Raw genomic sequence first — 112434 nt, 5'->3', positions numbered from 1 at the left:
CGAGGCGGCAGCGCGCCTGCACCGGGACGGCGTACGGGATGCCGAGCAGCTCCGGCTGCACACCCGGGCCTCCTTCGGGCTGGCCCGGCTGGGCCGGCTCGCCCTGCTGACCGGTGAGGACGCGCGGGCCACGGAGCTCCACGAGCGGGCCCGGCAGCTGGCGGTGGAGCAGTCGCACCGCCCGGCGGAGCAGTTCGCGGTGACCGGTCTGGCGCTCGGGGCCAGGCGGCGGGGCGAACCGGAGGCGGCGGAGGCCTTGTTGCTCCCCTGGCTGGACTGGAACCGGAGGCTCGGCGTCGACAGCGGCACCGCGCTGGTCCTGGCGCAGCTCGGCTATGCGGCGGAGCAGCGCGGGGATCCGGCCCGGGCGGAGGCCCTGCACCGGGAGGGCCTGGCCGCCGCCCGCCGGACCGGTGATCCGCGTGCGCTGGCGCTCGCGCTGGAAGGCCTGGCGGGTGCGTGCGCCTTGGCCGGCCGGCCCGCCGAGGCCGCCTCCCTACTGGGCACCGCCGCCGCCCTCCGCGACTCCGTCGACGCTCCGCTACCCCCGGCGGAACGCACCGACACCGCCCGAGCGGCTGCCCTAGCCCGCGCAGCTCTGGGAGAGACAGACTTCGCAACCACCTTCACCCAGGGCCGCACCCTCTCCCCCGACCGGATCGCCCCCCACTGACCCGGGGGCCCCTGCCGGAGCGGCCCGCCCCCGCCTCGATCCACACCCCACCCCAGCCCGGGCCCCAGACCCGACCTCGGCCCCGGGCCAGGCCGGGCCGGGCTCCGAGCCGGGCCCCGGTCCCGGCTTCTTCCCCGGGCTCCGGCCCCGCTCCGGGCCACACCCCGCATCGGGCCCCGCCTTGAGCCCCACCCCAGGCCGGGCCGGACCTCGGCCCCGGCTTCTTCCCCCAGCCTCCGGCCCCGCGTCGGTCCCCGGCCCCGGCTTCCTCCCCGGGCCCCGGCCCCGCCCGGGGCCACACCCCACCTCGAGCCGGCGTCAGACCCCACCCCGGGCCGGGCCCCGCCTCAGGCCGCGCCTCGGGCCGGGCCGGGCTGGGCCCCGCCTCGGTCCCCAGCCCCAGCTTCCCCCCTGGGCTCCGGGCCCGCCTCGGGCCCCGGTCTCGGCTTCTTCCACCCGGGCCCGGCCCGGGCACCGGCCCAGGCCCGGCATATCCCTCCGGGCCCGGGCCGGACCTCGGCCCGGCTTCTTCCCCCAGGCCCGGGCTCCGGGCCCCGGCCCGGCTTATCCCCCGGGGCCCCGGCCCGGAGCCCCGGCCCAGGCGGGCCCCGGCCCGGGGTTCCGGCGCCTCATGGCGCCTACGGCGCCCACTGCGGCTCAGGCCGCCAGTTCGTGTTCCGTGCGCCGGGTCACGGTGCCGGCCAGGCACAGCGTTGCCGCCGAGCACAGCAGGCCGAGGGCCAGTGCCGTCCACCACAGGGTCGACGCGCCGAGGTGCGTGTAGAGGGCGACGCCCAGGGTGAGGGCTGCGAAGCGGGCCAGGCCCCAGGCCCAGCTGAAGGCGCCCTGGTAGCGCCCCCTCGCATCGGCCGGGGCCAGGTTGGCGACCGCCGCCGCGGCGATGCCGGCGACCACCACCTCGCCCAGCGACCAGACGGCCACGGAGCAGGCGTAGCCGACGACGCTGTCCGCCAGGCCGGTCAGCGCCACCCCGAGGGCGATCAGCGCACCGCCCGCGCTCTGCACCGGGAACTGCGGGAGCCCGGCCAGCCGGGCCGTCGCGAGCGGCTGGAGCAGCACCACCATCACCGCGTTGACCGCGGCCATCGCCCCGTACACGCCGGGGGAGAGCCCGCTGTCGTGGATGGCCATCGGGAGGGCGACCTCGGTGAGCGAGTAGACGAAGAGCTGGACGCCGAATATGCCCAGGAGGGCGAGCAGCAGCCGGTCGCGGAGGACCACGCCGTAGCCCACACCCGCCTTCGCGGCGCGGCCCGTCGCCGCCTCCGGCCGGCCCGGCTCGCGCAGCCGGGTCGCGACCACCACCGCGTACACGAGCATGCAGGCCGCGTCCACGGCGAACAGCAGCCAGTAGCCGCGCGCGGCCAGGAAGCCGCCGAGTACGCCGGCCACCGCGGTGCCGATGTTCACCCCCCAGCCGAGCAGGGCGTACGCCCGCTGCCGGTGGGCGGCGTCGACCGTGTCGGCCATCAGCGCGTACGCCGCCGGGTTCACCATCGCACCCGCCGCGCTGATCAGCAGGGCCGCAGCGGCCATCGTGAGCACGCCCGGCGCCAGGAACAGCGCGCCCTGCGCGGCGGCGGCGCCGAGCAGCCCGATCAGCATCGTCGGGCGGCGCCCGATCCGGTCCGCGAGCAGTCCGCCGGCCGCCGGGCCGAGCAGGTGGCCCGCGCCCAGTGCGCCGAGGACGTACGAGGTCTCGGTGCCGGTGACCCCGCGGGCGGCGAGGAAGAAAACGAGGAACGGGGTGACCATGAAGCCGAGTCGGTTGATCACGGTGCCGGCGAAGACGGTCCAGACGGTGGGCGGGAGTCCGCGGAAGGTGGAGAGCATGGGTGGAGCGTGCGGCCCCGACACCCCGCCCGCGGAATGATTAAGCTGAGGCCGAATCCAAGGGGTGGGTGGGCCAGTTGAGCGGGCGGAGGGGGCCGGTGTGGAGTCGGAGCTGAGGTTTTCGGCCACGGATCTGGCGCAGACGCGGTTCGCCGTCTCACCCATGTGGGAAGTGGTGACCAGCCACCGGCTGCTCCGCGACCCCGCCGAGTCCCCGCTGCACCACCGCTGGGTGACCCAGGTCAGACCCCGGGTGGCCGCCGCCGGGCTGGACCGGGGCTGGCTCGCCGAACTGATCCCCGCCCAGGGCTATCTGGCCGATTTCCTCAATCCGACGCCCGGCAGCCCGTTTCCCGAACTCTCCGCCGAGCTGGCGCAGATCCGGCGGAGCCGGCCGGAGCGGGTCCGGACCGAACTGGACATGCTGGCCGCCTGGCACCCTCGGGAGAACCGCTCGGGGAGTCCCTCGGGGAGCCGCTCGGGCTCCACCGCCCGGCTCCGGCTGCTCCGCGAGGCACCCGAACAGGCCCTGGCCAAGGTCACCGAGGAGATCGAGGCCTACTGGGAACTCGCCCTCGCCCCGTACTGGTCCCGGATCCGCCGCCTGCTGGAGGCGGACGTCTTCCACCGGGCCCGGCAGGTCGCCGAGCACGGCTCCGCGCACGTCCTCAACGAGCTGCACGAGCACGTCCGCTGGGACGACGGCACGCTGACCCTGCTGCGCCGCCACTGCACGCTCAGCCGGGACCAGGCCGGCTCCGGGCTGCTGCTGGTGCCCACGGTGTTCACGTGGCCGCGCGTCCTGACCCGGATCACCCCGCCCGAATCGCCCCAACTCGCCTATCCGGCCCGGAGAGTGGGCACCCTGTGGGAGCCGCGGCGGACCGCTGCCGCCGAGGCGGTCGCCGGCGTGCTCGGCCGCTCGCGCGCGCTGCTGCTGGCCGAACTGGACACGCCCGCCTCGACCACCCGGCTCGCGCTGCTCTGCGGCCTGTCCACGGCCGCGGTCTCCCAGCACCTGACCGCCCTGCGCGCCGCCCGCCTGGTCACGGCGCACCGCAGCGGGCGGTCGGTGCTGTACGCGCGTACGGCGATTGCCGACGCCCTGCTGGGGCTACAGCCGGAGTCGATCGCGCAGACGTAGCCGCCGTCCGACCGGAGCGGGGCCATGATCAGGCCGTAACGGCCCTAACGGCGTCAGGCCGTGGCGAGGGAGATCTCGGTCGCCTTGATCAGCGCGACCACGGAGGACCCGGCGGCCAGGCCGAGCGACTCCACCGCGTCCGCGGTGATGGCGGCGGTGAGCCCGCCCCCGGTCACGTCCACCTTGACGGAGGCCATGGCCGGACCGGTGGCGACGTCGGCCACGGTGCCGGGCAGCTGGTTGCGGATGGAGATCCCCTCGACGGGGCCGGTGGCCAGGGCCACCTCGGTGGCCTTGACCAGCGCCGTCACGGCCGTGCCCGCCGTGATGCCGAGGTCCTTGACCGCGTCGGCGGTGATGGCGGCGACGATGTCCTGGCCGCCCTCCAGACGGACCTTGACCGCGGCCATGGCCTCACCGGTGGTGACAGCGGTGACGGTGCCGGCGATCTGGTTGCGGATGCTCAGGCTCATGAAACGTTCCTCTTGCTCGGGGCTGCGTGCGGCCGTCGGAGGCCGCACCCGACCGACGCTAACCACCCCACCCCTGACCCGTGTTCAACCACTCGCATCCGCAGGCCGGAACCACCCCATCAGGCGGCGGATGCGATCCGCAGGTCACCCGAGGAGGTCTTCACCGTGAGGCGGGACGCCACGGCCGGGTCCGTCGGCACCGAGATGTCGCGGCTGCCCGAGTCGGTCGAGACCTCCACCCGGTACGGGCCGCCCGGCACGGTCAGGCCCACATCGCCGGAGCTCGTCTCGGCCTCGGCCGACCGCGGCGCCTTCGCGAACCCCAGCCGCACCTCACCCGAGCTGGACCTGGCCTTCGCGTCCGGGCCGACCAGCGCCGTACCGGTGATCGAGCCCGAGGACGTACGGACCGTCAGCGAGCCGGCGATCCGGTCCGCCGTCACGTTCCCGGAGGAGGACCGCAGGTCGGCTGCGGCCACACCGGTCACCCTCAGGTCCCCGCTGCTGCTCTCCAGCTTCACCGTGGCCGCGGCCGGGACCGTCAGCTCGTAGTCGATGGAGCAGGTGTCGTCATCGCAGCCGTCGCTGAAGGTGAGCACCCCGCCGGACACCCGCTGGCCCGGCTCGGGAACGCTGTCGCCCCGGTAGCGGACCGTGCGGTGGATCGTCACGCCCGGGCCGTCCCCGGGCGTGACGGTGACGGACCCGGATCGGGTGTCCTTCAGCTCGACCGCTGCGACGGCCTCCGTGACGGTGGCGTCCGCGGTGGTCGTCTTCCGCTCCTCCACGAGCGAGCAACCACCCGCCGCCAGGGCGACGGTGAGGGCGAGCGCCGTGGCGGCGAGAGTCGGGCGGTGGCGGGGGCGAGGGCGGAGACAGGGGCGGGCGATGCGGTGAAGGGCCATACGGCCATCCTGGCCGCGCGCCCGCCCGGATCCGATGGTGCTGGACCCCCAACCCACCGGGGGTTAACCCCCGTTCGAAGACCGCTACGCGTCGGACATCTGCGGCATCTCCCCGACCGTGGTGGACATGTCGATGACCGCGAAGGCCGCGCCCTGCTGGTCGGTGAGCGCCGCGAAGCGGCCGAACGGGCTGTCCATCGGGCCGAAGTGCAGCTGCCCGCCAAGGGCCTTGGCCTTCTCCACCGCCGCATCGCAGTCCGGCACCGTGAAGTAGACCTGGATGTAGGAGGGGACTTCGGCGGGGAACTCCTCGCCCATCTTCATCCGGCCCAGCACCGGGTTCGGCTCCTTGCCGAGGCTGAACACCGTGAAGTCCATGCCGGCCATCTCCGGGTCGTCGCCCGGCTCCATCTTCTGCGCCTGGTAGGGGAACACCTTGGTGAAGAAGGCGTCGGCCTTCGCGGGGTCCCGGGTGAAGACCTCGGCCCAGGCGTAGGAGCCGTTCTCGCCCATCTTCTCGAAGCCCTTGTGCTCGCCGGGCTGCCAGACGCCGAAGATGGCACCACTGGGCTCCTGGGCCAGCAGCATCGAACCGAACGTGCCGACCTGCATGGGCTCCATGAGGAGCTTGCCGCCGGCCGCCTTCACCTTTTCGGCCGTGGCGGCCACATCGGACGAGGCGAGGTAGAGGCACCAGGCGGAGGGCATGTCCTCGCCGCCGGGCATGGGCGGGACCACGGCCGCGACCGCCTTCCCGTCGGAGTAGGCCTGCGTGTAGTTGCCGAACTCGGTCGCGGCCTCGCCGAAGGTCCAGCCGAGTACGTCCGCATAGAAGCTCTTGGCACCCTCCACGTCCTTGAACATGGCGTCGGCCCAGCACGGGGCGCCATCGGAGAAGTCAGTCATGATCCATCCACTCCCGTCGCGTGTGCGCTCGGTTTCCACGCTAGGCCGGGGGTCCGACAATCGCGCGGGGAGCGCGCGGAGCGCGGGAAGCGCGGGAAGCGCGGGAAGCGCGACGCCAGGGCACGCTGGAGGCATGGACACGGAGAACACGTTCAGGCTCGCCCAGCAGCCGGAGGCCGACGAACTGCTCGGCCGCAGCCCCCTCGCCGCCCTGGTGGGCATGCTGCTCGACCAGCAGGTACCGATGGAGTGGGCCTTCACCGGCCCCTGGACCATCGCCCAGCGGCTGGGGTCCGACGATCTGGACGCCCACGCGATCGCCGCGTACGACCCGGAGGCCTTCGCCGCCCTCCTCTCCGAGAAACCGGCGGTACACCGCTACCCGGGATCGATGGCCAAGCGCGTGCAACAGCTCTGCGCGTACCTGGTGGAGCACTACGAGGGCGACGCGGCGGCGGTCTGGGCGGACGCGGACACCGGCGCGGAACTGCTGCGCCGGCTGAAGGCCCTGCCGGGCTTCGGGGAACAGAAGGCCCAGATCTTCCTGGCCCTGCTGGGCAAGCGGATGGGAGTGCGCCCGCCGGGGTGGCGCGAGGCGGCCGGCGGCTACGGCCCGGCCGGCGTGTACCGCTCGGCGGCGGACATCACGGGCCCGGAGTCGCTGGCCAAGGTGCGCGCGTACAAACAGCAGGCCAAGGCCGCCGCCAAGGCCGCCAAAGCCACCTGACCGGGTGCGCACCGGGTTCCTGCCCACCCCTAATTGGCCCGGCAAACATGGCGCGGATTGTCCCCTGCGGCCGGTCACCGGGGTCCATAGAGTGATCATATGAACGAGACGAAGACCTCCGCCGAAGCCCAGCCCCTGCTCACCCGCGCCGCCACCGCCGAGGCCATCTCCGACGCCCCCGGCAGCCTCATCACCCTCCTCGCCGACCTGCCCGGGCTGACCTGCAACACCGCCGCCTTCGAGGAGGGCGCGGCCGGCGCCCCGGTGCACTTCCACACCCGGGCCACCGAGTTCTTCTTCGTCACCGCCGGCCGGCTCGACGTCCTCGTCGAGGACGAGATCGTCTCCCTCGGCAAGGGCGACTTCCTCGCCGTGCCGCCCGGCACCAAGCACGCCTTCGCGCCCACCGCCGGCTCGGGTGCCGAGGTGCTCGTCGGCTTCACCCCCGGCATGGAGCGGTTCGACTACTACCGCCTGCTGGGCCGGGTCAACGCCGGCGAGGCCACCGTCCAGGACATCAAGGACTCCTCCCCCGTGTACGACAACCACTACGCGGAGAGCACGGTGTGGAGCAACCGCCTCCGCTCCGCCTAGCGCCTAGCGTCGCCGCCGGGCCGTGCCGAAGATCGAGCGGGAGATCTCGCGGCCCAGCTGCGTGCCGACCGACCGGGCCAGCGAGCGGAACAGGCCGCTGCCGACCACCTGTTCCGCCAGCGACGGGTCCGGCTTGGGCGCGGCCTTGGCAGCCGCCTTCGCCTGCTTCTCCGCCTCCGCCGCCCCGGCAGCCGCCTCCGCTGCCGCCTCCGCCGCCGCCTGCTCCGCGCTGATCTTCTCGTACGCCGACTCCCGGTCGACCGCCTCCGCGTACCGCGCGTACAGCAGCGACCCCTTGACCGCCGCATCCAGCGCGGCCTCGTCGATGGGGCCCATCAGGGACTGCGGCGCGCGCAGCCGGGTCGCCGCCACCGGGGTGGGCGCACCGGTCTCGCTCAGCACCGTGACCACCGCCTCGCCGGTCCCCAGCCGGGTGAGCAGTTCCTCCAGGTCGTACTCCGAATTGGGGAACGTCTTCACCGTGGCCTTCAGCGCCTTCGCATCGTCCGGGGTGAACGCCCGCAACGCGTGCTGCACCCGGTTGCCGAGCTGCGCCAGCACGTCCCCGGGTACGTCCTTCGGCGTCTGCGTCACGAAGAACACGCCGATCCCCTTCGAGCGGATCAGCCGGACCGTCTGGGTGATCGACTCCAGGAACGGCTTCGACGCCCCGTTGAACAGCAGGTGGGCCTCGTCGAAGAAGAACACCAGCTTGGGCTGTTCCAGATCGCCGACCTCCGGCAGGTCGTTGTACAGATCGGCCAGCAGCCACATCAGGAAGGTGGAGAAGAGCTGGGGCTTGTCCTGCACCGCCGGGAGTTCCAGTACGGACACCATTCCGCGGCCGTCCGCCGCCGTCTGCAGGAATTCACTGGTGTCGAACTCGGGCTCGCCGAAGAACTCCGCGGCGCCCTGCTGCTCGAATGCGGTGAGGGCGCGGAGAATGACTCCGGAGGTGACCGTGGACAGTCCGCCGATCCCCTTCAGTTCCGCTTTTCCGCGGTCGGAGACCAGGAATGCGACCACCGCCCGGAGATCCTTCAGATCGATGAGTTCGAGGCCTTTGGAATCCGCGTAGTGGAAAATCAGCCCGAGCGACTGCTCCTGTGTCTGGTTGAGCTGGAGCACCTTCGACAGGAGAACCGGACCAAAACTGGTGACGGTGGCCCGGACCGGAATTCCCGGGCCGATACCGCCCAGTGAGTAGAACTCGCTCGGATATCCGGTGGCCGTCCACTCCTGCGCGACCTCCTTCGCCCGTTGGGCGCTCTTCTCGTTGGCCGCACCCGGCGCCGAGATCCCCGACACGTCGCCCTTGATATCGGCGAGGAACACCGGCACGCCGTTCGCCGACAGCTGTTCGGCGATGAGCTGGAGCGTCTTGGTCTTGCCGGTGCCGGTGGCCCCCGCGACCAGGCCGTGCCGGTTGAGCATCGACAGCGGAATGCGGATCTGGCGGTCCGGCAGGCAGGCCCCGTCCCAGAGCAGAGCCCCCAGGTCGAGCGTGGGCCCGGTGAAGGCGTAACCGGCGGCGATGTCCTCGGCCGCGCTGCTGTCGCTCATCTCTCACTCCCGAAATAGCCCTGTTTGACACCATTGCATCAACTGCACACGGCTGCGCCCGCAGGCACCGGCCCGGTAGGCTTTCCGTGTGATCTTCAAGCGCATCGGAAACGGGCGGCCGTACCCCGACCACGGCAGGGAAACCACCCGGCAGTGGGCGGACGTCGCGCCGCGCCCGGTCCGGCTCGACCAGTTGGTGACCACCAAGGGACAGCTGGACCTCGAGACGCTGCTCGCCGAGGACTCGACCTTCTACGGCGACCTTTTCGCGCACGTCGTGAAATGGCAGGGCGACCTCTACCTGGAGGACGGACTGCACCGCGCCGTCCGCGCCGCGCTGCAACAGCGCCAGGTACTCCACGCGCGCGTGCTCGAACTGGGCTGATTGCGCCTTTCGGGTCTGCTCTGCACTATCAGCAGATCATTTGGTAGGCATCGTCACCGGGCCGCACTACGCTGCGCCCATGAGCATGCTCACTCCCCCCGGCATGGGCGGAAAGTACCGCGTAACGGGAGCCGCTTACCCCCGCATGGCCCGTCCCCGGCGCCGCCGCCGGATCGTGCTCGCCGTAGTCGGCGCCGTTCTGGCACTCGGCCTGCTCGGATACGGGACGCTCCAGCTCGTCGACGTGTTCGGCGGTGACGAAAAGAAGACGGTCGCCGGCGGCACGGACTGCGTGCAGGGCAAGCAGGGAAAGCCGGCGGCCCCGGCCGCCGTCACCAAGGCTCCCGCCGTGGCACTCCCCCAGCCCGGGCAGATCACGGTCAACGTCTACAACGCCACCCCCCGGTCCGGCCTGGCCAAGGCCGTCGGCGACGAGCTGCGCAAACGCGGCTTCGTCGTCGGCAAGGTCGGCAACGCGCCCGCCGACTTCGACAAGAAGGTCCCCGGCCCCGGGATACTGCTCGGCTCCCCCCGGACCGACAAGGCGGCCTACTCGGTGCTCGGCACCCAGCTGCCCGGCACCACCCAGCAGACCGACACCCGCGAGACCGCGGACATCGACCTGATCCTGGGCGACGGCTTCAAGGCCCTCAGCACAAAGGAGGACGCGGACAAGGCACTGGCCGTCCTGGCCAATCCCGCGCCCGCGCCCTCGAAGAAGTGCTGAACCCCGGTCCCGTACGCGTACGAGGGACCGGGTCGCGCCGCGCCGCCGCTACTCGGCGGCGCCGTACATCCGGTCGCCCGCGTCGCCCAGGCCCGGCACGATGTAGCCGTGCTCGTTGAGCCGCTCGTCGACGGAGGCGGTCACCACCGTCACCGGCTGGCCGGCCAGGTCGCGCTCCATGACCTCGATGCCCTCGGGAGCGGCCAGCAGCACCACGGCCGTGACATCGTCGGCGCCGCGCTTGATCAGCTCCTGGATCGCCGCGACCAGGGTGCCGCCGGTGGCCAGCATCGGGTCCACGACGTACACCTGGCGGCCCGAGAGATCCTCCGGCATGCGCGTGGCGTACGTGGAGGCCTCCAGGGTCTCCTCGTTGCGGACCATGCCCATGAAGCCCACCTCGGCGGTCGGCAGCAGCCGCACCATGCCGTCGAGCATGCCCAGGCCGGCCCGCAGGATCGGCACCACCAGCGGGCGCGGGTGGGACATCTTCACGCCGGTGGTCGGGCCGACCGGGGTCTCGATGTCGGCCTGCTCGGTGCGCACGTCCCGGGTGGCCTCGTACGCGAGCAGGGTCACCAGCTCGTCGGCGAGCCGCCGGAAGGTCGGGGAATCGGTGCGCTTGTCGCGCAGGGTGGTCAGTTTGTGCGCCACCAGCGGGTGGTCGACGACGTGAATCCGCATAACCCCACAGTAACCGCGCCGACCGCCCTGTGAGACCGCCCCGGCACTGGCATCAATCCGCCTTCCGGGGGGAAGGTGGGGGCGGGGGGGTCTGCTTCGCGACGCGAAGGAGGACGACGGACCAGCCTGGGATGGTGGCCGATGCCCGACAACCAGCCGAGCACGGAAGAAGAGGAGCCCGAGACGACGGCGCAGCGCCGGGCGCGCCGCGCCCAGTTCCTGCGCGAGCTGAACGAGGCCCGGGAGCTGCGCGACCGGGTGCAGCCTCGGCGTGCTCGGGCCGCCCGAATGCGCCAGCAGATGCGGATGCGTACGTTCCGCTGGTGACTCCCGGCACGGCTCCAGCGCGGCTTCGGCACGGCTCCGGCACGGCTCCCCAACCCCCGGACAACCCCCCGAGCAGCACTCCCGGCGCGCGGCACGGCACGACGCAAGCGCGGAAGACCTCTCGCAAAGCCGCTGTTTCTGCCACGATGCCGATGGGGCGGGGCACGAAACGGCACGCACGACGGCCGTTCCACCCCCCAATCCTCCGGCCGGGGGGACCTCCAACCGGCATCACGCCTATGACCAGTGGGAGAGTCACGGTGTACTTCGCCGCACTGCTCGCGCGCACCGAAGACGGGTGGGAAGCGAGCGACATGGAACTCGACGACGTCGAGTCGCTGACGGATCTGACCGATCTCGCCCGCGCCGCCGCGGTCGACGAGGACACGGTGGTCGCCTTCATCGAGGAGGAGGACGGCTGGTTCGGCGTCGTCCGGGTCGACGGTGAAGACGATCCGCGGATCTTCGTCTCCAATGCCGCGTCGGCCGCTCGCAGCTCGTACGGCTCGATGCTCACCGACGAGCTGCTGGGCCGCGACGAGGACGACGACAACGAACTCGACGAGCTGGACCTCGACGGCACCGAGGACGGCGAGGAAGAGGCGGTCGCCGCCTACGAGGAGGAAGACGACGCAGACAACAGTGAGGCGCGGGCCGGCGCCGACCCGGCCCCCGTCGGCCCGCTCGGCGACGGCGACCTGCTGGCCGACCTCGGGGTGAGCCGCAGACAGCTGCTGGCCATCGACGGGGACGCACTCGGCGAGCTCGCGGAAACCCTGGGTGCGACCGACGTGCTGGAGGCCGTCCGCTAGTGGGCTCCATGCACCACCCCGATCCCCTGCGGGACCCGTGGCGGGACGCCATGCGCCTGGCGCTGGCGGAAGCAGCCCGGGCGGTGCCGGCCGGTGACGTACCGGTCGGCGCCGTCGTGCTCGGCCCGGACGGCAGCCTGCTCGCCGCCGGGCACAACGAGCGCGAGGCCACCGGGGACCCCACCGCGCACGCCGAAGTCCTGGCCATCCGGCGGGCCGCGGCGGAGCTCGGCGCCTGGCGGCTGCCGGGGTGCACCCTGGTGGTCACCCTGGAGCCGTGCGTGATGTGCGCGGGCGCCCTCGTGCAGTCCCGCGTCGCGCGCGTGGTCTACGGCGCGGACGACGAGAAGGCCGGCGCGGCCGGCTCGCTCTGGGACCTCGTACGGGACCGCCGGCTCAACCACCGGCCCGAGGTGATCCGCGGTGTGATGGCCGAGGAGTGCGCGGAGCAGCTGACCGCGTTCTTCCGCACCCTGTGACGACGGATTTCGGCGCACGGGGTTCCGTGGGCTAAGCTCTCTCTCGGTAGCGTGTCCGAGCGGCCGAAGGAGCACGCCTCGAAAGCGTGTGAGGGGGCAACTCCTCCGTGGGTTCAAATCCCACCGCTACCGCTCTGAACCGAGAGCCCCGCCCCGCAAGGGTCGGGGCTCTCGGCATGTCGGGACTCTCGGGCGGGGAGCTACTCCGGTTCGGTGAGGGGTAGCTGGGCACCGCGTGACCGGCCGGGGCCGGACGCGTTGTCACGGCATGACCAAGACCCAGCGCATGCTCGCCGCCATCGCCCTCGCGGGGGCCGCCGCGGGCCTCGCCGCCCCTTCCGCTTCCGCCCTCCCGGCGGCTCCCCTGACCCTCCCGGACCTGCCGTCGGCGGCCCCCGGCATGCCGGCCGCCGCCCAGCCCACGTCCGTCCAGGAGATCGGCGGCAATCTCAACCGGCTGAACGAGGCCGGCGAGCTGATGAACCTGCCGAACCACCTGGCGCCCGTGATCGACCCCCTGGCGCCGGTCGTCGGCCTGGCCGGCGCCGTGCAGTAGCCCAGGTAACGTACGAAGGCCCCGACTGGAACCCAAGGGGTGTTCGGGGCCTTCGACGTGGGGACGGGGGAAGCGGCGCCGGGGGGACAAAGCCGCTTCCCCCGATGAAGACGGGACCGTCCGGTCCGAACCGCAGTCAGGGGGGAAGCTTGCGGCTCGGACCCCGCAGTGAGGTCCTGTCCCTCGCCCTCCGGTTTCCTGCCAGAACCGGTGGGCTTGTCACCAATCCTGCGCCCCTGCCCACCGCGGATCGGACGGCGAAGGACCCGTTGTGGCGGGTCATTGGTCCTTAAAGACCAGGTGAGTGTCCGAACCAGAACCGGTTACACTCACCGAAGTTCGCAGGACCGGCAGGGGAGGCCGAAACCGCTCGTGGACACCAAGAAGCTCATCACGGGCGCCCTCACCGTGTTCGTTCTCTTCGTCATCATCACCCAGCCGAAGCGGGCCGCCGAGATGGTGGAAATCGGTTTTCAGGGCATATCGGATGCGGCCCAGGGAATCGGCGAGTTCATGACCGAACTGGTGAACTGACCCCGTACGCTGGTGCGGCTTCCGGACAAACCGACCCTCCACTCCGACGAGTGGAGGGTTTTCTGTACACCAACCTCACAACCGCCATCATATGTCCAACTTGCCCTCAACACGGCGATATACGGTGCTTGCACACAGTGCACATGTCTTGTGATGCTATGACCGCTTTTGACGGATGAGACGGGCGACTCGGTCGAGTCGGCCGAGAGGACATCGATAGGGGTGGCGTGACCGTGCCGGCCAGTACTGCGCCTCAGGTGCCACCCCAGCAGGAGCCCCCGGAGGAGCCTCCTGCGGCCCCCCGGCCGCAGAGCCGGGGGGCCGACACCCGGGCCCTCACCCAGGTCCTCTTCGGGCAGCTGAAGGGCCTGGAACCGGGCACCAGCGAGCACAGCCGGGTCCGCGGGGCCCTGATCGAGGCCAACCTCCCGCTCGTCCGCTACGCAGCCGCCCGCTTCCGCAGCCGCAACGAGCCGATGGAGGACGTGGTGCAGGTCGGCACCATCGGCCTGATCAACGCCATCGACCGGTTCGACCCGGACCGCGGCGTGCAGTTCCCGACCTTCGCGATGCCGACCGTGGTGGGAGAGATCAAGCGCTACTTCCGCGACAACGTCCGCACCGTCCACGTGCCCCGCCGGCTGCACGAGCTGTGGGTCCAGGTGAACGCCGCCACCGAGGACCTCACCACCCTGCACGGGCGGGTCCCCACCACCCCGGAGATCGCCGAACGGCTGCGCATCACCGAGGAGGAGGTGCTGTCCTGCATCGAGGCCGGCCGCTCCTACCACGCGACCTCTCTGGAAGCCGCCCAGGAGGGCGACGGAATGCCCGGCCTGCTCGACCGGCTGGGCTACGAGGACCCCGAACTGGCGGGCGTCGAACACCGTGACCTCGTCCGCCATCTACTCGTACAACTGCCCGAACGCGAACAGCGGATCCTTCTTCTCCGCTACTACAGCAATCTGACGCAATCGCAGATCAGCGCGGAGCTCGGGGTCTCACAGATGCACGTCTCCCGGCTGCTGGCCCGGAGCTTCGCTCGACTCAGATCCGCAAACAGGATCGAGGCGTAACCGGATCGGGTGGAGATCCCTGCAGCGTTTCCCGACAGAACGGGCTCATTCCCGTCTGTCGCTGCACTGATATGTCGACTTGGCGCTACAGCGTGTTGCCGACATGTGACATTCTGCTGGAACCGCGTTTGCCGCAGCCCCGCCTCCGGTATTCAGGTGGAGGCTGCGTTCCTCCGACGGGCGCGCCCGACGCGACCGTCCGCGACCTCAAGGGGGTGGCATGTCCGTAGACCAGGGCAGCTCCAAGGTGCTCACACTCGTCAAGAGCGTGACCCCTACGGCACCTGCAGCGTCTGACCGCTCGGAAGCCATCGACACCCGCACCCTCTCCCGCTCCCTCTTCCAGCGACTCGCCTCCCTGGACGCGGACAGCCCGGAACGGACCTATGTACGTGACACCCTGATCGAACTGAACCTCCCGCTGGTGCGGTATGCCGCGGCCCGGTTCCGCAGCCGCAACGAGCCGATGGAGGACATCGTCCAGGTCGGCACGATCGGCCTGATCAAGGCGATCGACCGGTTCGACTGCGAACGCGGCGTGGAGTTCCCGACGTTCGCGATGCCGACGGTCGTGGGCGAGATCAAACGCTTCTTTCGGGACACTTCCTGGTCCGTCCGGGTCCCCCGCCGGCTCCAGGAGCTGCGCCTCGCCCTGACCAAGGCCAGCGACGAGCTCGCCCAGAAGCTGGACCGCTCGCCAACCGTGCCCGAACTGGCCGCCGTACTGGGCGTGTCCGAGGAGGAGGTGGTCGACGGGCTCGCGGTCGGCAACGCCTACACTGCCTCCTCGCTGGACTCCCCCTCCCCGGAGGACGAAGGCGGCGAGGGCTCCCTCGCGGACCGGCTCGGGTACGAGGACACCGCGCTGGAAGGGGTCGAGTACCGGGAGTCGCTCAAGCCGCTGCTGGCCAAACTCCCGCCCCGGGAGCGGCAGATCATCATGCTGCGCTTCTTCGCGAACATGACCCAGTCGCAGATCGGCGAGGAGGTCGGCATCTCCCAGATGCACGTCTCCCGGCTGCTGACCCGCACCCTCGCCCAGCTCCGGCAGGGGCTCATCGGCGAGTAGCCGGCCGCAGCGCTCTGGTTATTTGACGCAGCGTCAGTAAAACTGGCGCGATGCGAAGGGGAGCGCTGGGAGCGCTGACTCTGCTGACCGTGTGCGTGGCCGCCACAGCCGCCCTGACCGGCTGCGGCGGCCCGGCGCGCGACGGCTTCGTGGCCGTGGGCGCGGCGGGCGCCGGCCCGGAACGCGCGCCGGGGGAGACCGTGCCGCCCAAGGGCGGGGTGGAGTTCCAGCCGCTGGCGGCTCCGTCCGCCGACCCGTCGAGCAGCTCGGGCAGCTCGCACACGTCGAGTACGTCGCCCGCTGCAACGGATCCGGCCGCCCCGCCGGGCTCCGCCGCCCCCGGAACCCCGCCGGGCCCTGACGGCAGCCCCGACGGCCCGGGCACGACCCCGCCCGGCACGGCCGGGCCCGTGCCGCCCGGCACCCCGACCGCACCCGGAACCACCCCGGGCCGGCCCACGGCTCCGCAGACCCCGCCGGGCACCCCGCCGACCGCACCGCCGGCAAAGCCCCCGGCCAAGCCTCCGACACCCGGCAAGCCGGGCACCACACCCCCGGCCACCCCGGCGAAGCTGACCCTCGGCACGCCGACGCGCGCCGCCACGGGCGACCGCTGGTGCGAGAAGGTCACGGTGGGGTTCACCAACACCGGCACCACCGCAGCCCGTTCGGGCACGGTGACCTTCACCACCGAGATCCTCGGCAACCTCCTGGGCCTGAGCTGGGGCACGGTCACCAGCACGCAGCCCCTGCCCGCACCCATCGCGGGCGGGAGCACCCAGACCCGGACCTTCACGGTGTGCCTGGAGGCCTGGCGGGTCCCGCTGGGCTGGCACATCGAAACCCGCCAGGTCACCGCGACCTGGCGCTAGGTCCTGTCCGGGCCTGCCGGTTCTAGCGGAGGGCCAGCCAGGCCACGGCGCCGATCAGCAGCACCATGCCGAAGGCGAAGCCCAGCCAGGCGACCGACTTCGAGCTGTCCGAGCCGGAGGCCCGCCGGCTACGGCCGGCGGTCGCCCCCTGGCGGGCCGGCTCCCCTTCGTCCACGAAGGCGCGGAACATCTGCGTGCTGCCCGCGGGGTCGTAGTTGCCCTCGGGGCCCTGTGCGTTGTTGTGTGCAGCCATGGAGCAGGACCCTAGCGGGTTTTCCCTTTCCTTTACCGCCCCCTGTGGAAATTCATTTGCCTGTAGCAACCATCTGCTTCTATGGTTGCTCTAAGCAACCAGATGGGGAGGGTCTCCGTGCTGAGCCACTACCAGGAGCTGGCCCGCCAGCTCACCGGCATCGGCGCGGTCAAGCGCGATCTCGCCCGCACCCTGCCCGCCGACTGCCCGCCCGGGCCCGCCGCCGTGCTCACCGTGCTCGACCGGCACGGCGAGATGCGGCTCAGCCGGCTCTCCGAGCTGCTCGCCGTCGACATCTCGGTGACCAGCCGGCATGTGGCCCATGTCGCCGAGCGCGGCTGGATCGACCGGGAGACCGACCCGGTCGACGGCCGCTGCCGCATCCTCCGGCTCACCCCGGCGGGCCGCCGGTTCCTTGCCGAGCTCGGCACCCGGTACACGGCCGCGCTGGAACGGGCGCTGGCCGACTGGTCCGCCGAGGACATCGCCGTACTGAACAGCCTGCTGGCCCGACTCCGATCGAGCTTCTGACACCCGAAGGACACCCATGGCGACGGAGACCGCGCCCGACAGCACCACCGCACCCACCGCACCCACCACACCCACCACCGCCCCCATGACCCATCCGCAGATCATGAAGGCGCTGTCCGGGCTGATGCTCGGCATGTTCGTGGCGATCCTGTCCTCCACGATCGTCTCCAACGCCCTGCCGCAGATCATCACCGAGCTGGGCGGCACCCAGTCCTCGTACACCTGGGTGGTCACCGCCGCCCTGCTGTCGATGACCGCCACCACCCCGCTCTGGGGCAAGCTGGCCGACCTCTTCAGCAAGAAGCTGCTGGTGCAGATCGCCCTGGTGATCTACGTCCTCGGCTCGGTGGTCGCGGGCCTGTCCCAGAACACCGGCACCCTCATCGCCTGCCGCGTGGTCCAGGGCATCGGCGTCGGCGGCCTGTCCGCCCTCGCGCAGATCGTGATGGCCGCGATGATCTCCCCGCGGGAGCGCGGCCGGTACAGCGGCTACCTCGGTGCCGTATTCGCCGTGGCGACCGTCGGCGGTCCGCTGCTCGGCGGGGTCATCACCGACACCGACTGGATGGGCTGGCGCTGGTGCTTCTACGTGGGGGTGCCCTTCGCGGTCATCGCACTGATCGTGCTCCAGCGGACCCTGCACCTGCCGGTGGTGCGCCGCAAGGTGAAGGTCGACTGGCTCGGGGCGTTCCTGATCAGTGCCTCCGTATCCCTGCTGCTCATCTGGGTCACCCAGGCCGGTGACGCGTACGACTGGGTCTCCTGGCAGACCTGGGCCATGACCGGCGGCGCCCTGCTGCTCGGGGTCCTCTTCGTCCTGGCCGAATCCCGGGCGAGCGACCCGATCATCCCGCTCCGCCTGCTCCGCAACCCGACCATCACGCTGGCCTCGGCCGCCTCGCTCTTCGTGGGCGTGGCGATGTTCTCCGGCACGGTGTTCTTCAGCCAGTTCTTCCAGCTGGCCCGCAACGAGTCGCCGACCATGTCCGGCGTCCTGACCATCCCGATGATCGGCGGCCTGTTCGTCTCGTCCACGGTCTCCGGGCAGATCATCACCAAGACCGGGAAGTGGAAGGCCTGGCTGGTATCCGGTGGTGTGCTGCTGACGGCCGGTCTCGGGCTGCTCGGCAGCCTCCGCCACGACACTCCGTACTGGCACATCGCCGCCTTCATGGCTCTCACCGGTCTCGGTCTCGGCATGATGATGCAGAACCTGGTGCTGGCCGCCCAGAACCAGGTGGCCCCGGAGGACCTGGGCGCGGCCAGCTCGGTGGTCACCTTCTTCCGGTCGCTCGGCGGCGCGATGGGCGTCTCGGCGCTCGGCGCGCTGATGGCCCACCAGGTCACCGGCTACGTCAAGGACGGCCTGGCCGCCCTCGGGCCGAAGGCGGCGGCACTGGGTCACGGCGGCACCGCCGGGGGCGGCATCCCCGACCTCGACAAGCTGCCGGTGCCGTTCCGCGAAGTGGTCGAGGCGGCGTACGGGCACGGCGTCGGCGACGTCTTCCTGTACGCGGCACCGACCGCGCTGGTGGCGCTGGTGCTGGTGGTGTTCATCAAGGAGGTGGCCCTGAAGTCCCGGCCGGCTCCGGAGAACGCAGACAAGAAGGAGGCGGCGGCCGAGGTGTAGCCGGGGGCGGGCTCAGGCGCCCGGTCGCCCGGTGTTGGCCTCGATCCCGGCGACGAGGACCTCGAGGGCGGCCCTGAACTCCTCCTCGGAGGCCCGGCGGACGGTCCCGCCGCAGCCCTGGAGGAACTGCACGAGGGCGAGATGGGCGCCGGCCCTGGCGGGCTCCGCCAGGCCGGCGCTCTCCAGCGTCCGCAGCAGCGCCGTGTCGAAACGCCGGGCGTGCGGACCGATGTTGGGGTACTCGGCGGCCAGCTGCCCGGCCCAGGGATGGCCGGCCAGCACCCGCCGGTAGCCGCAGGCCAGCTTCCGCAGCCGGCTGTCCCAGCCGGCGGCCCCCGGCGCGGCTCCGGCTGCGGTGGGCAGGGCCAGCTCGCCCAGCACCCGGTCCAGGGCGAGCTCCAGCAGGTCGTGCTTGGTGTCGACGTACCAGTACAGGGACATCGCGGTGACCCCGAGCCGCCCCGCCAGGCGCCGCATGGAGAACCCCCCGAGGCCGTCCGCGTCCAGCAGCTCCACGGCCGTACCGGTGATCCGCTCCCGGTCCAGCCCGGACGGCACCGCCCCACCGCGCCGCCGCTGCCCGCCGGATGCCCTGACGGCCAGCCAGACACTGATCCGAGCGGGTTCGGCCGAAGTCACCATGGGGGCACCCTCCTGAGGCGCCCGACGTCCAGCCCGGTATGCCCGGTGCGCCCTCTTCATGCTAGAGCGTTCAGGCCTTCGGTGTTGTCAGGTCGTACAGCGTCACCCCACCCACCTCCACTGCCTCGTACTGCTCCGCCACCCACTCCGCGATCTCACTGCTTCCGGCGCCGCCCGGCCCGCCGCCCCGCATGCCCGAGCCGCTGCCCACGAAATAGTGGATCTTCCCGGCGCGTACGTACTCCTGGAATTGCGCCAAGGTCGGCGACGGATCGCTCCCGTTGAACCCGCCGATCGGCATCACCGGCTGCCTGCTCGCCAGCTGATGGCTCGCCGCGTTCTGCGCGCCCACGGTGGCCGCCGCCCAGGTGTACCGGTCCGCGTCCTTCCGCAGCAGCGCGATCACCTGCGCATCGACCCGCGCCCCGTCCAGCAGCCCGCCCATGGGGCCACCGGCTCCGCCGCCTGCCTCGCCGCCGGCCCCGCCGCCGGGGGGGATGCCGGGTGCCCCGCCCTGCATCCCACCCGGCGCTCCACCCGGCATCCCGCCCGGCATCCCCCCGGGCTGCTGTCCCTGACCCTGGCCCGGTGCCTGCCCATCCCCCTGAGGCGGCGACTGAAGGGGCCCCTGGCCGGCCCGCGCCAACCGCGGCCCCCGGCCGCCGATACCGCCCTGGACCGCCGGCCCCGCCGTGACGATCGAGCCCGTGTGTCCCGTGTTCACCGTGGTCAGGCAGTACGCCAGCGGCCCGGCCAGCACCGCGCCCAGGCCCAGTCCCGCCGCACCCAGCGTGAGGCTCCGCCCCAGCCGCCCCGCGGCGAGCAGTCCGGCCGCCGCCGCGAGCCCGGCGCCCAGGACCGTCCACCGCAGCCACGGCAGGTAGTCCGGCGTACGTCCCAGCAGGACGTACGACCACCAGGCGGTCAGCGCCACCGTGCCCGCGAGCGTGGCCGCGGCCGGACTGCCGTGCCGTTCCTCCCAGAGCACCGCCACGCCCATGCCGACCAGCGCCGCTACGAAGGGCGCCAGCGCGACCGTGTAGTACTCGTGGAAGATGCCCTGCATCCAGCTGAACACCGCCATGGTGATCAGCAGTGCGCCGCCCCAGGCCAGGAAGGCCGCGCGGGCCATGCCCTCGAGCGAATCGGTGGCCCGCCGGGCCCGCCAGGTGACGACCAGGCCGGCGACCAGCAGCACCAGTGCCGCGGGGAGCAGCCAGGAGATCTGTCCGCCCACTCCGGCGGAGAACAGCCGGTCGATGCCGGTCTCCCCCCAGCCCCCGCCGCCACGCCCCCCGGGCCCGGCGGGCGCGCCGGGGACCCCGTACCCGCCGGGCATCCCGTACCCGCCGAGACCGGGCCCGCCGGCTCCGATTGCCCCGCCTCCCACGCTGCCCGGCTCATCGCCGTTGAGCCGGCCGAGCCCGTTGTAGCCGAAGGTCAGCTCGAGGAAGGAGTTCGTCTGCGAGCCGCCGATGTACGGCCGGGAGGACGCGGGCCACAGCTCCACGACCGCCACCCACCAGCCTCCGGCCACCACCATCGCCAGCCCGGCCAGCCCCAGCTGGCCCAGCCGCCGGCGCAGTCGGGTCGGCGCGCAGACGGCGTACAGCACCGCCAGTGGCGGCAGGATCACAAAGGCCTGCAGGGTCTTCGTCAGGAAGGCGAGGCCGAAGGCCACCCCCGCCCACACCAGCCACCGGGTGGCCGCGCCCTCGAGTGCGCGCAGCACGCAGTACACGGCCACGGTGAGCAGCAGGGTCAGCAGGGCGTCCGGGTTGTTGAACCGGAACATCAGCGCGGCCACCGGGGTCAGCGCGAACACCGTTCCGGACAGCAGGGCCGGGCCCGGCCCGAACTGCCGCCGCACCGAGGCGTACAGCACCGCGGTGGTGCCCACCCCCATCAGGGCCTGGGGGAGGAGGATCTGCCAGGAGCCCAGCCCGAACAGCCGTACCGACAGGGCCATCGGCCAGAGCGCGGCGGGCGGCTTGTCGACGGTGATGGAATTCCCGGCATCCGAGGAGCCGAAGAAGAACGCCTTCCAGCTCTCGCTGCCCGCCTGAACGGCTGCGGAGTAGAAGGAGTTGGCGTAGCCGGACGCGCTCAGGTTCCAGAGCAGCAGGGCGGCAGTGCCCAAGAGCAGGGCGGCCAGGGCCGGGCGCTCCCAGCGGGGGCGTTCCGTGGTCATCGGGTGTCCTTCGGGTGGGGGATCCGGCGCTCCGGGAAGACCCAGGCGCGGAAGAGCAGGAAGCGCAGCACGGTGGCCGCGAGATTGGCGGTGATCAGCACGGCGAGTTCGGTGCCGTGCGCGGGTCGGTCGGTGGCGGCGCTCAGCGCGGCCAGCGATCCGGCGGTCAGGGCCAGTCCGATGCCGAAGACCAGCAGGCCCTGTGCCTGGTGCCGCAGGGCCCGGTCACGGCCGCGGACACCGAAGGTGAGCCGCCGGTTGGCAGCCGTGTTGGCGATCGCGGAGAGCAGCAGGGCAGCCGCGTTGGCCGTCTGTGCCCCGGTGCCGAGCCGGAAGAGGGTGTAGAGGGCCAGGTAGCCGAGGGTGGAGAGCACTCCGACCACGCAGAAGCCGAGGAGCTGGCGGGCCAGGCCGCGGGGCACACCGGGCAGCTGCCGGTCCCGGGGATCGTCCCCGAAGGGGCGGGCGAGCCGGTCCAGGGGCAGTGCGCCGACGGCCAGGGCCCGTCCCACCCGCCACACGCCCTTGAGGTCCTCGGTGGCGGTGCGGACCAGGTGCACGGTCGAATCGGGGTCGTCGACCCAGTCGACCGGGACCTCGTGGATGCGCAGTCCGGCCCGCTCGGCGAGCACCAGCAGTTCGGTGTCGAAGAACCAGCCCGAGTCCTCCACCAGCGGCAGCAGCCGCTCGGCGACCTCCCGCCGGATGGCCTTGAACCCGCACTGCGCGTCGCTGAACCGGGCGGCCAGCGACGACCGAAGGATCAGGTTGTAGGCGCGGGAGACGAACTCCCGCTTGGCGCCGCGCACCACCCGGGAGGAGCGGGCGAGCCGGGTGCCGATGGCCAGGTCGGAGTGGCCGGAGATGAGCGGGGCCACCAGTGGGAGGAGGGCATTGAGGTCGGTGGAGAGGTCCACGTCCATATAGGCCAGGACGGGTGCCTCCGAGCGGGACCACACGGTCCGCAGGGCCCGGCCGCGGCCCTTCTCCTCCAGCCGGATACCGCGTACGCCGTCCAGGCTCGCGGCGAGCGCGCCCGCCACCTCGGGGGTGCGGTCGGTGCTCGCGTTGTCGGCGATGGTGATCCGGAAGGCGTAGGGGAAGGTGCGGGTCAGATGCTCGTGCAGCTGGCGGACGCAGGGCCCGAGGTCCTTCTCCTCGTTGAAGACCGGGATCACCACGTCGAGTACGGGCTCGCCGGGCAGGGCGGCGAGCGGCGCCCGGGCCGGCAGGGAGCCGGTGGCCGGAGAGGTGTCGATTGGCATGCCCCGACCCTCGCGGGGCGTCCTGTCACCGCTGTGTGCTTCGCCTGTGGTCCGGCTGTGAAGTGCTTGCCGGCCGAGGGTGCGGGAGATCTCCGAGGGGCAGCCGGACGTCGAAGCGGGTGCAGCCCGGCTCACTGTGTACGCCGACCTGGCCGCCGTGCGCCGTGACCACGGCCTGGACGATGGCCAGCCCCAGGCCGGTGGAGCCGGCGTGCCGGGAGCGGGAGGCGTCTCCGCGGGCGAAGCGTTCGAAGACGTGGGGGAGCAGGGCGGGGGGAATCCCCGGGCCGTCGTCCTCGATCTGCACGTGCACGGCGGATGTTTCACGTGAAACACGGGCCGTGACGGTGGTGTTGGGCGGGGTGTGGGTGCGGGCGTTGGCGAGCAGGTTGACCAGCACCTGGTGGATCCGTGCCGGATCGACGTGGACCGGTGCGGGCTCGTCGGGGAGTTCGAGTCGCCAGTGGTGGCCGGGGCCGGCCGCTCGGGCGTCGCTGACCGCGTCCACGACCAGGGGCGCCAGATCGGTGTCCTGGCGGTCCAGCGGGCGGCCGGCGTCCAGCCGGGCCAGCAGCAGCAGGTCCTCCACCAGCCCGGTCATCCGGGTGGCCTCGGACTCGATCCGGCCCAGGGCGTGCCGGGTGTCCGGCCCGGGTTCCTCCCGTCCCCGGCGGGTAAGTTCGGCGTATCCGCGGATGGAGGCGAGCGGGGTGCGCAGTTCGTGGCTGGCGTCGGCGACGAACTGCCGGACCCGGGTCTCGCTCTCCTGGCGGGCGCTGAGGGCCGAACCGACGTGGCCCAGCATCCGGTTGAGGGCCGCGCCGACCTGGCCCACCTCGGTGCGCGGGTCGGCCTCGGCTTCCGGAACCCGTTCGTGCAGGGCCACCTCTCCGCTGTGCAGCGGGAGTTCGGAGACCCGGGTGGCGGTGGCGGCCACCCGCCGCAGCGGGCGCAGGGCGACTCCGACCAGGGCCTGTCCGGCCAGGCCGGCCGCGATGAGTCCGGCCAGGGTCACGCAGACCTCGACGGCGATCAGGGTGTTCACGGTGGAGTCGACCCCGGCGAGCGGGAAGGCGAGGGCGAGGGAGCCGTCGGCGGCGGACAGCACCCGGTACCGGCCCATCCCGGGCAGTTCCCGGTTCACGGCCTTCCCGTCGGCCTGACGGACGGCGGTCTCGAAGGCCGCGGTCTGGGCCGGGGTGAGCGGCGCCATGTGATCGAGGGTGGGCACCTCCTCGGCCACCGTACGCGCGGCGGCGAGGCTCTTGCCCTCGGGGTCCAGCCGGATGGCGGCGGTGCCGAGCGGGGTACCGGGCGGCAGGCTGAGGGAGCCGTCGGGGACCGGCCGTCCCAGCTTCTTGCCCGGGCCCCGCACGGACATCTCGACGGCCGTCCGCAGCTGCCCGTCCAGCTGGTTCACCAGGTAGGAGCGCAGGGCGAGCGTGGTGACCGCCCCGATCGCCGCCCCCACGACGGCGATCAGGGCGACCGCGGAGACGACCAGCCGGGTCCGCAAGGAGCGGGGGCCGCGCCGGACGGGTCTCCGGGCTCGAGGGGCTCGAAGGACTCGAAGGGGATTCCGGGGCACTACTCGCCCGGCTTGATCAGGTACCCGGCTCCGCGACGGGTGTGGATCATCGGGCTGCGGCCGGGTCCGCTCTCCAGCTTGCGGCGCAGGTAGGAGATGTAGAGCTCGACCACATTGGCCTGGCCGCCGAAGTCGTAGGACCAGACCCGGTCGAGGATCTGCGCCTTGCTGAGCACCCGGCGCGGGTTCCGCATCAGATAGCGGAGCAGCTCGAACTCGGTGGCGGTGAGGTGGATCTCCTGACCGTCCCGGCTGACCTCATGGCTGTCCTCGTCCAGTCGCAGATCACCGACGACCAGGACGGATCCGCCGCGCGCGGCCCGGGCGGCCCCGGAACGGCGGACCAGCCCGCGCAGCCGGGCCACGACCTCCTCCAGGCTGAACGGCTTGGTGACGTAGTCGTCCCCGCCGGCCGTCAGCCCGGCGATCCGGTCCTCGACCGAGTCCCTGGCGGTCAGGAACAGCACCGGGACCTGCGGGAGCTCCCGGCGGAGCTGCCCGAGGACGGCCAGTCCGTCCATGTCGGGCAGCATGATGTCGAGGACCACAGCATCCGGCCGGAACTGCCGGGCCGCCCGCACGGCAGCCGCCCCGTCCGCGGCACTGCGCACCTCGCAGCCCTCGTAGCGCAGAGCCATCGAGAGCAGCTCGGACAGCGAGGCCTCGTCGTCGACGACGAGGATCCGGCAGGGGCCGCCGTCGGGGCGGACCAGGGCCCCGGCGTGGGGCGCAGAGGGGGACGTGGACGCGGTGGAGGTGGTCGTCGCAGTCATGACGACCACGCTGGCCGCCGCCTCTGAGAGCCCTCTTGCCACTCTCTGTGAATCTCCTGAGAAACCTGTCAGCGGGGCGGGAAGGGGGACGGGGACGGGGACGGGGAGCGGGACGGGAAGAGCCGGGCGCCGTTGTCGTGGCAGACCGCCCGCAGCCAGTCGTCGCCCAGCCCGAGCCGCTCCAGGGCATCCAGCTGGTGCTCGTACGGGTAGGGGATGTTCGGGAAGTCGGTGCCGAGGAGGATCCGGTCGCCCAGGGCGGCGAGCCGGCCGAGGGCGGCCGGCGGGAAGCCGGCGAGGCGCTCGGAGAAGTCGGTGAAGGCCATGGTGGTGTCGAGGCGGACCTCGGGGTGGCGCTCGGCGAGGTCGAGGAAGTCCTCGTACTCGGGCAGGCCCATGTGGGCGATGATCAGCGGCAGCCGGGGGTGGCGGCCGAGCAGCCGGGCGATCGGCTCGGGCCCGGTGTGCTTGCCCGGCACCGGCCCCGATCCGCAGTGGATCACCGTGGGGATCCCGGCCTCGGCGAGCAGTCCCCAGACCGGCTCCAGCCGTGCGTCGTTGGGGTCGTACCCGCCGACCTGGAGGTGCGCCTTGAACACCCGGGCCCCGGCTTCGACGGCCCGCCGGACGTATCCCTCCACGCCGTCCTCCGGGAAGAAGGTCGCGGTGTGCAGGCAGTCCGGGGTCCGGGCGGCGAACCCGGCCGACCAGGAGTTCAGCCAGGCCGCCATGGCGGGCTTGTGCGGGTAGAGCATGGAGGTGAAGGCGAGGGCGCCGAACTGCCGCAACAGGGTGACGCGTTCCTCGTCCTCGTGCCGGTAGGTGATGGGCCAGGCGACCCCGGTCAACGGCCCCATCGCGTCGAAGTAGTCCCAGACCTTGTCCAGGACCCGCTCCGGCATGAAGTGGGTGTGCACGTCGACCAGCCCGGGCAGCCCGAGGCGGCCGGTGAAGGCCCGGACGGCCGCTGCCGTCCGCTGCGTCTCAGCTCCCCCGGACAAAGCCGGAACTCCGCTCCACGGTCCCGACGTGCAGGGTGTAGCTCTCGTACCACTCCTTGATGCCCTGGGCCTTGGCCGCCCGGTGCTCCGGATCGGTGCGCCAGGCCTCGAGGGCCGCCCGGTCGCGGAAGTAGGCGACGGTGATGTCGAGCCCGCCGGGGGTGTGGGCGTTCTCGTGGCCGAGGTAGCCGGGGATCTCCTTGACCAGGGACTCCATCCGGGCGGCGGTCTCGGGGTAGCCGCCCTCGACCTCGGTACGGACGGAGGTGAATACGGCCATCAGATACGGCGGCTCGAACGCCTGTATGGGCTGGTTGCTCATGCCCCCACCCTCTGCGCCGGGGGTCGGCCGTGTCCACCGCAAAGCGCCCCTTGATCGCAACGGGATCCAAGATTTGACCTTCACCACCGCGGTCCGGCGCCGGGCCCCGTGCCAGGCCTCAGAACAGCCCTTCCTGCTCGGCGGGTTCCCCGGTCGCGAGGCCGGTGAGCGGCACGGTGGTGACGGCATCCGGTCCGGCGGCGGTCAGCACCCATCCGGCCAGCAGCCGGGCGTCCACGACCAGCCCGTCGGCGAAGTGCAGATCAGGTCCGGCCGCGCCCGCCAGCAGGCCCGCGACCGTGCCCCCCGCCGTCATCCGCTCGGGCTGCCGGACCGGGCGGGGCAGCCCGGCCAGGCCGAACACCCCGCCATGGTCGACGATCTCGCACGGCAGCCGCTCCAGGGTCTCCGGCCAGCCGGGCAGGGCAGCCGCCCGCTCGTGCAGCCCGGCCACCTCCCCGGCCCGCGCGACGGTGTCCGGCAGCCGGTCCCGTACGGTCCGTTTGCGCGCGTACGCGATCCGGTCGGGCACCTTGAGGGCGGCCCGCAGCAGCTCCTCGGTCCGCCGGGCGGCCATCAGCGGCCCCCGCCCCAGCCAGGTCCAGGTCACCGCGCCCTGCTCCAGCAGCCGGGCCGACCCCCGCTCCTCGGCGGTGATCCCGACCTTGATCAGGCCCGGCCCGAACCAGGCGAGGTAGACCCGGTAGGGGCGCGGGTCGTCGGCGCGGGTGTCGGCGGCCACCGAGAAGGAGCGGTCCAGCCGGGCGCACTCGGCGCACTGTGCACTGCCGGTCCGGGCCGGAACCTCGGCGGCCGTGGGGCACGGGTTCCGCCGGCCGCTCCGCCGGACCCCGAGGCAGGTGCGCTGCCCCGTTGCGGTGAAGGCGAGCCACCGCCCGTACGCGAGGAGGCTGGTCCGCTCGCCGCGCTGCTCGGCGTACCAGCCGATCCCGGGCCGGCCCTCACTCCAACGCGGCCCGGTACAACACCAGATCGCGGAGGTCACAGGGGCAGCGGGCGCTCGAAGAAGGTCGCCAGCGCCACGGTCGCCTGGGTTCCGCTCACTCCTTCGATGGCATAGAGCCGGCGCAGCACGTCCTGGAGCTGCTCGGTGGTGGCGGTGCGCACCTTCACCAGCACGGAGGCACTGCCGGCGATGATGTGCGCCTCCTGGATCTCGGCAATGGCCGCGAACTGCCCGCCGGAATCACCCATCCAGGCATTCGAGTCCACCATCACGAAGGCGAGCACTCCGCTGCCGACGGCCGCCGGATCCACATCGACGGTGGTGCTGCGGATGACCCCGCGCTCGCGCAGCTTGCGGACCCGCTCGTGCGCGGCACCGGCCGAGAGCCCCACGGCCGCGCCGAGGGCGGCGTACGACTGCCCGGCGTCCTGCTGCAGCCGCACGACGATCGCCCGGTCGATGCCATCCATGGTTCTCCTCCGCTGGACCCTTGTCAGGACCGTACCGCATCCTGCAATCTTGATCACGACCGAACGCAATTCGGCTCACGAGGAGCTCTGCATGATGTCATCCCCCATAGACGACCCTGATCTGTACGAGATCCTGGACGATCGCTTCCGGACCGGCCGCTGCGCCAACGGCGACATGCGGCTGGAGCGCCTCCACGACGACTGCCGCTGGGCGGAGGGACCGCTCTACCTCCCGGCCTGGCGCCAGCTGGTGTGGAGCGACATCCCCAACGACCGGATGCTGCGCTGGGACGAACCGACCGGCACCGTCGGGCCGTTCCGGTCCCCCGCCGGCCACCCGAACGGCAACACCCTCGACCGGCAGGGCCGGCTGATCACCTGCGAACAGGGCAACCGCCGGGTCACCCGCACCGAGCCGGACGGCACCGTGACCCCCCTCGCCACGCACTACGGAACGAAGCGGCTGAACAGCCCCAACGACGCGGTGGTCCGCTCGGACGGCTCGGTCTGGTTCTCCGACCCGGACTTCGGCATCACCAGCGACTACGAGGGCCACCGGGCGGAGAGCGAGATCGGCGCCTGCAACGTCTACCGGGCCGACCCCTCGACCGGCGAGGTCCGCCTGGCCGCGGACGGCTTCGCCGGCCCGAACGGCCTGGTCTTCTCCCCGGACGAACGCCATTTGTACGTGTCCGACACCCGGGCCGGCCACATCCGGGCCTTCGAGGTCCGCGAGGACGGCACCCTGTCCGACGGCAAGGTCTTCACCGCGGCGCCCGCGGACCGCGGCCGGGCCCGGTTCGACAACATCCGCTTCGACGACGAGGGCCGGCTGTGGGTCGCCGCCATGGAGGACGGGGTGCACTGCTACGCCCCGAACGGCGACCTCATCGGCCGGATCCGGATCCCGGAGCCGGTCTCGAACATCGCCTTCGGCGGCCCGAAGAACAACCGCATGTTCATCACGGCCAGCACCTCGCTCTATTCGCTGGTGATGTCGGTAACCGGCCTGCCCCGCTAGCCGGGAGCAGCAACAACGGCAATACCGGCACCAACAGCCGCCGCACCGCGCGAGCTAGGATCCTGGCCATGGCCCTGACCATGAACGACATGGACCGGTTCACAGCCGCCATGCCCCGCCTGGAGGCCATCGCCTACCGCCTCCTCGGCTCCGCGAGCGAGGCCGAGGACGCCGTACAGGACACGTTCCTGCGCTGGCAGGCCGCCGACGTGGCCCGCATCGAGGTCCCCGAGGCCTGGCTGACGAAGGTCCTCACCAACCTGTGCCTCAACCAGCTCGCCTCGGCCCGCGCGCGGCGCGAAACCTACGTGGGCCAATGGCTCCCCGAGCCACTGCTCGCCGGAGACCCGATGCTCGGCCCGGCCGACACCGCCGAACAGCGCGAATCGGTCTCGTACGCGGTCCTCACCCTGCTCGAGCGCCTCTCCCCCAACGAGCGGGCGGTGTACGTGCTGCGGGAGGCCTTCGGCTACCCGCACCGGGAGATCGCCGCGATCCTCGACATCACCGAGGCCGCCAGCCAGCAGATCTTCCACCGCGCCAAGAAGCACGTCACGGACGGCAGGTCCCGGACCGAGATCGACGAGGCCGCCGCCCGGCGGATCGTCGAGGAGTTCCTCGCTGCCGCCACCAGCGGGCAGACCGACCAGCTCGTACAGATGCTCACCGAGGACACCGTCTCGATCGGCGACGGCGGCGGAAAGGTCCCGGCCCGCGCCAAGCCCTTCGAGGGCGCCCTCGCGGTCGCGAAGTTCATGCGGGGCCTGTTCAAACCCAGCAAGGCCAAGCGCGCCCTCGTCGGCGGCTCACCCGAGGTCTACGCCACGACCGCCAACGGCGCCCCCGCCGTCGTGGCGGTCCTCGACGGCCGGGTGGTCGGCGTCCTGTGCCTGGAGGTCGGCGCCGGGGGCATCGTCGCGTTCCGCAACCAGGTCAACCCCGACAAGCTCGAACGCGCGACCCGGCAGTGGGCCGCCACCGACCACGGGGAACCCCTGCTCCACGCCTTCTGATCCCGGTGTGAGCTGCTTCACACCGGGTTCCTGTCAGGAAACCCCGGGCTGCCCGGTTCAAGGGGCGAACCCGCGGAAGACAGGAGCACGGACATGCAGCACCGCATCATCGTCCTCGGAGCCGGATACTCCGGAGCCGTCGCTGCCGGACGCCTCGCCAAGCGGCTGTACCGCGAGGACGTCGCCATCACCCTCGTCAACGCCGAGCCCGACTTCGTCGAGCGCGTCCGGATGCACCAGCTGGCGGCCGGCCAGGACCTCAAGCCCCGGCCCTTCGGCGAGATGTTCGCGGACACCGGCGTCGCACTGAAGCTCGCGAGGGTCACCGGCATCGACGTCGACCGCAAGACGGTCACCGTCACCGCCAACCACGCAAACGAAGCCGAGGAACTGGAATACGACACCCTCGTCTACGCCCTCGGCAGCGGCTGGAACAGCCAGGGCGTCCCCGGCGCCGCCGAGCACGCCCACGACATCGCCGGCCGCCCCGGAGCGCTCCGGCTGCGCGAGCGCCTGGCCCGGCTGGGCGCCGGACAGCCGGTGGTCGTGGTCGGCGGCGGCCTCACCGGCCTGGAAGCCGCGACCGAGATCGCCGAGGCCCGCCCGGACCTCGACGTCGCCCTCGTCGCCCGCGGGGACCTCGGCGACTGGCTCTCGCCCAAGGCCCGTCGGCACCTGCGGAAGACCGTCGACAGGCTCGGCATCACCGTGCACGAGCAGGCCGCCGTCACCGGCGTGGCGGCCGATGCCGTCGCGACCGCCGACGGCAGATCCGTCCCGGCCGCGGTCACCGTGTGGACCACCGGCTTCGCCGTCCACCCGATCGCGCAGGCCACCACCCTGGAGATCACCGGCACCGGCCGGATCGCGGTCGACCGGACCATGCGCTCGGTCTCGCACCCCGACGTGTACGCGATCGGCGACGCCGCCATGGCGCTGGGCCCCGGCGAGAAGCCGCTGCGGATGTCGTGCGCCACGGGCACCCCCATGGCGTGGCAGGCCGCCGACACCATCGCGGCGCGTCTGACCGGCGGGAAGATCCCGAACACCCCGCTCCGCTACTTCAACCAGTGCATCTCGCTCGGCCGCAAGGACGGCCTGATCCAGTACGTCACCCCCGACGACCGCGCCGTCCGGGCGGCCCTGACAGGACGGCTCGCCGCCGCCTACAAGGAACTGATCTGCAAGGGCGCAGCCTGGGGCGTAGCCAACCCGGCACTCGGCCTCCCCACCCGACGCCGCCGCATCCTCCGCGAACACCCCCTGGCGGACTCGTCCGCCCAACTGCCGGCCTGACTGCACAGCACAACACAAAAGGCCCCGGACTCTTGTCCGGGGCTATTGAACGGTGCGCAGAACGGGACACCCCGACTTGCGATCAGGATTCCGGAGTGCTGGCCTGGAATAGGTAGGGGCCAATCGGGGGGAAGCGATGGATCTCGGGTCGGACGGCAGATTCAGGTCGTCGGCGAGACCATCCGGGAATCCGATGCGGGTGCCGCTCGTGCTGCCACCCGCTACCGGAGGTTCACGATGACACACGCCGCTGCTGCCCGCCGTCCACTACTCCGGATCACGGCCCTGTTCGTGACCGCCGCCTTGACGCTTTCCCTCTCGGTCACGCTTACGCTCACCTCAGCGACACACGCATCCGCCTTGTGCGTCGCAAGTGGGTTTACAGGAACGTGGCGTTCATCCGATGACAGACTGAGTCGTATCGACGTGTGGCCTGGAGAGGACTGCCAGCTTTACGCCAGAGCCTGGTCCACCTGCGAGGACAACGCGAGGCGTGACTGCAGCTGGGGAAACAAGAAGCTGCAAGCCACCCAGGAAAGGAACTTCCGGTTCTTCTCTTACAACTGGAGCAACGCGAGTGAGGTGCTACAGCTGACCCTGAAGGACAGGACCCACTTGTCGGTATTTGACCACACCGCTTACACGTCCGGCCGGAAGGTCAGCTTCACCGTGCCGATGGTCAAAGATCGTTGAGGGTGCGAAGGGCCGGGGCTCCCTCCTGGCCCTCGGGGCTGCCCCCCGTGCCAGGCTCGCGTGACGCCCTGCGTGCCGCCCTCACCCGCACGGTCGCCGACCGCCTCGCTCGTGAAGGTGCCCAGGCCGCGCCGTCGGCGGATCAAGCCGTGGTCCGTCGCCGTACGGCGGAAACGCCAGAGGGCCCGGACTTTCGTCCGGGCCCTCTGAGCTGCTGTGCACTCGGCAGGATTCGAACCTGCAACCTTCTGATCCGTAGTCAGATGCTCTATCCGTTAAGCTACGAGTGCTTGTGCTTCCCGGGGTTTTTCGCCCCGTTGGCCTTGCGAGAACAACAATACATGGACCTCGCCGTGACGCGAAATCCGTTATCCAAACCACCCCTGACCTGCGGAAACAGTCCTTTTGGCGGGGTTCCGGAACGACTGAAGCCCCGGTCCTGGGGACCGGGGCTTCAGTGATCACTCGAGCGGAGGCGGAGGGATTTGAACCCTCGATGGGGGGTAAGCCCCAAACCGCATTAGCAGTGCGGCGCCATAGACCGGACTAGGCGACGCCTCCAGCACACCCCCGCGTACGAGGGTGCGTGCAGATGATGACACAGGCGCGGGGCCGGTCACCAATCCGGTCCCACGGTACTAGGCGCGGTGGCACGAGAGCAAAGCCTTTGGGCGCCCGTCACCGGAACGTCCGGGCGGGGTCCTCGTTGGGCAGGCGTACGCGCACCACGCCCCGGCCCGCTCCCGACGTACCGGACCGCCGACCCAGGAGATCTTGATGCGTCTCGCTGCCCTCGCCACCGGCTCCGCCCTCGCGGCCATGGCCGCCGGCGGCCCCCTGCCGCCCCTCCCCCTCGCCGGGCTCCTGGCACCCCCGCCGGACCGCCTCACCGTCACCGTGGAGCACAACGGCCCCTCCCGCGCCGCCAACGGCACGTACACCCTGGAGTGTGATCCGGTGGGCGGCACCCACCCGGAGGCCAGGCGGGCGTGCGCGCGGCTCGACGGCTTCCACCGCGCCGGGAAGAACCCGTTCGCGCCCGTCTCCGAGGACCAGATCTGCACCGCGGAGTACGGCGGACGGGCCGTCGCGCGCATCACCGGGACCTGGCACGGACACGAGGTCGATGCCGCCTTCCACCGGAAGAACGGATGCGAGATCAACCGCTGGCACGACATGGAACCTGTCCTTCCGAGTCCGCGTTCCTGACCAGCAAAGATTCCGGGAGCGCAAGGACCGGGCCGCCGATCCGCCGCCCCACGCACGGAAGGTGGCCTTAGACTCCTCCCGTGACATGCCGGTAGTCGTGGTCAGGGAGGAAGCTCGTCGTGAGCAGCAGGCCATCCCGAGGCGCTGCTCGCCTCGCAGCAATACTCGACGCTCTGCCGGACGCGCTGCTGCTCGTCAACGCGAACGGCACCGTCGTCAACGCGAATTCGATCGCGCTCGAGGTCATGGAGAGCCCCGGAACCGGGCTCGTCGGCCGCGGGCTACTCGACCTGCTGCCCGAGTTCGACTCCAAGCTGATCCCCGGCTCCATGCGCCGCCCCGGCGACAACGAGGACCTGCGCACCAAACCCACCCGAATGACGGCACGCCGGACCGACGGCAGCGAATTCCCCGTCGAGGTGACCAGCGCAAGCCTGGACGGCCGGGACGCCTACCGCGAGCCGCACCACTCCTACACCGGCGACGAACTGCTGATGCTCGTCGTCCGCGACCTCTCCGACACCGTCGACACCGAGGCGGAGCTGGCCCGCTCGCAGCGGCAGACCGAGATGATCCTGCGGGCCGCCGCCGAAGGCGTGGTGGGCACCGACACCGACGGCCGGGTGGTCCTGGTCAACCCGGCCGCCGCACAGATCCTCGGCTACCGGGCCACGGACCTCGGCAACCGAGAGCTGCACGGCCTGATCCAGCACTCCCGGGCGGACGGCTCCCCCTTCCCCTTCGAGGAGTCCCCGCTCGCCGACACCCTGCGCAGCGGGCGCAAGCACCGGGTGCGCGGGCAGGTGCTGTGGAACAAGGCCGGCCAGCCGGTCGCCGTGGACCTCACCACCTCGCCGGTCCGGGACGGCGAGCAGCTGGTCGGAGCGGTGATGACGTTCACCGACCGGCGGCCCTACGACGCGCTGGCCGCGCGGCACGCGCAGCTGCTGGCGGTCCTCGGCGACGCCCTGCGCGGACCGCTGGAGGAGCTGCGCGGCGAACTGGCGACCCTGGCGGCGGACGACGCGGGCCAGCTGTGGCCGGAGGCGAACCAGCTGCTGCACCACCTGGCCGCCGGGTACTCGCGGATGACCACCCTGGTCGACAACGTGCTCGGCTACCAGCGGCTGGACTCGGGCAGCGAGAAGCTCGCCAAGGAGACGGTGCTGATCGACGGGGTCGTCGCGGCCGGTGTCGACGCGGCGGTCGAGCTGATCGGGCCCGGGCGCGCCCAGTTCGCGGTGCACGCGCCGACCATCGAGGCGGAGATCGACCCGGAGCGGATCGCCGTCGCGCTCGCCCACCTGATCGCCGACGTGGCCGGGGTCGACGCCACCGGCAAAACCCCGGCGGGCAGCGGCTACACGGACTCGACGATCGTGGTGGCCGTGGCGCAGCGCGGCGATGTCGTACGCATCGAGGTGCGCGGGCCGTACGAGGGCGGGAACCCGGTCCACGAGCCGATCGTGCGGGGCATCGTGGCCGCACACGGCGGGGTGCTGCAGACCGTCGAGGTGCCGGGCGCGCCGGGCGGTGCGTACGTCCTGGAGCTGCCGCTGGGCGCGGGGGCCGGGACGGTCACCCGGCCCGATCCGGAACCCGAGGCGGAGCCCGACCCGGAGCCGGAGGCTGCGGCGGAGGGGGCGCGGGAGTCCCGTACGCCCGGAACGCAGCCGGAGCCGGGCTCCGGCCGGCGCGGGCGGCGCGGAGTCGACGCCTTCCTGGACGAGGAGGACCCGGCCCCGGCTCCGGAGTCCGGCGGGAGTGCGCTCGCGCTGCCCTCGGGGCGGCGGCGGGCGGCCGGAGCGGAACTCCAGCCCCCGGCCGGCTCCACCGGCCCGGAGCTCGCGCAGTCCCCGGTGGATCCCGCCGGGCTGGGCACCGGGCGGCGCCGCGGCCGTGACGGTGACGGGCGGGCGATGCCCGCGCTGCCGCCGGCCGAGGCCCCGGCGGCCGGGCGCCGCCGGGCGCTGGGCCCGGCCCAGCCCGCTCTCGGCCCGGTCCCGGGCACCGATTTCCCGGCGGGCACCGCGGCGCCCGGCTCCGGCACCTCCGCGGCGGACGGCACCGTCGTCGCAGCAGGCGCCCCGGCCCTCCCCGGCGGCGCTCCGGCCGCCGACGGCGAGGCGTCCGGCCTGGTGGCCCTGCCCGGCGGCGGCTTCGCCGTACCCGGCAGCCCGCACGAGGACGCTCCAGCCCCCGCGGCCGGCCCGCAGAGCGAAGCCGGCGCCATCGGCCCGCGGCCCGGCGGCGGCTTCGCCGTGGGCCCCGCCCCGCTCCCCGACCTCACGACGCCCGCGACTCCCGCGACGCCCGGGGCACCCACGTCATCCCCGGCCGGCCCGGTGGCCGCCGGAGCCGCGGCGTCCGCGCCCGGCGGGCGGCGTGGCCGCCGGGTGCTCGGGAGCCCGGAGGCGGAGGACTCCCACGAGGCCGCCGCCGAGGACACCGGACACGGCGATCACACCCCTGCCCAGGCGCACCAGCCCACCGGCCGGCGGCGCGCGCTGCCCGGCACGGGGCCCGCTCCGGCCACCGGGCCGGTCCCGCCCTCGGGACCCGCTGCCGCGCCGGGCCTGGTTCCCGCCGCCGGACCTGGCACCGCCTGGCCGGTGCCGGGCGCCCGGACCGCGCCGGAGGAGGACTCCGCCGTACCCGTGTCCGTACCGGCGGCCCGTCGGCCGAAGGACCCGGCGCAGCCCATCAGCGTCCGCACCCTCGGCCAGGGCATCAGCGTGGACCCGGGCGGCACCGCGACCGGAACGAGCCCGGCCACCGCATCCGGAGCCGAGGCGGAGGCCACCGCAGGAGCCGCCGGCGGATCGGGGCGGCGGCGCAGGCTCGCCGAGCCCGCCCCGCAGGGCCGCGCCTTCGCCATAGGGGCCCCCGAGGCCGGTGCCGCCGAGGGTCCCGAGCCGCTGGACGGCCCCGGCGGGGCCGTCGAGGTTGTCAACCGGCCCGTTCCACAGCCCGTGGACGACGAGCTGCCCCCGGAGCCGCTCGACAACCCGCGCCGGCTCCTGGTGTGGCCCGCGCCGGACGTCGCGACCACCCAGGCGCTCAGCGACCGCGGCTACCGGCCGGTGATCGTGCACTCCCGCGAGGAGGTGGACGCGCAGATCGCCGCCTTCCCCGCCGCCCTGTTCGTCGACCCGCTCACCGGGCCGATCACCCGCACCGCCCTGCAGTCGCTGCGCCAGGCCGCGGTGGCCGCCGAAGTGCCCGTCCTGGTGACGGCCGGGCTGGGGCACGCCACCCGCGAGGCGGCGTACGGCGCGGATCCGGCCGTACTCCTCAAGGCACTCGCCCCGCGCGACAGCGAGCAGCACCCCTCCCGGGTCATGCTCATCGAGGAGAAGGATGCGATCGCCGGCGCCCTCACCGCCGCCCTGGAACGGCGCGGCATGCAGGTGGGCCGGGCCGGCGCCGACACCGACGCCGTGGAACTGGCGACCCGGATGCAGCCGAACCTCGTGGTGATGGACCTGATGCAGGTCCGGCGGCGGCGGGCCGGCATCGTGGACTGGCTGCGCGCCAACGGGCAGTTGAACCGCACCCCGCTGGTCGTCTACACGGCCGGCGGCATCGACGAGGCCGAACTGCCCCGGCTGGCCTCCGGCGAGAGCGTGCTCTTCCTCGCCGAGCGGTCCACCAGCGCGGAGGTGCAGGGCCGCATCGTGGACCTGCTGGCGAAGATCGGTACGAATTAGTCACCCTGGGGCCCATGGCCACCACCGAGCACACCGAGAAGCCCGTACCCGCCGACAACGGGGAGGTGACCCTCCTCATCGCCCGGCAGGTGGAGGCGGGTCACGAGGATGCCTTCGAGACGTGGGCCCGGGGGATCCTGGAAACGGCGGCCGGCTTCCCGGACCACCTCGGGTACGGGCTGTTCCGGCCGGCGGCCGAGGGCGCGCCCTGGTTCCTGGTGCACCGGTTCCGGGACCACGCGGCGTTCCGGCGCTGGCAGGACTCTCCCGAGCGGGCACAGTGGTTCGCCAACTGCCAGGGCCACCACCACACCGAGATAGCCCGGCGGGAACTGCACGGGATGGAGACCTGGTTCGCCAAACCGGGCACGACCCGGCCCGCGCCCCCGCGGTGGAAGATGGCGATCAGCTCGGGGCTGGCCATCTTCCCGATCTCGCTGGCGGGGAACGCGCTGCTCGGGCCGTACCTGGTGGATCTGCACCTCGTCCTGCGGACCGCGGCCTTCGCCGTGGTCTTCAGCACGCTGATGACCTATGTGGCGATGCCCGCGGTCAGCAGGCTGCTGAGGGGCTGGCTCAGCCCAGCGTCGTGACCTCCAGCGCCCCGTCCGCGTACTGCTTGCGGATCACCTTCTTGTCGAACTTGCCGACGCTCGTCTTCGGCACCGCGTCGATGACGGTCCAGCGCTCCGGCAGCTGCCACTTGGCGATCGTCTCGCCGAGGAAGGCCCGCAGGGCGTCGTAGTCGACGGAGGCCCCCGGCTTCAGGACGACGGTGGCCAGTGGCCGCTCGCCCCATTTCTCGTCGGGGACGGCCACCACGGCCGCTTCCGCAACATCGGGGTGGGCCATCAGCGCGTTCTCGAGCTCCACGCTGGAGATCCACTCGCCGCCGGACTTGATCACGTCCTTGGCCCGGTCGGTCAGGGTCAGGTAGCCGTCCGCGCCGATCACGCCGACATCGCCGGTCTTGAGCCAGCCGTCGGCGCTGAACTTGTCCTCGGGGCGCAGCGGTTCGGCGCCGACCCCGTTGTAGTAGGCGGCTGCGATCCAGTTGCCGCGGACCTCCAGCTCGCCCGCCGATGCCCCGTCCCAGGGCAGGACGTCCCCGCCCGGCCCGATCAGCCGCGCCTCGACACCGGCCGGGAAGCGGCCCTGGGTGAGCCGGTAGGGCCATTCCTCCTCGGCGGTGAGCCCGGCCGGCGGGTGGGCCATGGTGCCCAGGGGGGAGGTCTCGGTCATGCCCCAGGCGTGGCAGAGCCGGACGCCCAGCCTGTCGTACGCCTCCATCAGCGCGGGCGGGCAGGCGGAGCCGCCGATGGTGACCTGCTTCATCGAGGACAGATCACGCGGGTTGGCGGTGACCTCGGCGAGCAGGCCCTGCCAGATGGTGGGGACGGCGGCTGCGTGCGAGGGCTTCTCCCGCTCGATCATCTCGGCGAGCGGGCCGGGCTGCAGGAACCGGTCCGGCATCAGCATGTTGACACCGGTCATGAAGGTCGCGTGCGGCAGGCCCCATGCGTTGACGTGGAACTGCGGGACCACGACCAGGGTGGTGTCCCGGCCGGTCAGACCCATCGACTCGGTCATGTTCACCTGCATGGAGTGCAGGTAGATGGAGCGGTGGGAGTAGACCACGCCCTTGGGGTCGCCGGTGGTGCCGGAGGTGTAGCACATGGCGGCGGCCTGGCGCTCGTCCAGCTCCGGCCACGGATAGGCGGTCGGGCGGCCCGCGATCAGGTCCTCGTAGTCGTGTACCCGGACGGGCAGCGCTTCGAGGCCGGAGCGGTCGCCGGGGCCGGAGACGACCACGTGCTCCACGGTCGGCAGGTGCGGGAGCAGCGGCACCAGCAGCGGCAGCAGGCTGCCGTTGACCAGGACCACCCGGTCGGCGGCGTGGTTCACGATGAAGACGAGCTGCTCGGGGGGCAGCCGGAGGTTCAGGGTGTGCAGGACCGCGCCCATGGACGGGATCGCGAAGTAGGCCTCGACATGCTCGGCGTTGTTCCACATGAGGGTGGCGACCCGCTCGTCCTGCCGGACGCCGAGCTCATCGCGCAGGGCGTGGGCGAGCCGGTGAGTACGGGTGCCGATCTCGGCGAAGCTGCGGCGCTGCGGCTCGGGCTCGCCGGTCCAGGTGCTGACCTGGGAACTTCCGTGGATCGTCATGCCGTGCTGCAGTATGCGGCTGACGAGCAGTGGTACGTCCTGCATGGTGCTCAGCAAAGCGTCCTCCCGGGGGCGCTGCGACTCTGCGGCGGCTCGGCCTGGTTCCTGCCGATTCTGCGCACGTACCGGTCGGCATGTCACTACCCGGGAGTACAAACGGGTGCACGAAAGCATGTGTGGTTCTGTGCACAGCGAGGGAGCTCGCGCAGCGGGCACCGCGCACTGGCGGCGCAGTGGCGGGGCAGTGTTTCACGTGAAACACGGTCCGGCCGGGGCAGGTCAGGAGGCCGGGCAGAGCTCCGGGCTGAGTTCGGGGTCCTGGCGGAGCTTGCCGAGGGCGCGGGAGACGGCGCTCTTGACGGTGCCGACCGAGACGCCGAGCAGCTCGGCGGTCTGGGCCTCGCTGAGGTCCTCGTAGTACCGGAGGACGACCATGGCCCGCTGCCGGTCGGGCAGCCGGGTCACGGCCCGCCACATGGCATCGCGCAGCGCCTGGATCTCGGCGGGGTCGGCGGCCGGCGGCGCCTCGGTCTCGGGGAGTTCCTCACAGGCGAACTCGTCGACCTTGCGCTTGCGCCACTGGGAGGTACGGGTGTTGACCAGGGCCCGGCGGACGTAGCCGTCGAGGGCCCGGTGGTCCTCGATGCGGTCCCAGGCGACATAGGTCTTGGCGAGCGCCGTCTGCAGCAGGTCCTCGGCATCGCAGGGGTTGGCGGTGAGGGAGCGCGCGGTGCGCATGAGAACGGGCCCACGCGTCCGTACGTACGACGAGAACGACGGATAGGTCGGGCGCATCGACGGGAGTGAGGCATCCGTGCACACAGGCGTGGTCATGGCTCCACGCTAGGAGGGCGGGTGCCCCCTCGGGATCGGCCCCAGGTGCCGAAGCAGGGTCCCCCTCAGGTTGTAGGGGTGGGGCCGGCCCGACCTCCTGAAGGTGGAGGAGCCGGCCCCCGCCATTAGCCGATGGTCGTTTCCGCGCCCAGGATCAGGCCGGAAGTCGGCACCCCGGTACCCGCGGTCACCAATACGTGCCCGGCTCCGGCGACCTGGTTGACGGAGCTGCCGCGCAGTTGGCGGACGGCTTCGGCGATGCCGTTCATACCGTGCAGATAGGCCTCGCCGAGCTGGCCGCCATGGGTGTTGAGCGGCAGCTCCCCGGCTGCGGTGAACCCGGCGGCCTCGCCGGGCTTGCAGAAGCCGAACTCCTCCAGCTGCATGAGTACGAAGGGGGTGAAGTGGTCGTAGAGGATGCCGACGTCGATGTCCGACGGGCGCAGCCCGGAGGTCCGCCACAGCTGCCGGGCCACCACGCCCATCTCGGCCAGGCCGGTGAGGTCGTCCCGGTAGAAGGAGGTCATGCCCTCCTGGCGGCGGCCCGCGCCCTGCGCCGCGGCCGTGATCACGGCGGGCGGGTGCCGCAGGTCCCGGGCCCGTTCGGTCGAGGTCACGACGATGGCCTGGCCGCCGTCGGTCTCCTGGCAGCAGTCCAGGAGGCGGAGCGGCTCGACGATCCAGCGCGAGGCGGCGTGGTCGGCGAGGGTGATGGGCTTGCCGTGGAAGTAGGCGGCGGGATTGTTCGCGGCGTGCCGCCGGCCGGTGACCGCCACATGGCCGAAGGCCTCCGGGGTCAGCCCGAAGGCGTGCAGGTACCGCTGGGCGGTCATGGCCACCCACGAGGCGGGGGTGAGCAGTCCCCAGGGCAGGGACCAGCCGAGGGCGGCGCCCTCCGCCGAGGGCTCGCGCTGCTGGACACCGGAGCCGAAGCGGCGCCCGGAACGCTCGTTGAAGGCGCGGTAGCAGACCACAACCTCGGCCACCCCGGTGGCGACGGCGAGCGCAGCCTGCTGGACGGTGGCGCAGGCTGCGCCGCCGCCGTAGTGGATCCGGGAGAAGAAGGAGAGCTCCCCGATCCCGGCCGCCTGGGCGACGGTGATCTCGGGGCTGGTGTCCATGGTGAAGGTGACCATGCCGTCCACGTCGGCGGGGGTGAGCCCGGCGTCGTCGAGGGCGGCGTGGACGGCCTCGACGGCCAGCTTCAGTTCGCTGCGGCCGGAGTTCTTGGAGAACTCGGTGGCACCGATGCCGGCGATGGCGGCCCGGCCGCCGAGCAGATCGCGGCTGCGCACGCTCATGCCGGCACCTCCGCCGTGACCGTGCCCGTCACGTGGTGGCCGATGCCGTTGGCGCCGACCACCCGGATCTCCACGCTGTCCCCGTCCACGGCCGTGACCGTCCCGGTGAGGACCATGGTGTCGCCGGGGTAGTTGGGCGCGCCGAGGCGGATCGCCACCCTGCGGAGGACGGCGCGCGGCCCGAGGTGGTCGGTGACGTACCGGCCGACCAGCCCGTTGGTGGTGAGGATGTTCATGAAGATGTCGGGGGAGCCCTTCTGCCGGGCGAGTTCCGCATCGTGGTGGACGTCCTGGTAGTCGCGGGAGGCGAGCGCGCCGGCGACGATCAGGGTGCGGGTGACGGGGATCTCCAGCGGCGGCAGGGTGTCGCCGATGTTCATGCCTGCTCCTTTGCCAGTACGGCGCCGAGCTCGGCCAGCAGCTCCGCCCCGCAGCCCAGGTACGCGTCGAGTTGCCGCCCCCACAGGAAGTGCCGGTGGACGGGATGGTCGAGGTCGGCCCCCGTTCCGCCGTGCAGGTGCTGGCCGGCGTGCACGACCCGGGTGCCCGCCTCGGCGGCCCACCAGGCCGCGGTCAGGGCCTGTTCGGCCGCGGTCAGGCCTTCGTCGATGCGCCAGGCGGCCTCGTAGGCGGTGACCCGGATCGCCTCGGTGTCCATGTGGGCGTCGGCGGCGCGCAGCATCACGCCCTGGTGGGTGGAGAGCGGACGGCCGAACTGTTCTCGGGTGGAGGTGTGGGCGACGGCACGGGCCAGCGAGCCGGCGCAGACCCCCGCCTGGAGTCCGGCGAAGGCCGTCCGGGCGGCTGCCAGGACGGCCTCGTACGCCGCCCCCTCGTCCGGGGCGCCCAGGGGCTCGGCCTCGGCGCCGGACAGGGTCAGCCGGCCGGCCGCCCAGGGGGCGGTGGTCTCCACGGCTGCGGTCTGCACGCCGGGGGCGTCCGTCCGTACCAGCCACAGGGCCCGGCGGTCGTCCGGGACCAGCACATGGGTGGCGTCACGGAGCCAGGGCACGGCGGGCAGCACTCCGGTGAGGCGCCCGGCGTCGGGGGTGACCCGGCTCCGGGCCGGGAAGGCGCCGGTGGCCACCGCCGATCCCTCGGCGAGGGCGGGCAGCAGCCGGGCCCGCTGCTCCTCGGTGCCGTGGGCGGCGACCGGCCGGATGCCGTACACGCAGGTGGCGGCGAGCGGCACCTGGGCGGTGGTACGGCCCTGTTCCTCCAGCAGCAGCACCAGCCCGAGCAGGCCGATGTCGAGGGATGCCGCGACCAGTCCGGCGGTGCTGAGGGCCTTCCACAGCTCGGTGTCCGTGCCGGTACCGGCGGCGGTGAGCCGCTCGTGGGTGGAGAGGTCGCGGAAGATCCGGGCGGCGAGTCCGGCCGCCGCCGTCTGCTCCTCGGTGGGGTGGAAGTCCATCAGGCCTCGCTCCCGCGGAAGACGGGGAGTTCGAGGTCGTCATCGACGCGGAGGAACTCCAGCTGGACGGGCATGCCGATGCGCACCTTGTCGTAGGGGACTCCGGTGATGTTGCTGATCATCCGGACGCCTTCGGCGAGTTCGACGAGGGCGACGGCATAGGGCGGATCGAAGGCCGGGAACGGCGGATGGTGCATGACCACGTACGAGAAGACGGTGCCGGCGCCGGAGGCCTCGACGGTGTCCCAGTCGGGGCTCGCGCAGTGGTTGCAGCCCGGCAGCCAGGGGAAGCGGAGGGCCGCGCAGGCGGTGCAGCGCTGGATGAGGAGCCGGTGCCGGCGGACGCCCTCCCAGAACCCCTGGTTGTCCCGGTTGATCACGGGGCGGGGGCGGAGCGGCTTCGGGTCGCCCTGCTCGCCCTGGGGTTCCGGCCGGGCGGCGGGGGCGTACTTGAGGATCCGGAACCGGTGGGTTCCGGCGAGTTCGCCGTTGGCGCGGACGTCCGTCCGGGTGGTCACGAAGTGGCCGGTGCCGAGCTTGGTGGTCTTGCGGGGGGAGACGGATTCGATGACGGCGTCGAAGGTGACGGTGTCGCCGGGGCGCAGCGGCCGGAGGTATTCCTGCTCGCAGTCGGTGGCGACCACGGAGGTGCAGCCGGCGCCGTCGAGGAGGGCGAAGAGTTCGTCCTGGGCGGTGGACCGGCCGGCGCCGTTGGAGTGGCCGGAGAGACCGCCCATCGTCCAGGCCTGGAGCATGGTGGGCGGGGCGATCGCGTCCGGGCCGGTGTAGGCGGCGTTGGTGTCCCCCATCGCCTCGCACCAGTGGCGGATCATGGGCTGGTTGACCGGGTCCCTGCCCTGGGCCGCGGTCGCGGCGGGCCGCCCCTCGAAGGCCTTCAGCCGGGCGTACAGCTCGTCCTCGGTCACCGCTTGCGCCCCTTCATGCCGAGCCGCATCATCGCGACGATCTCCCGCTGGACCTCGCTGACCCCGCCGCCGAAGGTGTTGATCTGGGCGGCCCGGTTCAGCCGCTCCAGTTCGCCGCCGCGGAATCCGGCCGGGCCCCGGACCAGGGCGTCCTCCCCGACGATCTGCTGGCAGATCCGGTACGCCTCGACGGTGGTCTCGGTGCCGAGGAACTTGACGCCGCTGGCGTCCCCGGGGGCCAGGGCGCCGGCGCCCACGTCCTGGACCAGCCGCCAGTTGAGCAGTCGTACCGCAGCCAGCCGGGCGTGCGCCTCGGCGAGCAGGGACTGCACCCAGGGGCGGTCGGCGGGGCGCTCACCGGTGTCCGGGTCGGGGGTGCGGGCGTGGCTGAGGGCCTCGGCGTAGAAGTCCTCGGCCTGCATGCCGATGGCGGCGAGGGCGACGCGCTCGTGGTTGAGCTGGTTGGTGATCAGGCCCCAGCCGCCGTGCTCGGGGCCGACCAGGTTGCCGGCGGGCACCCGGACGGCGTCGTAGTAGGTGGCGGTGGTGGTCAGGCCGCCGACGGTGTCGATGGGGGTCCAGGAGAACCCGGGGTCGTCGGTGGGGACCAGGATGATGGAGATGCCCCGGTGTTTGGGGGCTTCGGGGTCGGTGCGGCAGGCCAGCCAGATCCAGTCGGCGTTCTGGGCGTTCGAGGTGAAGATCTTCTGTCCGTCGACCACCCAGTCCGCGCCCTCGCGGACGGCCCTGGTGCGGAGGGCGGCGAGATCGGTGCCGGCCTCGGGCTCGGAGTAGCCGATGGCGAAGATCAGCTCGCCCTTGAGGATGCGGGGGAGGAAGAAGTCCTTCTGTTCCGGGGTGCCGTACTTCATCAGGGTCGGGCCGACGGTGTTCAGGGTGACCATGGAGACGGGGGCACCCGCCCGGTAGGCCTCGTCGAAGAAGACGAACTGTTCGTCCGGCCCGCGGCCCTGGCCGCCGTACTCCGTGGGCCAGCCGAGGCCGAGCAGGCCGTCGGCGCCGATGCGGCGCAGCAGCTCCCGCTGTCCGGCGGGGTCCTGCGGCGGCCCGTCGGGCATCACCTGCCGGAAATAGGCCCGCAGTTCGGCACGGAGCCGCACCTGGTCTTCGGTCGGGGCGAGGTGCACGGTGCTGGCCTCCCGGCATCGCGTCGTCGAATGGATCTGACTGTCCGTCAGATCCATCCCGGATGTCAAGGTCGGGAGCACAGACCGGAAAAACGCCGGAGCGCCTGCGCTACCGGACCCCAGCCGGTCCGGTCGCGCAGGCGCCCATGGCACTGGGAAGGGGGGACTACAGCCAGGGGTGGAAGTTCACCGCCACGTTGGTGTTCGACTGGTCGAGGGCCGTGAAGGCCGAGCCGTTGACCTGCGCACTGTTGTTCTGATTGGACGCACCGGAGCCGGTGGCAACCTGCTGCGTGGTGGCGGAATTGCCGAAGTTGTCACCGCCGACCCCACTGCCGATGATGCCGGCGACGCTCGCATTCGATCCGTCGTTCGCGAACGAGCCGACGTCGGCCTGGGCAACCCCGCCGAAGAGGGCGACGGCGAGGGGAAGAGCGGCGACAGCTGCGATAACACGGGCGGTACGGATGCTTGCCATGTCTGAATCCTCCAGAGACGCGAAGTGAGAGCAATTCCAAGGCAGTTGGCCGACCGCCTCGGTCGTGTGGTGACGACGTCGCGAGACCAGAGTTGCCCACCGAATCCCCTGCGAACCACCCCCGAGGGCCCGATTCCCCCGCAAGCATGAGCAACATCGGATAAACCTCATTCGCGCCCCCAGCGTCCCAGGTCAGAGCCCCTGTCACTGCTGAAACCCCTGCCGCACAACGGACGAAGCGTTCCGGCAATCCCACTGGTCCCGGGCATGCCGAAAAGGGCCGCGACCACACGGGAAACCACCGTCTCCCGGGTCTGCGACCCTGCAATCCCAAGCTTCACGCCCCCCGCACGCCCCCAGCGCACACCGGGGCACACCGGGGCACCCACTCCACCCCGAGCCCCACTGCCGCTACTACCGCCGCTGCCGCTGCTGCCGCTGCCGCCGCCGCCGCTATGCGGCCAGCACCATGTCCTCGGCCCCGCCATCCCCGGACGCGGGCCGGTACGAGGCCCGGTACGCGGCCCCGGCCAGGGCGGCGGCTGTGGTCGACGGGCGGACCGAAGGGGAGGAACCGTGCACCTCAGCCCGGATCCGCTGCGCAAGGGTGGGCGGGAGGGCACGGCCACGCAGCATGGCCCGCCAGCTGCGCCGGGACGGTCGGGCGGCCCGGTCACCCGCCGGGCCGGCAGGGAATCCGGCCCCTGCGGCAACCGGGGCGACGGGGACGACCGGCGTGACCGGGGCAACCGGGGCAACCGGGGCGACCGGAGCCACCGGCGTGACCGGCGCAGGCCCGGCGGGAGCCGCGGCAGCCGCCGCCCTGCCCCCCAGACCGAGGGAGGTGAAGAACGCCACGAGTGCGGCAAGAACGGCGGTGACGGCGCTCCGGATCGACGCAACCTTGCTGGTGGCAGCCATGACGGCCCCTCACTTCCCGATGTTCCGACGGGCGGATCTGCATACATTCGCCATGATGCGGACGCAACCGCAGCACCGGCCCGACGCGCGCCGATCTTCCGACAAACACCACCCGCCCGGAGCATCGCCCCCACCGACCCCCGGACACGCCACAGGGGGTGCCACCGGATCGGTGACACCCCCTGTGAGCCGGGCCGCAGGGCCCGCAGTGCGGTGGGTGTGGGATTTGAACCCACGGTGACTCGCGCCACGACGGTTTTCAAGACCGTTCCCTTAGGCCGCTCGGGCAACCCACCTGGCCGGTACAGAGTACCGGGCGGCGAGGGGTGGGCGGGGCGGTCGCGGGAGGTGCTGGGGGCGGGTCAGGCGGTCTGGGCCTTGTCGTAGGCGGCCTTCGCCTCGTTGCCGAGGTACGGGCCGTACATCCGGTTCGGCAGGAAGGTGTAGCCGAAGCTGTTCACCGACACCTGGGTGCCGAGGCCGGTGGCCTCGTTGAAGTCCTGGAACCACGGGCCGCCGCTGGAGCCGCCGGTCATGTTGCAGGCCAGGCTGTGGTCCTTGGTCAGCAGGAAGTCCTTGCCGCTGTTGCCGCTGCAGTAGACCAGCTTGGTGCCGTCGTACGGGGCGGCGGCCGGGAAGCCGAAGGAGTACATCCGCTTGTTGTAGCCGCCGTTGAACAGCACGCCCTGGGCGCCGACCACCTGGCTGAGCTTCTGCCCGTTCAGCGGAGCCACCACCGCGTAGCCCACGTCGTGGTTCATGTCCTCGCTCGCCGCCCACTGGTCGGTGGCAAAGGTCTTGGTCGCCGACCACTGGCCGTACGGCGCGCTGCCGTTGTTGTACGCCGGCACGAACACCCAGTTGGTGTGCCAGGAGCCCTGGTACTTCACGCAGTGGCCGGCCGTGATGACCGTGCTGCCGTTGACGCCGGTGATCGAGTCGCCGGAGCAGGAGGCCGTGCGGTTGCCCAGGGTGAAGAACACCCGGCCGGAGGTCCTCACCACCGCGCCGCCGCCCGTCCAGGCGCCCCCGGCCTGCGGGAACGCGGTGGGGGAGGCGGCTGCGGTCGGGGCTATCCGGGTGGGGGCGGGGGAGGTGGAGACCTCCAGCCGGCCTGCCCCGGGGGCCGCCGTCACATCGAGCGGGGTCGCGGAGCGCATCCGCTCGGCGGTCCAGAAGCCCGGGGTGTGCTGCTGCCGGAACGATGCGGAGGTGTCGGACGCGGAGGTGCCGGACGCGGCGGCCGAGGGGGTGGCGGCCGTCAGGGCTCCTGCGATCAGGGTGGCCGCGGCCATCAGGACCGAAGCGGCCGTGCGATTGCGATTCACGCATGACTCCTTCTGCCGTGCCCCGGGCCGGTCGGGCCCGGGCAGGGTGGGGGTGAAGTGCTGTCGGTGCGGATCGGTTTCGGGGGCAGAGTGGCACGGAGGGAGAGGATTGTCAGGTACTCGCCAGAACGTTCGGTCGGTTCCGGCCAGGATTGGCCGACATCCACCCGCCTCCCGCACCCTCCGCCCGCACCGCCCCGGCCCGGCCCGGCCGCCGTCATACGGTCAGCAGCACGCCCGCGTACGACACCCCGGCCACCACCACCCAGGCCCCCAGCCCCAGCAGCGCGGCCCGCCCGCCGGTGCGGGCCAGCGAGGGCAGGTGCACCGCGCTTCCCAGGCCGAACAGCGCCGCCGCCAGCAGCCCCTCCTGAGCCGTCCGCGACCACTCCAGAGCCGCCTCCGGCACCAGACCGGTGGTGCGCAGCGCCACCGCCACCAGGAAGCCCGCCACGAACAGCGGCACCGGCGCCGGCCGGCGCCCCGAAGCCGTCCGCTCCCCGCGCCGCCTGGCCCGCAGGGCAAAGGCCACCGCGGCCACCAGCGGCGCCAGCAACGCCACCCGCATCAGCTTGACCAGAACCGCCTCACCGAGGGCCGCCGGGCCGGCGGTCTGCGCCGTCGCCACCACCTGGCCCACATCGTGCACGCTCGCCCCCACCCAGCGGCCGAAGCCGGGATCGGTCAGGCCCAACGGGCCCTGGAGCAGCGGGAGAACGGCGATGGCCAGGGTCCCGCACAGGGTCACCAGCGCCACCGAGGAGGCCACGTCCTCCTCGTCGCTGCCGGACACCTGGCTCACCGCACCGATCGCCGAGGCCCCGCAGATCGAGTAGCCGGTGGCGATCAACAACGGCTGGTCCCCGCGCAAGCCGAGCCTGCGGCCCAGCCAGAGGGTGCCCAGGAAGGTCACGGCCACCACGGCGAGCACCATGGCCACGGCCGCCCAGCCCAGCCGGAGCACCTCCTTCAGGCCCAGGCCCAGCCCCAGCAGCACGATCCCGATCCGCATCAGCCGCCGCCCCGCCAGCGACAGCCCCGGGCGGGCGGGGCCGCGTACGAAGGTCCGTACCCGGGGCAGATGGGCGGCTGCGATGCCCAGCACCACCGAGGCGGTCAGCAGCGGTACCGCCGGCAGCAGCCGGTGCACACCCCAGGCCAGCAGCGCACCGGCGGCCGCGGTGGCCAACCCGGGCCAGGAGGTGGGTGTTTCACGTGAAACATGCCGAACGGCCCCACCCTGCGGCCGGTTGAGGAGTGCCATCACTCGGCGGGGAGCGTGTACACGCGGCGGATGCTGGTGCCCAGCCGGGAGACGTCAGCACCGTAGATGTGGATCGATATCGCCTTTGTCCGGCAGGAGTTGCGCACCCGGTGGATGTCGCCGGGCGGGGCGAAACCGCACACCTCGCCGGGCCCGTTGACCACCTCCTCGGTGGGCACCAGTCGCGCCACACCATCGGAACCCGGGGCCAGCCGGAACCGCCGCTCGCTCTCCTCGCCCCGGTACACCCCGGCCACGCACCATGCGACGTGATCGTGGATACAGGTCTCCTGCCCGGGCAGCCACACCAGGGCGACCACGGAGAATCCGCCGTCCGGCTCGGCATGCAGGATGTGCTGCCGGTAGCGGTCCGGGTCGCCCTCCTGCTGGGCCTGGGTGAGCAGGTCCGGCTCCCCCAGGTGCGGGGCAAGGAGTTCGCCGACCAGGTAGGCGGTCAGGTCCGGGGCGAGCCCCCGGTCGACGACCGTACGGATCTCACGGACGAGGGCGGCCATCCTCGCGGTGGTGCGGGCCGGCAGGGTCGTGGTCATAGGCGCAGCGTCCGCCGGACCATCCATCACGTCCAACGACAGTTTCGACCCGGAAACCCAACCGCAGCTTATGGATCGAGAACCGCTTCAGCAGCCGATGCGATTGGCCGCCGCCCGCTTGAGCTTCTCCAGCACCACCGCTGTCGCCGGGATCCGGAGGTGGTCGCGGTAGACGTACGCGGAGATATGGCGGCGAGCGGCCGGCTGGAGGGCCCGCCCGCACACCCGGTTCAGCGCCAGCGAGGGCAGGACCAGGGCCGGCATCATCGCCACTCCCAGGCCCTGCGCGACCAGGCTCTGCACCACCAGGTTGTCATCGGTGGCGAACCGGATGTCGGGGACGAAACCCAGCTCCGCGCACTCGTGCAGCAGATTGGCCCGGCATCGCGGGCAGCCCGCGATCCACTGCTCCTCGGCAAGGTCGGCCAGGTTCACGGCCCGGCGGCGGGCCAGCGGATGACCGTTGGGCAGCAGTACGGTCAGCTGGTCCTCCAGCAGCCTGACCTCGGCGACTCCTTCGGGGATCTCCTCGTGCAGCCCGGGGTAGGTGAACGCCAGGGTGATGTCGCAGTCTCCGCGCTGCAGCCGGAGCAGCGACTCCGGAGGCTCCCCCTCCAGCAGCTCGACCTGTACCCCGGGATGGTCCTTGGCCAGGCCGGCGAGGGCCTCCGGAACCAGGGTGACGTTGGCGCTGGGGAATCCGCACAGCCGGACCCGGCCGGTACGCAGCCGGGCGTACGCCTTCATCTGCTGCTGGGCGGCGGACAGGCCGGCCAGGATCTGCTCCGCATGCCGGGCCAGGGACTCACCGGCCTCGGTGAGCTGCATCTTCCGGCCCACGCGGGTGAACAGCGGGGTGCCGACGGCCCGTTCGAGGGCCTTCATCTGCTGGGTGATCGCGGGCTGGGTGTACCCCAGGACACGGGCCGCCGCCGAGTAGGAACCGGAGACCACCACTTCATGGAATGTCCGTATGTGCCGGGAGTCGAACACGTGCGAAGCATAAGCGGACATTGGGAGGGGCCGTAGGCGCATTCGCGCCGACGGCCCCTCGCCAACAGGACAGCCCGGCTGCCTGGTTGCCCGGCTACCTGGCCCGCTACTTGTCCCCGACCCGCGAGCCGAGGGTGATGTCCACCGTGGCCGGCTTCCCGTCGCGCAGGTAGGTCAGCTTCAGGGTCTCGCCCGGCTTGTGGGTCCAGATCTCGCTGATCAGCGTGGGGCCGCTGTCGATCTGCTTGTCGCCGAGCTGGGTGATCACGTCACCGGGCTTGAGACCCGCCTTGCCGGCCGGACCGCTCGGGTCCACGAGCTCGTTGGGGGTGCCGCCCTTCGTGGAGATCGTGGCACCGTCGGTCTTGGCCTGGAGGTCCACCGAGACCCCGATCACCGGGTAGACCGGCTTGCCGGTCTTGATCAGCTGATCGGCGACGGTCTTGGCCTGGTTGATCGGGATGGCGAAGCCGAGGCCAATCGAGCCGGCCTGGCCGCCGCCGAAGCCGCCGTTGCCCGCCGACTGGATCGCCGAGTTGATGCCGATGACCGCGCCGCGGCCGTCGAGCAGCGGGCCGCCGGAGTTGCCCGGGTTGATCGAGGCGTCGGTCTGCAGGGCGCTCATGTACGAGTTCTTGTTGCTGGAGCCGTCGCCGGAGGCCACCGGACGGTTCTTGGCACTGACGATTCCGGTGGTGACCGTGTTCGACAGGCCGAAGGGAGCCCCGATCGCGATGGTCGGGTCGCCGACGGCGACCCGGTCGGAATCACCCAGCGCCAGCGGTGCCAGGCCGGCCGGCGGGGTCTTCAGCTTCAGCACGGCCACGTCGTAGCCCTGGGCCCGGCCGACGACCTCGGCGTCGTACTTCTTCCCGTTGGAGAAGGTCGCGGAAAGCTTTCCGCCGTTGGCGGCGGAGGCCACCACGTGGTTGTTGGTGAGGATGTGGCCCTGCTGGTCGTAGACGAACCCGGTGCCCGTGCCGCCCTCGCCGTCACCGCCCTGGGCCTGGATCGTCACGACGCTGGGCAGCGCCTTCGCGGCCAGGCCCGCGATGGAGCCCGGCTCGCGCTTGAGGTCCTTGGGGGTGACGCCGGCGCTGACGGTGGTCGAGCCGGAGCCGTTGTCCCCGCGCTCGGCGGCCCAGTACCCGATGCCGCCGCCGATACCGCCGGCGAGCAGGGCGGCCACCAGGACGCCCGCGATCAGGCCGCCCTTGCCCTTGGGCTTGGCCGGCGGGGTGCCGTCGGTGGTCAGGGGGGTAGCCCAGACTCCGCCGCCACCGCCGTGACCGTGGCCGCCGGGCACACCGTACGCCGGGACCGTGGGCGGGGGCGGCGGCCAGCCCTCCGCACCGTGGGCGGCAGGAACCGGGGCCGGAGCCGGCGGCGGAGCGCCGTACCCGGCCGGAGCGGGGGCCTGGGCCGGCGGGGTGGGCGGCAGCTGCTGGGTCGGCGGCTCCGCCGGGGCAGGGGCAACCGGGGCCGGGGCGGGAGCCTGCACCGGGGCCGGAGCCTGCGCCGGAGCAGGCGCGGCGGGCGCCGGAGCCGGGGCCGGCGGCGGCGTGGTCGGCGGGACGGCGTCACTCGCGGGTGTGGGAGCGGCCACCGGCACGGGAGGTTCGGACGGGGCCGCGGGGGGCGTCGGGGCCGCGGTGCCCTCGTTCTCGGTGCTCACAGCGCTCTCTCCTCGTCGCATACGGCTTATCGGATATCGGCAGACAACGGATATCGGTCCGACTGAACGTTCGACCGGCCGTACAAGTTCCTGGGCAAAGCCTTTCCCATGTCCTGTCAGAGCACTGTAAGCCGGACCTGTGCGTTGTCGCCCAGCCCGGCACGCCCGGCCCCTGCGGTGGCACCATGACCCGGTGACCCACGCAACGCCGCGCCCCATCCAGGTCGTCGCCCACCGCGGAGCCTCGGAGGACGCCCCCGAGCACACTCTGGCCGCCTACCGAAAGGCCATCGAGGACGGCGCCGACGCCCTCGAATGCGATGTGCGGCTCACCGCCGACGGCCACCTGGTCCTGGTCCACGACCGGCGGGTGAACCGCACCTCCAACGGCCGCGGCGCGGTCTCCGCCCTGGAGCTGGCCGATCTCGCCGCACTCGACTTCGGCTCGTGGAAGGACCGCGAGGAGTCGCCCGACTGGGACCCGGACCCCGACCGTACCTCCGTACTGACCCTGGAGCGCCTGCTGGAGCTGGCCTCGGACGCGGGCCGGCCGGTGGAACTGGCCATCGAGACGAAGCACCCGACCCGCTGGGCCGGACAGGTGGAGGAGCGCCTGCTCTTCCTGCTCAAGCGGTTCGGGCTGGACTCCCCGCCGGCCGAGGGTCCGCATCCGGTCCGGATCATGAGTTTCTCTGCGCGTTCCCTGCACCGGGTGCAGGCCGCCGCCCCCACCATCCCGACCGTGTACCTGATGCAGTTCATCTCGCCGCGCATGCGGGACGGGCGGCTGCCGGCCGGAGTGCAGATCGCCGGGCCGGGCATCCGGATCGTCCGGAATCATCCCGGCTACATCCGCAAGCTTCAGGCCTCCGGGCACTCCGTCCATGTATGGACCGTAAATGAGCCAGAAGATGTTCAGCTCTGCGCTGATCTGGGTGTAGAAGCGATCATCACGAACAGGCCACGCCAAGTTCTGTCCCAACTCGGGCGCTGACGTCCCCTTTGCCCCTCCCGCCACAGGGCCCCCGACCATCACAGGGTGTGCTCCGGCGCATCCGTTCCGCATTCAATGGTCATGAATGCGTCAGAGGCCCCCGCTCCGGCGGTTTCCGGTCCAGGCCATCGGGGCATCCAGACCATGGCGTGGGACTAAGGAGGTTCCGGGGGTGGCGTTGGTGGTGGCACAGGAGGTGCCCACGTCGTCGTGCATGGCCGTACCCCATGGTCCTGCGGGCGTGGGTGAGGCAAGACACCGCATGCGTGAGCAATTGCGCATCAGCGGAGTGTCCGAATCGGTCGTGGACGACGCCGTTCTGATCCTTTCCGAGCTGCTCAGCAATGCCTGCCGGCACGGCAGGCCACTGGGCACCCAGGAGATCGGAGACGGAGACATACGCGCCGCATGGCGCGTGGACCAAGCGGGCCGGCTGACGGTCGAGGTGACGGACGGAGGCGGGCCCACCCGTCCTGTTCCGGCCACGCCCTCGGTCACCGCGCGAGGCGGCCGGGGGCTGAACATCATCAGCGCCCTCGCCCAGGACTGGGGTGTCCGCGACGGAGCCGCGGGCGAGGTCACCGTGTGGGTGATCGTTGCAGCGGGAGCCCGCCACGACGATTTCGCTACGCGCGTTGCACCGCCTGCGATCGACTTCACGGCCCCCTTCGACGATCTGGAGCTACCCGAGATCCCCTGAGGTCCGTGCGGATCCCCGAGATCCAACGGGAACAGACGGGAACAGACGGGAACAGACGGGAACCGCCGAACGGCCGTACCCGGGAGTGCACGCCGACCGTGCTTCCGGCAGGGCCCCGGTTCGGCGGTGCGGGCAGCGCGAGCGACTAGGCTCGCGCCGTCACGTACCGCCGCAACCGGGAGACACCGACCATGGCCAAGAAGCGCCCCGCAGCAACGACTGCCAAGCCGCAGCTCAAGGACGGGGAGATCCCGGTGGTGGGCGCCCGCGAGCCCTGCCCCTGCGGATCCGGGCGCCGCTACAAGGCCTGCCACGGCCGGGCCGCCGCGCACGCCGGCACCGAGCTGGTGCAGCGCCCGTTCGAGGGGCTGCCCGGCGAGTGCGACTGGGTGGCGCTGCGCGAGCTGGTGCCCGCCGCCACCGTGGAGCTCTCCCTCAAGGGCGGCCTGCCCGCTGGCGTACCGTCGGTGACGCTGGTGACCGTACTGCCGATGGCCTGGCCGGCACTGCGCCGCGAGGACGGCTCCGTCCTGCTCGGCCTGCAGAACGACACGTCCACCGGAGACCTCGCCCGGGACATGGCCGACACGCTGGAGCGCGCCCTCGCCGCCGAGCCGGGCACCCCGGTGCCGGCCCGCAAGGTGCCGGCCGACGGTCCGCGACTTCAGGATCTCCTCGATGTGGACGGCGGTTTCGAGCCGGTTGTGCACAGCGGGTTCGAATTCTGGATTCCGGATGCGGAGAGCGCCCAGAACGCCTCTCCGGAGATCGCCGCCTCCCTGGAACGCGCCAACGCGGCGGCCATCCCGACCGTCAAGCTGACCGGCGTGGACGCGGCCTACTGGTGCGAGACCCCCGACAAGAATCACCTGCGCTGGGTCATGCCGCACCCGGAGGAGAAGCTGCTCGACGCCCTGGCGCGGCTGCACGCCTCCGGCGAGTCCTCCCTGGGCGAAGGCACCCGTCTGGTCGGCTCCTTCCGGGCGCACGGCCTGATGGTGCCGGTCTGGGACCTGCCCACCGGTGTCGGGGCGAAGGACGTGGAACAGCCTGCCGCGGCCTTCGCGGAGCGGCTGGCCAAGGCCCTCGCCAACGGCGCCCCGCTCACCTCCGAGGAACGCCGGGCGCGCGGCGGTCTCACCAACCGGCAGGTCACTCTGAGCTGATCCACGGACACTCACAGGCTCGGTGACCGGAGTCACAACTCCCGCTAATCGCCTGCAAATCGGTGTCTGAATATCAGAGATCGAATTTGCGAACAGGCGATCTCTTGTTACCGTTCTTGTAGCCCGGTCGCTGGTGCATCCCCCGTCGCCAGCGACCGGGCCTTGTTTTTTCGCCCCCGCCTCAACCGTCGGCGGGCGCAGGCGAGTTGCTTCCGGACCGCAGCAGCAGTCGCCCTTCGTCATCCGGAACTGCAAATTCCGCTACGGCGGTGTAGTCCCCTTGCACTCCGGCCGACCGGTCACGCGGCGTTTCGCACAGCCCCGGCTCATCGCCCGCACCCACCGTGCAGTGGATCTGTACGGTACGCCCGGCCGGACCCATCAGGGTCAGTACGGCTTCCAGTGCGCGCCCGCTGGTGTTCCGGTAGTAACTGCGCCCCCAGGTCCGGCCCTCGCCGGCCAGCACGCAGGTCTGCGCCTCCACCCCGTCGGGCGAGGAGAGTTCGGGGCCGCAGCGGGAATCCGTCCGCGGCGCCTCGTGCGGGCCGGGCTGCGCGGACGACCCGGCTCCGGCGGATCCCCCGCCCGTATCACCGCGGCCGGCCTGTCCTGTCGGACCGGAACCGGCCGGACGGCCGGAATCCTCCACCAGCCCGAGGGCGGTGAGCAGCCCACCGCCCTTTCCGTCGTCCTGACCACGGAACTCCGGTCCCGCAATCGCCCCGGCGAGCGGAAGCGACAAGATGATCAGTACACCGGTGCCGATAGCGGTGAGGCGGAGATTCATTCGCCGAAGATAGCGACGCGGGAATCGGCTACGAAGACACCCGCGCCCAATTCCCCGGGAAACTCACGCAGGTGGCACCCGTTCGAGTGAAGCCGCCTCCACCAGCGCATCCACCACCTCGGCCACATCCGGCAGCCAGGGCAGCCGCGACCCGCCGCCGTCCTCCGCCGGCCGCGGCTCGCGTTCCCAGCGGACCCGGCTGTCGACGGGCCCCCCGGAAGCGGGCACCAGCAGATAGCCGCCCTCCCCGTGGAAGCGCAGCGTGGACGGCACATGGTCCTTCGCGTAGAGCAGTTCGCCGAGCCGTTCCAGGGAGTACGGCGCCACCAACAGCGCCCACCGGGCGGGGGTGGCGACCACCGGGCCCACCCGCAGGCCCAACGCGTCCAGCCGGGCCAACGCCAGTGCCGCCGCACCGGCCGGCAGGCTCACCGCACAGGGCGCGCGGCCTCCGGTGGCCAGGATCACCGGTGCCGCCGGGCGGTTGGTCCACCACCAGCGCACCATCCGGGCATCGGTGGTGGCGGCGAGCAGGCCGGGGTCGAAGGGATGCGCGCCCGGCACGGGGCAGTCGGGGTCGGGGCAGGCGCAGTGCCCACCGTCCGCACCCGACCGGCCCACACCGGGGAGCACCGGCCATTGCCAGGCGGTGGCACACCGAAGTGCCCCTTCGAGCAGATCGGGTGAACCATCCGGCCGGGAACGGGAGCCGGCGCGGGAACGCGCGGACTGCAGGGAACTGCGGAGCCGCTGGAGACGCCTTCCGAGGATCTCGCGCATGAGCGCTCGTTCCTTTCCGTTGAACGCCGAGGGCCACATCACACCATGTATGCGGTGTTTCACCACACGTACACGTTTCGCGTCACTGTCCGCCTGAAGCAGGTTCAGGCGGCTCGTGCAGTTTTCTTACGGTCCATGAAACGTCCGGCGGGGGCGGAACGCACCCGCACCGGGTCGCGCCCGGCTGCCGTCAACTCTCCCCGGTCAACACCGACTACGTACCCGGAGCCGTTCCAGCGCCCGCTCAGTCGACCGCAAAAAGGGTCCGCTTCCCACCTTTTCCGGCCAAGTTTGAGCCTTGGCCGAACGGGGAGTTGTCGCCCCACGGACACCAGGATTCCCACCTGGGCAATGCTGGACATCGCTCCACCTGTGCGTGTAGATGTGGACCCATTGATGGCGGCGCAGAATGATCTGGGGGTTTGCAATGCATTATGGCGAATCACACCAGGTGGAAAGGCGGATGCCATGAGCGCCCCGCATCTGCCGAAAGTGGCTGGAATCGATCCAGCAGTTGCGGCTTCCCCTCACACTGCGGCTCCGCCCGCCCGCTCGGCCCCCGCCGCCCCTGCGCCGGCCGTGTCGAGCACGGTCATCCAGGACCGGCTGGCGGGCATGGTCTCCGACCTCACCACCCTCCACGAACTCACCGAGCGCCTCGCCCGCGCCACCGACCTCGCCGCCTCGCTCCAGGAATTCCTGCGCGCCGGAGCCGCCCTGGTCGGCGCCCGCCGCGGCCTGGTCGTCCTGGAACCCGCCGACGGGCTCGGCCCCGCCACCACCATCGGCCTCGGTCTCGGCCGCGCCGATCTCGGCCACATCGAGACCGTGCCGCGCAGTGCCACCTCGTACGGCCGGATCCTCGACGGGCTCCCGGACGCCCAGGGCGGCTCCGATGTGCTCCCCGAGCCGGACGCCGCCCCCGGCACCGCTGGGTACGCCACCCCGGTCGACCCGCGCCACCGCGAGGTCGCCGCCCGCCTCGGCTACGCCGCCAGCTACGCGCTCCCGCTGACCGCCGAATCCACCGGCCGGCTCGGCGCGGTCGTCTGGCTGTACGACGAACCGGCCGAGCCCGGCGACCGCCAGCGCAACCTGGCCGGCCTCTACGTACGGCACGGAGCCGAGCACCTCGCCCGGGTGCTGGAGGTCGAGCGCGCCCGCATCCGGCTCGCCACCATCTCGGAAGAGCTGCTGCCCAGCCGGCTCCCCAGGATCCCCGGGGTACAGCTCGCCGCCCGCCACCGCACCGCACCGGCCGGCGGCGGCGACTGGTACGACGCCCTGCCGCTGCCGGAGCACGCCCTCGGCCTGGCCGTCGGCTCGGTCACCGGATCCGGACCCAGCGCGGTCGCCGCCATGGGCCGGCTCCGCGCCTCCCTGCGCGCGTACGCCGTCATGGAGGGCGAGGACCCGGTCGCCGTCCTCTCCGACCTGGAACTGCTGCTCCGGCTCACCGAACCGGCCCGCTCGGCGACCGCGCTGTTCGCCTACTGCGAGCCCGCCCGCCGCAAGATCGTCCTGGCCGGAGCGGGGCACGCCCCGCCGCTGCTGATCGGCGAGCGCCGCACCGAATACGTGGAGACCTCCCTCTCCGCCCCGCTCGGCATGCTCGCCTGCTGGGAGGCGCCGAGCGTGGAGATCGAGCCCGCCGCCGGAGAAACGGTGCTGCTGTACACCGACGGCCTGCTCCGGCGTACCGGCGACCCGATGGACCGGGCCTACGCGCGGCTGCACGCAGCCGCTGCGGGGGTACCCCGATCCCTCCGGGAGGACCCGGACGCCGTCTGCGAACACATCCTGCGCACCGTCCTGCCCGACGGCGCCAATGCCGCCGATGCCGCCTGCGACGAGGACATCGTGCTGCTGGCCGCGCGTTTTGACTGATTTGTCACAGCCCTGCCATCCCCTTGCCCCTCGCACATACGATGGATGCGGCCCCACCCGGTCCATTTCGTAGCGCAGCAGCGAAGCAGCGGAGGAGAAGACGTGGCTGACGAGCTCACCCCGGAGACCCCGGAAGAAGAGCAGCCCAAGAAGACGCACAAGCAGCGCAAGAACGGTCTGTACCCGGGCGTCAGCGACGAACTCGCCGAGAGCATGCGCACCGGCTGGGCCGACACCGAGCTGCACGGCCTCGAGCCCATCGCCCAGGCCGCCCACACGGCAGCCCGCCGCGCCGCGCTCTCCGCGCGCTTCCCCGGCGACCGCCTCGTCATCCCCGCCGGCCGTCTGAAGACCCGGTCGAACGACACCGAGTACCCCTTCCGCGCCTCCACCGAGTACGCGTACCTGACCGGCGACCAGACCGAGAACGGCGTCCTGGTCCTGGAGCCCACCGTCGACGGCCACACCGCGACCGTGTACCTGCTGCCGCGCTCCGACCGTGAGAACGGCGAGTTCTGGCTCTCCGGCCAGGGCGAACTGTGGGTCGGCCGACGCCACTCGCTGACCGAGGCGGAGCAGCTGCTCGGCATCCCCGCCAAGGACGTGCGCAAGCTCGCCGACGAGCTCACCGAGGCCACCGGCCCGGTCCGCAATGTCCGCGGCCACGACTCCGTCATCGAGTCCGCGCTGACCGACAAGGTCACCAAGGAACTCGACGAGGAACTGCGCGTCTACCTCTCTGAGGCCCGCGCCGTGAAGGACGAGTTCGAGATCGGCGAGCTGCAGAAGGCCGTCGACTCCACCGTCCGCGGGTTCGAGGACGTGGTGAAGGTCCTGGACAAGGCCGAGGCCACCTCCGAGCGCTACATCGAGGGCACCTTCTTCCTGCGTGCCCGCGTCGAGGGCAACGACGTCGGCTACGGCTCCATCTGCGCCGCCGGCGCCCACGCCTGCACCCTGCACTGGGTCCGCAACGACGGTGCCGTCCGCTCCGGCGACCTGCTGCTCCTCGACGCCGGTGTGGAGACCCACTCCCTCTACACCGCCGACGTCACCCGCACCCTGCCCATCAACGGCCGCTACACCGAGATCCAGCGCAAGATCTACGACGCGGTGTACGAGTCCCAGGAAGCCGGCATCGCCGCCGTCAAGCCCGGCGCGAAGTTCCGCGACTTCCACGACGCCTCGCAGCACGTCCTCGCCGAGAAGCTCGTCGAGTGGGGCCTGCTGGAGGGCCCGGTCGAGCGCGTCCTGGAGCTGGGCCTCCAGCGCCGCTGGACCCTGCACGGCACCGGCCACATGCTCGGCATGGACGTCCACGACTGCGCTGCCGCCCGCACCGAGGCCTATGTCGACGGCACTCTGGAGCCGGGCATGTGCCTCACCGTCGAGCCCGGCCTCTACTTCCAGGCCGACGACCTGACCGTGCCCGAGGAGTACCGCGGCATCGGCGTCCGCATCGAGGACGACATCCTGGTGACCGAGGACGGCAACCGGAACCTCTCCGCCGGCCTGCCGCGGACCTCCGACGAGGTCGAGGCCTGGATGGCCCGCCTCAAGGGCTGACCGGCACGCTTTTCGTCCCGCGGAAAAAGGGGCGGTGTCCCGAACACCGGGCACCGCCCCTTCGCCGTCCTACGAAGCCTTCAGCAGGGCCCCGTCCTGCCACTTCAGCATCTTGTCGAAGCTGACCACCGCGCCGCGGCCCGGCCGGTTGCGGAACCGCACGTGATCGGCGAGCTCCTCGATGAGGCACAACCCCCGGCCGTGCTCCCGCAGCCCCGGCCCGGACGGACCGGCCGACCCCGCTGCCCCCGCCGGCCCCGCCGGCCCCGGCTGCGGAGGTCTGTGGCGGGTCACCGCATGCGCCGGGAAACCCGGGCCCGAGTCGGTGACCTCGATCCGGCAGCGGTCCCCGTCCAGATAAGCGGTGACGCGGTACGCCCCGCACTCCGCCCCCGGATCCCGCCCGCCGTGCTCCACCGCGTTCGCACACGCCTCGCTCAGCGCCACCGAGAGGTCGAAGGAGATGTCCGGGTCCACCCCCGCGGTCTCCATCGTCCCCAGCAGCAGCCGCCTGGCGAGCGGCACGCTCGCAGCCTCGCGCCTCAAGTGGAGAGACCACCAGATGCTCATACCTGTACCTATTGCCGCCCGCACCACCCCGTAAGCCCCTCGCAGCCGGCAGAGCCCTCATTCGGCCGATGCCACCAGGGGGACTCAAGGGACCTTCCGGACCTGCCGTAGGGAAGCGGTAAGCGCAGTGCGATGATGGCCCGGCCATGACTGCCCCCCAGACGGCACGCGCCGGAGCCGGACTCCGGCTCATCCGGGCCGCGGTGTTCACCGCGGTCTGCGTTGTGCTGTCCGCGGCCGGGCACGCCCTGGCCTCCTGTGCCACCGTGCCCTGGTGGGCGATAGGCGCCGGATTCCTCGCCGTGTTCGCCCTTGCGGCCCCCCTCGCGGGACGCCGCCGGAGCCTGCCCGGCATCACCGCCGGACTCGCCGGCGGACAGCTCGCGCTGCACGCCCTGTTCGGCCTCGGCCAGCACGACGCAGCCGCCGCCACGGCGGCCAGGGCGGCGGCCGGCCCGGCGGCCTCCGACACCTCGCTGGCGGCCCTGGCGGCCCGGCTGGTCTGCGGCGGGAATTCCCTCCCGCTCAGCCCCGGCCAGGCCCGCCGGATCCTCGAAGCCGCCGGGATCGACCCCGACACCGCCACCGCCGCCCTCGCCGGGCAGGCCGCCCACACCGCGCACACGCACGCCGCCCAGGCTGCCCATGCCGCCGCCGAACCGGCGACCGGGCTGTTCAGCCTGCCCATGCTGCTCGGCCACCTGCTGGCCGCGGTCGCCGCCGGCTGGCTGCTCGGCCGCGGCGACGCCGCCCTGTTCCGCATCGTCCGGCTGTCCCGGCGGTCCGCCGAAGCCGTTCCGGTACGGGCCCTGCGCGCCGCACTGGCCTTCGTACGGGCCCTCTGCGCCGGACTCGCCGGTACGGCTCCCGCTACCCCGCGGGCCCGCACCACCCCGGACCGGACCGGCACCCCCGGCCGGGCCGCACTCCAGCACACGGTCATCCGGCGGGGACCCCCCGCGGCATACGCACTCGCAGCCTGACGCGGCCCCAGAGCACCACCCCTGAACAGGGGCGGAAGCACCGGTGCCGCACACTCCGCGCGCGCCCGTGCGCGGGGCCACCGTCATTCCTGCTCCCGTGGAGTCCCGCCATGAAGACCTCTCGCGTCTCCTTCGCCGCCGCGCTCGCCGCCGGCTCCGTCCTCGTGCTCTCCGGCACCGCCTTCGCGCACGTCAGCGTGCAGCCCGCCGGAGAGGCCGCCCAGGGCGGCTACGCCACGATCAACTTCAAGGTGCCGAACGAGCGCGACAACGCCTCGACGAACAAGCTGGAAGTCAGCTTCCCGACCGACCACCCGCTGACCTCCGCCATGCCGCAGGACATCCCCGGCTGGACGGTCACCGTCGAGAAGACCAAGCTCGACAAGCCGCTCACGGTGCACGGCAAGCAGATCAACGAGGCGGTCAGCAAGATCACCTGGACCGGCGGGACCATCGGGCCCGGCAAGTTCCAGCAGTTCCCCGTCTCGGTCGGCAAGCTGCCCGAGAACACCGACAAGCTGGTCTTCAAGGCGATCCAGACCTACGACAACAACGAGGTCGTGCGCTGGATCGAGGAGCCCAAGGAAGGCGCCGAGGAGCCGCAGAACCCTGCCCCCGTGCTCGCGCTGACCCCCGCCAAGGGCGACGACCACCACGGTGGCGACGACAAGAGCGGCAAGCAGGACGCCCACGGCAAGGACGCGAAGGGCACCAAGGACGCCAAGGACGGCGGCCACGACAAGGCCGCCGAGAGCAGCTCCGACACCACGGCCCGCGCCCTCGGGATCACCGGCATCGTCGTCGGCCTCGGCGGCGTCGCCTTCGGTGTCGCTTCCCGCCGCCGCACCTCCTGACCTCGCGCTTCAACCGATCTCCACAGTCATGAAGTCCGTACATCCCCGATCTCAGGGACATCTCTCCATGCGCACCACACGTGTGACGGTCGCCGCCCTGGCAGCGGCAGCCGCGCTCACCCTCTCCGCCTGCGGCGACAACAAGCCCGCCGCCGGCTCCGTGGCCCAGGTGAACGCCCCGGCCAAGACCACGGCGGGCACCGTGCTCGACCGGCCCTTCCCGAAGCCGGAGCTGGTCCTCACCGACACCACCGGCAAGCCGTGGAACCTGCGTGAGCAGACCAAGGGCAAGCTCACGCTCATCTACTTCGGCTACACCAACTGCCCCGACGTGTGCCCGCTCACCATGAGCAACATCGCCGTGGCCCGGAAGGCTCTCCCCAAGGCGGACCAGGACAAGCTCCAGGTCGTGTTCGTCACCACCGACCCCGAGCGGGACACCCCCGCATCCCTTGGCTCGTGGCTCAAGGCCCAGGACCCGTCCTTCATCGGACTCACCGGCGACTTCACGACCATCCAGGCAGCCGCCCGCAGCATCGGCATCGGCATCGACCCCGCCAAGAAGGAGGCCGACGGCAGCGTCGTCTCCATGCACGGCGCCCAGGTTCTGGCGTTCTCCCCCAAGACCGACGAGGGCTACGTCCTCTACGGCGAGGACACCAGCGCCGACGCCTACACCAAGGACCTGCCGAAGCTCATCAAGGGAGAGAACCCGTGAACCGCCGCACCACCCGCACCCTCGCCGCCGCCCTCTCCCTGACGGCCGCCCTCGCCATATCCGGCTGTTCCTCCGACTCCGGCTCCGGCTCCGACAAGCCGGCCAAGCCGGAGAAGCCCGTTATGACGGTCAGCGGCGCCTTCGTGCCGGAACCCGTCAACGACAAGATGGCCGGCGGCTTCATGGTCATCAAGAACGGCTCCTCGACCGCCGACAAGCTCACGGCCGTCACCAGCCCGCTCTCCGACGACGTGCAGATCCACGAGACCAAGAACCAGAAGATGCAGCAGGTTCCGTCCATGGACGTACCGGCGGACGGCGAGCTGAAGCTGGAACGCGGCGGCAACCACGTCATGTTCATGGGCCTCAAGAACAAGCCGAAGGTCGGCGACAAGATCACCATCGAACTGCGCTTCGAGAAGGCCGACCCTGTCAAGGTCGAACTCGACGTGAAGGAACGGACCCACAACCCGCAGAACGAAAACTCCCACTGACGGACCGAGGGACTGACACGCCATGACGGCCACCGCCCCATCCCTGGCCCGCACCACCGCCGCGGCCTTCCTGCCGCGGCTCGTGCTGGTCCTCGCAGCCCTGCTGGCAGCCATGTTCACCGCGGCCACACCGGCCACGGCACACGCCGCACTCACCGCGAGCGACCCCAAGGACGGGGCGGTGGTCGCCACGGCGCCCGCCCAGGTCACCCTCTCCTTCTCCGAGAAGGTCGCCATGGGCGACAACTCCATCCGCGTCATGGACCCCCGCGGCAAGCGCGTCGACACCGGCGAACTCCGCGACCTGTGCAGCGGATCCGTCATCCGCTACGGCACCGCCCTGCACACCGGACTCCCCAACGGCACCTACACGGTGGCCTGGCAGGCCGTGTCCGGTGACAGCCACCCCATCTCCGGCGCCTTCACCTTCTCCATCGGCGCCCCCTCCGCCACCAGCGTCACCCTGCCCACCCGACAGGCCGGCGACGGCCCGGTCGGCATCGCCTACGACATCGCGCGCTACGCCGCCTACGCCGGGTTCGCCGTCCTCGTCGGCAGCGCCGCCTTCATCCTGCTGTGCTGGCGCCGCGGTGCCGCCGAACGCCCCCTGCAGAAGCTCGTCCTGCGTGCCTGGGTGACCCTCACCGCCGCCACGCTCGCGATGCTCGTCCTGCGCCACCCGTACACCGGGTCCGGGCAGTTCGCCGATGCCTTCGACCTCGCCGGGCTGAAGGCCGTACTGGAGACCAAGACCGGCGCCTCCCTGGTCTCCCGACTGCTGCTGCTGGGCGCCGCCGCCCTCTTCATCGCCGTGCTCTTCGGTTCCTACGCTCGTCGCAGCCCGGACGGGGACGCCTCGGAGGACACCGCCAAGGACGCCGCCGAGGACACTGCCGAGGACGCGAAGGACCTCAGCGACCTCACCTTCGGCCTCGGTGTGGGCGGCACCGTTGTGGCCGGCGGCATCGCCGCCACCTGGGCCCTGTCGGAACACGCCTCCACCGGCATCCAGACCGGCATCGCCATGCCCGTGGACATCCTCCATCTGCTGGCCGTCGCCACCTGGCTCGGCGGGCTCACCGCCCTGCTGGTCGCCCTCCACACCAGCCCCGCCCTCCCCCGCGAGGCCGTTCAGCGCTTCTCCCGGATCGCCTTCACCAGCGTTCTGGTCCTCGCGGCCACCGGCCTCTACCAGGCCTGGCGGCAGGTCGGCAGCTGGTCGGCCCTCACCGGCACCGGCTACGGACAGCTCCTGCTCATCAAGATCGGCCTTGTCGCCGTCCTCGTCGGAGTCGCCTGGCTGTCCCGCAGGTGGACCGCCCGGCTGGCCACCCGCAGCGATGTTTCACGTGAAACAGCGACCGCCCAGGGCGCCGAGCCGGAGCCGGGGCCGGAACCCGAGCCGGAGCCGGTTTCCGTCCCCGCCGATCCTGTCCCCGCCAATCCCCAACGTGCCGCCCAGCTCGCCCGGCAGCAGGCCGCCCGCACCAAGGCCCGCAAGCAACAGATCCGCGACGCCGACCCCGACCGCGCCGGACTGCGCCGCTCGGTCCTCACCGAAGCCGCCGTCGCCGCCGTACTGCTCGCCGTCACCACCCTGCTGACCAGCACCGAACCCGGCCGGGCCGCGGAACTCGAGGTCGGCCGCAACACCGCCACGGACACCGCCGTCCCCAACCGCCCCATCAAGATCAGCCTGCCCTTCGACACCGGCGGTCAGAACGGCAAGGGCACCGCCCGCCTCGAACTCGACCCGGGCCGGACCGGCGCCAACACCCTCCACCTGTGGGTCGACGGCGCGGACGGCCAGCCCCTCGACGCCCCCGAGGTGAAGGTCTCCTTCACCCTCCCCGCCCAGGACATCGGTCCCCTGCCTCTGGTCCCGGACCGCGCCGCCGCCGGGCACTGGAGCGCGAACGGGGTCCAGCTCCCGCTGGCCGGCGAGTGGCGCATCGACGTGACCGTCCGCACCTCCGACATCGACCAAGTGACCGTCAACAAGAACGTGAAGATCGGCTGAGCAGCGTGACCGAGAGCACCACCGACATCGAAATCTCCCGCAGGCGGCTGCTGGGCACCGTCGGCGCGGCCGGCGCCGCCGGACTCGCGCTCGGCGCGGCCGGCGGCGCCCTCGGCCACTCCGCACTCGCCGACACCGGCAACAGCACCGGAACCGGAACCGGCAACCCCGGCGCCCTGTCCACCCTGGGCAGCACCGCGGTCGCCTTCCACGGCGACCGGCAGGCCGGCATCACCACCCCCCTCCAAGCCAAGGGCCACCTCCTCGCCCTCGACCTGGCCCCCGGCGCCGGCCGCACGGAGGCCGTCGCCCTGCTCCGCCGCTGGTCCGACAGCGCCCGCCGGCTGATGGCGGGGGAACCCGCTGCGAGCGCCGACACCGGAATCGCCCTCGACGCCGGGCCCTGCTCCCTCACCGTCACCTTCGGCTTCGGCCACTCCTTCTTCGACCGCACCGGGCTCGCCCACCGCCGGCCCACGGCACTCGACCCGCTGCCCGACTTCTCCGCGGACCGGCTCGACCCCAAGCGCAGCAACGGCGACCTGTGGATCCAGATCGGCTCCAACGACGGACTCGTCGCCTTCCACGCCCTGCGGACCCTCCAGAAGGAAGCCGGTGACGCGGCCCGCATCCGGTGGCAGATGAACGGCTTCAACCGCTCCCCGGGAGCCACCGGCACCCCGATGACCGCCCGCAACCTGATGGGCCAGGTCGACGGCACCGGCAATCCCAAGCCCGCGGAACCCGACTTCGACCGGCGGATCTTCGTCCCGGACGCCGGCCCCGGCCCCGCCGAACACGCCTGGATGGCAGGCGGCTCCTACGCCGTCGTACGCCGCATCCGGATGCTCCTCGACGACTGGGAGAAGCAGCCCCTCGAGCAGCAGGAACAAATCATCGGCCGGAAGAAGGCCAATGGCGCGCCGCTGACCGGCGGCACCGAGACCACCGAGCTCGACCTCAACCGGTTCGGCGCCGACGGCAAGCCCGTCATCCCTTCCAACGCCCATGCCCGCATCTCCGCGCCCGAGCAGAACGGCGGCGCGGCCATGCTCCGGCGGCCCTTCTCGTACCACGACGGAATCGGCCCGGACGGCACCCCGGACGCCGGTCTGCTGTTCGTCTGCTGGCAGGCCGACCCGCTCCGCGGGTTCGTCCCCGTCCAGCGCAAGCTCGACCGGGGCGACGCCCTGTCCGCGTTCATCCGGCACGAAGCCAGCGGACTGTACGCCGTCCCCGCCGGACCCAAGCCCGGGGAGTACGTCGGCCAGCGGCTGCTCGAGGGGTGAACGGCACCACAGGGCGGCCCGCCCCGGCATTAGGCTGACCGCATGTCGGCCACTCGCTTCACCTATCTCGGACCCGAGGGCACCTTCACCGAAGCCGCCCTGCGCACCCTGCCGGAAGCCGCCACCCGGGAACTGGTCCCGATGGTGTCGGTCCCGGCCGCCCTGGACGCCGTACGCAACGGAGAAGCCGCCGCGGCGCTGGTGCCGATCGAGAACTCGGTGGAGGGCGGAGTCACCGCCACTCTCGACGAGCTGGCCTCCGGCGAACCGCTGATGATCTACCGCGAGGTACTGCTGCCGATCGCGTTCGCGCTGCTGGTGCGGCCCGGCACCAAGCTGTCCGACGTCAAGACGGTCACGGGGCACCCGGTGGCGCAGCCGCAGGTGCGCAACTGGCTGCGCGCCCATCTGCCCGACGCGGTGTGGGAGTCGGCCGCCTCCAACGCCGACGGCGCACGACTCGTCCAGGAAGGCCGCTTCGACGCGGCCTTCGCCGGGGAGTTCGCCGCCGCCACCTACGGGCTGGAACCCCTGGTCACCGAGATCCACGACGCGGAGAACGCAGAGACCCGGTTCGTCCTCGTCGGCCGACCGGCCCGGCCGGCCGCCCCCACCGGCGCCGACAAGACCTCCGTGGTGCTCTGGCTCGGCGACGACCACCCCGGAGCCCTGCTCGAGCTCCTCCAGGAATTCGCGGTCCGCGGGGTCAACCTGATGCTCATCCAGTCCCGGCCCACCGGCGAAGGCATCGGCAACTACTGCTTCGCCGTGGACGCCGAAGGCCACATCTCCGACCGCCGGATGAGCGAGGCGCTGATGGGCCTCAGGCGGACCTGCCCGCAGGTCCGCTTCCTCGGCTCCTATCCGCGGGCCGGTGTCGCGCAGGGTGACATCCGCGCCGCCCGCGCCGGAACCACCGACGGCGACTTCACGGCGGCCTCCGACTGGCTGACACGCTGCCTCGACGGCCGTCCGTAAAGTTGTCCACGAGTTATCCACCGAGTTATCCACAGGCGGGCCCTCAGGCCTGTGGATTAGTCGACACCGGGAGACCGCAAGGTCGACAAATCGGTCGGGGACTCAGGTTTCGCATGAGCGAGCGGTAGGTGAACGGCGTCACCCGCGCATCACCGATCAACTCTTTGGGGCGAGTCATTCCCACCCGAATGAGTGTGTGAGGGTGGTTTGAACCCCGATTCGCCCCACCCCGAGCCTCCCCGGGATTGATCCCCAATTCTGTCCACAGAGACCGGCCACAGCCTGTGGACAAGACGCCTTCCCGCTCCATTCCTGTGGACAAGTCGGCTGCTCAGGCCGTGCACAAGAGGTGCACCAAGGTCGCCGATGTGCCCCATTTCAGGGAATCGGATCCCTTTTATCGATCGTCGAGGCCACCCGGTTCCGGCCACACGGCAACAGTTTTGCATTCGCGGCAATTAGGACATAGCGACACGCAGCGTGATATCGGTGTGATCCCTTCAAGCCCCGCCCGGTAGCCTGGAGGGGTGATTGACCTCCGGCTGCTCCGTGAAGACCCCGACCGTGTCCGCGCCTCGCAGCGCGCCCGTGGAGAGGACGTCGAGCTCGTCGACGCACTGCTCTCCGCCGACGAGCGCCGCAGGTCCTCGGGCGTCCGATTCGACGAGCTCCGCAACGAGCAGAAGTCTCTCGGCAAGCTGATCCCCAAGGCCTCCCCGGAGGAGCGGGCGGAGCTGCTGAAGAAGGCCGAGCAGCTCAAGGCGGACGTGAAGGCCGCCGAGGCCGCGCAGAACGAGGCGGACGACGCCGCCCGCGCGCTGCTGCTCCAGCTGGGCAACATCGTCCACCCGGACGTGCCGGTCGGCGGCGAGGAGGACTTCGCCGTCCTGGAGACGCACGGCACGATCCGCGACTTCGCCGCCGAGGGCTTCGAGCCCAAGGACCACCTGGAGCTCGGCGAGCTGCTGGCCGCCATCGACGTGGAGCGCGGCGCGAAGGTGTCGGGCTCGCGGTTCTACTACCTCACGGGTGTCGGCGCCCTGCTGGAGCTTGCGCTGGTCAACGCGGCCATCGCGCAGGCCACCGCGGCCGGCTTCGTGCCGATGCTGACTCCGGCGCTGGTGCGTCCGCGGGCCATGGAGGGCACCGGTTTCCTCGGCCAGGCCTCGGAGAACGTCTACCACCTGGAGAAGGACGACTACTACCTGGTCGGCACCTCCGAGGTACCGCTCGCCGCGTACCACATGGACGAGATCATCGACGCGGACAAGCTGCCGCTGCGGTACGCCGGCTTCTCCCCGTGCTTCCGCCGTGAGGCCGGCACGTACGGCAAGGACACCCGCGGCATCTTCCGCGTCCACCAGTTCGACAAGGTGGAGATGTTCTCCTACGTCGCGCCGGAGGAGGCCGAGGCCGAGCACCAGCGCCTGCTGGACTGGGAGAAGCAGTGGCTGACCAGCCTTGAGCTGCCGTTCCAGGTGATCGATGTCGCCACCGGCGACCTGGGCGCCTCCGCCTCCCGCAAGTTCGACTGCGAGGCCTGGATCCCGACCCAGGGCAAGTACCGCGAGCTGACCTCCGCCTCGAACTGCGACAGCTTCCAGGCCCGCCGTCTGTCGGTGCGTCTGCGGGACGGCAAGAAGACCCAGCCGCTGGCCACGCTGAACGGCACCCTGTGCGCCGTACCGCGGACCATCGTGGCGCTGCTGGAGAACCACCAGCAGGCCGACGGTTCGGTGCGGGTGCCCGAGGTGCTCCGCCCGTACCTGGGTGGCCGCGAGGTCCTGGAGCCGGTCGCCAAGTGAGCCTTCCGTACCGCCTGATCGCCACGGATCTCGACGGCACGCTGCTGCGGGCCGACGAGTCGATCTCCGAGCGGACACGCGAGGCGCTCGCCGCGGCGACCGCGGCGGGTGCCGCGCACATCGTGGTCACCGGCCGTGCCGTGCCCTGGACCCGGCACATCCTCGACGACCTGGGCTACCAGGGGCTCGCGGTGTGCGGCCAGGGAGCGCAGGTCTACCACGCCGGGGAGCACCGGCTGCTCACCTCGGTGACCCTGGACCGGCAGCTCGGCGGGCTGGCACTGGCCAAGATCGAGGCGGAGCTGGGCTCGGTGTTCCTGGCCGCGAGCCGGGACGGGATCGACGGCGACGTGCTGGTCGGTCCGGGCTACCAGGTGCAGGAGGGGCCGCTGCCGTACGTGTTCCTGAAGGACACGGCGGAGCTGTGGGCGGCCCCGCTCACCAAGCTCTACATCCAGCATGCCGAGCTGGATGACGACACCCTGGCCACGACGGCGAAGGAGGTCGTCGGGGCGCTGGTCGACGTGGTCGTGGCCGGGCCGGGCGTGGTGGAGATACTGCCGCTGGGGCTGAGCAAGGCGACGGGGCTCTCGCTGGCGGCGCGTCGGCTGGGTGTGAAGAAGACCGAGACCATCGCCTTCGGCGACATGCCGAACGACATCCCCATGTTCGGCTGGGCGGCCCATGGTGTGGCCATGGCCAACGCCCACCGTGATCTGAAGGCTGTCGCGGACGAGGTGACGACCTCCAACGAGGAGGACGGCATCGCGGTGGTGCTGGAGCGCTTGCTGGGCGCAGCGTAGGAACGTGTGAGGTGGTCCGGGGCAGCCCGCGCCGTATGGCGCGCTCGAAGTGGCTCCCCCGGACCTTTTTGTTGCTCCCCGCACGATCCACTCTGCCCGGGCGGGTGGTCCCGTACCAGCGAATTTCTGTGCATCAGCCGTGAATCCGGCGGCGGCGCCAGTAGGCGACGGTGAGGATGCCCAGCAGCGGGCCCCACAGCAGCAGCGGCGCGTAGGTCAGGGTGAAGACCGACCCGAAGAACCCGGTGGGAGAGTTGGGATTCGCGGCGTTGGTGTCGTTCCACACCCAGGCGCCCAGGAACGTGATGCCGGTGACCGCGAGGGCGCCGAGCGCGGCGGGGACCAGGGCCACCGCGGGGTGGATCCGGCGTCCGCCCCAGCCGGGCACCCAGCGGGGCACCTGCTCGCCCCAGCGCTGCACCAGGCCGAGACTCAGCAGGCCCGCAGCTTCCTGGAGGGCGCAGACGGAGAGCAGGACCAGGGATGCCCAGCCCGGGAAGTACGAGTGGTGCAGGTCGCTGCCCGGGCCCCAGCCCATGGGGACGCCCAAGGCGATCAGGAGCCGCCACAGGCAGCTGGGCAGCACGGTCAGCGAGGCGAACCTGGCGATCCGGACGAGCCGGGGGGAGACCCCGGGAACGGTGTCCGTGGCCCGGGCGGGTGATCTCGAAACTACGCGCCGGGTACGCGCCTTCGCTGGCCCTGGGGGCCGTCCTGCTGCTGGTCGCCTCCGTGCTGGGGGCGCCCGCCGCAAGGACACTGCTGGGGGTCGTGGTGCTGTTGCCGATGCTGGCGCTCACGGCCCGCTGGTCGCCGCGGTCATGGGCCTGGACCGGCTGCGTCCTGGGCGGGGTGGCGGTGGCGTACTGGCCGGTGTCCCTGATGCCGGACGCCGGGTGGCTGGAGGCGTCCGGGGCGGCGCTGTTCTGGGCCCTGCCGGCCGCGGGGGCGGTCGCTGCGGGTGCGCACCTGCGGCGGCAGGCGGGGCGGGCGCGGCGGGCGGTGACCGAGGCGCGGCGGGAGCAGCAGCTCGAACTGGCCCGCGATCTGCACGACTTCGTCGCGCACGACGTCAGCGCGATCGTGGTACAGGCGCAGGCGGCGCGGTTCGTGGCGGAGCAGGATCCGCGGCAGGCGGTGGCGGCCCTGGAGCGGATCGAGGCGGCTGGGCTGAACGCGCTGGCCACGATGGACCGTACGGTGCACGCGCTGCGGGCTGCGGGCGGCGGGCCGACGGCGCCGACTCCCGGGCTTGCGGAACTGCCCGCGTTGGTCGAGAGGTTCGAGGGCGGGGTGCTGGAGGCGGATCCGGCGGCGATGGCGGGGCTGTCCCGGGAGGCGGACAGCACGGCGTACCGGGTGGCGGTGGAGGCGCTGACGAACGTACGGCGCCACGCGCCCGGGGCCGCGGAGGTGACGGTGGCGGTCCGGCGGGCCGGGGTGGGGATCGAGCTGAGCGTGGCCAATTCCGCGGCCGGCCGGGGCGGGCGGGGGCGATGGGCCCGGCGCCGGAGCGGGACCGGGCTGGAGGGTCTGCGGGGGCGGGTGGAGGCTGCGGAGGGGACGCTGACGGCCGGGGCGGTGGACGGGGGCGGCTGGCTGGTTCGTGCGGTTTTCCCGGCGGTGGCGGCCCCCCAGGGGTGATCATGGCCGGGTGACGACGCGGATTCTGATAGCGGATGACCAGGCGGATGTTCGCAGCGGATTCCGGCTGATTCTCGATTCTCAGCCGGATATGAGCGTGGTGGGGGAGGCGGAGGACGGGGAGCGGGCGGTGGCCCTGGCCCGGGAGCTGCGACCGGATGTGGTGCTGGCGGACATCCGGATGCCGAAGCTGGACGGGCTGGAGGTGACCCGGCTACTGGCGCCGGTCACCAAGGTGGTCGTGGTGACCACCTTCGACCTCGACGAATACGTGCACACCGCGCTGCGGAACGGCGCCTGCGGGTTCCTGCTGAAGCGGTCGGGACCGGCCCTGCTGATCGAGGGGGTGCGGGCGGCCGTACAGGGGGACACGATGATCAGCCCGCAGATCACGGTGCGGCTGCTGAGCCGGCTCGCCGAACAGCCGACTGCCAGGGTTCCCGCTCCGCATCCGCTGACCGAGCGGGAGCTGGAGATCGTGCGGCTGGTGGCCCGGGGCCTGACGAATGCGGAGATCGGCGCGGAGCTGTTCATCAGTGCCGGGACGGCCAAGACCCATATCGCCAATGTGCAGGCGAAATTGGGGGTGCGGAACCGGGTGGGGATCGCCTCGTGGGCATGGGAGCACGGGGTGGTTCAGGCGGCGGCCGGCTGACTATGTTTCACGTGAAACAGGGTGCCGGGTGAGGGGCCAGGCCAGCAGACCGACCGCGAGGGCGACGGCGTGCCCGAAATCGGTGAAGGTGGCCCCGCTGAGCAGCGGGATCCCGAAGACGGCGACGGTACCGATCAGGTAGGGCCAGCGCCAGGGGTGGGGCAGTCGGTAGGTGAGGACTCCGATGGCAGCCGCCAGTCCGTAGCTGACGCCGATGTCGACCACATGGGCCATGCTGCGCGGGGCGCGATGGTCCTCGATGGCCATCAGGACCATCTGCTGGCTGGCCAGGGTGGCGGCGATATGGGCGGTTGCGATGATGACGAACCAGCGCAGGGTACCCAGCCAGCGTTCCACGGGCGCCTGGAACACCTCGAAGAGAAGGGCGTAGAGGGCGAGGGAGGCGGGGTTCTCGATCCAGAAGGCGCTGGTGATGAGTGACCGGATCGGGTGTTGGACGAGTTCGTGGACATTGCTGCTGTTGCGGTGCAGCAGGACGTGTTCGGGCTGCTCGGGGGCGATGGCCACGATGAGGCTGGTGACGGCGATGATCAGCAGCCAGATGTGCGTTCCGGGCGAGGAGCGCACCCAGGACCGCAGGGGCCGGGAGGGCTCGGGCTCGGCATGCGGCGGCAGCATGTCCCGATCATGACGCGTGCACCTGTGCCCCGCCCGGCGCAGGTGGCCGGGCGGGGCACAGGTGTCGCGGTCGCGCCGCCGGTTACTCCTCGCCGGCGAGAGTGAGGCGGCGGAGTTTCTGGCCGGCGTAGACGGTGGCGCCCACGGTGACGACGGCGAGCAGGGTCACGGCTGTGGGCAGACCGACGGCGGCGTCCACATAACCGGGTCCGGCAACCTTCTCGGCGAGGGAGAGGGCCCACTGCTGGACGCTGAGGGTCTTGGCTCCGGAGACCAGGCTGCCGAAGAGGGATTCCCAGATCAGTGCGTAGACCAGGCCGAAGACCACCGCGTGCCGGCTGACGGTGCCCAGCAGCAGGAAGAGCGCGCTATAGGCGACGGAGGCGATGAGCGCGGCCACGGTGTAGGCGACCGCGATCTGCTGGCCGTTGCCGTTGAGGATGAATCCGGCGATGAGGGTGGGGATCGCGGAGAACGCCATGGTGATGGCGACGGCGACGATCAGCTTGGTCATGATGATCGTCGGGCGCTTCACCGGCTTGGCGAGCAGGTAGACGATCGAGCCGTCGTCGATCTCGGGTCCGATGGCTCCGGTGCCGGCGATGACGCCGATCAGCGGGACCATGGTGGCGAGGGCGAAGCCGCCGAGGAGGTCGGCCGCGACCTTGTCGTCGACGCCGGTGAAGGCGCGGACGGCCAGGGAGATGGCGATCAGCAGGGCGGGCAGCGCGAAGAGGATCAGCGCGCGGCGGCGGCCGAGCAGGGCCCGGTAGGTGAGCCGGGCGACGGTGGGGTTGTACATCGGTGCCAGCTCCTTCAGGCCGCTACGAGGTAGGAGAAGACCGACTCGAGGGACTCGTCGGAGGGGGAGACCGTCAGCAGCCGGATGCTGTGGGCGCGTGCGACGCGCGGCAGCAGCTCGGTGAAGCGGCCGAAGTCGACGGCCTGGATGCGCAGGGCGCCTTCCTTGTGGTCGACCTCGATGCCGGCGGTGGAGGGGTCGGCGATCAGGGCAGCGGCGAGCGCCCGGTCGTCGGAGGAGCGTACGAGGTAGCGGTGCGGGCGGTCGGTCATCAGGCGGCGGATCCGGCGGAAGTCGCCGGAGGCGGCGTGCCGGCCGGCCACGATCACCTCGATGTGCGAGGCGAGCTGTTCGACCTCCTCGAGGATGTGGGAGGAGAACAGGACCGTCCGGCCTTCCTCTCCCATGCGGCGCAGCAGGTCCATGAGCTGCATGCGCTGGCGCGGGTCCATGCCGTTGAACGGCTCGTCGAGCAGCAGCACGGAGGGGTCGTGGACGAGGGCGGAGGCCATCTTGACGCGCTGCCGCATGCCCTTGGAGTAGGTCGCGATCTTGCGGTCCTGGGCGTACTCCATCTCGACGGTGGCCAGGGCCCGCTGGGCGGCGGCGTCGTCGAGGCCGTGGAGTTCGGCGTTGGCGACGACGAATTCGCGGCCGGTGAGGAAGTCGTACATGGATTCCCGCTCGGGTACCACGCCGATGTGCCGGTAGACCGTTTCGTTCTGCCAGATCGGGGCGCCGTCGAGGGTCACGGTGCCGGTGGAGGGGGCGAGGAAGCCGCCCATCATGTTGATGAGGGTGGACTTGCCGGCGCCGTTGGGGCCGAGGAGGCCGGTGACCCCGGGGCCGATGCGCATGGTCACGTCGTTGACGGCGACGACGTTCCCGAACCAGCGGGAGGTGTGGTCGATGTCGATGATGGTCACAGCCCGGCCTTCCGGTAGCGGGCCATCAGCGCGGCGTAGGAGCCGGCGATGAGGGCGAAGACGGCGAGCAGGTAGACGATGCCGACGCCGGCCGAGGGGCCGTCGCCGCCGGGGAAGGCGGAGTCGGCGTTGAGGAAGGCGGTCTGGACTCCGTCGATCAGGGTGATCGGGGAGAACAGGCCCATCCACTCGATGGCGCTGCTGTTGCCGGTTTCCATGGCGACGACCTGGATGGTGGAGACGGCGCCGTAGGGGATCAGCAGAAGGGCGATGACGGCGGCGACGCCGAAACCGCGGCGCGGGGTGAGTGCGGCCATGACCAGCCCGAGGCCGGCGAAGAGGATGGAGAGGAGCAGCACGGAGACCAGTCCCTGAGCGAACCCTTCGGTCTGGTCCGCGAAGTCGAATTTCGCCAGCAGCGAGCCGATGTACATGATCAGCAGCGGGGTGGCGGTGAGGATGAACAGGGCCGAGGCCATCGCCGCGTACTTGGCGAGGACGTAGTCGACGCGTTCGATGGGCCGGGAGAAGTAGAGCGGCACGGTCTTGAAGCGCAGGTCCCGGGAGACCGACTGGGGCGCCTGGGACGCGAGGTAGAGGCCGATGACCACCTGGGTGGTGATGGCGTACGTCGTGTACTTGATCGGCAGGTCGGTGGAGCCGGGGACGGCGATGGCGACCGCGACGATGATCAGCGCGGGGACGCACATGACCGCGAAGAGGATCATCGGGAGGATCTTGGACTTGGCGGAGCGGCCGAGTCCGTAGGCGCCGCGCAGGGACTGCGAGAAGAGCGAGGTGCGGGCGTAGGCGCGGCCGAGCCGGGCGCCGTCGTAGGAGCGGTAGCCGATGTTGTGGATCTGGGTGGAGGTGTCAGTTGCCATCGGAACCGGCTCCCTTCGGGTCCTTGAAGACCTCGGCGATGTGGTGGCGGCGCTGTTCCATGCGGACCAGGCCGAGGCCGAGCTCGGCAACGGTGTCGCGAACGGTGTCGTAGATCTGCTCGCCGGTGGCCTCGACGAGGAGGATGTGGCCGGCGCCGGGCAGGCCCTGTTCCTCTCCCGCGTGGAGGGTGACCCCGGCCGAGGCGAGGGCCTGACGGAGGGCCGCGGTGCCGTCGGGGTGGGTGTCGGAGTCGGTGACCTCCACCGCGAGGGTGGTGGTGGTCTGGGTGAAGTCGCTGGTGGAGCTGGAGCGCAGGAGCGTGCCGCCGTCGACGACCACGACGTGGTCGCAGGTCCGTTCCAGTTCGCCCAAGAGGTGCGAGGTGACCAGGACCGAGATGCCGAAGTCGGTGTAAATACGGCGGATCAGTCCGAGCATCTCGTCCCGGCCGACCGGGTCCAGGCCGTTGGTGGGCTCGTCGAGGAGGACCAGCTGGGGGTCGTGGACAAGGGCCTGGGCGAGCTTGACCCGCTGCTTCATGCCGGTGGAGTAGCCGCCGATGGGGCGGTAGCGCTCCTCGTAGAGCCCGACGTGGCGCAGGGTGTCGGCGGTGCGCTCGCGGGCCGCGGTCGGCGGCAGTCCGGACATGCGCGCCATGTGGACGACGAATTCGGTGGCCGAGACGTCGGGCGGCAGGCAGTCGTGTTCGGGCATGTAGCCGACGCGTTCCCGGATGGCGCTGCCGTGCGTGGCGACGTCGAGTCCGAGTACGGCGGCACGGCCCTCGGTGGCGGGGGACAGTCCCAGCAGGATCTTGATCAGCGTGGACTTGCCGGCTCCGTTGGCACCCACGAGGCCGGTCACGCCGGGCCCGATGTCCAAGGAGAGCCGGTCGAGGGCGGTCACTCGGGGGTACCGCTTGCTCAGGCTTTCGGTCGCAATGACAGTCACGGCTTTGACGGTAGTGGTGCGGCTGCCGCAGGACGTCAGACCTGGAGCGGGACCCTGTCTCCGCCTTCAGGACTACACGCCCGTACGGGAGGCTGATGCGGGGCTGGCTCCGGGGAGCCAACTTGCGCCGGAGTTCGGTTCCCGTCCGTGCGCGACCCTTGACGTGACCTCCGAGCATTGTCACATTCATCAGTGTCAACTTACGGGCACGTACGGCTACGGGACGGACGGCTGGCATGGCAGGGGACGATCTTCGCGGGTTCAGGGAAGTGCAGCGGCTCGCCTATGCGTGCGCCGAGGCGGTTTCGGCGCAGCTCAAGGCCGGTGTCACAGAGCGGGACGCCGCCCGGATGCAGCGCGACTGGCTGCGCGAGCGGGGGGTGCGGGACTGGTTCCACCTGCCCTTCGCCTGGTTCGGTGACCGCACGGCCTTCGTGAACTTCCGGATACCGCTGCAGTTCTTCCCCACCAACCGGCGGCTGGAGCCGGGAATGCCGTTCATCCTGGATGCCGCCCCGATCCTCAACGGGTATGCGGTGGACATCGGCTACTCGGGCAGCCTGGGGCTGAACCCGGTGCAGGACCGGCTGATGGACGATCTGCGGGCGCACCGCGAGCTGATCCTCGCCGAGGTCCGTGAGCGGCGGCCGTTGCGGGAGATCTACGAGGACGTCGAGCGGCTGATGGTCCGGCAGGGTTATGCGAACCGGCACCGCGCCTATCCGTTCGGGGTGATCGCCCACAAGGTGGACCGGGTCAAGGAGCGGCGCTGGTCGCCGACCGTGTTCGGATTCGGTACCCAGTCCCTCAAGGGGCTGGCGAGCGATGCCCTGCACGGACACCGCGAGGGCTGGTCCCCGCTGTGGAGCCCGTACAAGTTCTCCGACCATCCGCCGCAGCCCGGGCTGTGGGCGGTGGAGCCCCATCTGGGCTTCCGGGGTACCGGCGCGAAGTTCGAGGAGATCCTGGTCGTCACCGACTCGAAGGATCCCGAGGAGAGCGCGTTCTGGCTGGACGAGGATCTGCCGCATGTGCGGCGCTGGGCCGAGACCGAGGAGAGGGTGGCATGAGCGGGACGGAGCTGGCGGGGGCACGCGAGCGCTGGGTGAGCACGGGCGGGGTCGAACTGTGCGTCGTCGAACTCGGCGAGGCGGACCGGCCGACCGTCCTGCTCGTACACGGCTACCCGGACAGCAAGGAGGTCTGGTCGGAGGTCGCCGAGCAGCTGGCGGAGCGCTTCCACGTGGTGCTGTACGACGTACGCGGGCACGGCCGGTCCACGGCCCCGCAGCCGCTGCGCGGCGGGTTCACCCTGGAGAAGCTGACCGACGACTTCCTGGCGGTGGCGGATGCCGTGAGCCCAAACCGGCCGGTGCACCTGGTCGGGCACGACTGGGGCTCCGTCCAGGGCTGGGAGTTCGCCACCGTCAAGCGGACCGAGGGGCGGATCGCCTCCTTCACCTCCATGTCCGGGCCCTCGCTGGACCACTTCGGGCACTGGATCAAGAAGCGGATGCTGCGGCCCACCCCGCGCCGGGCCGCACAGCTGCTCGGGCAGGGCGCCAAGTCCTGGTACGTGTACCTGCTGCACACCCCGGTGCTGCCGGAACTGGCCTGGCGGGGTCCGCTCGGCAAGCGGTGGCCGAAGGTGCTTCAGCGGGTGGAGAACGTTCCGGCCGGCGCGTACCCGACGGCCTCGCTGCCCTCGGACGCGGCGCACGGCGCCTGGCTGTACCGGGACAACATCCGGCCGCGGCTGCGCCGGCCGCGTTCCGACGCCTATGCGCACGTTCCCGTTCAGCTGATCACCCCGACCGGGGACGCCTTCCTGTCGGAGCGGCTCTATGACGACCTGGAGCTGTGGGCGCCGGAGCTGGTGCGGCGGACCCTGCCGGCCAAGCACTGGGTGCCCCGGACCCGGCCCGACCAGCTGGCCGCCTGGATCACCGAGTTCGTGACCGCCAGGGAAGAGGTGCCCGGTCCGGCGCCCGAGCGGCGGGCCCCGGGGCGGTACGCGGACCGGTTCGGCGGGCAGCTGGTCCTGGTGACCGGGGCCGCCAGCGGCATCGGCCGGGCCACGGCCTTCGCGTTCGCCGAGGCGGGTGCCCGGCTGGTGGCCGTGGACCGGGACGCCGAGGGGGCCGCGCGGACCGCGGAGATGGCCCGGCTGATCGGGGCGCCGGAGGCCTGGGGCGAATGCGTGGACGTCAGCGACGAGCAGGCGATGGAGAAGCTCGCCGCGAAGGTCGCCGCCGAATACGGGATCGTGGACGTCCTGGTCAACAACGCCGGGATCGGACTGTCGGGGGCCTTCCTCGACACCAGCTCCGAGGACTGGCGGAAGGTCCTGGACGTCAACCTGTGGGGGGTCATCCACGGCTGCCGGATATTCGGCCGCCAGATGGCCGACCGCGGGCAGGGCGGGCACATCGTCAACACCGCCTCGGCCGCCGCCTACCTGCCGTCCAAGACCCTGCCCGCGTACTCGACCTCCAAGGCCGCGGTGCTGATGCTGTCCGAGTGCCTGCGCGCCGAGCTGGCCTCCCGGTCGATCGGGGTCTCCGCGATCTGCCCCGGCATCGTCAACACCAACATCACCTCCACGGCCCGGTTCGCCGGGGTGGACGCGGCGGAGGAGAAGCGCCGCCAGCAGCGCTCGGCCCGGCTGTACGGGCTGCGGAACTTCCCGCCGGAGAAGGTCGCCGAGGCGATCCTCGACGCCGTGGTCCACAACCGGGCGGTGGTGCCGGTGACCCCCGAGTCCAAGGGCGCCCTGTTCCTGTCCCGTTTCAGCCCGCGGGTGCTGAGGAGGCTGGCGAGGCTGGAGCCCAGGTTGTGAGCGGGGACCGGGCGGTGGCCAAGGGGCTGCTGCCGGGCTGGAGAGAGCTCGGCATGGCCATATCCCGCTGGTTCCGGCGGTCGTACCATCCCTCGCAGGAAGGCTCGCTGCGCAGGGCGGTCGCGTACCTGGCGGCTTCGCCTGCCGCGCGGGCCGCGGCGGGGGCCATCGACCGAGCCGCCATGGCGTAGGGAGCGAGGATTGTCCGAGCAGGCAGTGGCCGAGTACCGGATCGAGGATCTGGCGCACCACAGCGGTGCCACGGTGCGCACCATCCGCGCGTACCAGGACCGCGGGCTGCTGCCGAAGCCGGAGCGGCGGGGCCGCTCCAATGTGTACCGGGACACGCATCTGGCGCGGCTGCGCCAGATCGCCGATCTGCTGGACCGCGGCTACACCCTGGCCTCCATCAAGGAATTGCTGGAGGCCTGGGACGCGGGCCGCGGGCTGGGCGGGGTACTCGGTCTGGTGGCGGAGGTGCACGGGCCGTGGACGGACGAGGAGGCGGCCCGGATCTCCCGGGAGGAGCTCAACGAGCGGTTCGGCGGCCGGTCCGACGACCTGGCGGTGGACGAGGCCTGTGAGCTGGGGGTGCTGGAGCGGGTCCCGGGGTGCCAGGACGAGTTTCTGGTGCCCTCCCCGCAGGAGCTGGCGGTGGCGGCGGAACTGCATGCCGCGGGGGTGCCGCTGGCGGCGATCACCGGGCATCTGAGGGAGCTGCGCGGGCAGGTGGAGCACATCGCCTCGCGGTTCCTGGAGTTCACCACGGAGCACGTCTTCGCCCGCTACCTGGGCCACCGTCCTCCGACGGACGCGGATGCGACGGAGGCGGCGACCCTGGTGCGCCGGCTGCGCCCGCTGGCGCAGCAGACGGTGGACGCCGAGCTGGCGCGGGCGATGCGGCTCTTCGCGACCCGCCATCTGCAGCGGCATCTGGGGGCGGCGGGCCCGCCGCAGCCCAGCGGCCCGACCCCGGTGGCGCTGCCGGCCGAGACGGTACGGGCGGTGCAGGAGCTGGTGGGGGCCGAGCATGTGGCGGCTTTCGTCCGAGCCGCAACGGAGCGGGAGCTCCAGGCCCGGACGATGAACGATCTGGCGCGTAGGGGCAGTGTCTGACGGCAGGTCCCGCGTGCTCCGTCCACAGGGCGGATCACTCGTTTGCGTGCAATTCCCACCGAATCGGCTGTGGACAAGTCACGCAACCTGTGGACGGTTCAACTGACTGTTTCGTAAGTCTGGTTGAGCGGGGAGGCGGCGGGCCGGTCGGCAGGGGCGGAGGCGGCGGGCCGGCGGCCGTAGAGGACGGCGGCGAGGGTCAGGCCGAGGATCCCGCCGAGCAGCTGGGCGGCGACGAAACCGGGCAGTGATGCGGGGGCGATGCCGGTGAAGGAGTCGGTGAAGGCGCGGCCGACGGTCCCGGCGGGGTTGGCGAAGGAACCGGAGGAGGTGAACCAGATCGCGGCAGCGATGTAGGCGGCGACGGCGGCGGGGATGAGCCGGGGGCGTCCGATGCGGCCGAGGCCCTGGATGACGAGGACCAGGCCGGCGGTGGCGACGATCTCGCCGATGAGCAGATGCCCGCCATCGCGGACCTGGGTGGCGAAGGTGCCGGGGGTGCGGCCGAACATCACTTCCGCGAGCAGGGCGCCGGCGATCGCGCCGCCCGTCTGGGCGGCGGTGTAGAGGAGGGCCTGGCGGCCGGTGAGGCCGTCGGGGTTGCCGGTGCGACGGTCCCACCACGAGGTGAGGGTGACGACGGGGTTGAGGTGGGCCCCGGAGATCGGGCCGAACAGGGTGATGATCAGGCCGAGGCCGATGGCGGAGGCGAGCGAGTTGGCGACCAGGGCCACACCGGTGTCGGCACTGAGAGCGGCAGCCTGGATTCCGGATCCGATCACCACCAGGAGCAGGGCGGCGGTGCCGATGAATTCGGCGACTGCTCGGCGGGCGAGTGAGGCGGGGACGGTCATGGGGGCTCCCTCAAGGGCCGAGGCCGGATGGCAGGTTTACGGAAAATGTATTCCGTATCTTGGAAGTGCGATAGAGGGGGTCCGGGAGGAGCCGGGGGCCGAAAATCACTCCCCGAACCGCCGCCGGCCAGGCACTCTGTGGCCATGGACGAAAAACGCACTGTGAAAGTGTCCAAGTACGTCTCGAAACATTTGCGTCATCAGCCGGAACGCATCGGACTGGTGCTCGACCCGCAGGGCTGGGTGGAGATCGACGATCTCCTGCGCGCCGCCAGGAATCACCGATTCCCCTTCACTCGCGCCGAACTCGACCACGTCGTCGCCTCCAACGACAAACAGCGGTTCGCCGTCGAGGGCACCCGGATCCGCGCCAATCAGGGCCACACCGTCTCGGGTGTGGACCTCGACCTGCCGGAGGCTGAACCGCCCGCCTTCCTGTACCACGGCACCGTCGCCGCAGCGCTGGACGCCATCCGCGCCGAGGGGCTGCGCCCGATGCGCCGCCACCACGTCCACCTCTCCCCCGACCGGGAGACCGCAACCCGGGTCGGCGCCCGCCGAGGCCGTCCCGTGGTGCTCTCCGTGGACGCCGCCGCCATGCGCGCCGCCGGACACGTGTTCCGGATCAGCGCCAACGGGGTGTGGCTGGTGGATGCCGTACCGCCGCAGTTCCTGCGGCTGCCGTAACTCCGCAAATTCCGGAAGAGATTGTCCGACCCTCGCCCTACGCTGATCCCCACGATCTGTGAGGGGGGGTCCTCGCGGTCGCCCAACCCACCGTGCGCACCCGAGGTGACATCTCATGACGCCCGTGAACAATTTCCAGGTCGACCTCCGCGGCCTGGTCGATCTCCTCTCCCACCATCTCTATTCCAGCCCTCGGGTCTACGTCCGCGAACTCCTGCAGAACGCGGTCGACGCCGTCACCGCCCGCCGTACCCTGCCGGGCCACGCGCCGGACGCCGAGGTACACATCCGGCTCACCGCCGCCGACGGCCGGGTCTCCATCGAGGACAACGGCATCGGGCTCACGGCAGATGAGGCACACTCCCTCCTCGCCACCATCGGGCGCAGCTCCAAGCGGGGCGGGGAACACGGCCTGGAGACCACCCGGCAGGAATTCCTCGGCCAGTTCGGCATCGGCCTGCTCGCCTGCTTCGTCGTCGCCCGCCGGATCCGGGTGGTCACCCGTTCCGCGCGCGACCCGAAGGCCGCCCCCGTCGAATGGCTCGCCACCGACGACGGCTCGTACACCGTGCGCGAACTCCCCGACGAGGCCCGCCCCCTGCCCGGCACCACCGTCCACCTCGAAGTCCGTCCGGGCGCCGAGGAATGGACCGCCGCCGCCAAGGTCGAGCAGCTCGCCCGCGACTTCGGCGCCCTCCTGCCGTACGAGATCACCTTCGAGGACGGCACCGACGCCGAGCCCCGCCCGATCACCGACCGGCCGGCGATCTGGGACCGCGCCTTCCCCACCCCCACCGCCCGCCGGGTGGCCCTCTCCGGGCACTGCGCCCAGCTGTTCGGGTTCACCCCGCTCGACACCATCGACCTGGACCTGCCGGTCGCCGGGGTGCGGGGAGTGGCGTACGTCCTGCCCGAGCCGACCAGCCCCGCCCACCGGGCCGGACACCGCGTCCACCTCAAGGGCATGCTGCTCACCGACCGAGCCGACAACCTGCTGCCGGACTGGGCGTTCTTCGTCCGCGCCGTCCTGGACACCGACACCCTGCGGCCCACGGCCTCCCGGGAGAACCTGTACGACGACGAGACCCTCGCCGCCGTCCGGGAGGCCCTGGGCACCCGGATCCGAAGCTGGCTTGCCGAACTGGCCGCGAGCGAACCCGATCGGCTGGCCGCCTTCCTGAGCGTCCATCACCTCGGAGTGAAGTCTCTGGCCCGGCACGACGCCGAGCTGCTGGACCTGATGCTGCCCTGGCTGCCCTTCGAAACCAGTGACGGCTCCATGAGCCTGGAGGAGTTCGCGGCAGCCCACTCCGACATCCACTTCACCCGGACCGTGGAGGAGTTCCGCCAGATCGCCCCGATCGCGGCGGCCCACGGACTCGGTGTGATCAACGCCGGCTACACCTACGACGCCGACCTGCTCGCCCTGCTGCCCACGGTACGGCCCGGAATCAAGGTCGCCGAGCTGGATGCCGGGGCGGTCACCGACCGCCTCGATCCGGTGCCGACCTCCGCCGAACTGGCCTTGGCCGCCTTCCTGGCCACCGCCCGCACCCGGCTGGAGGCACAGAGCTGCGACGTGGTGCTGCGCGCCTTCCAGCCGGTGGCCGTGCCCGCCCTCTACCTCGACGACCGGCAGGCACGGCAGGAACGCGACCGGGCAGCCGCCGCGGAGAGCGCCGACTCCCTCTGGTCGGGCATCCTCGGTGCGCTCCGCGGCTCCGCCCCGCGCGCCCGGCTGGTGCTGAACCACAACAACCCGCTGATCCGCCGGATCGCCGCACTGCCCGACGAGGCCCTGACCGCCACCGCCGTCGAATCCCTCTACGGGCAGGCCCTGCTGATGTCGCAGCGCCCGCTGCGCCCCGCCGACTCCACCCTGCTCAACCGGGCCTTCCTGGGACTTCTGGAATGGGCCACCCACACCACCGACGCCCGGGAGGACGGCGCATGAGCACGATGACCCCCGACGAAGTGCGCCGCGGCCTCCTCGAGAACCGGCAGGCCCCCTACGGCGCCGCACGCAACGCACACGCCGAGGCGCTCAGCGCCGCCGCCGAGGCCACCGGGGACCGCGCCCTGCTCCGCGAGGCCCTGGACAACCAGATCGACGCCTACGAGTTCACCGCCGAGCGGACCAAGATGCTGGTCCCCTTCGCCCGCCTGCTCCAGGAGTACGACCGGGACCCGGCCGCGTTCTCCCCCGGGGAGACGCACTCCCTGTTCTGGCAGTTCAAGTGGGTGGCGACCGCCATCTCCAACTCCCCCGAGATCTCCCTGGAGTCCGCGGCGGGCTGGATCGCCGAGATGGAGCGCCGCTACCGGATCGCCGGATACAGCGAACGGCCGGTCCGCGAGGCCGAGCTCTTCCTCGCCGAGGCGATGGCCGACGACGCCCGCGCACAGAAGGCCGCCGAGGCGTTCATGGCCGCCCAGCGCGACAGCATGAGCGACTGCCATGCCTGCGAGCTCAACACCCAGGGCTGGTTCTGGTCCTACCAGGGCGATGACGCCAAGGCCGTCGAGGTCTGGCAACCGGTCCTCGACGGCGGGCGGAGCTGCGCCGAGGAACCCCACCGCACCCTGGCCCACTCCCTGCTGCCCCTGCTGCGCCTGGGCCGGCTTGACGAGGCCCGCGCGCACCACCTGCGCGGCTACCGGATGGCACGCGGCAACGAAAGCCTGCTCCGCTCCATCGGCAAGCACATCGAGTTCTGTGCACTGACCGGCAATGAATCACGGGGACTGGAGATCCTCGCCGAGCACTCCGCCCACCTGCGTCCGCTTGCCGACCTGGAAGCCCGGGTGACGTTCTACGGCGGGGTCCTCGTCCTGCTGCGCCGACTGACCGAACTCGGTCACGGCGACGGGCCGGCCGTTCCCTTCGAGGGCACCCGGCGGACGGTCCAGGAGCTGTACGAGGTACTGCACGCGGACGCCCTGGACATCGCCCGCCGCTTCGACGCACGCAACGGCAACGCCCGGGTCTCGGAGCGGTTCGCCGAGCGGATCGCGCAGCAGCCGCTGGTGGACCTGCTGCCGCTCGGGGTGCGCAGCAGCACGCTGCCCGCGGCCCCAGCAGCTCCCGCCGCACCGACAGTGCCCGTCCCCCATGTTTCACGTGAAACAACGACCGCGTTCCCCGAGTTGGTGGCCGCAGCCCGCGCCGCCCGCGCCCAGGGGCATCCGGCAGCCGCCGCAGCCTGGGAGGCCGTGTCGGCCCGGGCCGGTGAGGAGCACCTGGACGCGGCACTGGCCGCGGATCTGCTGGAGTACCGGAGCCTGGCAGCCGCGGAGGCCGGGGACCCCTCGGCCCGGGAGCTGCTCGCCGGGGTCCGGGACGCGCACCGTGCTGCCGGGCAGGAGGACCGGGCGGTGCTGGCCGAGCTGCGGCTGGCCTCGGCCGCCGCACAGTTCGGGGCCGACCCGGAGGACATCCGGAAGCTGCTCGCGGTGGCCGCCGCATCGGCGGCGGCGCTGGGGGCGGAGGAACCGCTGCGGGTCCGCCGGATCGCATCGGTGGACCTGCTCCGGATCCGTGTGGAGGCGTACCTGGGCAGAGAGGAACCGGGGGTGGATGCCCGGTCGGCCGCCGACCTGACGGATTTCCTGGCCCTTTTCACGGACACCGAAGACCCCGGGCAACTCGAGGACCTGCTGGGCGACGCCGAGGACATGCTGGCCCGGCTGGCCCTGGCCGAGGGTGAGGCCGAGCGGGCCGAAGCGCTGCTCGCCTCGGCGGCCTCCCGCGGCCTCGACGCGGGCCGGCCGTGGCTGGCCGTGGAGCCGCTCGCCCTGCGGGCCGGGGTGCTGATGTCGCTGAACCGGCCCGGCGAAGCGGTAGAGGCGGCCCGGGCGGCGCTCGGCCACGCCGTCGAGCTGCCCGAAGCGGCACGGCAGGGCGCCGTACGGCTGACCCTGGCGGACCTCCTGCTGCGGACCGGAGAGGCGGTGGAGGCAGCGGCCCACGCTCTGGACGCAGCGCACTGGTTCGACCAGGCCGGGCTGGCGGTCGGCGGCGGAGCTCAGGCCCGGCTGCTGCTGACCCGGGCATACGCCCGGCAGGACCGTACGGCGGAAGCGGCCGAGGTACTGCAGTCGGCGCTGCCGGACCTGCTGGAGCACGGGGAGCACCAGGCGGTGCAGGCCCGGGAGTTCCTGGGGGACCTGCTGCGCGAACTACACGACTCGCGTTCGGCCGCCGAGCAGTACCTGCTGGCGGCGGAGATCACGAAGGACTGGCAGGACCCGCGCCCGCAGGCGGCACTGGCCCATTCGGCGGCGGAAGCGCTGTCCGGAGCCGGGCTGGTGACGGAATCGGTCGCCGCCTACGAACGCGCCCTGGAACTGCACCGGGACGCGGGGGACAACCCGGTGGCGGTCGTCCGCATCCTGCGCTCCCTGGCCTGGCTGTACCTGCGCGAGGAGAACACGGACGCGACAACGGCCCGGGCCAGGGCCCGGATGGAGGAGGCCGCGGAGTTCCTGGACGGGGCGACGGGGCCGGAGCTCAGCTACGAACTCGCCCAGACCTGGCAGCAGCTCGCCCAGATCCTCGATCAGCAGGTGGACGCGCTGAACGAGGAGGCTGAGGAGAACGAAGAGAACGAAGGGGACGAGGCCGGTTCCGGGGACGGGTCCGCCGAGCAGGTGCGCCGGCTGCGCCTGGAGGCGGTGGAGCTCTGGGACCGGGCGGCCACCCTCTACGCCGGCCTCGGTCCCGAGCATCTGCAACAGCGCTTCCACTGCCTGAACGGCGCCGCCTGGACGGACCACGAGCTCGGCCGCGCGGAGGCGGGCGCCACCCGGCTGGAGGCCCTGGCCGCGGAACTCCGCACCCTCCCGGACGGCACGGCCCCGGGCTGGCTGCTCCCCCGTGCGGAGGAGGCAGCCGAGTCCCTGCGCGGCTGACCGCCCCGGCGGTGCCGGCTCAGCCCAGCTGGGCCGGTGCCTCCGTGGCGATCCGCTCGAACACCTTCTCGTCGGCGGCGAACACGGAGTCCTGGATAGGGGAGTGGATCACGATCTCGGTGATGCCGAGCGCGATGTGGCGGCCCGCGAAGTCGACGAACGCATCCAGCGAGTCCATGACCGTGTTCTGCTCGGGCGTGAACCCGGTCAGCAGGATCTTGTCGAGCTCGGCAACGTTCCGCCCGTCCTCGGCGCAGGCCTTGCCGAGCTTCTCCAGCTGCCCGCGAATGGCCGCCACCGACTGCTCCGGGGTGCCCTCCTCGTACAGCTTGGGGTCACCGGTGGTCACCCAGGCCTGCCCGTGCCGGGCGGCCAGCTTCAGGCCGCGCGGGCCGGTGGCGGCCACCGCGAAGGGCAGCCGGGGCCGCTGGACGCAGCCGGGGATGTTCCGGGCCTCCTCCGCCGCGTAGAGCCGGCCCTGCTGGCTGACCGAGCCCTCGGTGAGCAGCCGGTCCAGCAGCGGAAGGAACTCCCCGAAGTGGTCGGCCCTCTCGCGCGGCGTCCAGGGCTCCTGGCCGAGGGTGGTCGCGTCGAAGCCGTTGCTGCCCGCGCCGATGCCCAGCGTGATCCGCCCGCCGGAGATGTCGTCCAGCGAGATGAGTTCCTTGGCCAGGGTGACCGGGTGCCGGAAGTTCGGCGAGGTCACCAGCGTGCCCAGCCTCAGCCGCTCGGTCGCGGTGGCCGCCGCGGTCAGCGTCGGCACCGCACCGAACCACGGCCCGTCGCGGAAGCTTCGCCACGCCAGGTGGTCGTAGGTGTAGGCGGTGTGGAAGCCGAGCTGCTCGGCGCGAACCCAGGCGGCGCGGCCTCCCTCCTGCCACCGACGTACCGGAAGAATCACCGTGCTCAGTCGCAGACTCATGTCACAGAGCCTACGGCCGCCGGAGCGGCACCCTCGAAACATCGCGGCGTCCGAGCCCGCCCGCCATGGGCGAAGATGGACCCGTGACCTCGGCTTCCCAGCGCCCGGACGGGCACGCGCCCATGACCCGGCTCATCGCCACCGACCTCGACGGAACCCTCTTGCGGGACGACAAATCCGTCTCGGAGCGGACCGTCGCCGCGCTCGCCGCCGCGGAGGAGGCCGGGATCGAGGTGTTCTTCGTCACCGGCCGGCCGGCCCGCTGGATGGACGTGGTCAGCGACCACGTCCACGGGCACGGACTCGCCATCTGCGCGAACGGCGCCGCCGTGGTCGACCTGCACGACAACGGCCGGATCATCGAGGTACGGGCGCTGGCCCGGTCTGCCGCGCTCGCCGTGGTGCACGCCCTGCGCGAGGCCGCCCCCGGCACCTCCTTCGCGGTCGAGCTGACCACCGGAATCCACTACGAGCCGCACTACCCGCCGTTCTTCCAGGACCCGGGTGCCACCGTGGCCGCCGCCGAGAAGCTGCTGCACGAGGAGCCCGGCGGCCACGCCGCCCCGGTGCTGAAGCTGCTCGCCCACCACGCGGAGCTCTCCCCGGACGAGTTCCTGGCGCTGGCCCGGTCCGCGGCCGGTGAGTACGGATCCATCACCCGGTCCAGCCCCACCGCCCTGCTGGAGGTCAGCGGGCCCGAGGTGTCCAAGGCCAGCACGCTCGCGATGTGCTGCGCGGAGCGCGGCATCACCGCCGATGAGGTGGTGGCCTTCGGGGACATGCCCAACGATGTGGAGATGCTGAGCTGGGCCGGCACCTCGTACGCCATGGGCAACGCGCATCCGGATGTGATAGCGGCGGCCTCCGGACGGACCGTCGCCAACAACGAGGACGGGGTCGCCGTCGTCATCGAGCGCATCCTCGCCGACCGCACGCCCCCCGCCGAGGGCACCGAGGCGGACACCACGGCGGACAGGGTCTAGAGCGGGGCCTCCCACACCAGGGTGGTGCCGCCGCCGTCCTCGCCGATGCCCGGCCCGTACGAGCTGGAGCCGCCCAGCGCCTCCGCACGGCGGCGCAGGTTCCGCAGTCCGCTGCGCCGGCCGCCTTCCTGGATGCCCACGCCGTCGTCCGCGACCTCCAGCCGCACACCGGGCCGCCCGTCCGGCAGGGTGACGGTGGAATCGAGGACCACCTCGATCCGGGAGGCCTCGGCATGCCGGAAGGCATTCGACAGCGCCTCGCGCAGCGCCGCAATCAGGTTCTTGCCGACCAGCTCGCCGACCACCGCGTCCAGCGGGCCGAGGAACCGGTGCGAGGGCTTGAAGCCGAGGGGCACGGCCGCCATGTTGATCTCGCGGAGCACCCGGGTGCGGAACCCGGACGGCGCCTCGGCCGGCCCCTGCTGCAAGGCGAAGATCGCCGTGCGGATCTCCTGGATGGTCACATCCAACTCGTCGACGGCCTTGCCGACCCCGTCCCGCACCTCGGGCACGACCGACCGGCGCTGCGCGCCCTCCAGCATCATCCCGGTGGCGAACAACCGCTGGATCACCAGGTCGTGCAGATCACGGGCGATCCGGTCACGGTCCTCGTACACCGCGAGCCGCTCCCGGTCGCGCTGCGCCTCCGCCATCATCAGCGCGAGCGCCGCCTGCGAGGCGAACTGGGTGGCCAGGGTCCGCTCGGACTCGCTGAACGGCCGCTTCCCGCGCCCCCGCGGGGTGACCAGCGCCCCCAGCACCCGGCCGCCGCTCTGCAGAGGCAGCATCATGCACGGCCCGTACTGGCTGGTCAGCCGACTGATCGTCCGCGGGTCGGCGGAAACGTCGTCCACAAACACCGGCTCGCCCTGGAGCAGTTTCTCCACCACCGGGCTGTCCCCCGGGATGAGCATCCCAAGCGAGGTCGCCGGGTTCTCGGCGGAGACCGCGACGATCTCCATTCCGCCCTCGCGGGCAGGCAGCATCACGATGCCCGCGGCCGAGTCGGCCAGATGACGGGCCTGTTCGGCGACCACGACCAGCGCGTCGTCGGCGTCCCCGCCCGACAGCAGAGCTGTGGTGACGGCCACCGAGCCGTCGATCCAGCGTTCCCGCTGGGTGGCCGCTTCGTAGAGCCGGGCGTTGCCGATGGCGATGCCCGCCTCGGTGGCCAGCACCCGGACCATGTGCACGTCGTAGTCGGTGAATTCCAGGCCGCCGTGCTTCTCGGCCAGGTAGAGATTGCCGAAGATCTCGCCCTGCACCCGGATCGGGACACCGAGGAAGGTCTTCATTGGCGGGTGGTTCGGCGGGAATCCCGCCGCCCGCGGATCCTTCGTGAGATCGGTGAGCAGCACCGGGTCGGGATGCCGGATCAGCGCACCGAGCAGCCCGCGTTTGCCGTCCGGACGGTGCCCGATGCGCCGGGCCACCTCCTCGGAGATTCCGTAGGTGACGAAGTCGGAGAGCCCCCGTCCCTCGGTGTCGACCACCCCGATGGCCGCATAGCGGGCGTCCGCGAGTTCGGCCGCGGTCTCGCAGATGCGGTCCAGCGTGGAGTGCAGTTCGAGTCCGGTGCCGACCGAGCGCATGGCCTCCAGCAGTTGCGGTACACGGGCGGTGAGCTCGGTGGACAGGCCCTGCAGGCTCCGGGTGGCCTGGGTGGCGGCCTCCAGCGGATCCGGGGGTTCCTGCGACTCCTGCACTGACATGCCCTTGAGCCTAATTAGTCCCTTTTACCGAGGAAAGTCGGCCGGTGCTCCCCCCGCGGTACCGGCTGCCGCGAGATCGGTTTCCCGCTCCCGGTCCAGCATCCTGCGCAGCGGACCCTGGACGGCGACGAGGTCCCCGTACGCTCCGCGCTGGACGATCCGTCCGCCCTCCAGGACCAGCACCTCGTCGACCTCCTCCAGCCCGGCCAGCCGGTGCGTGATCAGCACGGTGGTGCGGCCCTCGGTGGCGGCCAGCAGATCGGTCGTCAGGGCATCCGCGGTCTCCGTGTCCAGGTGTTCGGCGGGCTCGTCCAGGACGAGTACGGGGAAGTCGGCGAGCAGCGCCCGGGCCAGCGCGAGCCGCTGCCGCTGTCCGCCGGAGATCCGCTCGCCATGCTCGCCGACCAGGGTGTCCAGGCCGTCGGGCAGGGCGTCCGCCCAGTCCAGGAGCCGGGCCCCGGCCAGCGCCCGGCGCAGCTCCGGCTCGGTCGCGCCGGGCCGGGCCAGCCGCAGGTTCTCCCGTACGGAGCTGTCGAAGAGGTGGGCGTCCTGGGCGCACAGTCCGACGAACCGGCGCACCTGGTCACCGTCCAGTTCCCGGGCTTCGGTCCCGCCGAGGGTGTAGCCGCCCTCCGAGGCCGCCAGGAAGCGGAGCAGCAGCTGGGCAAGGGTGGTCTTGCCGGAGCCCGAGGGCCCGACGACGGCGATCCGCCGCCCGGCCTCCAGGGTCAGATCGATGCCGTGCACGGCATCCCGTTCCTGGCCGGGGTACCGGGCGGTGATCCCGGTGAGCCGCAGCGGGAAGGGGGAGGCGGGGGGCGCCGCGGGGTGTTCCGGCTCGGCGACCGGGACCGGCGCGTCGAGGACCTCGTACACCCGCTCGGCGCTGCGCCGGACCCGCTGGCGGTACTGGACGGCCAACGGCAGGCCGGTGACGGCCTCGAAGGCGGCGAGCGGGGTGAGTACGACCACGGCCATGGCAACACCGGACAGCCGTCCGTCGGCCACGGCCGCGGCGCCCGCCGCGGCGGCGAGGACCACGGTGAGTCCGCAGACCAGCGCGGACAGGCCGCTGCCGAGTCCGGTGGCGGCGGCGCCGCGAGCGGCGATCGCGGTGAGCGTGCGGTCGCTCGCCCGCACCCCGGCCTTACGGTCGGCCAGCGCGCCGGCGACGGTGAGCTCGGCGGTGCCGGTCAGCAGCTCCGCCACGCGCGTGGCGAGCTCGCCCCGCGCGGGTGCGAGCCGGCGTTCGGCCCGGCGGGCCACGGCGGCGCCGATCAGCGGGACCGCGATACCGGCGGTGAGCAGGCCGAGCGCGAGCACCGCGCCGGCCTCGGGCAGCAGCCAGGCGGTGAACGCGACCGAGCCGGTCCCGACGAGAAGGGCGGTGCCGACCGGCAGCAGCCAGCGCAGCCAGTAGTCCTGCAGGGCATCGGCGTCGGCAACGAGCCGGGCCAGCAGATCCCCGCGCCGCTGCTCGCGCAGTCCGGCGGGGGCGATCCGCTCGAGCCGCCGGTACACGGAGACCCGCAGGTCGGCGAGCATCCGCAGGACGGCATCGTGGGAGACCAGCCGCTCGGCATACCGGAACACCGCCCGCCCGATCCCGAAGGCGCGGGTCGCCGTGACGGCCATCATGAGGTAGAGCACGGGCGGCTGTTCGGAGGCCCGTGAGATCAGCCAGCCGGACACCGCCATCAGGCCGACGCCGCACCCGACGGCCAGCGCCCCGAACAGCAGCCCCAGCCCGAAGCGCCCGCGCGAGGCACGGGCGGCGGCCCGGACCCGCGCCAGCGGATTCCGGCCCCCGGACACGCCCCGCGGCGCGGCGAACCCCGACTCCGGCACACCACTGCCGGCCGCAGAGCCGGCCTCGGCCCCACCCTCGGACCCGGACCCAAGGATCCAGGCCCCGGGATCCGACACCTCCGTCGGCCGCGAACCAGTCGGCTGCGAACCAGCGGCATCGACGGCACCGGCAACACCCGGCGCCGCACCGACACCCACACCCGCGCGCCCGGCACCCGCACCGGCAGCCGCAGCCCCAGCCCCAACCGGCGTCAGCCGGACCACCCGGTCCGCGACGGCCAGCAGCGCCGGCCGGTGCACCACCAGCAGAACGGTCCGCCCCACGGCGAGCCGCCGTACCGCGTCCACCACGCCCGCTTCGGTCTCGCCGTCCAGTGCCGCCGTCGGCTCGTCCAGCAGCAGCACCGGCCGGTCGGCAAGGAAGGCCCGGGCCAGGGCCAGCCGCTGGCGCTGACCGGCGGACAGGCCGATCCCGCCCTCGCCGAGCACGGTCGAGGCACCCCGCGGCAACGCGGCCACGAACTCCCAGGCCCCTGCCTCCCGCAGGGCCGCGGCCACGGCTTCCTCGGTCGCCCCGGGCCGGGCCAGCCGTACGTTCTCGGCGATCGTCCCGGCGAACAGATGGGGCCGCTGCGGCACCCAGGCGATCCGCGACCGCCACTCCTCCAGACCGGCCGGTGAGAGCTCCGCCAGGTCCGTGCCCCCGGCCCGCACCCGCCCCTCGGACGGTGCCGTGAACCCCAGCAGGACCGACAGCAGGGTGGACTTGCCCACCCCGCTCGGCCCGGTGACGGCCACACACTCGCCCGGTCCGACCTTCAGGGTGACCGGGCCGGGGGAGGCCTCCGCCCGGCCGGGGTACCGGACCGCCACGCCCTCGACGGACAGCTCCACCGGGCCGGCCGGAACCACGGCCGAGCCGCTGCCGGCCGGCAGCGGGGTCTCCAGCACCTCGAAGATCTCCTCGGCCGCGGCGAGCCCCTCCGCAGCCGCGTGGTACTGCGCGCCCACCTGGCGCAGCGGCAGATAGGCCTCCGGCGCCAGGATCAGGATCACCAGGCCCGTGTACAGGTCCAGCTCGCCGTGGACCAGGCGCATGCCGATGGTGACGGCCACCAGCGCCACCGAGAGGGTGGCGAGCAGCTCCAGTGCGAACGAGGAGAGGAAGGCGATGCGCAGGGTCCGCACGGTCGCCCGCCGGTACTCGGCGGTGATGGTGCGGATCGCCTCGGCCTGCGCCTTGGCCCGGCCGAACACCTTGAGCGTCGGCAGTCCGGCCACCACGTCGAGGAAGTGCCCCGACAGCCGGGACAGCAGCCGCCACTGCCGGTCCATCCGGGCCTGGGTGGCCCAGCCGATGAGGACCATGAACAGGGGGATCAGCGGCAGGGTGACCACGATGATCGCCGCCGACACCCAGTCCTCGGTGACGATCCGGGCGAGCACCGCCACCGGGACCACCACGGCGAGCCCCAGTTGGGGCAGGTAGCGGGAGAAGTAGTCGTCGAGTGCGTCCACACCCCGGGTGGCCACCGCCACCAGCGAGCCGGTCCGCCGGCCGCTGAGCCAGCCCGGCCCCAGCTCGGCGGCCCGGTCCAGCAGCCTGCCGCGCAGCTCCGACTTCACCGCCGCGCTGGCCCGGTGTGCGGCCAGTTCGGTCAGCCAGGCCACCAGGCCGCGCCCCAGCGCCACGGCCGCGAGGAGCAGCAGCGGCGTCCGGAGGGCGGCCCCGTCGAGGCCCTGCTCGAAGGCTCCGACCACGATCTCGGCGATCAGCATCGCCTGCCCGACGACCAGCCCCGCCCCGGCCAGGCCGAGGGCCACCACCGCGCCGAGGAAGAGGCGGGTGGAGCGGGCGTACCGGAGCAGGCGCGGGTCGATCGGTTTCACGTGAAACATGCCCCCTTGAGAGCAGGGTCAGTGGGCGGCGTCGGCGATGTGCTGGGTACCGATCCGCTTGCGGAACACCCAGTAGGTCCAGCCCTGGTAGAGCAGCACCACCGGCGTGGCGATGGCCGCCAGCCAGGTCATGATCTTCAGGGTGTACGGGCTGGACGAGGCGTTGGTGACCGTGAGGTTCCAGGCTTCGTTCAGGGAGGAGGGCATGACGTTCGGGAAGAGCGTCAGGAACAGCATCGTGAAGGCAGCCGCGATGGTGACTCCGGACAGCGCGAACGACCAGCCTTCACGGCCCGCGAGGTTGGCGCCCAGGGCGCCCGCCAGCGCGAGCACCGACACGATCATCGCGGCCAGGCTGGTGGCATCGCCCCGAGAGACCTGGGTCCAGATCAGGAAGACCAGGGTCAGCACGGCAGTGGCGACACCCAGCCGGGTGGCGAGCTGCCGCGCGCGGTCCCGGATGTCACCGACCGTCTTGAGCGAGGCGAAGACCGCGCCGTGGAAGGTGAACAGGGTGAGGGTGACCAGTCCGCCCAGGAGCGAGTAGACGTTCAGCAGATCCCCAAGGGAGCCGACGTACTCCATCTCGGAGTCGATCTTCACCCCGCGCACCATGTTGGCGAAGGCCACGCCCCACAGGAACGCTGTGGTCAACGAGGTCCAGAAGATCGCGTGTTCCCAGTTCGTCTGCCACCGGTCTCCCGGCCGCTTGACCCGGTACTCGAAGGCGACGCCCCGGACGATCAGGCAGACCAGGATGAGCAGCAGCGGCAGGTAGAAGCCGGAGAACAGGGTGGCGTACCACTCGGGGAAGGCGGCGAAGGTCGCGCCTGCGGCGCTGAGCAGCCAGACCTCGTTCCCGTCCCAGACGGGCCCGATGGTGTTGATCAGAACGCGCTTCTCGGTACGGTCCCGGGCCAGCAGCTTGGTCAGGACGCCGATACCGAAGTCGAAGCCCTCGAGGAAGAAGTAGCCGATCCACAGGACGGCGATGAGTACGAACCAGACATCGTGGAGTTGCATGGTGTGGTCTCCTCAGCCTCAGTACGAGAAGGCCATCGGCCGGTCGGCGTTCTTGTCGTCGCCGCCGATCTTGGTGGGCGGGTTGAGGTCGGAATCGGTGAGCTCGGGCGGTCCGGCCTTGACGTACTTGACGAGCAGCCGGACCTCGATCACCGCGAGCACGGCGTACAGCAGGGTGAAGCCGATCATCGAGGTGAGGATCTCGCCCTGGGAGACGCCGGGGGAGACCGCGTCCCTGGTCCGCAGGACTCCGTAGACCACCCACGGCTGACGGCCCATCTCGGTGAAGATCCAGCCCCAGGCGGTGGCGATCAGCGGGAAGCACATGGTCCAGAGCGCGAGCAGCCAGTACCAGTTGGTGAACCTGGGGCTCAGCGCCTTCTTGTACAGGACCAGATGCGGGACCTCGTCCTCACCGGTGCGCAGAGCGGTCGGCAGCATGAACTTCTTGCGGGTCAGCCACAGGCCCAGCACGCCGATCGCGACGGAGGCCATGCCGAAGCCGATCATCCACCGGAAGCTCCAGTAGGCGACGGGGATGTTGGGCCGGTAGTCGCCGGGTCCGTACTTCTCCTGCTCGGCCTTGTTGACGTCGTTGATGCCCGGGACGAACGAGGTGAAGTCGTCGTTGGCCAGGAAGGACAGCAGGCCCGGGATCTCTATCGCGACCTTGTTGTGGCCCTTTTCGACATCGCCGTACGCAAAGACGGAGAACGGAGCGGGCGCTTCGCCGTCCCAGAGGGCCTCGGCGGCGGCCATCTTCATCGGCTGCTGCTTGAACATGACCTTGCCGAGCAGGTCGCCGCTGAGGGCGGTGCCCATGCCGGCGATGATCAGGGTGACCAGGCCGAGCCGCAGCGAGGTCCGCATCACCGGGATGTGCTTCTTGCGCGCCAGGTGGAAGGCGGCGATGCCGACCATGAACGCGCCGCCGACCAGGAAGGCGGCCGTGATGGTGTGGAAGAACTGGGTGAGTGCGGTGTCCTGGGTGAGCACCAGCCAGAAGTCGGTGAGCTCGGCCCGGCCCCGCTCCTCGTTGATCCGGTAGCCGACCGGGTGCTGCATCCAGGAATTGGCCGCGAGGATGAAGTACGCGGACAAGACGGTGCCGATCGAGACCATCCAGATGCAGGCCAGGTGGATCTTCTTCGGCAGCTTGTCCCAGCCGAAGATCCACAGCCCGATGAAGGTGGATTCGAAGAAGAACGCGATCAGCGCCTCGAAGGCCAGCGGGGCCCCGAAGATGTCACCGACGAATCGCGAGTAGTCGGACCAGTTCATGCCGAACTGGAACTCCTGGACGATGCCGGTGACGACACCCATCGCGATGTTGATCAGAAACAGCTTGCCCCAGAACTTGGTGGCCTTGAGGTACTTCTCGTTCTCCGTTCGCACCCAGGCGGTCTGCAGCCCGGCGGTGAGCGCCGCCAGCGAGATCGTCAGGGGAACGAAGAGGAAGTGGTAGACGGTGGTGATACCGAACTGCCAGCGCGCCAATGTCTCCGGCGCCAAAGCTAGGTCCACGTCGTCTTCTCCTTGTCGTCGCCGTGGTCACAGCGGGCAGTCTGCCTGGCGGGTTCCACCCCATATAGGGAGGAAGCAGGACACGCTTGTGAACGCGTTCACATTCACAAGCATTATGGCGCACTGCTTTTCGGAGCTTTGCGGCGGGGGTGCCCCTAGCCAAGGATTTCAACAGATTGTTGAATTGGGCCATGCAGATACGAATCTCCTGGCCCGCCGGCCAGCTCACCGCAACCCTCGACGAAACCCCCACCGCCAAGGCCCTGGCCGCGGCGCTCCCGATCTCCGCCAGCGCCCACACCTGGGGCGAGGAGGTCTACTTCGACACCGGCGTCTCGGTGGCCCTGGAGCACGACGCCCGGCAGGTCGTCGACCCCGGCACCGTGGCCTTCTGGACCGAAGGGGACGCACTCGCCCTCCCCTACGGCCCCACCCCCATCTCGCGCGGAGGCGAGAGCCGCCTGGCGAGCCCCTGCAATGTGCTGGGCTCCTTCGACGGCGACCCCCGCCTCCTGGCCACCGTCCGCGACGGCGACCCCATCCGCGTAGAGCCGGCCTGAGGCCGGCGCGGAACTACAGCTCCTTCGCGGAACTACAGCTCCTTGAAGAAGGCCTCCGCCGTGTGCAGGAAGAGGTCGTTCGCCTCGGTCTCACCGATCGTGACCCGCAGGCCCTCGCCCGCGAAGGGCCGGACCACCACACCGGCCTTCTCGCAGGCCGCCGCGAACGCAGCGGTCCGCTCGCCCAGCCGCATCCACACAAAGTTCGCCTGGGTCTCCGGAACCACCGTCCAGCCCTGGGCCAGCAGGGTCTCGTAGACCCGGTTCCGCTCGCAGACCAGCGAGCCGACCCGCCCCAGCAGCTCGTCCTCGGCACGCAGCGAGGCCACCGCCGCGTCCTGGGCCAGCTGGCTGACGCCGAAGGGCACCGCCGTCTTGCGCAGCGCCGCGGCCACCGGCTCGTGCGCCACCGCGAAGCCCACCCGCAGGCCGGCCAGGCCGTACGCCTTGGAGAAGGTCCGCAGCACCGCGACGTTCGGCCGGTTGCGGTACAGCTCGATGCCGTCCGGCACCTCGGTGTCCCGGATGAACTCCTTGTACGCCTCGTCCAGCACCACCAGCACGTCCGACGGCACCCGGTCCAGGAACCGCTCCAGCTCCGCCCGGCGCACCACGGTGCCGGTGGGGTTGTTCGGGTTGCAGACGAAGATCAGCCGGGTCCGCTCGGTGATGGCGTCCGCCATCGCGTCCAGGTCGTGCACATCGCCCGCGGTCAGCGGGACCTGCACCGGCGTCGCCCCGGAGATCTGCGTGATGATCGGGTACGCCTCGAAGGACCGCCAGGCGTAGATGACCTCGTCACCCGGACCGGCCGTCGACTGGATCAGCGACTGGGCCACGCCCACCGAACCGGTGCCGGTGGCGATGTGCTCCACCGGTACGCCGAACCGCTCGGCCAGCTCGTTCACCAGGCCGGTGCAGGCCATGTCCGGGTAGCGGTTGAAGTTCCCGGCCGCCGCCACCGCCTGCTCCAGCACCCCCGGCAGCGGCGGATACGGGTTCTCGTTGGAGGACAGCTTGTACGCGACCGGTCCCCCGGCTGCGGCCGGCTTGCCCGGTTTGTAGGTGGGGATGCCATCCAGCTCGGCGCGCAGCTTCGGGCTCTTCTCGCTCACCGCAGGTCCTCCTCGACCTTCCCGTACAACTCAATACTGCTCACCTTATGAGGATTCCGCCCGGCCGAAAATGGTGGGCGCCAGGAAAGAGGGGGAGCGCGTACATATATGCACGCGCTGGTGGCCCGCGCCGTGGCGCGCGTCCCTCGTACAGGTGAGTTGAGGACCGCCCGCGACCTCTCCGATTTGGCATGCCCGGACCCGACGACAAGCGGGGTCGTCACTCAGAGCACACAACACCCTTTATTTCCAAGGTCATTGTGGGTGGCGAACCATGCAGAATCGTGCCTGTCAACGCGTGCATATGCATCCGGACCAGCCACCCCACCGAGCCCTACTATCGGCTCGCCATGACAGCAGCAGGGAAGCATCAGGTGAGCCGGACCGAGACCACCCGGCGGGCCGCCGGCCGACAGGGCCGGGCCGGCATCAGGGACGTGGCGGCAGCGGCCGGCGTCTCGATCACAACCGTCTCCGACGCGCTCAATGGCAAGGGCCGGCTCCCGGACGCCACCCGCCGCCACGTCCGCGAGGTCGCCGACCGGCTGGGCTACCGCCCCTCCGCCGCCGCCCGCACCCTCCGTACCGGAAAGTCCGGCCTGATCGGCCTGACCGTGACGACGTACGGGGATGAACCTTTCACCTTCACCGAGTTCGCCTACTTCGCCGAGATGGCCCGGGCCGCCACCTCCGCCGCGCTCGCCCGCGGCTACGCCCTGGTCATCCTCCCCGCCACCTCCCGCCACGACGTCTGGTCCAACGTGGCCCTCGACGGCACCGTGGTCATCGACCCCTCCGACCACGATCCCGTGGTCTCCGAGCTGGTCCGCCAGGGCCTGCCGGTGGTCTCCGACGGGCGCCCGGCCGGCTCCCTCCCCGTCACCGCCTGGGTCGACAACGACCACGAAGCGGCCGTCCTCAACCTGCTCGACCACCTCGCCGCCGCCGGCGCCCGCCGGATCGGACTGCTCACCGGCACCACCACCGACACCTACACCCGGCTCTCCACCACCGCCTACCTCAGCTGGTGCGACCGGGTCGGCCAGGATCCCGTCTACGAGTCCTACCCCGCCCACGACCCGTGCGCCGGAGCCGTGGCCGCCGACCGGCTGCTCGCCCGGCCCGACCGCCCCGACGCCGTCTACGGGCTCTTCGACCCCAACGGCACCGACCTGCTGGCCGCCGCCCGCCGCTACGGCCTGCGCGTCCCCGAGGACCTGCTGCTGGTGTGCTGCAGCGAGTCCACCGTGTACGCGAACACCGAGCCGCCGATCACCACCCTCTCCCTCAAACCGCGCCGGATCGGAACCGCCGTGGTGCAGCTCCTGATCGATGCGATCGAGGGGGTCGACACCGGCCGGCCGGTGGAACAGGTGGTCCCGACCGAACTGATCGTCAGGACTTCTTCGCAGCGCAGGAAGCCCCGGACCACCGTCAGTCCGCCCCGCTCGCCGGCCCGCGACTGAGGCAATTCGGGAGAAAATAGGCGGAAGGCCCGGTTCCGCCCAGGATTCACCACCCCTGGTGCGTCACAGAGCGCGAGCTGCATTCCTATGATGGGCGCACGACATCACGGACCCTCCGGTCAGGAGGGCAGGAGGGTCCGCAGGTGTACGGCAGCGCGACGGTGGTGGAGGGGTCGATGACTCAGGGGGCCGGTCAGGGACCCGTAGTGCGGACGGACACGCTGCGGGACTTCCGAGTCCCCGCCGCCCCGGCCGTCACCGAGGCACCCGTGTACGGCGAATACCCCGCCTATTACGAGGACACCGCGCCCGTACCACCGGCCGTGCCACCCGCCGTTCCGTCCCAGCACGGGTACCGGCCCGCGTACGACGGACCCGACCCCCGCAGCGGCCAGGCGGCCCCGGTGGGCCAGGCGGGCCCCGTGAGCCGGACGGGCCCGGAGGGGTACGAGGAGCACGCGGAGTACGAGGACCCCGAGGGCTACACCCCGACCCAGCGCGACCTCCCGATCATCGGGCGCGGCGCGGCCGGCGGCCCCGGGGACACCGTCCAGGTCCAGTACGTCCCCCAGGACGCGCCGGACCAGGGCACCGGCCCCGGCCCGCTCTACGTGGTCGGGGATGTCCACGGCTACCTCGACGAGCTCGTCACCGAACTCCACGCCCAGGGCCTCATCGACGCCGACGGCCGCTGGTCCGCCGGCACCGCCCGGCTCTGGTTCCTCGGCGACTTCACCGACCGCGGCCCCGACGGCATCGGCGTCATCGACCTCGTGATGCGGCTGTCCGCCGAGGCCGCCGCCGCCGGCGGCTACTGCAAGGCCCTGATGGGCAATCACGAACTGCTCCTCATCGGCGCCAAGCGGTTCGGGGACACCCCCGTCTCCTCCGGCGCCGGCACCGCCACCTTCCAGGCCGCCTGGCTGCTCAACGGCGGTCAGCGCACCGACATGGAGCGCCTGGAGGACGTCCACCTCCAGTGGATGTCCCGGCTGGACGCGGCAGTCCTGGAGGACGGCCATCTGCTGCTGCACTCCGACACCACCGCCTACCTCGACTACGGCGACTCCATCGAGGACGTCAACGACAAGATCCACGAGCTGCTCAACCTCAACGACGCGGACGAGACCTGGGACCTGTTCCGCAAGTTCACCAAGCGGTTCGCCTTCCGCGACCAGGAGACCGGCCCCCTCGCGGTCCGCGAACTGCTGGACACCTACGGCGGCACGCGCGTGGTGCACGGGCACAGCCCCATCCCCTACCTGCTGGGCGAGGTCGGCACCGAGGACGGCGACGAAAGCCGCGGACCGGAGGCGGTGGACGGCCCGCACGTGTACGCGGACGGCCTCGCGATCGCCATGGACGGCGGAGTGACCATGGCCGGGAAACTCCTGGTCGTACAACTTCCGTTGAACGACTGATGGTTGCCATTTACGACAACCCCCTGTCAGTGGATGGCGCGATCGCTCTACCATCGCTCTATCCGTAGCAGGCTCTCCTCCGTTTGTGCCGGTCGCCCGGTGTGTCGCGCGGGCGGCACCGGCCCCTTCGGAGCATCGGGGGATGCACATGAACAACGCTGGGCACCTGCTGGCCGAAGACCGCCCGGAGTTCGATCGACTCCTCGACGAAGTACTGCGCACCGCGCACGATCGGCCCGAGCTCACCGCGCTCGGCGAACGCCTCAACGCGGAGCAGCTCCGCACCATGGCGACCAACGCCAGTGTGCTGCTGACCACCGCCGCCGCTGCCGAGTACGACCACTACGTGAAGGTACGGGGAGAACTGCGCGAGGCGGCCCTCGCGGCGCACTCGGCACACTCGGCGGCGGCCGATGTCGCGGCGGACGGCCCGGCCGGAGCGGGCATCGGCGCGATGGTCGCGGTGCTGGCCCCGGTCCTGGCCGGCACCGCCATGGTGATCTTCCTCCTGGTGGGCTGGATCATGAAGATGGTCGAGCCCGAGCCCGCCTTCGCCGAAACGATCCTCACCGCCGGATGGCTGTTCGGGGCACTGACCGTGGTGGGCCTGCTGTTCGCGGTGGTCGGCCTGCTGGTCACCGCCGTCCGCAACCGGGCGACGGAAGTGGCGGCCGATGCGTCGGAAACAGTGTCGGAGGAGGTCCTGCAGGCCCGCGAAGCCTGGCAGCACGCCCTGCTGGAGCGGGGCATCCTGCCGTTCCTGCGGGAGGCACTGGCCGATCCGGGGCCGGCCGGCGTTCCCGTACCGCGTACGCCGAAGGCCGGGCGCATCCCCGACCTGGGCTACACCCGGCCCGACTTCACCAGCCCGGGACCACCCTCACAGGGGTCCCGGCCCGGCTACACGGCCCCGGACTTCAGCAGTCCGGACTTCGACGGCCCCGCCTTCGGCCACCCCGACTCCGGCGACCCCGAGCACGAGCGGGACTAGGCGCGGACACCGACATCTGCACCGGCACCGGCACCGGCTAGCGGTCCCCGACGGGCCGACGCCGCAGGGCGGGCTCGGTCAGGGCGGCGGGCCGCCAGGCGCCGTCCGCCTGGTACAGGTTGGTACCGGGCGGCACGATCGCGTCGATCCGGTCGAGGGTCTCGTCGTCCGGCACCACCGACACCCCCTTCACCAGGGAGCGCAGCTGCTCCATGGTGCGCGGCCCGATGATCACCGAGGTGACCGCCGGGTGTACGAGCGGGAAGGCGACGGCAAGCTCCGGCAGGCTGCACCCGATGTCCTCCGCGACCTCGATCAGCTGTCCGGCAGCCGCCAGCTTGGCCAAGTTGCCGGGGATGGCGGGATCGAAGCGGGCCGGCGTCAGTGCGGCCCGCCCCCTGGTCAGGTCCACCTCCCGGCCCGGCCGGTACGCCCCGCTGAGGAATCCGGAGGCCAGCGGGCTCCAGGTCAGCACCCCCATCCCGTACCTCCGGGCGACCGGCAGCACGTCCTTCTCCACCCCGCGCGCGAGGATCGAGTACGGCGGCTGCTCGGTGCGGAAGCGCGGCAGCCCCCGCCGCTCGGACACGTGGTGGGCCTCGGCGATCTCCTCGGCGGGGAAGCTGGAGCAGCCGAAGGCGCGTATCTTCCCCTCCCGCACGAGGTCCCCGAGCACGCCGAGGGTCTCCTCGATGTCCGTCCGGGGGTCGGGCCGGTGCACCTGGTACAGGTCGATCCAGTCCGTGCCGAGCCGGGTGAGGCTCTCCTCCACCGCCTGCACCAGCCAGCGCCGCGAGTTCCCGCTCCGGTTGCGGCCCTCACCCATCGGGAAGTGCCCCTTGGTGGCAAGCACGACATCCTCGCGCCGGCGCCCCTTGAGCGCCTTGCCGACGATCGTCTCGGACTCCCCCGCGGAGTACATGTCGGCGGTGTCGACGAAGTTGATGCCCTCGTCGAGGGCCGCGTGGATGATCCGTACGCAGTCCTCGTGGTCGGGGTTGCCGACCGCCCCGAACATCATCGTGCCGAGGCAGTGCACGCTCACCTCGATGCCGGTCCCGCCCAAGTTCCTGTATCGCATCGTCATACCGGCGCACCCTACGAGTTGGAGTGCACTCCAGCTCAACCCCTGGCGCGGCAACACACGGCGCTGCCCGGGAGATCCGTCGTGGATCTCCCGGGCAGCGCCATTCCCCCCGGTCGGTGGCTCGCGGTCACCCGCCCTCGGGTCAGTCCGCCAGCGGCAGGTAGACCCGGTTGCCCGCAGCGGCGAACTCGGCGGACTTCTCCGCCATGCCCGCCTGGATCTCGTCGGCCTTCAGGTCCCCGCCGTGCTCACGGCGGATGTCCTGGGAGATCTTCATCGAGCAGAACTTCGGACCGCACATGGAGCAGAAGTGCGCGGTCTTGGCCGGTTCGGCCGGAAGCGTCTCGTCGTGGAACTCACGGGCCGTGTCCGGGTCCAGGGCCAGGTTGAACTGGTCCTCCCAGCGGAACTCGAAGCGGGCGTCCGACAGGGCGTCGTCCCATTCCTGGGCACCCGGGTGGCCCTTGGCCAGGTCCGCCGCATGCGCCGCGATCTTGTATGTGATGACACCGGTCTTCACGTCGTCGCGGTTGGGCAGGCCCAGGTGCTCCTTGGGCGTCACGTAGCAGAGCATCGCCGTGCCCCACCAGGCGATCATCGCGGCGCCGATGCCCGAGGTGATGTGGTCGTAGGCCGGGGCGACGTCCGTGGTCAGCGGGCCCAGGGTGTAGAACGGGGCCTCCTCGCAGATCTCCTGCTGGAGGTCGATGTTCTCCTTGATCTTGTGCATCGGGACGTGGCCCGGGCCCTCGATCATCGTCTGGACGTTGTGCCGCTTGGCGATCGTGTTCAGCTCGCCCAGCGTCTTCAGCTCGGCGAACTGTGCCGCGTCGTTGGCGTCCGCGATGGAGCCGGGGCGCAGCCCGTCGCCCAGCGAGTACGTGACGTCGTACGTCGCCAGGATGTCGCAGAGCTCCTCGAAGTTCGTGTAGAGGAAGTTCTCCTTGTGGTGCGCCAGGCACCAGGCCGCCATGATCGAGCCGCCGCGGGAGACGATGCCGGTCTTGCGGCGGGCGGTCAGCGGGACGTACGGCAGCAGCACGCCGGCGTGCACCGTCATGTAGTCGACGCCCTGCTCGGCCTGCTCGATGACCGTGTCCTTGTAGATCTCCCAGGTCAGGTCCTCGGCCTTGCCGTCGACCTTCTCCAGCGCCTGGTAGAGGGGCACGGTGCCGATCGGCACGGGGGAGTTGCGCAGCACCCATTCGCGGGTGGTGTGGATGTTGCGGCCGGTGGAGAGGTCCATGACCGTGTCCGCGCCCCAGCGGGTCGCCCAGGTCATCTTCTCCACCTCCTCCTCGATGGAGGAGGTCACAGCGGAGTTGCCGATGTTGGCGTTGACCTTCACCAGGAACCTCTTGCCGATGATCATCGGCTCGATCTCCGGGTGGTTCACGTTCGCCGGCAGCACCGCGCGGCCGGCCGCGATCTCCTCGCGGACGACCTCGGGGGAGACGTTCTCGCGGATCGCGACGTACTCCATCTCCGGGGTGATCTCGCCGCGGCGGGCGTACGCGAGCTGGGTGACGGCCTGGCCGTCGCGGCCCCGGCGGGGCTGCCGGGGCCGGCCCGGGAAGACCGCGTCGAGGTTCTTGAGGCCACCGCGCGGCGAGGTGTGCTTGATGCCGTCGTCCTCCGGGCGGACCGGGCGGCCGGCGTACTCCTCGGTGTCACCGCGGCCGATGATCCAGTTCTCGCGCAGCGGCGCGAGTCCGCGCCGGACGTCGGTCTCGATCTGCGGGTCGGTGTACGGGCCGGAGGTGTCGTACAGCGTGACGTCGCGGCCGGTGGTCAGGTGGACCTGGCGAACCGGCACCTGAATGTCGGGGCGGGATCCCGTGACGTATCCCTTGTGCCAGCCCGGCTTGCGCTCGGCCTGACCGGCCTGATCGGCCTGGCCGTCCTGGCTGGTGGCAGGCGTGCGTGCATCCTGAATGGTCATGAGACCTATCTCCCTACGCCGGCATTACCCGGTAACAGGTTCGGCGGTCGGCGCAGCCTCCTCCCGTACGTGCGTACGGTGATCAGCGCCCTCTCAGCCCGGTGCTCCGAGCTCCCGCGTTGTGCAAAGTAGCCCCCACGCTAGCGTCATGTGTGGCGTGCTGAACAGTGGGCCCCCTCATCTCTTGCGATGATCAGGCGGTGACGCCCATGCCTCAGCCCCCCAACGACCCCATGGATCCCACTGGCCACTTCGGCCACGGGGAGCACGGAGACGGCCCGGATCACGGCCAGGATCACGGACCGGGAAACGGACCCGGAAACGGGCCAGGAAACGGACATGCGCACGGGCACGGTCACAGTCACGGGCACAGTCACGGGCACGGGCCGGCGGCCCCCGTCTCGCAGCATCTGCGGAGGGTGATCGCCGCTGTCCTGGTCCCCTTCGCCACCGCTGTCGTGGTCGGTCTGGTGGTGCTGTGGCCGGGCGGCGCTCCTGCCCACGAGCGCACCGGAGTCGGCTTCGACCGGCAGACCCAGCAGGCCACCGTGATCGCCCTGCAAACGGTTGACTGTGCATCAGTGAACGCCGCTCAGGTGCCGCCCACCGGGAACCCCACCGCACCGCAGGGGCGCGAGGCGCAGGCCGGACAGAACGGCCAGTGCAAGAAGGCCACGGTCGAGATCGGCACCGGCCCGGACCGGGGCCGCACCTTCGTCGAGGTCGTCCAGCCCGGCGCCCCGCGACAGCTGGAGAAAGGTCAGGGAGTGGTCGTCGCGTACGCGCCGGACGCCCCGCGGGACCTCCAGTACTCGGTGATCGACGTGAACCGGAAGTTCCCGATCGCCCTGCTCGCCGGCGTCTTCGCCCTCGTGGTGGTCGCGGTCGGCCGACTCCGCGGAATGTTCGCACTGATCGCACTCGCGATCAGCTTTGGCATCCTGACCCTATTCATCCTGCCGGCCATCCTGCAGGGCTCGAACCCGTTGGTCGTCGCGGTGGTCGGGGCCAGCGCCATCATGCTGATCGCCCTCTACATGTGCCACGGCCTGACCGCCCGCACCTCGGTCGCCGTGCTCGGCACGCTGGTCTCGCTGCTCCTGATCGGGGTGCTGGGCTCACTGCTCATCGACTGGGCGTTCCTGTCCGGCAACACCGACGACAACACCGGGCTGATCCACGGGCTCTACCCGGACATCGACATGAGCGGCCTGCTGCTCGCCGGTGTGATCATCGGATCGCTCGGCGTGCTCGACGACGTGACGATCACTCAGACCTCGGCGGTCTGGGAACTGCACCAGGCCGATCCGAAGATGGGACCGCGCGAGCTCTACCGGGCGGGGATCCGGATCGGCCGCGACCACATCGCGTCCGTGGTCAACACCCTGATCCTCGCCTATGCGGGTGCGGCCCTCCCGCTGTTGCTGCTGTTCTCGATCGCCAACAGCAGCATGGGGGCGGTTGCCAACAGCGAGCTGGTTGCGGAGGAGATCGTCCGGACCCTGGTGGGCTCCATCGGACTGGTGGCCTCGGTTCCGGTGACCACGGTGCTGGCGGCCCTGGTGGTCTCGGCGGACCGGCCGGAATCCCCGGCCACCGCCTCGGCCGCGGCGGCCGGTTCGGTCGGCTCGGCCGGGTCGGGCACGGGCCGCGGCGGTCGGGGCCGCCGCCGGCGCAAGCGCTGACGGCGGCTCGGCTCGTGCGCGCCCGGGGGAAGGGCGGCGCCTCGGGTGGGGGTGGTTCGGGTGGGGATGGTTCGGGTGGGGGTGCTCAGCGTGTCGGCACGCCGAGCCGTCAAGCTACGCCGTACGTACGCCGGGTGGGTCAGCCGGCGTTCTGTTCGTTCTGCTGCGCCCCGGCGAGGATCTTGCCGAGCGCGTCGTCGAGGTGCTCCTCGAAATCGCCGAGGTTGCGCTCCTGACCGAGCGGCACGATCCGGTCGGTCCGGTCGAGGAAGGCGACCAGCGGCGCCGCACCGGCCCGGAACAGGGCCCGGTCACTGCCGACCTGAAGCCGGATGTGGACATCGGAGAGTTCCTCGGGGTGGGTGGGGGCGATGTGCACATCGCCGTCACCGCACGGCTTGTTGATGCCGTCGAGGAGAAGCTCCCTGCCGAACGCCCAGGTCACGGGCGCATCGCCAGGAAGGTGGAACGTCAGGCGTACTGCGTAGGGGTCACGAGCTTCGTACCGGAGTTCCACCGGGATCCGGAACGAGAGTTCCTCCGAAACGAGGAAGCTCATCATGACCTCTGCCTGTACCGACTCGCGCATTGCCTACCCCGCAGTGATTGACGTGGCCAGGAATGGTCCCCCAGGGCCCTCTTGACAATCGTGGTGGACGCGCTAGCAGATCACAAGGAGTGAGTTTTCAGATACTGATAGAGAAGGAGAGCGTGCTCAACAGCGCGCCTACTTCACTCCGTAGCCGATCGACTGCATACAGCAACCGGTCTTCTTGGTGCAGAGGGAGCGAAATAGCCATGGTCGCGGCCGTATCTCCGGCCGTGATCGGGATGGCTGCACAGACCGTGCCCAGGGCGTACTCCTGACGCTCGGTGACGGGCTGCATCCGTTCCATGGCGGAAATTCGCTGTTCCATCGCCCGCATGTCCGCAACCGTGTACGGAGTGATCGCCTCCACCGGGTGGCGGTCGTAATGGTCCCGGCGGGCCTTTTCGTCGAGCTGGCCGAGCAGGCACTGCCCGATGGCGTGCGCATGCCCGGTCTCCCGGAAGCCGGCCCATTCCTCGCAGGCGGGATTGGCCGGGGTGTCCGCGACCCCGACCACCTCGATTTCACCCTCGCGGTACACCGCGAAGTAGACGGGCGCCCCGACCACGTCCCGGAAGTGGGCGAGCGAATCGAGGATCATGCTGCGACGTTTCTGCTGCAGTCCGCCACCGGCCAGCCGACCGGCAGCGTCGCCGAGCACGAAGACCCCGCTCTGCCGGCGCAGATAGCCCTCGTGGGTGAGCGTGCGCAGCAGGTGGTACGCGGTGGGAAGCGGGAGCCCGGCCTCGCGTGCCAGTTGTTTCGCCGGGGCTCCCTCCCTATGGGAACCGGCGGCTTCGAGCAGTCTCAGCGCCCGCTGCACCGAACCGATCAGGGTCGGTACAGCGGCATTGTGAACCGTGGACAAAGCTCACCCCCAGGCGTGGCGGCGGGCCTTGGGGGACCCGCCCTGCGGGGGCCGCCCCCGCTTGCGCCGAATCTCCCGGCTGCGGTGCCCAGGGTCGGCACAGATTGCCACTGTATCCGCCGATCCATGAGGTGTGAGCGGTTTGCCGGGGCACGTTCCCTCACCTGGGTTAATCCGGCGGGATCTACCAGTCCGTAGAAGAGGACTTCGCGCCGCTGCCCGCCCCGGTGAACTTCTTGACCACGAATACCAGACCGCCGACGAGGGCGACGAACACCAGCAGCTTGAACACAAGTCCGATGAGTGCACCCAGGATGCTGGTGATGACGCCGCCGAACACGAACAGTGCCAGCAGCGGAACGGCGATCCACTTCACCCACCAGGGCAGGCCTGCGAATATCTGCCGGATGCCGTCCATGGCTTCAACCTCTTCCTCGTCCGTGACTTCCTGTCTTCGATGCTAGGAGCGCGGGCCGCGGAAAAGGGGCCCGCATGCCCCCGCAGTTCCCTGATCCGCCCCCTAGGGGGACACCGAAGGCAACCCTCAGCCCTCCGGGGGAGAGAACACCACCAGCACCTTCAGGTCCTCGCTGATGTGGTGGAACCTGTGCGGCACCCCGGCCGGAACGTAGACCACGCTGCCCCGGGCCACCGTCGTCGTCTCCTCCCCCACGGTGATCGAAGCCCGGCCGCTGACCACGAAGTACACCTCGTCCTGCCGGTGCGGTGACTGCGGATCGGTCTGTCCGGCGTCGAGCGCATACAGCCCCACGGACATGTTCCGCTCCCTCAGGAACTGCAGGTACGCGCCCTCGTTCGCGATCCGCTCCGCTTCGAGCTCATCCAGCCGGAACGCCTTCATGCTCCTCGTGACCCTTTCTTACGCTTCTCTGCAACGATCGGACTCATGACGAATTTCGTAATCAAGACGCTCGCCAACGCGGCTGCCCTGGCCGTGGCCATCTGGCTGGTCTCCGGCATCACCTTGACCGGGGAGAGCACCGGCCGCAAGGCTCTCACCCTGATCTTGGTCGCGCTGGTCTTCGGCCTGGTCAACCTCATCGTCAAACCGGTGGTGAAGCTGCTCTCGCTGCCGCTGTTCATCCTCACCCTCGGACTGTTCACCCTGGTCGTGAACGCACTGATGCTGATGCTGACCTCCTGGCTGGCCGACAAGCTCGATCTCAGCTTCCACGTCGACGGGTTCTGGACCGCCCTCATCGGCGCCCTGATCATCTCCATCGTCTCCTGGGCCGTGAACCTGGCCCTGCCCGACCGGAGCTGAGCCGCCCGTGTACCGCGTCTGCTTCGTCTGCACCGGCAACATCTGCCGCTCGCCCATGGCCGAGTCGGTCTTCCGCGCACAGGTCGCCGAGGCCGGCCTGGAGGGCCTGGTCCGGGTCGACAGCGCCGGCACCGGCGGCTGGCACGAGGGCGACGGCGCCGACCCGCGCACCGTCTCCGTCCTCGAATCGGCCGGCTACCCGCAGGACCACCGGGCCCGGCAGTTCCGGGCCGCCTGGTTCGCCGAGCTCGACCTCGTCATAGCCCTCGACACCGGCCACCTGCGCGATCTCCGCCGGCTGGCCCCCACCCCCGCGGACGCCGCCAAAGTACGGCTGCTGCGCTCGTACGACCCGGCCGCCGACCCCACCGGCGGCGAAGCGGACCTGGACGTGCCGGACCCGTACTACGGCGGGCTCGACGGTTTCGAGGAGTGCCTGGAACTGGTCGAGGCCGCGAGCGTCGGCCTGCTGGAAGCCGTACGCCTGGCAGTGAAGGAACTGAACACATGACCCCCTCCCCCCTCGGCCCCCCTCACGGCTCCCCGCTCGGCGACGGCACCCGGGCCGTCCGCGCCGGTCTCCCCGAGCCGGTCAAGAACCAGCCCACCCTGCCGGGACCGGTCTTCGCCTCGCACTTCCACCTGCCCGGCGAGGTCGACGGCCCGTACACCTACGCCCGCGAGGCCAACCCCACCTGGACCCTGCTGGAACGGGCCATCGGGGAACTCGAAGCACCCCGTGACGGCTCCGCCGACGCCCCGGAGACGGTCGTCTTTGCCTCCGGCATGGCCGCCGTCTCCGCCGTGCTTCTCTCTCAGGCAAGCGCCGGCGACACCGTGGTGCTGCCCGACGACGGCTACCAGGCGCTCCCCCTGGTCCGCGAACAGCTCCAGGCCTACGGAGTCCATGTCCGCACCGCACCCACCGCCGCGGACGCGCAGCTCGAGGTCCTCGACGGAGCCCGGCTGCTGTGGATCGAATCCCCTTCCAACCCGGGGCTCGAGGTGTGCGACATCCGCCGGCTGACCGAGGCCGCACACGCAGGCGGCACCCTGGTCGCTGTCGACAACACCCTCGCCACCCCGCTCGGCCAGCGGCCCCTGGAACTCGGCGCGGACTTCGCCGTGGCCAGCGGCACCAAGGGGCTCACCGGCCACGGGGACCTGCTGCTCGGCTACGTCGTCTGCCGGACCCCCGAACTCGCCGCCCGGATCCGGCAGTGGCGCAAGATCGTCGGCGCGATCCCCGGCCCCATGGAGGCCTGGCTCGCCCACCGCTCACTCGCCACCCTCCAGCTGCGCACCCACCGCCAGTGGGCCAATGCGCTCGCCGTCGCCGAGGCCCTGGCCGCCCGCCCCGACGTGGCCGGGCTCCGCCACCCGGGCCTGCCCGGAGACCCGTCCCACAAGACCGCCACCCGGCAGATGCACGGCTACGGCTCGGTGGTGTCGTTCACCCTCTCCGACCGCGCGCACGCCGACCGCTTCCTGCGGGCGCTGACCCTGGTCGAGGACGCCACCAGCTTCGGCGGCGTGCGCTCCACCGCCGAACGGCGGGGGCGCTGGGGCGGGGACGCCGTCCCCGAGGGCTTCATCCGCTTCTCCGCCGGCGCCGAGGACACCGAGGATCTGGTCGCCGACGTGCTCAGGGCACTGGACAGTGCAGCCGGCGAAGCCGGGCCGGCCGACAGCCGCTGACCTGGAACTCGCCGCCGCCGATGGACCCGAGGCGTTTCAGAACCGGAGTACTGGGCCACTCTTCTCCCATGACCGAACGTCCCGTGGTCAAACGCACCGCCCGCGCGATCCTGCTCGACGGTGATGACCTGATCCTGATCAAGCGCACCAAGCCCGGAACCGACCCGTATTGGCTGACCCCCGGCGGCGGGGTGGAGCCCTCCGACGCCACCGTCGTCGATGCCCTGCACCGCGAGGTCCACGAGGAACTCGGCGCGAAAATCACCGATGTGGTGCCCTGCTTCGTGGACACCGTCGAGCACATCGCCGCCGGCGGCGTGACGGGCTGCAAGGTGCAGCACTTCTTCGTCTGCCGGCTCGAATCCATGGACCCCAGCCTGCGTCACGGCCCCGAGATCGAGCATCCCGAAGGCGAGTACGAGATCGTCCGGGTGCCCTTCAGCCGGGTCGGCATCGCCGCGGTCCATCTGGTCCCGCTGTCCCTGCGGCACTACCTCGACGGAAACATCGAGGGCGTCCGCGCCATGCACGCACCCGACCTGGGCTGAAACCCCCGCGGCTGAGGGGCCCTCGGCCCCTCAGCCCGCCACACCCGCCCCGGCCAGTTCCTCGACC

At 71.5% G+C, this 112434-nt stretch carries 107 protein-coding genes, 4 tRNA genes and 1 pseudogene (2 of these 112 running past the window's edge); 56 read left to right on the top strand and 56 right to left on the bottom strand.

The annotated features are described in order from the left end of the window. Nucleotides 1-673, top strand: the end of a protein-coding gene (locus ABT123_RS08910; RefSeq protein ID WP_351311247.1) for an AfsR/SARP family transcriptional regulator. The gene continues 2585 nt to the left of window position 1, outside the view; the window shows 673 of its 3258 coding nt (coding positions 2586-3258); the start codon falls outside the window, past its left edge; its stop codon occupies nucleotides 671-673. A 657-nt stretch (nucleotides 674-1330) separates the two neighbouring features. Here ABT123_RS08910 and ABT123_RS08905 read toward each other — a convergent pair. Beyond that, nucleotides 1331-2527, bottom strand: coding sequence for an MFS transporter (locus ABT123_RS08905; protein WP_351311246.1), 1197 nt, complete (start codon nucleotides 2525-2527; stop codon nucleotides 1331-1333). A 100-nt stretch (nucleotides 2528-2627) separates the two neighbouring features. Here ABT123_RS08905 and ABT123_RS08900 point away from each other — a divergent pair, with 100 nt between their 5' ends. Beyond that, nucleotides 2628-3671: an ArsR/SmtB family transcription factor gene (locus ABT123_RS08900; RefSeq protein ID WP_351311244.1), complete on the top strand. Its 1044-nt coding sequence runs from the start codon at nucleotides 2628-2630 to the stop codon at nucleotides 3669-3671. A gap of 53 nt (nucleotides 3672-3724) precedes the next feature. On the opposite strand, the gene ABT123_RS08895 is transcribed toward ABT123_RS08900, so the two are convergent. The 3 genes from ABT123_RS08895 to ABT123_RS08885 form a co-directional block, all read right to left on the bottom strand. Next, nucleotides 3725-4144 carry a TOBE domain-containing protein gene (locus ABT123_RS08895; protein ID WP_351311242.1) on the bottom strand — a complete coding sequence of 140 codons (420 nt, stop codon included), beginning with the start codon at nucleotides 4142-4144 and terminating at the stop codon, nucleotides 3725-3727. A gap of 119 nt (nucleotides 4145-4263) precedes the next feature. Beyond that, nucleotides 4264-5049 carry a DUF4097 family beta strand repeat-containing protein gene (locus ABT123_RS08890; RefSeq protein WP_351311240.1) on the bottom strand — a complete coding sequence of 262 codons (786 nt, stop codon included), beginning with the start codon at nucleotides 5047-5049 and terminating at the stop codon, nucleotides 4264-4266. An 84-nt stretch (nucleotides 5050-5133) separates the two neighbouring features. Continuing rightward, entirely contained in the window at nucleotides 5134-5955 is an 822-nt protein-coding gene (locus ABT123_RS08885) for a VOC family protein (protein WP_351311238.1), read from the bottom strand. 133 nt (nucleotides 5956-6088) lie between these two features. On the opposite strand from ABT123_RS08885, the gene ABT123_RS08880 reads away from it, so the two are divergent. Continuing rightward, entirely contained in the window at nucleotides 6089-6682 is a 594-nt protein-coding gene (locus ABT123_RS08880; protein WP_351311236.1) for an HhH-GPD-type base excision DNA repair protein, read from the top strand. 99 nt (nucleotides 6683-6781) lie between these two features. After that, nucleotides 6782-7276, top strand: a complete 495-nt coding sequence (locus tag ABT123_RS08875) for a cupin domain-containing protein (RefSeq protein ID WP_351311234.1) — start codon at nucleotides 6782-6784, stop codon at nucleotides 7274-7276. A gap of 3 nt (nucleotides 7277-7279) precedes the next feature. Here the strand turns inward: ABT123_RS08875 and ABT123_RS08870 are convergent, their stop codons facing one another. Continuing rightward, nucleotides 7280-8839 (bottom strand): helicase HerA-like domain-containing protein, encoded by a 1560-nt coding sequence (locus ABT123_RS08870; RefSeq protein WP_351311232.1) that lies wholly within the window; start codon nucleotides 8837-8839, stop codon nucleotides 7280-7282. 88 nt (nucleotides 8840-8927) lie between these two features. On the opposite strand from ABT123_RS08870, the gene ABT123_RS08865 reads away from it, so the two are divergent. Both ABT123_RS08865 and ABT123_RS08860 read left to right on the top strand, forming a co-directional pair. Beyond that, nucleotides 8928-9224, top strand: a complete 297-nt coding sequence (locus ABT123_RS08865; RefSeq protein ID WP_099173160.1) for a type II toxin-antitoxin system VapB family antitoxin — start codon at nucleotides 8928-8930, stop codon at nucleotides 9222-9224. A 79-nt stretch (nucleotides 9225-9303) separates the two neighbouring features. Then, complete coding sequence (locus ABT123_RS08860; protein WP_351311230.1) at nucleotides 9304-9951, top strand: LytR C-terminal domain-containing protein; 648 nt, start codon at nucleotides 9304-9306, stop codon at nucleotides 9949-9951. 48 nt (nucleotides 9952-9999) lie between these two features. Here the strand turns inward: ABT123_RS08860 and upp are convergent, their stop codons facing one another. Next, nucleotides 10000-10635, bottom strand: coding sequence for a uracil phosphoribosyltransferase (upp, locus tag ABT123_RS08855; protein WP_150208633.1), 636 nt, complete (start codon nucleotides 10633-10635; stop codon nucleotides 10000-10002). Between the two features lie 141 nt (nucleotides 10636-10776). On the opposite strand from upp, the gene ABT123_RS08850 reads away from it, so the two are divergent. The 9 genes from ABT123_RS08850 to ABT123_RS08810 all read left to right on the top strand — a co-directional run bounded on the left by ABT123_RS08850 (nucleotide 10777) and on the right by ABT123_RS08810 (nucleotide 16360). After that, the gene (locus ABT123_RS08850) at nucleotides 10777-10962 is read left to right on the top strand and encodes a hypothetical protein (protein ID WP_351311228.1); all 186 of its coding nucleotides are present in this window, start codon (nucleotides 10777-10779) and stop codon (nucleotides 10960-10962) included. A 260-nt stretch (nucleotides 10963-11222) separates the two neighbouring features. Further along, a complete protein-coding gene (locus tag ABT123_RS08845; RefSeq protein WP_351311345.1) occupies nucleotides 11223-11774 on the top strand; it encodes a tRNA adenosine deaminase-associated protein in 552 nt (183 codons plus the stop codon). An 8-nt stretch (nucleotides 11775-11782) separates the two neighbouring features. Beyond that, the gene (gene tadA / locus ABT123_RS08840) at nucleotides 11783-12253 is read left to right on the top strand and encodes a tRNA adenosine(34) deaminase TadA (protein WP_351311226.1); all 471 of its coding nucleotides are present in this window, start codon (nucleotides 11783-11785) and stop codon (nucleotides 12251-12253) included. 45 nt (nucleotides 12254-12298) lie between these two features. Then, nucleotides 12299-12385, top strand: a tRNA-Ser gene (locus tag ABT123_RS08835). A gap of 136 nt (nucleotides 12386-12521) precedes the next feature. Further along, entirely contained in the window at nucleotides 12522-12809 is a 288-nt protein-coding gene (locus ABT123_RS08830; RefSeq protein WP_351311224.1) for a hypothetical protein, read from the top strand. Between the two features lie 372 nt (nucleotides 12810-13181). Beyond that, complete coding sequence (locus ABT123_RS08825) at nucleotides 13182-13343, top strand: hypothetical protein (protein ID WP_190344521.1); 162 nt, start codon at nucleotides 13182-13184, stop codon at nucleotides 13341-13343. 227 nt (nucleotides 13344-13570) lie between these two features. Further along, entirely contained in the window at nucleotides 13571-14419 is an 849-nt protein-coding gene (locus ABT123_RS08820) for an RNA polymerase sigma factor SigF (RefSeq protein WP_351311222.1), read from the top strand. Between the two features lie 220 nt (nucleotides 14420-14639). Beyond that, on the top strand, nucleotides 14640-15488 hold the full coding sequence (locus tag ABT123_RS08815; RefSeq protein WP_351311220.1) for an RNA polymerase sigma factor SigF: 849 nt from the start codon (nucleotides 14640-14642) through the stop codon (nucleotides 15486-15488). A gap of 50 nt (nucleotides 15489-15538) precedes the next feature. Then, entirely contained in the window at nucleotides 15539-16360 is an 822-nt protein-coding gene (locus ABT123_RS08810) for a hypothetical protein (RefSeq protein ID WP_351311218.1), read from the top strand. Between the two features lie 22 nt (nucleotides 16361-16382). Here the strand turns inward: ABT123_RS08810 and ABT123_RS08805 are convergent, their stop codons facing one another. Further along, nucleotides 16383-16613 carry a hypothetical protein gene (locus ABT123_RS08805; protein ID WP_351311216.1) on the bottom strand — a complete coding sequence of 77 codons (231 nt, stop codon included), beginning with the start codon at nucleotides 16611-16613 and terminating at the stop codon, nucleotides 16383-16385. 102 nt (nucleotides 16614-16715) lie between these two features. Here ABT123_RS08805 and ABT123_RS08800 point away from each other — a divergent pair, with 102 nt between their 5' ends. Together ABT123_RS08800 and ABT123_RS08795 are read left to right on the top strand one after the other, a co-directional pair. Continuing rightward, a complete protein-coding gene (locus ABT123_RS08800; RefSeq protein ID WP_502970904.1) occupies nucleotides 16716-17144 on the top strand; it encodes a MarR family winged helix-turn-helix transcriptional regulator in 429 nt (142 codons plus the stop codon). An 85-nt stretch (nucleotides 17145-17229) separates the two neighbouring features. Further along, nucleotides 17230-18774 (top strand): MDR family MFS transporter, encoded by a 1545-nt coding sequence (locus tag ABT123_RS08795; protein WP_351311343.1) that lies wholly within the window; start codon nucleotides 17230-17232, stop codon nucleotides 18772-18774. A 12-nt stretch (nucleotides 18775-18786) separates the two neighbouring features. Here ABT123_RS08795 and ABT123_RS08790 read toward each other — a convergent pair whose 3' ends face one another. The 9 genes from ABT123_RS08790 to ABT123_RS08750 form a co-directional block, all read right to left on the bottom strand. Further along, on the bottom strand, nucleotides 18787-19416 hold the full coding sequence (locus tag ABT123_RS08790) for a TetR/AcrR family transcriptional regulator (protein WP_351311212.1): 630 nt from the start codon (nucleotides 19414-19416) through the stop codon (nucleotides 18787-18789). Between the two features lie 70 nt (nucleotides 19417-19486). Further along, nucleotides 19487-21607, bottom strand: a complete 2121-nt coding sequence (locus tag ABT123_RS08785; protein ID WP_351311210.1) for a glycosyltransferase family 39 protein — start codon at nucleotides 21605-21607, stop codon at nucleotides 19487-19489. Further along, nucleotides 21604-22872 (bottom strand): bifunctional glycosyltransferase family 2/GtrA family protein, encoded by a 1269-nt coding sequence (locus tag ABT123_RS08780; protein ID WP_351311208.1) that lies wholly within the window; start codon nucleotides 22870-22872, stop codon nucleotides 21604-21606. The genes ABT123_RS08785 and ABT123_RS08780 overlap by 4 nt, the downstream gene beginning before the upstream one ends. A gap of 25 nt (nucleotides 22873-22897) precedes the next feature. After that, nucleotides 22898-24388, bottom strand: coding sequence for a sensor histidine kinase (locus ABT123_RS08775; RefSeq protein ID WP_351311206.1), 1491 nt, complete (start codon nucleotides 24386-24388; stop codon nucleotides 22898-22900). Nucleotides 24389-24459: 71 nt separating this feature from the next. Beyond that, nucleotides 24460-25233 (bottom strand): response regulator transcription factor, encoded by a 774-nt coding sequence (locus ABT123_RS08770; protein WP_351311204.1) that lies wholly within the window; start codon nucleotides 25231-25233, stop codon nucleotides 24460-24462. 68 nt (nucleotides 25234-25301) lie between these two features. Then, nucleotides 25302-26234 (bottom strand): amidohydrolase family protein, encoded by a 933-nt coding sequence (locus ABT123_RS08765; RefSeq protein ID WP_351311202.1) that lies wholly within the window; start codon nucleotides 26232-26234, stop codon nucleotides 25302-25304. Continuing rightward, nucleotides 26218-26556, bottom strand: coding sequence for an antibiotic biosynthesis monooxygenase family protein (locus tag ABT123_RS08760; protein WP_351311200.1), 339 nt, complete (start codon nucleotides 26554-26556; stop codon nucleotides 26218-26220). The genes ABT123_RS08765 and ABT123_RS08760 overlap by 17 nt, the downstream gene beginning before the upstream one ends. Nucleotides 26557-26674: 118 nt before the next feature. After that, the gene (locus tag ABT123_RS08755; protein WP_351311198.1) at nucleotides 26675-27562 is read right to left on the bottom strand and encodes a DUF2797 domain-containing protein; all 888 of its coding nucleotides are present in this window, start codon (nucleotides 27560-27562) and stop codon (nucleotides 26675-26677) included. Then, the gene (locus ABT123_RS08750; protein ID WP_351311196.1) at nucleotides 27559-27993 is read right to left on the bottom strand and encodes an Lrp/AsnC family transcriptional regulator; all 435 of its coding nucleotides are present in this window, start codon (nucleotides 27991-27993) and stop codon (nucleotides 27559-27561) included. Before ABT123_RS08750 ends, ABT123_RS08755 begins: the two co-directional genes overlap by 4 nt. A 94-nt stretch (nucleotides 27994-28087) precedes the next feature. Between ABT123_RS08750 and ABT123_RS08745 the strand changes: the two genes are divergently transcribed. The 3 genes from ABT123_RS08745 (at nucleotide 28088) to ABT123_RS08735 (ending at nucleotide 31323) form a co-directional block, all read left to right on the top strand. Further along, nucleotides 28088-29014 (top strand): SMP-30/gluconolactonase/LRE family protein, encoded by a 927-nt coding sequence (locus tag ABT123_RS08745; protein WP_351311194.1) that lies wholly within the window; start codon nucleotides 28088-28090, stop codon nucleotides 29012-29014. 68 nt (nucleotides 29015-29082) lie between these two features. After that, a complete protein-coding gene (locus ABT123_RS08740; RefSeq protein ID WP_351311192.1) occupies nucleotides 29083-30027 on the top strand; it encodes an RNA polymerase sigma-70 factor in 945 nt (314 codons plus the stop codon). A gap of 93 nt (nucleotides 30028-30120) precedes the next feature. Next, nucleotides 30121-31323 carry an NAD(P)/FAD-dependent oxidoreductase gene (locus ABT123_RS08735; protein ID WP_351311190.1) on the top strand — a complete coding sequence of 401 codons (1203 nt, stop codon included), beginning with the start codon at nucleotides 30121-30123 and terminating at the stop codon, nucleotides 31321-31323. 910 nt (nucleotides 31324-32233) lie between these two features. On the opposite strand, the gene ABT123_RS08730 is transcribed toward ABT123_RS08735, so the two are convergent. Both ABT123_RS08730 and ABT123_RS08725 read right to left on the bottom strand, forming a co-directional pair. Continuing rightward, a tRNA-Arg gene (locus ABT123_RS08730) sits at nucleotides 32234-32306 on the bottom strand. Nucleotides 32307-32486: 180 nt separating this feature from the next. Then, nucleotides 32487-32577: transfer RNA gene (locus ABT123_RS08725), tRNA-Ser, on the bottom strand. A 216-nt stretch (nucleotides 32578-32793) separates the two neighbouring features. Here ABT123_RS08725 and ABT123_RS08720 point away from each other — a divergent pair. From ABT123_RS08720 to ABT123_RS08710, 3 genes are all read left to right on the top strand, one after another. After that, a complete protein-coding gene (locus tag ABT123_RS08720; protein ID WP_351311188.1) occupies nucleotides 32794-33225 on the top strand; it encodes an SSI family serine proteinase inhibitor in 432 nt (143 codons plus the stop codon). A gap of 119 nt (nucleotides 33226-33344) precedes the next feature. Next, the gene (locus ABT123_RS08715; protein WP_351311186.1) at nucleotides 33345-36935 is read left to right on the top strand and encodes a PAS domain-containing protein; all 3591 of its coding nucleotides are present in this window, start codon (nucleotides 33345-33347) and stop codon (nucleotides 36933-36935) included. Between the two features lie 14 nt (nucleotides 36936-36949). Beyond that, the gene (locus ABT123_RS08710) at nucleotides 36950-37528 is read left to right on the top strand and encodes an antibiotic biosynthesis monooxygenase (RefSeq protein WP_351311184.1); all 579 of its coding nucleotides are present in this window, start codon (nucleotides 36950-36952) and stop codon (nucleotides 37526-37528) included. Here the strand turns inward: ABT123_RS08710 and ABT123_RS08705 are convergent. From ABT123_RS08705 to ABT123_RS08635, 15 genes are all read right to left on the bottom strand, one after another. Continuing rightward, nucleotides 37512-39161: a long-chain fatty acid--CoA ligase gene (locus tag ABT123_RS08705; RefSeq protein ID WP_351311182.1), complete on the bottom strand. Its 1650-nt coding sequence runs from the start codon at nucleotides 39159-39161 to the stop codon at nucleotides 37512-37514. The two genes, ABT123_RS08710 and ABT123_RS08705, sit on opposite strands and share 17 nt — an antisense overlap. Nucleotides 39162-39383: 222 nt before the next feature. Continuing rightward, nucleotides 39384-39938: a SigE family RNA polymerase sigma factor gene (locus ABT123_RS08700; protein ID WP_351311180.1), complete on the bottom strand. Its 555-nt coding sequence runs from the start codon at nucleotides 39936-39938 to the stop codon at nucleotides 39384-39386. 125 nt (nucleotides 39939-40063) lie between these two features. Then, the gene (locus ABT123_RS08695) at nucleotides 40064-41239 is read right to left on the bottom strand and encodes a lipid-transfer protein (protein ID WP_351311178.1); all 1176 of its coding nucleotides are present in this window, start codon (nucleotides 41237-41239) and stop codon (nucleotides 40064-40066) included. Beyond that, a complete protein-coding gene (locus ABT123_RS08690) occupies nucleotides 41236-41619 on the bottom strand; it encodes a MaoC family dehydratase (RefSeq protein ID WP_351311176.1) in 384 nt (127 codons plus the stop codon). The genes ABT123_RS08695 and ABT123_RS08690 overlap by 4 nt, the downstream gene beginning before the upstream one ends. After that, a complete protein-coding gene (locus tag ABT123_RS08685; RefSeq protein WP_351311175.1) occupies nucleotides 41616-42653 on the bottom strand; it encodes an acyl-CoA dehydrogenase family protein in 1038 nt (345 codons plus the stop codon). The genes ABT123_RS08690 and ABT123_RS08685 overlap by 4 nt, the downstream gene beginning before the upstream one ends. After that, nucleotides 42653-43579: a bifunctional MaoC family dehydratase N-terminal/OB-fold nucleic acid binding domain-containing protein gene (locus tag ABT123_RS08680; protein ID WP_351311173.1), complete on the bottom strand. Its 927-nt coding sequence runs from the start codon at nucleotides 43577-43579 to the stop codon at nucleotides 42653-42655. Before ABT123_RS08680 ends, ABT123_RS08685 begins: the two co-directional genes overlap by 1 nt. After that, entirely contained in the window at nucleotides 43576-44727 is a 1152-nt protein-coding gene (locus ABT123_RS08675) for an acyl-CoA dehydrogenase family protein (RefSeq protein WP_351311171.1), read from the bottom strand. Before ABT123_RS08675 ends, ABT123_RS08680 begins: the two co-directional genes overlap by 4 nt. Before the next feature lie 166 nt (nucleotides 44728-44893). Continuing rightward, nucleotides 44894-45205 (bottom strand): hypothetical protein, encoded by a 312-nt coding sequence (locus ABT123_RS08670; RefSeq protein WP_351311169.1) that lies wholly within the window; start codon nucleotides 45203-45205, stop codon nucleotides 44894-44896. A gap of 453 nt (nucleotides 45206-45658) precedes the next feature. Continuing rightward, nucleotides 45659-46126 (bottom strand): DUF6344 domain-containing protein, encoded by a 468-nt coding sequence (locus tag ABT123_RS08665; RefSeq protein WP_351311167.1) that lies wholly within the window; start codon nucleotides 46124-46126, stop codon nucleotides 45659-45661. Between the two features lie 211 nt (nucleotides 46127-46337). After that, nucleotides 46338-46422 (bottom strand) — tRNA-Ser (locus tag ABT123_RS08660). A gap of 66 nt (nucleotides 46423-46488) precedes the next feature. Further along, nucleotides 46489-47454 (bottom strand): trypsin-like serine peptidase, encoded by a 966-nt coding sequence (locus ABT123_RS08655; protein ID WP_351311165.1) that lies wholly within the window; start codon nucleotides 47452-47454, stop codon nucleotides 46489-46491. Between the two features lie 217 nt (nucleotides 47455-47671). Next, nucleotides 47672-48718 (bottom strand): YeiH family protein, encoded by a 1047-nt coding sequence (locus tag ABT123_RS08650; RefSeq protein WP_351311163.1) that lies wholly within the window; start codon nucleotides 48716-48718, stop codon nucleotides 47672-47674. Further along, on the bottom strand, nucleotides 48718-49269 hold the full coding sequence (locus tag ABT123_RS08645; protein WP_351311161.1) for a cysteine dioxygenase family protein: 552 nt from the start codon (nucleotides 49267-49269) through the stop codon (nucleotides 48718-48720). The genes ABT123_RS08650 and ABT123_RS08645 overlap by 1 nt, the downstream gene beginning before the upstream one ends. An 87-nt stretch (nucleotides 49270-49356) precedes the next feature. Next, nucleotides 49357-50262 carry a LysR family transcriptional regulator gene (locus ABT123_RS08640; protein ID WP_351311160.1) on the bottom strand — a complete coding sequence of 302 codons (906 nt, stop codon included), beginning with the start codon at nucleotides 50260-50262 and terminating at the stop codon, nucleotides 49357-49359. A 106-nt stretch (nucleotides 50263-50368) separates the two neighbouring features. Continuing rightward, nucleotides 50369-51937, bottom strand: coding sequence for a S1C family serine protease (locus tag ABT123_RS08635; RefSeq protein WP_351311158.1), 1569 nt, complete (start codon nucleotides 51935-51937; stop codon nucleotides 50369-50371). 193 nt (nucleotides 51938-52130) lie between these two features. On the opposite strand from ABT123_RS08635, the gene ABT123_RS08630 reads away from it, so the two are divergent. From ABT123_RS08630 to ABT123_RS08620, 3 genes are all read left to right on the top strand, one after another. Beyond that, on the top strand, nucleotides 52131-52931 hold the full coding sequence (locus tag ABT123_RS08630; RefSeq protein ID WP_351311156.1) for a glycerophosphodiester phosphodiesterase: 801 nt from the start codon (nucleotides 52131-52133) through the stop codon (nucleotides 52929-52931). An 85-nt stretch (nucleotides 52932-53016) separates the two neighbouring features. Next, nucleotides 53017-53631: an ATP-binding protein gene (locus tag ABT123_RS08625; RefSeq protein WP_351311154.1), complete on the top strand. Its 615-nt coding sequence runs from the start codon at nucleotides 53017-53019 to the stop codon at nucleotides 53629-53631. Between the two features lie 191 nt (nucleotides 53632-53822). Further along, the gene (locus ABT123_RS08620; protein WP_351311152.1) at nucleotides 53823-54797 is read left to right on the top strand and encodes a DUF5926 family protein; all 975 of its coding nucleotides are present in this window, start codon (nucleotides 53823-53825) and stop codon (nucleotides 54795-54797) included. Between the two features lie 181 nt (nucleotides 54798-54978). Here ABT123_RS08620 and ABT123_RS08615 read toward each other — a convergent pair whose 3' ends face one another. After that, nucleotides 54979-55584 (bottom strand): hypothetical protein, encoded by a 606-nt coding sequence (locus ABT123_RS08615; protein WP_351311150.1) that lies wholly within the window; start codon nucleotides 55582-55584, stop codon nucleotides 54979-54981. A 63-nt stretch (nucleotides 55585-55647) separates the two neighbouring features. Further along, entirely contained in the window at nucleotides 55648-56364 is a 717-nt protein-coding gene (locus tag ABT123_RS08610) for a bifunctional DNA primase/polymerase (RefSeq protein ID WP_351311148.1), read from the bottom strand. Nucleotides 56365-56715: 351 nt separating this feature from the next. Between ABT123_RS08610 and ABT123_RS08605 the strand changes: the two genes are divergently transcribed. Next, nucleotides 56716-58251 (top strand): PP2C family protein-serine/threonine phosphatase, encoded by a 1536-nt coding sequence (locus tag ABT123_RS08605; protein WP_351311146.1) that lies wholly within the window; start codon nucleotides 56716-56718, stop codon nucleotides 58249-58251. 102 nt (nucleotides 58252-58353) lie between these two features. Next, nucleotides 58354-59817, top strand: coding sequence for an aminopeptidase P family protein (locus ABT123_RS08600; protein WP_351311144.1), 1464 nt, complete (start codon nucleotides 58354-58356; stop codon nucleotides 59815-59817). A 69-nt stretch (nucleotides 59818-59886) separates the two neighbouring features. Here the strand turns inward: ABT123_RS08600 and ABT123_RS08595 are convergent, their stop codons facing one another. Continuing rightward, on the bottom strand, nucleotides 59887-60387 hold the full coding sequence (locus tag ABT123_RS08595) for an ATP-binding protein (RefSeq protein WP_351311143.1): 501 nt from the start codon (nucleotides 60385-60387) through the stop codon (nucleotides 59887-59889). Nucleotides 60388-60533: 146 nt separating this feature from the next. On the opposite strand from ABT123_RS08595, the gene ABT123_RS08590 reads away from it, so the two are divergent. The 9 genes from ABT123_RS08590 (at nucleotide 60534) to ABT123_RS08550 (ending at nucleotide 70331) form a co-directional block, all read left to right on the top strand. Continuing rightward, entirely contained in the window at nucleotides 60534-61370 is an 837-nt protein-coding gene (locus ABT123_RS08590) for a hypothetical protein (protein WP_351311141.1), read from the top strand. A gap of 110 nt (nucleotides 61371-61480) precedes the next feature. Beyond that, the gene (locus ABT123_RS08585; RefSeq protein WP_351311139.1) at nucleotides 61481-62224 is read left to right on the top strand and encodes a YcnI family copper-binding membrane protein; all 744 of its coding nucleotides are present in this window, start codon (nucleotides 61481-61483) and stop codon (nucleotides 62222-62224) included. Between the two features lie 67 nt (nucleotides 62225-62291). Further along, nucleotides 62292-62942 (top strand): SCO family protein, encoded by a 651-nt coding sequence (locus ABT123_RS08580; RefSeq protein WP_351311137.1) that lies wholly within the window; start codon nucleotides 62292-62294, stop codon nucleotides 62940-62942. Continuing rightward, entirely contained in the window at nucleotides 62939-63436 is a 498-nt protein-coding gene (locus ABT123_RS08575) for a copper chaperone PCu(A)C (protein WP_351311135.1), read from the top strand. Before ABT123_RS08580 ends, ABT123_RS08575 begins: the two co-directional genes overlap by 4 nt. A gap of 22 nt (nucleotides 63437-63458) precedes the next feature. Next, nucleotides 63459-65456 carry a copper resistance CopC/CopD family protein gene (locus ABT123_RS08570; protein WP_351311133.1) on the top strand — a complete coding sequence of 666 codons (1998 nt, stop codon included), beginning with the start codon at nucleotides 63459-63461 and terminating at the stop codon, nucleotides 65454-65456. A 5-nt stretch (nucleotides 65457-65461) separates the two neighbouring features. Next, nucleotides 65462-66745 carry an iron uptake transporter deferrochelatase/peroxidase subunit gene (gene efeB, locus ABT123_RS08565; protein WP_351311131.1) on the top strand — a complete coding sequence of 428 codons (1284 nt, stop codon included), beginning with the start codon at nucleotides 65462-65464 and terminating at the stop codon, nucleotides 66743-66745. Nucleotides 66746-66787: 42 nt separating this feature from the next. Next, nucleotides 66788-67723 (top strand): prephenate dehydratase, encoded by a 936-nt coding sequence (gene pheA, locus ABT123_RS08560; protein WP_351311129.1) that lies wholly within the window; start codon nucleotides 66788-66790, stop codon nucleotides 67721-67723. Between the two features lie 527 nt (nucleotides 67724-68250). After that, a complete protein-coding gene (serS, locus tag ABT123_RS08555; RefSeq protein WP_351311127.1) occupies nucleotides 68251-69528 on the top strand; it encodes a serine--tRNA ligase in 1278 nt (425 codons plus the stop codon). Continuing rightward, the gene (locus ABT123_RS08550; RefSeq protein ID WP_351311125.1) at nucleotides 69525-70331 is read left to right on the top strand and encodes an HAD family hydrolase; all 807 of its coding nucleotides are present in this window, start codon (nucleotides 69525-69527) and stop codon (nucleotides 70329-70331) included. Before serS ends, ABT123_RS08550 begins: the two co-directional genes overlap by 4 nt. A 133-nt stretch (nucleotides 70332-70464) precedes the next feature. Here ABT123_RS08550 and ABT123_RS08545 read toward each other — a convergent pair whose 3' ends face one another. Beyond that, the gene (locus ABT123_RS08545) at nucleotides 70465-70917 is read right to left on the bottom strand and encodes a hypothetical protein (protein ID WP_351311123.1); all 453 of its coding nucleotides are present in this window, start codon (nucleotides 70915-70917) and stop codon (nucleotides 70465-70467) included. A 74-nt stretch (nucleotides 70918-70991) separates the two neighbouring features. Between ABT123_RS08545 and ABT123_RS08540 the strand changes: the two genes are divergently transcribed. Then, nucleotides 70992-71975 carry a sensor histidine kinase gene (locus ABT123_RS08540; protein WP_351311121.1) on the top strand — a complete coding sequence of 328 codons (984 nt, stop codon included), beginning with the start codon at nucleotides 70992-70994 and terminating at the stop codon, nucleotides 71973-71975. Between the two features lie 10 nt (nucleotides 71976-71985). Beyond that, a complete protein-coding gene (locus tag ABT123_RS08535) occupies nucleotides 71986-72630 on the top strand; it encodes a response regulator (protein ID WP_351311119.1) in 645 nt (214 codons plus the stop codon). Here ABT123_RS08535 and ABT123_RS08530 read toward each other — a convergent pair whose 3' ends face one another. The 5 genes from ABT123_RS08530 to ABT123_RS08510 all read right to left on the bottom strand — a co-directional run bounded on the left by ABT123_RS08530 (nucleotide 72631) and on the right by ABT123_RS08510 (nucleotide 76833). Then, nucleotides 72631-73269, bottom strand: a complete 639-nt coding sequence (locus ABT123_RS08530) for a rhomboid-like protein (RefSeq protein WP_351311117.1) — start codon at nucleotides 73267-73269, stop codon at nucleotides 72631-72633. An 82-nt stretch (nucleotides 73270-73351) separates the two neighbouring features. Continuing rightward, complete coding sequence (locus ABT123_RS08525) at nucleotides 73352-74071, bottom strand: ABC transporter permease (RefSeq protein WP_351311115.1); 720 nt, start codon at nucleotides 74069-74071, stop codon at nucleotides 73352-73354. A 14-nt stretch (nucleotides 74072-74085) separates the two neighbouring features. Further along, nucleotides 74086-74997 carry an ABC transporter ATP-binding protein gene (locus ABT123_RS08520; protein ID WP_351311114.1) on the bottom strand — a complete coding sequence of 304 codons (912 nt, stop codon included), beginning with the start codon at nucleotides 74995-74997 and terminating at the stop codon, nucleotides 74086-74088. Further along, a complete protein-coding gene (locus ABT123_RS08515) occupies nucleotides 74994-75881 on the bottom strand; it encodes an ABC transporter permease (RefSeq protein WP_351311112.1) in 888 nt (295 codons plus the stop codon). Before ABT123_RS08515 ends, ABT123_RS08520 begins: the two co-directional genes overlap by 4 nt. Then, nucleotides 75871-76833, bottom strand: a complete 963-nt coding sequence (locus ABT123_RS08510; RefSeq protein ID WP_351311110.1) for an ABC transporter ATP-binding protein — start codon at nucleotides 76831-76833, stop codon at nucleotides 75871-75873. Before ABT123_RS08510 ends, ABT123_RS08515 begins: the two co-directional genes overlap by 11 nt. 236 nt (nucleotides 76834-77069) lie before the next feature. Between ABT123_RS08510 and ABT123_RS08505 the strand changes: the two genes are divergently transcribed. The 4 genes and pseudogenes from ABT123_RS08505 to ABT123_RS08490 all read left to right on the top strand — a co-directional run bounded on the left by ABT123_RS08505 (nucleotide 77070) and on the right by ABT123_RS08490 (nucleotide 80788). Continuing rightward, nucleotides 77070-77903 (top strand): M24 family metallopeptidase, encoded by an 834-nt coding sequence (locus ABT123_RS08505; protein WP_351311108.1) that lies wholly within the window; start codon nucleotides 77070-77072, stop codon nucleotides 77901-77903. Next, nucleotides 77900-79672 carry an SDR family oxidoreductase gene (locus tag ABT123_RS08500; protein WP_351311106.1) on the top strand — a complete coding sequence of 591 codons (1773 nt, stop codon included), beginning with the start codon at nucleotides 77900-77902 and terminating at the stop codon, nucleotides 79670-79672. The genes ABT123_RS08505 and ABT123_RS08500 overlap by 4 nt, the downstream gene beginning before the upstream one ends. A gap of 5 nt (nucleotides 79673-79677) precedes the next feature. After that, nucleotides 79678-79863: pseudogene (locus tag ABT123_RS08495) on the top strand (metal-dependent hydrolase); the annotation flags it as partial. Nucleotides 79864-79873: 10 nt separating this feature from the next. Beyond that, entirely contained in the window at nucleotides 79874-80788 is a 915-nt protein-coding gene (locus ABT123_RS08490) for a MerR family transcriptional regulator (protein WP_351311104.1), read from the top strand. A gap of 98 nt (nucleotides 80789-80886) precedes the next feature. Here ABT123_RS08490 and ABT123_RS08485 read toward each other — a convergent pair whose 3' ends face one another. Next, on the bottom strand, nucleotides 80887-81642 hold the full coding sequence (locus tag ABT123_RS08485) for an aquaporin (RefSeq protein WP_351311102.1): 756 nt from the start codon (nucleotides 81640-81642) through the stop codon (nucleotides 80887-80889). Between the two features lie 144 nt (nucleotides 81643-81786). Here ABT123_RS08485 and ABT123_RS08480 point away from each other — a divergent pair, with 144 nt between their 5' ends. The 3 genes from ABT123_RS08480 (at nucleotide 81787) to ABT123_RS08470 (ending at nucleotide 87240) form a co-directional block, all read left to right on the top strand. Continuing rightward, the gene (locus ABT123_RS08480) at nucleotides 81787-82329 is read left to right on the top strand and encodes an RNA 2'-phosphotransferase (protein WP_351311100.1); all 543 of its coding nucleotides are present in this window, start codon (nucleotides 81787-81789) and stop codon (nucleotides 82327-82329) included. A gap of 115 nt (nucleotides 82330-82444) precedes the next feature. Next, a complete protein-coding gene (locus tag ABT123_RS08475; protein ID WP_351311098.1) occupies nucleotides 82445-84283 on the top strand; it encodes an HSP90 family protein in 1839 nt (612 codons plus the stop codon). After that, on the top strand, nucleotides 84280-87240 hold the full coding sequence (locus tag ABT123_RS08470; RefSeq protein WP_351311096.1) for a tetratricopeptide repeat protein: 2961 nt from the start codon (nucleotides 84280-84282) through the stop codon (nucleotides 87238-87240). The genes ABT123_RS08475 and ABT123_RS08470 overlap by 4 nt, the downstream gene beginning before the upstream one ends. Before the next feature lie 19 nt (nucleotides 87241-87259). Here the strand turns inward: ABT123_RS08470 and ABT123_RS08465 are convergent, their stop codons facing one another. Further along, nucleotides 87260-88162: an LLM class flavin-dependent oxidoreductase gene (locus tag ABT123_RS08465; protein ID WP_351311094.1), complete on the bottom strand. Its 903-nt coding sequence runs from the start codon at nucleotides 88160-88162 to the stop codon at nucleotides 87260-87262. 122 nt (nucleotides 88163-88284) lie between these two features. Here ABT123_RS08465 and ABT123_RS08460 point away from each other — a divergent pair, with 122 nt between their 5' ends. Next, nucleotides 88285-89145 carry a Cof-type HAD-IIB family hydrolase gene (locus ABT123_RS08460; RefSeq protein ID WP_351311341.1) on the top strand — a complete coding sequence of 287 codons (861 nt, stop codon included), beginning with the start codon at nucleotides 88285-88287 and terminating at the stop codon, nucleotides 89143-89145. Here ABT123_RS08460 and ABT123_RS08455 read toward each other — a convergent pair. Genes ABT123_RS08455 through ABT123_RS08440 form a run of 4 tightly spaced genes read right to left on the bottom strand, consistent with a single transcriptional unit; the run spans nucleotide 89142 to nucleotide 97112 of the window. Beyond that, the gene (locus ABT123_RS08455) at nucleotides 89142-90857 is read right to left on the bottom strand and encodes a GAF domain-containing sensor histidine kinase (protein WP_351311092.1); all 1716 of its coding nucleotides are present in this window, start codon (nucleotides 90855-90857) and stop codon (nucleotides 89142-89144) included. The genes ABT123_RS08460 and ABT123_RS08455 overlap by 4 nt on opposite strands. A gap of 24 nt (nucleotides 90858-90881) precedes the next feature. Then, nucleotides 90882-94556 (bottom strand): thiol reductant ABC exporter subunit CydD, encoded by a 3675-nt coding sequence (gene cydD / locus ABT123_RS08450; RefSeq protein WP_351311090.1) that lies wholly within the window; start codon nucleotides 94554-94556, stop codon nucleotides 90882-90884. 27 nt (nucleotides 94557-94583) lie between these two features. Further along, nucleotides 94584-95588, bottom strand: a complete 1005-nt coding sequence (gene cydB, locus ABT123_RS08445) for a cytochrome d ubiquinol oxidase subunit II (protein WP_351311088.1) — start codon at nucleotides 95586-95588, stop codon at nucleotides 94584-94586. Between the two features lie 18 nt (nucleotides 95589-95606). Further along, on the bottom strand, nucleotides 95607-97112 hold the full coding sequence (locus ABT123_RS08440; RefSeq protein ID WP_351311086.1) for a cytochrome ubiquinol oxidase subunit I: 1506 nt from the start codon (nucleotides 97110-97112) through the stop codon (nucleotides 95607-95609). A 191-nt stretch (nucleotides 97113-97303) separates the two neighbouring features. Here ABT123_RS08440 and ABT123_RS08435 point away from each other — a divergent pair, with 191 nt between their 5' ends. Next, nucleotides 97304-97672: a cyclophilin-like fold protein gene (locus tag ABT123_RS08435; protein ID WP_351311084.1), complete on the top strand. Its 369-nt coding sequence runs from the start codon at nucleotides 97304-97306 to the stop codon at nucleotides 97670-97672. 32 nt (nucleotides 97673-97704) lie between these two features. On the opposite strand, the gene hisC is transcribed toward ABT123_RS08435, so the two are convergent. Then, nucleotides 97705-98787, bottom strand: coding sequence for a histidinol-phosphate transaminase (gene hisC / locus ABT123_RS08430; protein ID WP_351311082.1), 1083 nt, complete (start codon nucleotides 98785-98787; stop codon nucleotides 97705-97707). A gap of 350 nt (nucleotides 98788-99137) precedes the next feature. Between hisC and ABT123_RS08425 the strand changes: the two genes are divergently transcribed. The 3 genes from ABT123_RS08425 to ABT123_RS08415 all read left to right on the top strand — a co-directional run bounded on the left by ABT123_RS08425 (nucleotide 99138) and on the right by ABT123_RS08415 (nucleotide 102665). Continuing rightward, nucleotides 99138-100253, top strand: coding sequence for a LacI family DNA-binding transcriptional regulator (locus ABT123_RS08425; protein WP_351311080.1), 1116 nt, complete (start codon nucleotides 99138-99140; stop codon nucleotides 100251-100253). 161 nt (nucleotides 100254-100414) lie between these two features. Next, a complete protein-coding gene (locus tag ABT123_RS08420) occupies nucleotides 100415-101674 on the top strand; it encodes a metallophosphoesterase (protein ID WP_351311339.1) in 1260 nt (419 codons plus the stop codon). Between the two features lie 142 nt (nucleotides 101675-101816). Beyond that, the gene (locus ABT123_RS08415; RefSeq protein ID WP_351311078.1) at nucleotides 101817-102665 is read left to right on the top strand and encodes a hypothetical protein; all 849 of its coding nucleotides are present in this window, start codon (nucleotides 101817-101819) and stop codon (nucleotides 102663-102665) included. A gap of 37 nt (nucleotides 102666-102702) precedes the next feature. Here the strand turns inward: ABT123_RS08415 and ABT123_RS08410 are convergent, their stop codons facing one another. Both ABT123_RS08410 and thiC read right to left on the bottom strand, forming a co-directional pair. Further along, a complete protein-coding gene (locus ABT123_RS08410) occupies nucleotides 102703-103746 on the bottom strand; it encodes an aldo/keto reductase (RefSeq protein WP_351311337.1) in 1044 nt (347 codons plus the stop codon). A 148-nt stretch (nucleotides 103747-103894) separates the two neighbouring features. Beyond that, complete coding sequence (gene thiC, locus ABT123_RS08405) at nucleotides 103895-105694, bottom strand: phosphomethylpyrimidine synthase ThiC (RefSeq protein WP_351311077.1); 1800 nt, start codon at nucleotides 105692-105694, stop codon at nucleotides 103895-103897. A gap of 209 nt (nucleotides 105695-105903) precedes the next feature. Here thiC and ABT123_RS08400 point away from each other — a divergent pair, with 209 nt between their 5' ends. Next, nucleotides 105904-107379 carry a YibE/F family protein gene (locus ABT123_RS08400; protein WP_502970910.1) on the top strand — a complete coding sequence of 492 codons (1476 nt, stop codon included), beginning with the start codon at nucleotides 105904-105906 and terminating at the stop codon, nucleotides 107377-107379. A gap of 139 nt (nucleotides 107380-107518) precedes the next feature. On the opposite strand, the gene ABT123_RS08395 is transcribed toward ABT123_RS08400, so the two are convergent. From ABT123_RS08395 to ABT123_RS08380, 4 genes are all read right to left on the bottom strand, one after another. After that, nucleotides 107519-107968, bottom strand: coding sequence for an SsgA family sporulation/cell division regulator (locus ABT123_RS08395; RefSeq protein ID WP_351311073.1), 450 nt, complete (start codon nucleotides 107966-107968; stop codon nucleotides 107519-107521). 97 nt (nucleotides 107969-108065) lie between these two features. Next, nucleotides 108066-108836 carry an IclR family transcriptional regulator gene (locus ABT123_RS08390; RefSeq protein WP_351311071.1) on the bottom strand — a complete coding sequence of 257 codons (771 nt, stop codon included), beginning with the start codon at nucleotides 108834-108836 and terminating at the stop codon, nucleotides 108066-108068. Nucleotides 108837-109020: 184 nt separating this feature from the next. Beyond that, entirely contained in the window at nucleotides 109021-109245 is a 225-nt protein-coding gene (locus ABT123_RS08385) for a DUF5326 family protein (protein WP_351311335.1), read from the bottom strand. A 135-nt stretch (nucleotides 109246-109380) separates the two neighbouring features. Continuing rightward, the gene (locus tag ABT123_RS08380) at nucleotides 109381-109698 is read right to left on the bottom strand and encodes a cupin domain-containing protein (RefSeq protein ID WP_351311069.1); all 318 of its coding nucleotides are present in this window, start codon (nucleotides 109696-109698) and stop codon (nucleotides 109381-109383) included. Between the two features lie 45 nt (nucleotides 109699-109743). On the opposite strand from ABT123_RS08380, the gene ABT123_RS08375 reads away from it, so the two are divergent. The 4 genes from ABT123_RS08375 (at nucleotide 109744) to ABT123_RS08360 (ending at nucleotide 112367) form a co-directional block, all read left to right on the top strand. Further along, nucleotides 109744-110121, top strand: a complete 378-nt coding sequence (locus ABT123_RS08375; protein WP_351311067.1) for a phage holin family protein — start codon at nucleotides 109744-109746, stop codon at nucleotides 110119-110121. Nucleotides 110122-110176: 55 nt separating this feature from the next. Continuing rightward, nucleotides 110177-110632: a low molecular weight protein-tyrosine-phosphatase gene (locus ABT123_RS08370; protein ID WP_502970909.1), complete on the top strand. Its 456-nt coding sequence runs from the start codon at nucleotides 110177-110179 to the stop codon at nucleotides 110630-110632. Then, nucleotides 110629-111819: a cystathionine gamma-lyase gene (locus ABT123_RS08365; RefSeq protein ID WP_351311064.1), complete on the top strand. Its 1191-nt coding sequence runs from the start codon at nucleotides 110629-110631 to the stop codon at nucleotides 111817-111819. Before ABT123_RS08370 ends, ABT123_RS08365 begins: the two co-directional genes overlap by 4 nt. Before the next feature lie 68 nt (nucleotides 111820-111887). Continuing rightward, complete coding sequence (locus ABT123_RS08360) at nucleotides 111888-112367, top strand: NUDIX domain-containing protein (protein ID WP_351311062.1); 480 nt, start codon at nucleotides 111888-111890, stop codon at nucleotides 112365-112367. A gap of 30 nt (nucleotides 112368-112397) precedes the next feature. On the opposite strand, the gene ABT123_RS08355 is transcribed toward ABT123_RS08360, so the two are convergent. After that, a protein-coding gene (locus ABT123_RS08355; protein WP_351311061.1) for a globin domain-containing protein crosses the window boundary here: on the bottom strand, nucleotides 112398-112434 show its 3' portion. Its footprint extends 1091 nt past the window's final position; only the last 37 of its 1128 coding nucleotides appear in the window; the start codon falls outside the window, past its right edge; it ends in the stop codon at nucleotides 112398-112400.

This window comes from Streptomyces sp. NPDC002054 (assembly GCF_040296685.1).
GTDB lineage: Bacteria > Actinomycetota > Actinomycetes > Streptomycetales > Streptomycetaceae > Streptomyces.
The sequence above is the reverse complement of the archived record's forward strand: the minus strand, read 5'-3'. Positions and strand labels throughout refer to the sequence as shown.

Bases quoted from the DNA above. Each gene is read 5' to 3' on its own strand.
- ABT123_RS08905 (WP_351311246.1), bottom strand. From the start codon at position 2,527: ATGCTCTCCACCTTCCGCGGACTCCCGCCCACCGTCTGGACCGTCTTC.
- ABT123_RS08895 (WP_351311242.1), bottom strand. From the start codon at position 4,144: ATGAGCCTGAGCATCCGCAACCAGATCGCCGGCACCGTCACCGCTGTC.
- ABT123_RS08890 (WP_351311240.1), bottom strand. From the start codon at position 5,049: ATGGCCCTTCACCGCATCGCCCGCCCCTGTCTCCGCCCTCGCCCCCGC.
- ABT123_RS08885 (WP_351311238.1), bottom strand. From the start codon at position 5,955: ATGACTGACTTCTCCGATGGCGCCCCGTGCTGGGCCGACGCCATGTTC.
- ABT123_RS08880 (WP_351311236.1), top strand. From the start codon at position 6,089: ATGGACACGGAGAACACGTTCAGGCTCGCCCAGCAGCCGGAGGCCGAC.
- ABT123_RS08875 (WP_351311234.1), top strand. From the start codon at position 6,782: ATGAACGAGACGAAGACCTCCGCCGAAGCCCAGCCCCTGCTCACCCGC.
- ABT123_RS08870 (WP_351311232.1), bottom strand. From the start codon at position 8,839: ATGAGCGACAGCAGCGCGGCCGAGGACATCGCCGCCGGTTACGCCTTC.
- ABT123_RS08860 (WP_351311230.1), top strand. From the start codon at position 9,304: ATGAGCATGCTCACTCCCCCCGGCATGGGCGGAAAGTACCGCGTAACG.
- upp (WP_150208633.1), bottom strand. From the start codon at position 10,635: ATGCGGATTCACGTCGTCGACCACCCGCTGGTGGCGCACAAACTGACC.
- ABT123_RS08850 (WP_351311228.1), top strand. From the start codon at position 10,777: ATGCCCGACAACCAGCCGAGCACGGAAGAAGAGGAGCCCGAGACGACG.
- tadA (WP_351311226.1), top strand. From the start codon at position 11,783: ATGCACCACCCCGATCCCCTGCGGGACCCGTGGCGGGACGCCATGCGC.
- ABT123_RS08830 (WP_351311224.1), top strand. From the start codon at position 12,522: ATGACCAAGACCCAGCGCATGCTCGCCGCCATCGCCCTCGCGGGGGCC.
- ABT123_RS08815 (WP_351311220.1), top strand. From the start codon at position 14,640: ATGTCCGTAGACCAGGGCAGCTCCAAGGTGCTCACACTCGTCAAGAGC.
- ABT123_RS08810 (WP_351311218.1), top strand. From the start codon at position 15,539: ATGCGAAGGGGAGCGCTGGGAGCGCTGACTCTGCTGACCGTGTGCGTG.
- ABT123_RS08805 (WP_351311216.1), bottom strand. From the start codon at position 16,613: ATGGCTGCACACAACAACGCACAGGGCCCCGAGGGCAACTACGACCCC.
- ABT123_RS08800 (WP_502970904.1), top strand. From the start codon at position 16,716: ATGGGGAGGGTCTCCGTGCTGAGCCACTACCAGGAGCTGGCCCGCCAG.
- ABT123_RS08795 (WP_351311343.1), top strand. From the start codon at position 17,230: ATGACCCATCCGCAGATCATGAAGGCGCTGTCCGGGCTGATGCTCGGC.
- ABT123_RS08790 (WP_351311212.1), bottom strand. From the start codon at position 19,416: ATGGTGACTTCGGCCGAACCCGCTCGGATCAGTGTCTGGCTGGCCGTC.
- ABT123_RS08785 (WP_351311210.1), bottom strand. From the start codon at position 21,607: ATGACCACGGAACGCCCCCGCTGGGAGCGCCCGGCCCTGGCCGCCCTG.
- ABT123_RS08780 (WP_351311208.1), bottom strand. From the start codon at position 22,872: ATGCCAATCGACACCTCTCCGGCCACCGGCTCCCTGCCGGCCCGGGCG.
- ABT123_RS08770 (WP_351311204.1), bottom strand. From the start codon at position 25,233: ATGACTGCGACGACCACCTCCACCGCGTCCACGTCCCCCTCTGCGCCC.
- ABT123_RS08760 (WP_351311200.1), bottom strand. From the start codon at position 26,556: ATGAGCAACCAGCCCATACAGGCGTTCGAGCCGCCGTATCTGATGGCC.
- ABT123_RS08750 (WP_351311196.1), bottom strand. From the start codon at position 27,993: ATGGATGGCATCGACCGGGCGATCGTCGTGCGGCTGCAGCAGGACGCC.
- ABT123_RS08745 (WP_351311194.1), top strand. From the start codon at position 28,088: ATGTCATCCCCCATAGACGACCCTGATCTGTACGAGATCCTGGACGAT.
- ABT123_RS08740 (WP_351311192.1), top strand. From the start codon at position 29,083: ATGGCCCTGACCATGAACGACATGGACCGGTTCACAGCCGCCATGCCC.
- ABT123_RS08735 (WP_351311190.1), top strand. From the start codon at position 30,121: ATGCAGCACCGCATCATCGTCCTCGGAGCCGGATACTCCGGAGCCGTC.
- ABT123_RS08720 (WP_351311188.1), top strand. From the start codon at position 32,794: ATGCGTCTCGCTGCCCTCGCCACCGGCTCCGCCCTCGCGGCCATGGCC.
- ABT123_RS08710 (WP_351311184.1), top strand. From the start codon at position 36,950: ATGGCCACCACCGAGCACACCGAGAAGCCCGTACCCGCCGACAACGGG.
- ABT123_RS08700 (WP_351311180.1), bottom strand. From the start codon at position 39,938: ATGACCACGCCTGTGTGCACGGATGCCTCACTCCCGTCGATGCGCCCG.
- ABT123_RS08695 (WP_351311178.1), bottom strand. From the start codon at position 41,239: ATGAGCGTGCGCAGCCGCGATCTGCTCGGCGGCCGGGCCGCCATCGCC.
- ABT123_RS08690 (WP_351311176.1), bottom strand. From the start codon at position 41,619: ATGAACATCGGCGACACCCTGCCGCCGCTGGAGATCCCCGTCACCCGC.
- ABT123_RS08685 (WP_351311175.1), bottom strand. From the start codon at position 42,653: ATGGACTTCCACCCCACCGAGGAGCAGACGGCGGCGGCCGGACTCGCC.
- ABT123_RS08670 (WP_351311169.1), bottom strand. From the start codon at position 45,205: ATGGCAAGCATCCGTACCGCCCGTGTTATCGCAGCTGTCGCCGCTCTT.
- ABT123_RS08665 (WP_351311167.1), bottom strand. From the start codon at position 46,126: ATGGCTGCCACCAGCAAGGTTGCGTCGATCCGGAGCGCCGTCACCGCC.
- ABT123_RS08650 (WP_351311163.1), bottom strand. From the start codon at position 48,718: ATGGCACTCCTCAACCGGCCGCAGGGTGGGGCCGTTCGGCATGTTTCA.
- ABT123_RS08645 (WP_351311161.1), bottom strand. From the start codon at position 49,269: ATGACCACGACCCTGCCGGCCCGCACCACCGCGAGGATGGCCGCCCTC.
- ABT123_RS08625 (WP_351311154.1), top strand. From the start codon at position 53,017: ATGCGTCAGAGGCCCCCGCTCCGGCGGTTTCCGGTCCAGGCCATCGGG.
- ABT123_RS08620 (WP_351311152.1), top strand. From the start codon at position 53,823: ATGGCCAAGAAGCGCCCCGCAGCAACGACTGCCAAGCCGCAGCTCAAG.
- ABT123_RS08615 (WP_351311150.1), bottom strand. From the start codon at position 55,584: ATGAATCTCCGCCTCACCGCTATCGGCACCGGTGTACTGATCATCTTG.
- ABT123_RS08610 (WP_351311148.1), bottom strand. From the start codon at position 56,364: ATGCGCGAGATCCTCGGAAGGCGTCTCCAGCGGCTCCGCAGTTCCCTG.
- ABT123_RS08605 (WP_351311146.1), top strand. From the start codon at position 56,716: ATGCTGGACATCGCTCCACCTGTGCGTGTAGATGTGGACCCATTGATG.
- ABT123_RS08595 (WP_351311143.1), bottom strand. From the start codon at position 60,387: ATGAGCATCTGGTGGTCTCTCCACTTGAGGCGCGAGGCTGCGAGCGTG.
- ABT123_RS08590 (WP_351311141.1), top strand. From the start codon at position 60,534: ATGACTGCCCCCCAGACGGCACGCGCCGGAGCCGGACTCCGGCTCATC.
- ABT123_RS08585 (WP_351311139.1), top strand. From the start codon at position 61,481: ATGAAGACCTCTCGCGTCTCCTTCGCCGCCGCGCTCGCCGCCGGCTCC.
- ABT123_RS08580 (WP_351311137.1), top strand. From the start codon at position 62,292: ATGCGCACCACACGTGTGACGGTCGCCGCCCTGGCAGCGGCAGCCGCG.
- ABT123_RS08570 (WP_351311133.1), top strand. From the start codon at position 63,459: ATGACGGCCACCGCCCCATCCCTGGCCCGCACCACCGCCGCGGCCTTC.
- pheA (WP_351311129.1), top strand. From the start codon at position 66,788: ATGTCGGCCACTCGCTTCACCTATCTCGGACCCGAGGGCACCTTCACC.
- ABT123_RS08530 (WP_351311117.1), bottom strand. From the start codon at position 73,269: ATGCTGCCGCCGCATGCCGAGCCCGAGCCCTCCCGGCCCCTGCGGTCC.
- ABT123_RS08525 (WP_351311115.1), bottom strand. From the start codon at position 74,071: ATGTACAACCCCACCGTCGCCCGGCTCACCTACCGGGCCCTGCTCGGC.
- ABT123_RS08515 (WP_351311112.1), bottom strand. From the start codon at position 75,881: ATGGCAACTGACACCTCCACCCAGATCCACAACATCGGCTACCGCTCC.
- ABT123_RS08505 (WP_351311108.1), top strand. From the start codon at position 77,070: ATGGCAGGGGACGATCTTCGCGGGTTCAGGGAAGTGCAGCGGCTCGCC.
- ABT123_RS08500 (WP_351311106.1), top strand. From the start codon at position 77,900: ATGAGCGGGACGGAGCTGGCGGGGGCACGCGAGCGCTGGGTGAGCACG.
- ABT123_RS08485 (WP_351311102.1), bottom strand. From the start codon at position 81,642: ATGACCGTCCCCGCCTCACTCGCCCGCCGAGCAGTCGCCGAATTCATC.
- ABT123_RS08480 (WP_351311100.1), top strand. From the start codon at position 81,787: ATGGACGAAAAACGCACTGTGAAAGTGTCCAAGTACGTCTCGAAACAT.
- ABT123_RS08475 (WP_351311098.1), top strand. From the start codon at position 82,445: ATGACGCCCGTGAACAATTTCCAGGTCGACCTCCGCGGCCTGGTCGAT.
- ABT123_RS08470 (WP_351311096.1), top strand. From the start codon at position 84,280: ATGAGCACGATGACCCCCGACGAAGTGCGCCGCGGCCTCCTCGAGAAC.
- ABT123_RS08465 (WP_351311094.1), bottom strand. From the start codon at position 88,162: ATGAGTCTGCGACTGAGCACGGTGATTCTTCCGGTACGTCGGTGGCAG.
- ABT123_RS08460 (WP_351311341.1), top strand. From the start codon at position 88,285: ATGACCCGGCTCATCGCCACCGACCTCGACGGAACCCTCTTGCGGGAC.
- ABT123_RS08455 (WP_351311092.1), bottom strand. From the start codon at position 90,857: ATGTCAGTGCAGGAGTCGCAGGAACCCCCGGATCCGCTGGAGGCCGCC.
- cydB (WP_351311088.1), bottom strand. From the start codon at position 95,588: ATGCAACTCCACGATGTCTGGTTCGTACTCATCGCCGTCCTGTGGATC.
- ABT123_RS08435 (WP_351311084.1), top strand. From the start codon at position 97,304: ATGCAGATACGAATCTCCTGGCCCGCCGGCCAGCTCACCGCAACCCTC.
- ABT123_RS08425 (WP_351311080.1), top strand. From the start codon at position 99,138: ATGACAGCAGCAGGGAAGCATCAGGTGAGCCGGACCGAGACCACCCGG.
- ABT123_RS08415 (WP_351311078.1), top strand. From the start codon at position 101,817: ATGCACATGAACAACGCTGGGCACCTGCTGGCCGAAGACCGCCCGGAG.
- ABT123_RS08410 (WP_351311337.1), bottom strand. From the start codon at position 103,746: ATGCGATACAGGAACTTGGGCGGGACCGGCATCGAGGTGAGCGTGCAC.
- thiC (WP_351311077.1), bottom strand. From the start codon at position 105,694: ATGACCATTCAGGATGCACGCACGCCTGCCACCAGCCAGGACGGCCAG.
- ABT123_RS08400 (WP_502970910.1), top strand. From the start codon at position 105,904: ATGCCTCAGCCCCCCAACGACCCCATGGATCCCACTGGCCACTTCGGC.
- ABT123_RS08395 (WP_351311073.1), bottom strand. From the start codon at position 107,968: ATGCGCGAGTCGGTACAGGCAGAGGTCATGATGAGCTTCCTCGTTTCG.
- ABT123_RS08380 (WP_351311069.1), bottom strand. From the start codon at position 109,698: ATGAAGGCGTTCCGGCTGGATGAGCTCGAAGCGGAGCGGATCGCGAAC.
- ABT123_RS08375 (WP_351311067.1), top strand. From the start codon at position 109,744: ATGACGAATTTCGTAATCAAGACGCTCGCCAACGCGGCTGCCCTGGCC.
- ABT123_RS08370 (WP_502970909.1), top strand. From the start codon at position 110,177: ATGGCCGAGTCGGTCTTCCGCGCACAGGTCGCCGAGGCCGGCCTGGAG.
- ABT123_RS08365 (WP_351311064.1), top strand. From the start codon at position 110,629: ATGACCCCCTCCCCCCTCGGCCCCCCTCACGGCTCCCCGCTCGGCGAC.
- ABT123_RS08360 (WP_351311062.1), top strand. From the start codon at position 111,888: ATGACCGAACGTCCCGTGGTCAAACGCACCGCCCGCGCGATCCTGCTC.